General features: G+C 44.9%; 82 protein-coding genes, 4 tRNA genes and 5 riboswitches. Of the genes, 13 read left to right on the top strand and 73 right to left on the bottom strand.

What is annotated here, in order from left to right:
• The 27 genes from Q4G98_RS07240 to Q4G98_RS07110 form a co-directional block, all read right to left on the bottom strand.
• Positions 1-789 (bottom strand): nitrogenase component 1 (locus Q4G98_RS07240; protein ID WP_301961911.1); only part of this gene is annotated, 789 nt, incomplete at its 3' end.
• A gap of 16 nt (positions 790-805) precedes the next feature.
• Complete coding sequence (locus Q4G98_RS07235; RefSeq protein WP_293545892.1) at positions 806-1,585, bottom strand: ABC transporter ATP-binding protein; 780 nt, start codon at positions 1,583-1,585, stop codon at positions 806-808.
• Complete coding sequence (locus tag Q4G98_RS07230) at positions 1,575-2,579, bottom strand: iron ABC transporter permease (RefSeq protein WP_177561177.1); 1,005 nt, start codon at positions 2,577-2,579, stop codon at positions 1,575-1,577. Before Q4G98_RS07230 ends, Q4G98_RS07235 begins: the two co-directional genes overlap by 11 nt.
• The gene (locus tag Q4G98_RS07225) at positions 2,572-3,570 is read right to left on the bottom strand and encodes an ABC transporter substrate-binding protein (RefSeq protein WP_298563671.1); all 999 of its coding nucleotides are present in this window, start codon (positions 3,568-3,570) and stop codon (positions 2,572-2,574) included. The genes Q4G98_RS07230 and Q4G98_RS07225 overlap by 8 nt, the downstream gene beginning before the upstream one ends.
• On the bottom strand, positions 3,567-4,337 hold the full coding sequence (locus Q4G98_RS07220; RefSeq protein WP_177561179.1) for an AAA family ATPase: 771 nt from the start codon (positions 4,335-4,337) through the stop codon (positions 3,567-3,569). The genes Q4G98_RS07225 and Q4G98_RS07220 overlap by 4 nt, the downstream gene beginning before the upstream one ends.
• 219 nt (positions 4,338-4,556) lie before the next feature.
• Complete coding sequence (locus Q4G98_RS07215; RefSeq protein WP_298563667.1) at positions 4,557-5,606, bottom strand: ABC transporter substrate-binding protein; 1,050 nt, start codon at positions 5,604-5,606, stop codon at positions 4,557-4,559.
• Between the two features lie 44 nt (positions 5,607-5,650).
• The gene (locus tag Q4G98_RS07210) at positions 5,651-7,030 is read right to left on the bottom strand and encodes an ATP-binding protein (protein ID WP_177561181.1); all 1,380 of its coding nucleotides are present in this window, start codon (positions 7,028-7,030) and stop codon (positions 5,651-5,653) included.
• A 97-nt stretch (positions 7,031-7,127) separates the two neighbouring features.
• Positions 7,128-9,104 carry a TonB-dependent siderophore receptor gene (locus Q4G98_RS07205; protein WP_298563665.1) on the bottom strand — a complete coding sequence of 659 codons (1,977 nt, stop codon included), beginning with the start codon at positions 9,102-9,104 and terminating at the stop codon, positions 7,128-7,130.
• Positions 9,105-9,443: 339 nt separating this feature from the next.
• Positions 9,444-9,815: a hypothetical protein gene (locus Q4G98_RS07200; RefSeq protein WP_177561183.1), complete on the bottom strand. Its 372-nt coding sequence runs from the start codon at positions 9,813-9,815 to the stop codon at positions 9,444-9,446.
• Between the two features lie 296 nt (positions 9,816-10,111).
• The gene (locus tag Q4G98_RS07195; protein ID WP_298563662.1) at positions 10,112-10,897 is read right to left on the bottom strand and encodes an energy transducer TonB; all 786 of its coding nucleotides are present in this window, start codon (positions 10,895-10,897) and stop codon (positions 10,112-10,114) included.
• Positions 10,894-11,307, bottom strand: a complete 414-nt coding sequence (locus tag Q4G98_RS07190) for a biopolymer transporter ExbD (RefSeq protein ID WP_177561186.1) — start codon at positions 11,305-11,307, stop codon at positions 10,894-10,896. The genes Q4G98_RS07195 and Q4G98_RS07190 overlap by 4 nt, the downstream gene beginning before the upstream one ends.
• A 15-nt stretch (positions 11,308-11,322) precedes the next feature.
• The gene (locus Q4G98_RS07185) at positions 11,323-11,955 is read right to left on the bottom strand and encodes a MotA/TolQ/ExbB proton channel family protein (protein WP_177561187.1); all 633 of its coding nucleotides are present in this window, start codon (positions 11,953-11,955) and stop codon (positions 11,323-11,325) included.
• Between the two features lie 17 nt (positions 11,956-11,972).
• Entirely contained in the window at positions 11,973-12,950 is a 978-nt protein-coding gene (locus Q4G98_RS07180; protein ID WP_298563659.1) for an ABC transporter substrate-binding protein, read from the bottom strand.
• 3 nt (positions 12,951-12,953) lie between these two features.
• Positions 12,954-13,946 (bottom strand): TIM barrel protein, encoded by a 993-nt coding sequence (locus Q4G98_RS07175; protein WP_298563655.1) that lies wholly within the window; start codon positions 13,944-13,946, stop codon positions 12,954-12,956.
• Positions 13,943-14,173, bottom strand: a complete 231-nt coding sequence (locus Q4G98_RS07170) for a hypothetical protein (RefSeq protein ID WP_177561190.1) — start codon at positions 14,171-14,173, stop codon at positions 13,943-13,945. The genes Q4G98_RS07175 and Q4G98_RS07170 overlap by 4 nt, the downstream gene beginning before the upstream one ends.
• A 201-nt stretch (positions 14,174-14,374) precedes the next feature.
• A riboswitch (cobalamin riboswitch) is annotated at positions 14,375-14,565 on the bottom strand.
• 121 nt (positions 14,566-14,686) lie between these two features.
• Positions 14,687-15,610, bottom strand: coding sequence for a CHAT domain-containing protein (locus tag Q4G98_RS07165; RefSeq protein WP_301961910.1), 924 nt, complete (start codon positions 15,608-15,610; stop codon positions 14,687-14,689).
• A 3-nt stretch (positions 15,611-15,613) separates the two neighbouring features.
• The gene (locus Q4G98_RS07160) at positions 15,614-16,141 is read right to left on the bottom strand and encodes an N-acetylmuramoyl-L-alanine amidase (protein ID WP_298563649.1); all 528 of its coding nucleotides are present in this window, start codon (positions 16,139-16,141) and stop codon (positions 15,614-15,616) included.
• Positions 16,142-16,185: 44 nt separating this feature from the next.
• Positions 16,186-16,704 carry a hypothetical protein gene (locus Q4G98_RS07155; protein ID WP_298563647.1) on the bottom strand — a complete coding sequence of 173 codons (519 nt, stop codon included), beginning with the start codon at positions 16,702-16,704 and terminating at the stop codon, positions 16,186-16,188.
• A gap of 38 nt (positions 16,705-16,742) precedes the next feature.
• The gene (locus Q4G98_RS07150; RefSeq protein ID WP_293662545.1) at positions 16,743-17,297 is read right to left on the bottom strand and encodes a hypothetical protein; all 555 of its coding nucleotides are present in this window, start codon (positions 17,295-17,297) and stop codon (positions 16,743-16,745) included.
• A gap of 52 nt (positions 17,298-17,349) precedes the next feature.
• The gene (locus Q4G98_RS07145) at positions 17,350-17,967 is read right to left on the bottom strand and encodes a hypothetical protein (RefSeq protein WP_301961909.1); all 618 of its coding nucleotides are present in this window, start codon (positions 17,965-17,967) and stop codon (positions 17,350-17,352) included.
• Between the two features lie 180 nt (positions 17,968-18,147).
• Positions 18,148-19,116, bottom strand: coding sequence for a hypothetical protein (locus Q4G98_RS07140; RefSeq protein WP_301961908.1), 969 nt, complete (start codon positions 19,114-19,116; stop codon positions 18,148-18,150).
• Between the two features lie 13 nt (positions 19,117-19,129).
• Entirely contained in the window at positions 19,130-19,492 is a 363-nt protein-coding gene (locus Q4G98_RS07135) for a hypothetical protein (RefSeq protein WP_301961907.1), read from the bottom strand.
• Positions 19,493-19,621: 129 nt separating this feature from the next.
• Positions 19,622-24,742, bottom strand: coding sequence for a TonB-dependent receptor (locus tag Q4G98_RS07130; RefSeq protein WP_301961906.1), 5,121 nt, complete (start codon positions 24,740-24,742; stop codon positions 19,622-19,624).
• Between the two features lie 366 nt (positions 24,743-25,108).
• A riboswitch (cobalamin riboswitch) is annotated at positions 25,109-25,290 on the bottom strand.
• A 222-nt stretch (positions 25,291-25,512) separates the two neighbouring features.
• Positions 25,513-25,634, bottom strand: a riboswitch (cobalamin riboswitch).
• A 200-nt stretch (positions 25,635-25,834) separates the two neighbouring features.
• Positions 25,835-27,127, bottom strand: a complete 1,293-nt coding sequence (locus Q4G98_RS07125; protein ID WP_298563637.1) for a nitrogenase component 1 — start codon at positions 27,125-27,127, stop codon at positions 25,835-25,837.
• Positions 27,114-28,394, bottom strand: a complete 1,281-nt coding sequence (locus tag Q4G98_RS07120) for a nitrogenase component 1 (protein WP_301961905.1) — start codon at positions 28,392-28,394, stop codon at positions 27,114-27,116. Before Q4G98_RS07120 ends, Q4G98_RS07125 begins: the two co-directional genes overlap by 14 nt.
• Positions 28,391-29,374 carry an ABC transporter substrate-binding protein gene (locus tag Q4G98_RS07115; RefSeq protein WP_298563633.1) on the bottom strand — a complete coding sequence of 328 codons (984 nt, stop codon included), beginning with the start codon at positions 29,372-29,374 and terminating at the stop codon, positions 28,391-28,393. Before Q4G98_RS07115 ends, Q4G98_RS07120 begins: the two co-directional genes overlap by 4 nt.
• 38 nt (positions 29,375-29,412) lie before the next feature.
• Positions 29,413-31,230, bottom strand: coding sequence for a TonB-dependent siderophore receptor (locus Q4G98_RS07110; protein ID WP_298563631.1), 1,818 nt, complete (start codon positions 31,228-31,230; stop codon positions 29,413-29,415).
• Between the two features lie 160 nt (positions 31,231-31,390).
• On the opposite strand from Q4G98_RS07110, the gene Q4G98_RS07105 reads away from it, so the two are divergent.
• A complete protein-coding gene (locus Q4G98_RS07105) occupies positions 31,391-32,230 on the top strand; it encodes a MerR family transcriptional regulator (RefSeq protein ID WP_293719351.1) in 840 nt (279 codons plus the stop codon).
• Positions 32,231-32,480: 250 nt separating this feature from the next.
• Here the strand turns inward: Q4G98_RS07105 and Q4G98_RS07100 are convergent, their stop codons facing one another.
• The 3 genes from Q4G98_RS07100 to Q4G98_RS07090 form a co-directional block, all read right to left on the bottom strand.
• Positions 32,481-34,379, bottom strand: a complete 1,899-nt coding sequence (locus tag Q4G98_RS07100) for a TonB-dependent siderophore receptor (RefSeq protein ID WP_293662568.1) — start codon at positions 34,377-34,379, stop codon at positions 32,481-32,483.
• Between the two features lie 194 nt (positions 34,380-34,573).
• Positions 34,574-34,751: riboswitch (cobalamin riboswitch) on the bottom strand.
• Positions 34,752-34,898: 147 nt separating this feature from the next.
• Positions 34,899-35,324, bottom strand: coding sequence for an OmpH family outer membrane protein (locus Q4G98_RS07095; protein ID WP_177560573.1), 426 nt, complete (start codon positions 35,322-35,324; stop codon positions 34,899-34,901).
• A 43-nt stretch (positions 35,325-35,367) separates the two neighbouring features.
• Complete coding sequence (locus tag Q4G98_RS07090) at positions 35,368-36,048, bottom strand: hypothetical protein (protein ID WP_298563625.1); 681 nt, start codon at positions 36,046-36,048, stop codon at positions 35,368-35,370.
• A 210-nt stretch (positions 36,049-36,258) separates the two neighbouring features.
• Between Q4G98_RS07090 and Q4G98_RS07085 the strand changes: the two genes are divergently transcribed.
• Positions 36,259-37,041 carry a hypothetical protein gene (locus Q4G98_RS07085; RefSeq protein WP_293662574.1) on the top strand — a complete coding sequence of 261 codons (783 nt, stop codon included), beginning with the start codon at positions 36,259-36,261 and terminating at the stop codon, positions 37,039-37,041.
• A 57-nt stretch (positions 37,042-37,098) separates the two neighbouring features.
• On the opposite strand, the gene Q4G98_RS07080 is transcribed toward Q4G98_RS07085, so the two are convergent.
• Positions 37,099-38,061: an ABC transporter substrate-binding protein gene (locus Q4G98_RS07080; RefSeq protein ID WP_298563623.1), complete on the bottom strand. Its 963-nt coding sequence runs from the start codon at positions 38,059-38,061 to the stop codon at positions 37,099-37,101.
• A gap of 23 nt (positions 38,062-38,084) precedes the next feature.
• Positions 38,085-40,034: a TonB-dependent siderophore receptor gene (locus Q4G98_RS07075; protein WP_293719347.1), complete on the bottom strand. Its 1,950-nt coding sequence runs from the start codon at positions 40,032-40,034 to the stop codon at positions 38,085-38,087.
• 141 nt (positions 40,035-40,175) lie between these two features.
• A riboswitch (cobalamin riboswitch) is annotated at positions 40,176-40,301 on the bottom strand.
• A gap of 69 nt (positions 40,302-40,370) precedes the next feature.
• Between Q4G98_RS07075 and Q4G98_RS07070 the strand changes: the two genes are divergently transcribed.
• Positions 40,371-41,201 carry a MerR family transcriptional regulator gene (locus Q4G98_RS07070; RefSeq protein WP_298563620.1) on the top strand — a complete coding sequence of 277 codons (831 nt, stop codon included), beginning with the start codon at positions 40,371-40,373 and terminating at the stop codon, positions 41,199-41,201.
• A gap of 36 nt (positions 41,202-41,237) precedes the next feature.
• Here the strand turns inward: Q4G98_RS07070 and Q4G98_RS07065 are convergent, their stop codons facing one another.
• From Q4G98_RS07065 to Q4G98_RS07050, 4 genes are all read right to left on the bottom strand, one after another.
• Positions 41,238-42,020 (bottom strand): hypothetical protein, encoded by a 783-nt coding sequence (locus Q4G98_RS07065; RefSeq protein ID WP_298563618.1) that lies wholly within the window; start codon positions 42,018-42,020, stop codon positions 41,238-41,240.
• 323 nt (positions 42,021-42,343) lie between these two features.
• On the bottom strand, positions 42,344-43,621 hold the full coding sequence (locus Q4G98_RS07060) for an SLC13 family permease (protein WP_298563616.1): 1,278 nt from the start codon (positions 43,619-43,621) through the stop codon (positions 42,344-42,346).
• A gap of 11 nt (positions 43,622-43,632) precedes the next feature.
• A complete protein-coding gene (locus tag Q4G98_RS07055; protein WP_177560565.1) occupies positions 43,633-43,818 on the bottom strand; it encodes a hypothetical protein in 186 nt (61 codons plus the stop codon).
• A gap of 312 nt (positions 43,819-44,130) precedes the next feature.
• A complete protein-coding gene (locus tag Q4G98_RS07050) occupies positions 44,131-44,331 on the bottom strand; it encodes a hypothetical protein (RefSeq protein WP_177560564.1) in 201 nt (66 codons plus the stop codon).
• Between the two features lie 397 nt (positions 44,332-44,728).
• Between Q4G98_RS07050 and Q4G98_RS07045 the strand changes: the two genes are divergently transcribed.
• Positions 44,729-45,661, top strand: coding sequence for a LysR family transcriptional regulator (locus Q4G98_RS07045; RefSeq protein WP_177560563.1), 933 nt, complete (start codon positions 44,729-44,731; stop codon positions 45,659-45,661).
• A gap of 33 nt (positions 45,662-45,694) precedes the next feature.
• Here Q4G98_RS07045 and Q4G98_RS07040 read toward each other — a convergent pair whose 3' ends face one another.
• Entirely contained in the window at positions 45,695-46,333 is a 639-nt protein-coding gene (locus Q4G98_RS07040) for a DNA-3-methyladenine glycosylase (RefSeq protein ID WP_177560562.1), read from the bottom strand.
• A 189-nt stretch (positions 46,334-46,522) separates the two neighbouring features.
• Here Q4G98_RS07040 and Q4G98_RS07035 point away from each other — a divergent pair.
• The 4 genes from Q4G98_RS07035 (at position 46,523) to Q4G98_RS07020 (ending at position 47,982) form a co-directional block, all read left to right on the top strand.
• Positions 46,523-46,599: transfer RNA gene (locus Q4G98_RS07035), tRNA-Asp, on the top strand.
• Between the two features lie 3 nt (positions 46,600-46,602).
• Positions 46,603-46,677: transfer RNA gene (locus Q4G98_RS07030), tRNA-Gly, on the top strand.
• 4 nt (positions 46,678-46,681) lie between these two features.
• A tRNA-Trp gene (locus tag Q4G98_RS07025) sits at positions 46,682-46,757 on the top strand.
• Between the two features lie 379 nt (positions 46,758-47,136).
• Positions 47,137-47,982 (top strand): KilA-N domain-containing protein, encoded by an 846-nt coding sequence (locus Q4G98_RS07020; RefSeq protein WP_298565918.1) that lies wholly within the window; start codon positions 47,137-47,139, stop codon positions 47,980-47,982.
• A gap of 148 nt (positions 47,983-48,130) precedes the next feature.
• Here the strand turns inward: Q4G98_RS07020 and Q4G98_RS07015 are convergent, their stop codons facing one another.
• The 22 genes from Q4G98_RS07015 to Q4G98_RS06910 all read right to left on the bottom strand — a co-directional run bounded on the left by Q4G98_RS07015 (position 48,131) and on the right by Q4G98_RS06910 (position 73,234).
• Positions 48,131-48,370 carry a hypothetical protein gene (locus tag Q4G98_RS07015; protein WP_177560561.1) on the bottom strand — a complete coding sequence of 80 codons (240 nt, stop codon included), beginning with the start codon at positions 48,368-48,370 and terminating at the stop codon, positions 48,131-48,133.
• A gap of 108 nt (positions 48,371-48,478) precedes the next feature.
• The gene (gene pyrE, locus Q4G98_RS07010) at positions 48,479-49,054 is read right to left on the bottom strand and encodes an orotate phosphoribosyltransferase (protein WP_177560560.1); all 576 of its coding nucleotides are present in this window, start codon (positions 49,052-49,054) and stop codon (positions 48,479-48,481) included.
• 1 nt (position 49,055) lies between these two features.
• A complete protein-coding gene (pyrF, locus tag Q4G98_RS07005) occupies positions 49,056-49,772 on the bottom strand; it encodes an orotidine-5'-phosphate decarboxylase (protein WP_293662593.1) in 717 nt (238 codons plus the stop codon).
• A gap of 11 nt (positions 49,773-49,783) precedes the next feature.
• Complete coding sequence (locus tag Q4G98_RS07000) at positions 49,784-50,746, bottom strand: dihydroorotate dehydrogenase (protein ID WP_298565923.1); 963 nt, start codon at positions 50,744-50,746, stop codon at positions 49,784-49,786.
• A complete protein-coding gene (locus Q4G98_RS06995) occupies positions 50,740-51,513 on the bottom strand; it encodes a dihydroorotate dehydrogenase electron transfer subunit (protein WP_293719341.1) in 774 nt (257 codons plus the stop codon). The genes Q4G98_RS07000 and Q4G98_RS06995 overlap by 7 nt, the downstream gene beginning before the upstream one ends.
• Positions 51,514-51,517: 4 nt before the next feature.
• Positions 51,518-54,727, bottom strand: a complete 3,210-nt coding sequence (gene carB, locus Q4G98_RS06990) for a carbamoyl-phosphate synthase large subunit (protein WP_177560557.1) — start codon at positions 54,725-54,727, stop codon at positions 51,518-51,520.
• Entirely contained in the window at positions 54,727-55,806 is a 1,080-nt protein-coding gene (gene carA, locus Q4G98_RS06985; protein ID WP_298565929.1) for a glutamine-hydrolyzing carbamoyl-phosphate synthase small subunit, read from the bottom strand. Before carA ends, carB begins: the two co-directional genes overlap by 1 nt.
• On the bottom strand, positions 55,794-57,086 hold the full coding sequence (locus Q4G98_RS06980) for a dihydroorotase (protein ID WP_293545874.1): 1,293 nt from the start codon (positions 57,084-57,086) through the stop codon (positions 55,794-55,796). Before Q4G98_RS06980 ends, carA begins: the two co-directional genes overlap by 13 nt.
• The gene (locus Q4G98_RS06975; protein ID WP_293662606.1) at positions 57,070-58,026 is read right to left on the bottom strand and encodes an aspartate carbamoyltransferase catalytic subunit; all 957 of its coding nucleotides are present in this window, start codon (positions 58,024-58,026) and stop codon (positions 57,070-57,072) included. The genes Q4G98_RS06980 and Q4G98_RS06975 overlap by 17 nt, the downstream gene beginning before the upstream one ends.
• 258 nt (positions 58,027-58,284) lie before the next feature.
• Positions 58,285-60,672 (bottom strand): phosphoenolpyruvate synthase, encoded by a 2,388-nt coding sequence (gene ppsA, locus Q4G98_RS06970; RefSeq protein WP_301961904.1) that lies wholly within the window; start codon positions 60,670-60,672, stop codon positions 58,285-58,287.
• 462 nt (positions 60,673-61,134) lie between these two features.
• Complete coding sequence (gene glyS / locus Q4G98_RS06965) at positions 61,135-63,282, bottom strand: glycine--tRNA ligase subunit beta (RefSeq protein ID WP_298564496.1); 2,148 nt, start codon at positions 63,280-63,282, stop codon at positions 61,135-61,137.
• Positions 63,282-64,160, bottom strand: coding sequence for a glycine--tRNA ligase subunit alpha (glyQ, locus tag Q4G98_RS06960; RefSeq protein WP_298564498.1), 879 nt, complete (start codon positions 64,158-64,160; stop codon positions 63,282-63,284). Before glyQ ends, glyS begins: the two co-directional genes overlap by 1 nt.
• Before the next feature lie 281 nt (positions 64,161-64,441).
• Positions 64,442-65,176: a DNA repair protein RecO gene (gene recO / locus Q4G98_RS06955; protein WP_293662615.1), complete on the bottom strand. Its 735-nt coding sequence runs from the start codon at positions 65,174-65,176 to the stop codon at positions 64,442-64,444.
• Complete coding sequence (locus tag Q4G98_RS06950; RefSeq protein ID WP_293545865.1) at positions 65,169-66,491, bottom strand: hemolysin family protein; 1,323 nt, start codon at positions 66,489-66,491, stop codon at positions 65,169-65,171. The genes recO and Q4G98_RS06950 overlap by 8 nt, the downstream gene beginning before the upstream one ends.
• 102 nt (positions 66,492-66,593) lie before the next feature.
• Positions 66,594-67,499 (bottom strand): GTPase Era, encoded by a 906-nt coding sequence (gene era / locus Q4G98_RS06945; RefSeq protein WP_298564506.1) that lies wholly within the window; start codon positions 67,497-67,499, stop codon positions 66,594-66,596.
• 29 nt (positions 67,500-67,528) lie between these two features.
• Complete coding sequence (locus Q4G98_RS06940) at positions 67,529-67,924, bottom strand: cytidine deaminase (protein WP_177560548.1); 396 nt, start codon at positions 67,922-67,924, stop codon at positions 67,529-67,531.
• An 11-nt stretch (positions 67,925-67,935) separates the two neighbouring features.
• Positions 67,936-68,421 (bottom strand): rRNA maturation RNase YbeY, encoded by a 486-nt coding sequence (ybeY, locus tag Q4G98_RS06935; RefSeq protein ID WP_177560547.1) that lies wholly within the window; start codon positions 68,419-68,421, stop codon positions 67,936-67,938.
• Positions 68,399-69,358, bottom strand: coding sequence for a PhoH family protein (locus Q4G98_RS06930; protein WP_177560575.1), 960 nt, complete (start codon positions 69,356-69,358; stop codon positions 68,399-68,401). The genes ybeY and Q4G98_RS06930 overlap by 23 nt, the downstream gene beginning before the upstream one ends.
• A 71-nt stretch (positions 69,359-69,429) precedes the next feature.
• Entirely contained in the window at positions 69,430-70,002 is a 573-nt protein-coding gene (locus Q4G98_RS06925) for a peptidylprolyl isomerase (RefSeq protein WP_177560546.1), read from the bottom strand.
• A 136-nt stretch (positions 70,003-70,138) separates the two neighbouring features.
• On the bottom strand, positions 70,139-70,888 hold the full coding sequence (locus Q4G98_RS06920; RefSeq protein ID WP_177560545.1) for an alpha/beta hydrolase: 750 nt from the start codon (positions 70,886-70,888) through the stop codon (positions 70,139-70,141).
• 132 nt (positions 70,889-71,020) lie between these two features.
• Positions 71,021-72,295, bottom strand: coding sequence for an SLC13 family permease (locus Q4G98_RS06915; protein ID WP_293662629.1), 1,275 nt, complete (start codon positions 72,293-72,295; stop codon positions 71,021-71,023).
• Positions 72,296-72,559: 264 nt separating this feature from the next.
• Positions 72,560-73,234: a Crp/Fnr family transcriptional regulator gene (locus Q4G98_RS06910; protein WP_301961903.1), complete on the bottom strand. Its 675-nt coding sequence runs from the start codon at positions 73,232-73,234 to the stop codon at positions 72,560-72,562.
• A gap of 791 nt (positions 73,235-74,025) precedes the next feature.
• Here Q4G98_RS06910 and Q4G98_RS06905 point away from each other — a divergent pair.
• The gene (locus Q4G98_RS06905) at positions 74,026-74,295 is read left to right on the top strand and encodes a TM1266 family iron-only hydrogenase system putative regulator (RefSeq protein ID WP_177559434.1); all 270 of its coding nucleotides are present in this window, start codon (positions 74,026-74,028) and stop codon (positions 74,293-74,295) included.
• Positions 74,296-74,358: 63 nt separating this feature from the next.
• On the top strand, positions 74,359-75,777 hold the full coding sequence (gene hydG, locus Q4G98_RS06900) for a [FeFe] hydrogenase H-cluster radical SAM maturase HydG (protein ID WP_298565471.1): 1,419 nt from the start codon (positions 74,359-74,361) through the stop codon (positions 75,775-75,777).
• A gap of 58 nt (positions 75,778-75,835) precedes the next feature.
• Here hydG and Q4G98_RS06895 read toward each other — a convergent pair whose 3' ends face one another.
• The 4 genes from Q4G98_RS06895 to Q4G98_RS06880 form a co-directional block, all read right to left on the bottom strand.
• Positions 75,836-76,486: a flavin reductase gene (locus tag Q4G98_RS06895; RefSeq protein WP_298565473.1), complete on the bottom strand. Its 651-nt coding sequence runs from the start codon at positions 76,484-76,486 to the stop codon at positions 75,836-75,838.
• A 129-nt stretch (positions 76,487-76,615) separates the two neighbouring features.
• Positions 76,616-77,137, bottom strand: a complete 522-nt coding sequence (locus tag Q4G98_RS06890) for a DUF6125 family protein (protein ID WP_298565475.1) — start codon at positions 77,135-77,137, stop codon at positions 76,616-76,618.
• Positions 77,138-77,297: 160 nt separating this feature from the next.
• Entirely contained in the window at positions 77,298-77,579 is a 282-nt protein-coding gene (locus Q4G98_RS06885) for a GNAT family N-acetyltransferase (RefSeq protein ID WP_293720254.1), read from the bottom strand.
• A 19-nt stretch (positions 77,580-77,598) separates the two neighbouring features.
• The gene (locus Q4G98_RS06880) at positions 77,599-77,853 is read right to left on the bottom strand and encodes a (4Fe-4S)-binding protein (protein WP_177559449.1); all 255 of its coding nucleotides are present in this window, start codon (positions 77,851-77,853) and stop codon (positions 77,599-77,601) included.
• A 380-nt stretch (positions 77,854-78,233) separates the two neighbouring features.
• Here Q4G98_RS06880 and Q4G98_RS06875 point away from each other — a divergent pair, with 380 nt between their 5' ends.
• Positions 78,234-78,419, top strand: coding sequence for a hypothetical protein (locus Q4G98_RS06875; RefSeq protein WP_177559451.1), 186 nt, complete (start codon positions 78,234-78,236; stop codon positions 78,417-78,419).
• Between the two features lie 113 nt (positions 78,420-78,532).
• On the opposite strand, the gene Q4G98_RS06870 is transcribed toward Q4G98_RS06875, so the two are convergent.
• From Q4G98_RS06870 to Q4G98_RS06860, 3 genes are all read right to left on the bottom strand, one after another.
• Positions 78,533-78,620: transfer RNA gene (locus Q4G98_RS06870), tRNA-Leu, on the bottom strand.
• A 163-nt stretch (positions 78,621-78,783) separates the two neighbouring features.
• On the bottom strand, positions 78,784-79,287 hold the full coding sequence (locus Q4G98_RS06865; RefSeq protein ID WP_177559453.1) for a hypothetical protein: 504 nt from the start codon (positions 79,285-79,287) through the stop codon (positions 78,784-78,786).
• A 9-nt stretch (positions 79,288-79,296) separates the two neighbouring features.
• Positions 79,297-80,163: an aminotransferase class IV gene (locus tag Q4G98_RS06860; RefSeq protein WP_298565479.1), complete on the bottom strand. Its 867-nt coding sequence runs from the start codon at positions 80,161-80,163 to the stop codon at positions 79,297-79,299.
• A gap of 189 nt (positions 80,164-80,352) precedes the next feature.
• Between Q4G98_RS06860 and Q4G98_RS06855 the strand changes: the two genes are divergently transcribed.
• Complete coding sequence (locus Q4G98_RS06855) at positions 80,353-82,674, top strand: cation:proton antiporter (protein ID WP_301961902.1); 2,322 nt, start codon at positions 80,353-80,355, stop codon at positions 82,672-82,674.
• A gap of 43 nt (positions 82,675-82,717) precedes the next feature.
• On the opposite strand, the gene Q4G98_RS06850 is transcribed toward Q4G98_RS06855, so the two are convergent.
• The 4 genes from Q4G98_RS06850 to Q4G98_RS06835 form a co-directional block, all read right to left on the bottom strand.
• Positions 82,718-83,806: a metallophosphoesterase gene (locus tag Q4G98_RS06850; RefSeq protein WP_298565483.1), complete on the bottom strand. Its 1,089-nt coding sequence runs from the start codon at positions 83,804-83,806 to the stop codon at positions 82,718-82,720.
• A gap of 195 nt (positions 83,807-84,001) precedes the next feature.
• On the bottom strand, positions 84,002-85,192 hold the full coding sequence (locus tag Q4G98_RS06845) for an MFS transporter (RefSeq protein WP_301961901.1): 1,191 nt from the start codon (positions 85,190-85,192) through the stop codon (positions 84,002-84,004).
• 101 nt (positions 85,193-85,293) lie between these two features.
• Positions 85,294-86,364: an alpha/beta hydrolase gene (locus Q4G98_RS06840; RefSeq protein WP_298565486.1), complete on the bottom strand. Its 1,071-nt coding sequence runs from the start codon at positions 86,362-86,364 to the stop codon at positions 85,294-85,296.
• A gap of 82 nt (positions 86,365-86,446) precedes the next feature.
• Positions 86,447-86,986 (bottom strand): flavodoxin family protein, encoded by a 540-nt coding sequence (locus tag Q4G98_RS06835; RefSeq protein ID WP_301961900.1) that lies wholly within the window; start codon positions 86,984-86,986, stop codon positions 86,447-86,449.
• Positions 86,987-87,360: 374 nt separating this feature from the next.
• Between Q4G98_RS06835 and Q4G98_RS06830 the strand changes: the two genes are divergently transcribed.
• Positions 87,361-88,239: a LysR family transcriptional regulator gene (locus Q4G98_RS06830; protein ID WP_298565488.1), complete on the top strand. Its 879-nt coding sequence runs from the start codon at positions 87,361-87,363 to the stop codon at positions 88,237-88,239.
• Between the two features lie 69 nt (positions 88,240-88,308).
• Here the strand turns inward: Q4G98_RS06830 and Q4G98_RS06825 are convergent, their stop codons facing one another.
• From Q4G98_RS06825 to Q4G98_RS06815, 3 genes are all read right to left on the bottom strand, one after another.
• On the bottom strand, positions 88,309-88,920 hold the full coding sequence (locus tag Q4G98_RS06825; RefSeq protein ID WP_298565490.1) for a flavodoxin: 612 nt from the start codon (positions 88,918-88,920) through the stop codon (positions 88,309-88,311).
• Positions 88,921-89,184: 264 nt separating this feature from the next.
• Positions 89,185-91,902 carry an autotransporter outer membrane beta-barrel domain-containing protein gene (locus Q4G98_RS06820; RefSeq protein WP_298565492.1) on the bottom strand — a complete coding sequence of 906 codons (2,718 nt, stop codon included), beginning with the start codon at positions 91,900-91,902 and terminating at the stop codon, positions 89,185-89,187.
• Between the two features lie 533 nt (positions 91,903-92,435).
• Positions 92,436-93,836: a glutamate synthase-related protein gene (locus Q4G98_RS06815; RefSeq protein ID WP_298565494.1), complete on the bottom strand. Its 1,401-nt coding sequence runs from the start codon at positions 93,834-93,836 to the stop codon at positions 92,436-92,438.
• Positions 93,837-94,017: the final 181 nt, after the last annotated feature.

The following is a 94,017-nucleotide window of genomic DNA, read 5'->3' as shown; positions in this document are numbered from 1 at the left end:
AGGAATGACGAATTTATTGAAATAAACATACGGCGTTCCAAATTTTTCCTGCATCTTCTGCGCCAACGGCAGGGCAATATCGTTAACTACAATATTCACCTTCGCCGCAGCAGCATTTTTAATATCATCCACCGTACAGCCGCAGGGCAGCTGTAAGCCAATTTTTATGCCCGCCTTCTGCAGCATGGCATAAAGCTCCGTCGTGGCAAAATCGCCCATACGCTGTCCCAGCAGATTAACACTGTTATCGCAAGCACGCGGCTCCATCATTGCTGCGCAGACAGAGATAGTCCGTTCCAGGCCAGGCAAATGGTCTTCACATTTAAAATGCTCGGTATGTACCGGCAGCACCGGAATCCCATAAAGCTCGCTAAGCCCTTCTGCAATAGCGTCAAAGTCGTCCCCGATGATTTCAATAACACAGGTCGTAACCAAAAAGACGCACTGAGGACGATATTCTTCAATAATTTCTTTAAAGGCTTCCTGCACCTTTTCCGCACTTCCAAAGGTTACGTCATGGTCATCCAAAACAACCGACACACAACGCCCGCCAATACCGCCAAATTTTTCAGAATGTACAGTCATACTTTTAGTGTAATAAGTACATTCATCAGTGCCAACTACAACTATCAGGCTGTCATTGATCCCTCCGACAGCCATTGCCGCCCCCATCAAAGGGCAATGCGTACCCGGAAACAACGCGTGCGTCAGCTGCGGTATATTTTTAATGCTTTGCACCTGACTCAATTTAGCCAGTTTTGCAACCAGCTCTTTTCCATCCATTGCCATAACCAAACTCCTTTTATCAACTTATTTCCTTAAACATAATCAAAGGCTTTTTGCGGCCCGGCATCTGCACCACATCACAATCCACGTCATAAACCTCACGCATCATTTTAGGTGTGATAATATCCTGCGGACAGCCTTCACCATATTTACAGCCATTTTTCAAAACTATGATCCTGTCGCTGATCTCCAGGGCATGGCTTAAATCGTGCAGCACCATCACCACCCCGATTCCCGCCTCATGGTTCAATCTTTTTACAAGCTTCATCGTTTCCTGCTGATGCGCAATATCCAGATATGTCGTCGGTTCATCCAAAAACAAAATCTCCGGCTGCTGCGCCAGAACTGTAGCTATCCATACCCGCTGCGATTCGCCGCCGGAACATTCCTGAATAGATTTATCACGCAAAGCCCAGGTACCAGTCGCCTTTAATGCCCACTCGATGATCTTTTCATCCTCTTCCGTATTCTGCTCATACCATTTCTGGTAAGGCACACGACCATAGCCAACTAAATCCCTGACCTTAAAATCAGGCGGCGCACAATGACGCTGCGGCAAAACCCCAATACACTTGGCGAGTTTTTTACTGTCGATATTATACAAATCTTCCTTATTAAGATAAACGCAGCCCATGCTGCAACGCAGCAAGCGTGTCAAAGCTTTCAGCAGCGTAGATTTTCCTGAACCGTTAGGTCCGATGATCGTCGTGATCTCACCTTTTTTTACAGTAATGTCCATTTCCCTGACCACAATGCGCCCATCATAGCCGATCTCTAATTTTTCACCCTTAACTTCCACTTACTTTGCCCTTCTTTCTTAACATATACAAGAAAAACGGCCCGCCGGTAACTGCCATAACGATACCTACAGGTATCTCCATCCCGGGAATAAGCGTCCTTCCCAAAGTGTCTGCCGCCAAAAGGATTACCGCGCCCAAAAGCATGCTCACCGGCAGCAGTGCCTTATAGTCAGATCCAACCATCATTCTCGCAATATGCGGCACGACCAAACCAACAAAGCCGATCATACCAGCCTCTGCTACCGTTGCTGCAGCTAAAAAAGCAGCCACCGCCGATAAAAAGATCCGCACAAAAGTTACATTTACGCCCAGGCTTTGAGCCATCTCGTCACCCAACTGCAAAATGTTGGCATTCTTGATACAGCAGACACCTAAAACAAGGCCAATAAAAGCATACACCGTAATAATATAAACATGATCCCAGGAACGTCCAGAAAGACTGCCATTCATAAAAGACAACACACTGGAAAGATTATCTGAATTCAATAATTGCAAAAAGGAGTTATAAGCCCCTAAAACCGTATTGATCGCTACGCCAGATAAAATTATCCTGACCGTATCGATCCCATCTCGCCAGGCCAGCAAATAGATCAGTACACAGGCCAGAGCCGCGCCGCCAAAAGCAAAAAGCGGTACCGAAGAAACCAAAGTCGGAAACAGCAGCAAAATCGTCGTCGCCGCAGTAGCCGCACCGGCAGAAACACCTATGATCCCAGGATCTGCCAGTGGATTACGCATAACAGCCTGCAAAAGAGCGCCGGCAACAGCCAGACAGGCTCCTACTTCTACCGCCATGATCAAACGCGGTAACCGCAAATTATAAACAACTACCCTTACCGGACCACTTTCATCATAAAAAAGCGCCTGAACGATCTGCTGCAGCGAATAACCGGCGCTGCCCACTCCCAGTGCCACAACGGCTAATAATAACAAAACAGCCAGTAAAACCAGACACACCATACTAACCTGCAAAACATTTACTTCTTTACTCATTGTGCTTCAGCTTCTTCGCATCGATAATATCGATCAATTCATTTATATTGTCAATAACATTGATCCCTGCAGTCGCAACATATTTGATCGGCAGATAAATGACCTCATGTTCACGGATCGCCTTAATATTGTTCCAATACTCAGGATTTTTAGCAAAATCTTCCTCCATCACCTGCTGATGCTCAGCAGCAGTTTTGGAACCGCCTACACAAAACAGTAAATCAGGTTCATACGCTAAAGCCTGTTCCAGATCAACCAGCACCATCTTATTGTTCTTATATACATTTTCGTACCCCAGCATATCAAGCATACTGCCTAACGTACCATCTTTGCCCTGAATATAATGGCGGGGCGGTGCTGACTGCAGCACCATAACGCGCTGGTCCTTATTCTCCTGTCTTTTAGCAGCCATTCTCGTTTCCAATTTGTTAAACCTGGCCGCGATTGCTTCCGCCCCGGCGTTATCTTTGCCAAAAGCGTTGATCAGCACGTCAGTCAGCTCCTTAATCGACTCATAAGATACGACATGCCCTGCATCGACATAATACACCGGTATTTTTTCACGATCCAAAATTTTCCCATAAGTATCCTTAGACTGATAGCCAACTATTACCAGATCCGGTTCCAAAGCAATAACTGATTCAATGTCAAAGTTAGAATTCATTGATACATTCAGCAATTTTGCCTCCTTAACCAAATCAGACGGCCATTCCAGCATTGCCGCCTGAGGAACAGCGACCTGCCTGATACCCATTTCATGCAATGCCAAAACAGGAGTATGTACCAACGACACGACACGCTGCGGTTTAGTTTTCAAAACTACTGGTTCCGTAAAACCATAAGCCTGCAGCGTAGGCGTATATTCAAGTTTATAAGTTTCACCGGCAGCAGTCGATGCACTTTCACTTTTTCCGTCTGTATTAAAGCAATAATACGCAAGTGCACCTGCTATAACGGCAACCAATAACAACAACAGTTTATTTTTCATCATTCATCCCCCTTACTGTCTTCACTTAATTCTAAAACTTTATCAGCCAGCTCCTGATAAACCCTGACCATCGGCGAATCCTGTACAAATTCGCTTACCGTCCCACCCATATTTTCGGCAGTCTGGATATCGCCTGAACGCGGTACATACATTACGATCCCGGTTTCTATCTCGGCAGCAGCTTTGGCAACCAACTCCTGTTCGTTCTCAATATTCTTAGCATTCAGAATGATTCCTTTCAAACGGGCATAACCTCTGCGGCCAAAATTTTTAATTGCCTGCGCGATATTATTAGCTGCATAAAGCGCCATCATCTCGCCCGAAGAAACAATAAAAACCTCTCTGGCATAACCGCCTCTGATCGGCATGGCAAAACCGCCGCAAACAACGTCACCCAGCACGTCATAAATAACGATGTCCGGTTTATAAATTTCAAAAGCCTTCAATTCTGCCAGCTTCTCAAACGCCGAAATAATACCTCTGCCTGCACAGCCTATACCTGGTGTCGGGCCGCCTGCTTCTACGCACAGCACACCCCCAAAGCCTTCAAAAACGATATCCTGCAGTTCCAGCTCTTCTCCCTTTTCCTTCAGCTGCTCTAAAACAGTCGGAATACGCTTCCCTTCCATTAAATTCTTAGTAGAATCGGATTTAGGATCACAGCCAACCTGCATTACTTTATAGCCTTTAAGTGCCAACGCTGCTGACAAGTTTGAAGTCGTAGTTGACTTGCCAATACCGCCCTTACCATAAATCGCAATTTTTCTCATCAATAAACTGCCTCCCTTAAAAATAAATAGCTCACTGTTTTCAAACAAAAATATTCTATATTTAAATCAATATAAACAACTTTATTCATAAAATAAAATGCAATAGAGTTAGCTACAGCTAACTCTATTGCATTTTAACATCCTTTAACTTTAGTGTCAATAAAAAAATGTCCAGTCAATATATAAATTCTCACATCGACCGGACATTTTTTAAGCATCCTAATATAGCTCCGGATAAGAATGCCCCTTTATATATTTAAGCTGCTGATACTTTTCCAGCCATGTTTTAAAAACTTCTTCCGGATGCAGCTCCGGCAAATATTCCGGATATAAAAACTTCGCTATATAGATCGTGCCCATCAGCTTAGAAGCCCCACCATGCAAATAATGCGAAAGAAGCAGTATCCTGTCATTACGCACTGCGTCAATACCGGCCCAACCGCTGCGCGAAACAAGCTCCTGCTTGATCGCTTCTTTCTGCTCTATAGTCGGCGGCTCATAAGAAGAATAAGCATTGGCATCCGCTACCTTCACAATATACTGAGGATTTTTCTCGATTATCGCTTCCTGATCAACCTGCGCTCCTTTAGCATCGGCAAAAATATTATCAGCGCCTGAATATTCGACCATTTTATAAAAATAATCACCTGGCACTGCTGTCTTGCCAAGAATTCGATATTCAAAATACAAGCTTTTACGCGGTACATCTTTAAGCTGCGTTTGTATATAAGTCAGTTTATCAGTAAAATAAGCAACCAGTTCTTCTGCCTCGGATTCCCTGCCAAAAATTCTACCGATCAGGCGGCAATTAGCACCAAACTGATCTGTATAATAAGAATTTATTACAATTACTTTGATTCCAAATCTGTCCAGCATATCCTGTGCGTCCCGCCATGTTCCCTCACCTGTAATGATCACTGCCTGCGGCGCCAGCTCGGCCAGTTTTTCGTAATTCATAGCATTCTGGCTGATACCAAAAACCTGCGCTTTAGTAAACCTGTTTTTAAAACCAGACTGGTCTTTAAATATATAATTATCAACGCCGACGATTTTGTCCATAGCACCCACGGCAGTTATCAATTCAGCATTATAAACATTGCAGACAGCAACTCTTTCCAATGGATAAGGAAGCTCAACTTCGCGGCCAACACTGTCTTTAACTATAATAGTTTTCTGCTGCACCTCCTTTATTTCAGCACTATCACTGCCACAACCGCCCAGCAGCATTCCTAAAAACAACACCAGTATTATTGTGATACTCTTTTTCATATTCATAAACACCCGTCAATAAATTCTGCGTCAGGCAAAGTCTTTCATTTCATATACTTCAAAGATATCAGCCTGAGCTGCGAATCCCTGGCCGAAATCTCCATACACTCATCAGTAAAACCTTTTTTAGAAAAACATAAAAAACTTTTATCGATTCCTGTAAAATTTTCACCTTTATCAAGCAATTTTTTCAATACAGCACTATCGGCCTTTTTATTACTCCAAAAACAATCGATCAGACAAATTTCCTTAATACCGTCAGCTATAAAATCAACCTCTATTTTATTACTGCCGCTGCCCTGCCACCAGGGGCCTATCTTTTCAAAATCACACATAAAATCATTGCGTTTATTTAATTTATAGCAATACTGCAAACAGATTTTTTTGAAAATCCAGGCGGCAAATAAATCTATTCTTGGCATAATATTATTACGCAAAACCTGATTGCCCCGGCCAATGGCAATCGAACTCATATAAGGAAAGACAAACTGATACCAAAAAGCAAACATACTATTAGTAATTTCATAATAGCTTATTTTACTGCTGTTGCTGAAAGCAGGATTGACACGCCGCAAAACACCCATCGTCAGCAGCACATTCAAATATTTAGAAACCTTGTTGCATTCCATATTGGCCGCTGCCGCTATTTCATTCAGTCTCCCGGCTCCACAGGCAACAGAGCAAAGTATCGTATTATATGTAGACGGCTCCCTTAATTCAAGCTTCAAAAGCTGGGGCGGCTCTTTATATAATGGTGCAGCGGGCTCAAAAAAAAGTTTTTTCAAATTATCCTTAAAAGACAACGCCCTATCAAAATAACTCATATAATGAGGGTTGCCGCCAGCAGCTCCATATAAGCACAATTTTTCTTCATCAGTAAAACCTTCCAAAAATGGCTGCGCTTCCCAAAAATCCATAGCACCTAATTTTATAATATCATTGATATGCTTTTTGATCTGAAGCGCCTTGTTTTTGAGGAAAAACCTCTCCATCTCAGCCCAGGGCGCCCCAGCTAAAACAACTAATAATCTTAACTGCTTTTTATATTTTGTAGCATACTTATCAAATGCTGCAAAAAATTCCGGTGCAGAGTCAAATAAATACTGTACATCGTCAACTACTAAAACCAGCTGCTGCTGCGTCGCTCTAAAAAATAATGCACTTAAAACGCTATCCCAGCTGCGGAATTCATTTTTTGTACCCCAAAGACCCTGCTCTTTTAATTCCAGGCAAAAAGCCGCCAGATTGACAGTGGATAACGCATTGCGGGCAACAAAATAAGCAGCTGCTTTTTTCTGCAGAAACTCCTGCAGAAATGCTGTTTTACCAATTTTATATCCACCGCTCACAAGTACCAAGCTCAAAGATTTTTTGGCATACATTTTCTCCAAAAGACCTAATTCTTCACTACGACCAACGAACATAGAAACACCATCCTACTCATAAGTTGTATTTTATTGTAACACAACTCACTGCAGGAAAGCAAAAGGGAAACACAATTATGTTTCCCTTTGCCAACTTTTAAAAATTATAATTTACACCAACCCGGAAAGTCCTTCCCATTGTATAATACAAATTATTGTTGCTCGTTCCGCCAACATTAGCAATATCCTTACGATCGAATAAATTATCGACATCAAAGGTAGCCGTCATATTTTTAGCAACCTTATAACCAAGATGTAAATTAGACACTAAAAGTGGCGAAGATATTTCTGTTACGGTAATTTTTTCACTGCTGACGCCGTTTTTAAAACGATTACCCCAATAGCTCAGGTTTAAGGCCGCACTAAAATCACGATTCACATAATTTACACCGCCGTTTAGCTGATAACGTCCTAAAGTATCGCTCCAGTCCTGACCTTCTTTATACATACGCTGCGGCTTGGCAAACACTGCGCCTACATTATAAGTAAAATGCTTATCGACATCCTGTTCATACCGCAGTTCAATACCAGTATTGCGATATTTTGAAGCATTCATCGTCTTAGATCTTGTACTGCCCCAAACAGAAACAATTTGGTCTTTGATATCTGTCCTAAATGCAGTAAGGTTCAACCGCCTTCCGTTTTCGTTATATTTATAACCAACTTCATAATTCCAACCATATTCCGGCTTTAAATCCGGATTAGGTTCTATCATATTACTGCCATAATAAAGATTACGGAATGTAGGCATCCTGAACGATTTACCAACACTGGCATAAACAGAATTATGTTCATCAAATTTGGTTATAGCCTGGACCTGCGGCAAAAACTCATTATAGTCACCGGCATCAGAACGGAATAAATCCTCACGCGCACTAAAAACTATATTTGTTGCCTGACTCAGCTTACGGTCATACGATCCATATAATGAAAAGCTATTAAGCGCATAAGTACCAAAATGAGCCTGCGGCTTTAATGCACTGCTACTTGAGTTAGAATTACTAAATTTTTGATTATCATTAACATAAGTTTCTCGTTTAGCGCTGATACCAATTAACCCTGTTGCCTTCTCACTACGCCAAACTTTTTTCGTATCCAGCCCATACTGCTTCTGGTCACTTTTCTCCCACTCTACATTCATCGAATTCACTACAAAATAATCCGGATTTTCGATTCGTCTCTGATTGTAATAAACTTTAGACTCCCAGCCGTTTTCATCATTATATGCTATCTGTGCAAAATGCTCACGGTCATCATACATAAAATGTTTTAACAGCATTTCATCAATATCGTTATAATTTATCGAATATTTCTTTTTATTAAACATATAACTGAATTTAAATCGGTCATCAAATTTATAGTTAAAAGCCAGATGATCTTTTTTACTGTCGCCAAAACCAATATAATAACCAGTCTTAGCAGGAGAATTAATTGTTAAATCACCAATTTTTTCCGTCATATTGCCGGTAGAACCAAACTCATTTCTTCCAAGAGCCAGGCTTACTTTACCCATACCTATGGTGGCAGCATAATCACGCTGTCCTTTGTTTCCTGCAGCTACACGCAGCGAATTTTTCATTTGATCTTTAGTGATAACGTTAACAACTCCGCCCAATGCCTCGCTGCCATAGAGCACTGCCCCCCCACCCTTGACAACCTCTACTCTTTCCACCTCATCTAAATTGAGCATATCTAAATGATTGACATTATTAAAAGAAGCAGGCACGCCATTGATCAACACCAAAGTTCCACCATCAATACCGCGCAAATTTATCTGGCTGCTGCCGGTTATCCAGTTCTGATCATGTGGCCCCATATTGGTAAAATAAACCCCGCCCTTGTATTTCAGAGCATTTGCCACATCGCTGGCACCGGTTTCTTTTAACTGTTCGCCTGTATAAACAACAGTATCAGCAGGCGTATCCAAATTACTTTTTTCATACCCCAGGGCAGTCACATTTATTCCATCCAAAACGAATTCCGATAAATTTTCTTCTGCATAAGCCGATCCTGCTAAAAAGCTCGTTCCCAAAATCACTGTACACATCAAGCGTCCCAATTCAAATTTTTTCACCAAAATACAGCTCCTTTTCTTTCTTGATTTTGATATCATAAATCCAGCTATTTATCTATTCTTATTTATTGATATTTTTTTATTTATGATATCAATTCCCATTGAGTTTGAATTTTAACATTCATAACTTTACCAGTCAACGTTTTTGAATTTTTGCCGATAAAATATTTTTTGTGCCTACAGTCAGTAAATTGGCATAAACACGCCCTTCTTAACACTACTTATAAGTATTATTATCCATATCCAAAAATCTTTTTGAAGAAAATACTACTTATAAATAGAATAATAAAGCCGTTGATGCATCAAATGTATCAACGGCTTTATTATTTGTCTGTCCTTTTATTTCTGCTTATTCGCCTCAAAAAAAGCGTTATAATCCTCAACCACTTTATTAGCGCTTGCGATCGCCTTGTTCCGCTGGTCGATGATCTTGTTCAAATCATTAGTAGTACCGTCAATATATTTCTGTACTGCCTTTAAATAGTTATCGACAGCGGCAATATACGCAGTTACTGCCTTAGCATCTTTTAACGACTCAGGCTTAACAGGCACTGCCGGAACAGCCTCTTCAAGCACAGGATATACTGCCGTTAAATTAGTCGCATTCGGGTCAACAGGCGTTTCAGCCTGTTTTTCTTCAGCAAAGCCAACCGCTGCCAGACTAAAAGTCAATACCGCAGCCAAAAATAAAGTTGTAAATTGTTTTCTCATAATGCACCATCCTTAATCTTTTGATGACCTTCAAATATCATCAATGTTTTTTCCTTTTGCTTTCAACTTTTCAAGCTCTGCTTCCGCCTGCCTGAAACACCTATAACTGCAATAATACCTGCGCAGCTTATTAATAGTCCTTTTATAAGTATGCAAGCTTTTATTACCAAAAAATTCCTTACCGCAGCAGGCGCAATTCATTGTTCTGCTGTTTAAGGTACTATCAAAATTATCATATCGTGTCATCATCGCAGTCTCAATTCCAAATTTTTTCAAATTCACCACTCCAACAAATACTAATGCAGTACAAAATTGACCGGCATCGTAATATAACAACGCACCGGGCTGCCATACGTATCCTTAGCCGGGCTGAAGCTCCAGTTATATACAGCCTCAACAGCCGCACCGTCAAGAGCCTCATTGCCGCTGCTGCGGGCCACAAAAGCATTTTCCACGCTGCCGCCGCTGCTCACCAGCATCTTTACATACACCGTACCCTCGATCTCACGATTTCTGGCCGCAGCCGGATAACGTGGATCTGTACTGGAAACCAAATAAGGAGGCGTTACCGGAACGCCGCTGCCACTGCCCTGACCGGCTCCCTGACCACTGCCGCTCCCGGAACCGCTGCCAGTACCCGAGCCGCTGCCTTCACCGCTGCCCTGACCTGTTCCTGCCCCGGTCCCTTCACCGCCGCCAGTGCCGCTGCCGTCAGCTTCACCGCTCTTAACATTGCTTTGCGCAGCTTCACTCGCTGTATTGTTTTGCTGCGTCTGACGCTGCTGCTCCTGCTGCTGCGGCTTTTGTTTCTGATCTACGATATCATCAGCTTTAGGGCGAGCCAGCTGCGTCTTTTCCACCTGCTGCTGCGCGGCGCTTGGCTGCTGATTTTCGGCCCCTTTTACAGCGGCAGCGCTTCCTTTACCACCGCCGCCACCGCCGCCGCCCAAAGTAACCTCTAAAATCTGCGGCGGCCTTTGTGTAAAACGGTATCCCAAAACACCCAGCAGAGCAGCGGCAATAATATGCACTGCAAGCGCAATGGCAACACCCTTGCCAAAGCGTCTGCCTCTATCCGTCATTTGCCATCACCCAGATCCGTTGCCAAGCCAAAGCGTGTTACCCCCGCGCCCTTCAATTCATCCATCAGCTTGATAACCGTTTTATAATTAGCCTCGCCGTCAGCTCGGATAATCACAGAAAAAGCAGCATCACGTTTACTCTCAGCCGCGGCATTGGCCACCAGCTGTTTCATCTCGATCTTATTGTCTTCCAAATACAATGCGCCATCTTTTTTAACCGTCACAGCAAAATTACTTTTGCTTACAGTCTCCGAATTCTGCGCCACCGGCAGCCTGATTGGAATAGTCTTGATCTCGCTCATATACATAGTACTGACGATAAAAAATACCAGCAGCAGAAAAATCATATCAATCATCGGACTCAGCATCAGCTGCGGCGGCAAGCTTTGTTTTCTAGGTCGTCTGCGCATTTTCTACACCGCCCCTCAGTTTTTACTGCCGCCGTTTTTGGCCTGAACGATATCGATCAACACATTGGCAACCTCGTAAATATTCAGCGAAGCAGTTTTCACCTTACTCGACAAATACGCATAAATGCACATGCCCATGATCGCGATACACAAACCGAAAACCGTAGTGATCAAAGCCTCGCCGATACCGGCAGTTACCGCCATCGGATTCTGCGCCCGTTCATTCAAAGCGTTGAACGAACTGATCATACCCGTAATAGTACCCAAAAGACCAAGCATCGGCGCCAGGCCGATAACCACACTCAGATAATCAAGATTCTGCTCCATACCATCAATGGCCCTGTCAGCCTTAGAATAAACGATCGACTCAAGCCTTTTGCCAAGATCCTCGTTGATATCCAGCGTCTCCACTGCCAGCTCAGCCGCATCACCCTTATTCACCCCGGCAAATTCGCGCGCCCCGACGATATTGAAATCATTCATCAAATGACAGAACTCCATAACAAAAGCCGTGCTTGAAAGCGCCTTTTTATAATACAAATACCGCTCCACACCAATAGCAATAGCGGCAATCGAACACAGCAGCAACGGCCACATACAAGCCCCGCCCCTTTGAAAATAATCTACAGCACCGGCAAAAATACCCATTTTCAAAAACCTCCCAATTATTTAAATCTTTCCGGATAGGCCGCTTCCGCCAGATCCCTGATCGCATAAACTATATAATGAGTCGTACTATATAAATACGTATCACGCAGCTGCACAACTCTTTTATTTTTCACAGCATTCACACTTTGATAAGCCCGGTTCTGCAAAATCTCCTCCCGCATTTTCGACGGATCCTGCTCGTTATCATACTTCCAGCTGGGAATAACAAGTAAATCAGGATTGAGCCTGATCAGCGTCTCCTCTGAAAAAGTAGCATTAGGCGGCAAATCATACTCAGCCACCACATTCCTGACATTAGCATAATTGCAAATATCAGCAAAAGTAGTCCCCCTGGCCCCAAACGGCCCCATATAAGAAAGCGCCATCACGCTGATGCGTTCTTCTGCCGGCATATTGCCGACCCTGGCTTGTACAAACGCCAGCTCCTTCTCCATATTTGCCACGATCTTCCCACCGGCAACACGCTCATCCACAACATTTGCCAGCTCGCAAATAGTCTGCTTGATCTCCTTCACCGTAGTCGGAGTTTTATAAACATAAACAGGAACTTTCGCACCGCGCAAAAGCTCCACAAAATTAAGATCAGTCCAGTCCGGGACCAACACCAGATCAGGCTGCTGCGCCAAAACAGACTCCAAACTGCCGCTTTGCACCCGCCCTTTGACCCGCTCCGCTTTAGCCGCAGCAGGCGAGATACCAGCGTCATCTGCCAAATAAGTCAATGCCGCGATCCGCTCAGGCTCCACCATATCCAACAGTACCTCATCAGCACTCAACCCCAGCGAGACTATACGCTGCGGCTTATATGTAAAATCGATCCGTGTTTTAGTCGCATCTACAACGCTGTAACCGCCGCGTCCTGAAGCCGGAGTCTTGCTTTCAGTGGGTTTACCACACCCTGCAGCAAACACAGCCGCAACAACGCAAAAAGCAACCAGTACCGCCCTTAATCCCAGCCTGTATTTTTTTATCACAAATTATCCTCCTTCATCACCGCCCGGTACTACTTTACCGCAAGCGGCAAGCTGCAGCGCGATGTTCTGTTCAAAATCATTAAAGTCATTATAAGCAAGCTCATGCACCACATAATCAGGCCTGATCGCCCGCAGCAGCTTCTGCACTGCCGTATCAGAAAACGGCCTGTGCTGATCTATTTTTATTACATGCTTCATCCGCTCGATATTACTGCACTTATCATCATACACACGCTTAAAAGTTTTTACATATTCACCGGAAAGCGAACAATTTAAATGTAAACCCCTGATCAGCTTTCTATCCTGACCCAAAGCCTTAACGATCTTTAAAATATACTCGACCCCGTCCCGTTCCGACTGCAGACTCGGATCAGTATTCATCAAATGCCCCGTGTCCAGCATAATACCAACATTCTTATGCGTGATCTTTTCAAAAAAAGCCCGCACCACAGCCGGATCAGTAAGCCGCAGCCCCGGCCACCACAAATTTTCAAATAATACAAGCACATCCTCAGGGATCTCATCAGCTACCCTGTTAAAAACGGCAGCGGCAGCGGTCACGATCTCCAGATCACTGTGCTTAAACTCAAAAGTAAAAACCTCTTCCAGCGTACACTCAGCTATATGCCACACCAGATACTCAGGTTTTTCGACCAGAGCCGACTTGATATTGGCCCTGATACTACGCAGCCAGCCCATACAATAAGTAGTGCCGTAATACTCCTGCAAAGCCTCTTTCGACGGAAAAAACCTCTGCAGCGTTTTTTTATCATTGCGATACATCGCCAGCCACATCGGCCAGTAATTCAAATGCACCCCCACAGCCAGATGCTCAAAAGACTCAAAATAAGGCACGTTCCTGTAAACCATCAGCTCGATCCCATCAAGGCCCAGCCCCGCAACAAACTGCTCCAAAGTTTTACCGGTTTTTAAAACAGCCTTCTCCTGCCCCGGCACCACACAATAATTAAACAGGTGCTTCACCTTGCGCCTCATACAGTCACCGCCTCAGGTTCCTCGCTGTTATCATTACTGCGCATTTTTTTACTGCGGGCCGCCGCTCCCCTCTGAGAACATTTAAACCTTAACCTGTTCACCTCGCGTAATAAAGCAATGTAGCTTGCTTTATCAACAGTGATCATTGTATCGTCATTTTTTTCAATCTCTTTAATGATCTTCTTTAATTTCATACCCGTATCAGGCTGCGCAGCAAAACAGCCCACCCTCCTTCAAATGACTTGCGCCGTGTATCCCAAAAACAAAACAGGAAACTGCCAATGCGTCAGTTTCCTGTCAAAATACATCATCACCACGCACCAGGATACACAGCCGCCAAGCTGCAAAACACAGCAAAACGCGACAATACCGTTTTTTTAAAACCAATAAAAACAGTACATATGTATCCACCTTGTGCATCGCAAGTCATCACGGATGTTAAAACAGGCAGTTCTCCTGGCTTCGGATCATTGCTCGGCCACGCCTTCTCAGGTTTCCCCAATGGACAAATGCGGCTTCGCTCCCCGTTACAGTTGCGGGACAGCGCAGGTCTTACACCTGCTTCTCTATTAAGTCCTCCAAGCAATCGCTTTTGGACACCTGCTTTCTTACCATATTAAATTTTAAAATTTGATAAAGTCAGCTTATTCATAATAAATTTTAAATAAACTATACAGTCATTATAAACTTCATGCTTTTTGTAGTCAAGCAAAAATTCTAAAATTCACTTTATTTCTTCATCACGAAAAAATATTTTTAATTCTCTGCATCACAGACACAGTACCGCTTTTTGGGGCAGCTTCACTTTCCACCATCACGATCTCCTGCGCCGACAAACCCTTTTTTACATATAAAACCGGCGTATTCTCCTCTGCGATCCCTTTTAAAAGCAACGCCGCCTTCGCCTGGTCAAAAGCCTGCTGCAAATTCTGGCCAAAACCGATGCTGGAATAAAACTGCGCCGCAAAAACTATGGCCGCCTCATCACCGATCTCAGTATTCATCCCAATAGCAGCCTCAACCTTCTCCACAACAGCCTGCGCCTCCTTCTGCGAAAAACAGGCGTTAAAAAAAATCAGCCTCACCTTTTTAGATGCAGAAGCCACAGCGGCAGCCATCGCCTCTTTAGAAACCATAGCCATATTACCGCTGCCGTCATCCAAAACGATCTCACCCTTTTCAGAACCATGTCCCGAAAAATGAATGATCTCCGGATCAGTTTCGTTGATCGCCTGCAAAATATCCAGCGACTGCACAGCCCATCGGCTGAAAAACTCGATCCCGTCGCGCCCCTCCGACCTGCGGATAGCATCAGTTATCGACCTGACTTCCTTATCTAAAGCCAGCTTCTGCGTATCCTGCGGATTAGCCGCCAAAAACAAGATCGTCAGCTTATCAACAGGCTGCTGCGGCCTAATCGCCTGCTCGATCTCTTCCCCCACCTGCAAAGCGCGCTCACGCAGCAGCTGTGATTTTTGACCGCACAAAACGATAAAATCGTTTTCTTCCCCTAAAAGCTCTTTTTCCGTCCTGGCGATAGCCTGCTCGATCTCGCTCATCTTTTTGCAGGCCTCTGCCCGATCACTGCGCAGCTTCTTCATCAGCTTCGCCTTTTTATTCATGATCGAAGCCTGGGCCTTCTCAAACTCTTTATCATTCATCATTCATCATGCCTCTACCTGCCTGAAATACTCGTCGATACCGGCGGCAATAGCGCCTGCAAACGCCGGCAGATCATTTTCCAAAAGCTCCAGATCCTCATTATTATCAATAAAAGCCAGCTCCACCAAAATAGCCGGCATCACAGTCCGCCGCAGCACATACAGCCCCTGCCGCTCCTTACAGCCACGGTCTATCGTCGGCACCTTGCTCAAAATCTTCTTCTGCACAGCCTCACCCAAAAGCCGGCCCTGCCCGCTGTAATATAAAGTTTCCGTACCACGGGCATTGTGGCCCGGCGACGCATTGCAATGCAGCGAAACAAAAATATCAGCCGGCCAGTCATTGGCAGCAGCCACCACAGCATCCAGATCATCATTCTGCAAAAGCCTTACCTCATACCCGGCCCTTTTTAAAGCACGTTCCAACAAAGCACCAGCCTGTTTGGTAACATCAGCCTCACGCACATCATAATCACTGTTCACCGCACCGCTGTCAACCGCCGGGTCGTGTCCCGGATTGACAAAAACCTTCATCGCCCGCGCCCCCTTTAAACGTACAAATACTTTAAAACAACAGCTTAATTAGTTGTCGTATCTACTGCCTCTGCACCCCAAACAACCTTCATCAGCAAAGGATACTCCTCTAATAAATGTTCTAAAATAACATCGATGCTCACCTGCACCAGCTCGGCATCAAAACCGGCATCCGTATTCAACAGGCAGCAGTCCAGCTCCACATCGCCGCTGACACCCGTAGAATATTTAAACAGCTTATATTTCCGGTTCTGCTCATCCAAATACTTCAACAGCGCAGCCTCATTTTCGGCTTTACGTGCCGCAGGCGCAACCAACACCTTGATCACCGTATACAAGCTGTCATCTGTATATACCAAAAGCGGCAGATTCTGCCCGTTGACGTCCAAAACAGTTCTGAACAAAACCGTATGCAGCTCGTCGCCTATGATCTGGGCGCCAAAACAGGTAATATTCTTCTTTACCAAAAGCTCCTGCCATTTTTGCGCCTTCACATTCAAACCATTGCTCTCTACCGGCTTATCATCCTGCCCTGCAAATTTCAAAATATCAGTCTCACTCATTCTCATTCTCTCCTTAGTTTTAAATGATATATTTTATATTATTCTTCGCCTTCCAGCCTCAATTGCGAAGCGGGAATATGCGTTAAAATCTCCAGCATGATCTCGGCAAAACTGTGCGCAGGCACAGGCTTCCACGCCGACTTTATATCGCTGCTTTGCAAAACAACGCCATTTTTACTGTAAACTGCATTGTGCAGCTCGCGGTACTGTTTGGCACGCAGATTAAACAACAGCACCTGCGTACAATACTCAACACTGTCACCAGCTTTCAGCTTTTGGGCAAATACTTTGGTATCCAAATGTTTTTTAAGTTCCGGATTCAAAAAAACAGTTTTGACCTCAGCCTGCAAAATATTCCTGTCCTTATCGCCAAAAGCACCCCTGGTCATAAAAACGCTGTCCTTAGCCAGATAATACCTGCCGGTCGAATTTTCCATAACCTCCGTCCAGCGGGCCGCCTCTTTTTCAGCCGCCGTCTGCTGCGGATTTACGCTGATCTGCCAGTCCATACCGCTGCCGCTTTCCTCGGCAGCGAAGCCCTGCGCTGCCATTAAAATGCTCAAACTGAAAATAATTGCCGCAATAAATTTCATCCTATTACCTCGCAACTCACATTATTTTGCAAATACTGCCGGCAGTTCAGCTTCAATTCAAAGCTGCTGTCTGCGTAATGGGCGCGCCGCTGCTGCGCAGGCAGTATTTATCCGGGTCAATATCATTCCTGAAGCGCAGCACCAGCTTACGCTCGCCTTCCGGCAGCGCCTGCCACACCTTGGCAAAAGCAAAACCAACAGGATTACCGAACCCCAACGCCATATAAAACGGCACCACAAATTTTTTACTGATTTCTGTTTCGCCACGCTGCTGCATACCGATCAAAACAGCAATTTTTCCCTGCGTCGCAGCCAGCTCACTGTCTTTAACAGCCCCGTTAAAATATACCAGCCTGATCTCATCCACAGCCTGCGCCATTTTTTTCAGCAAGCTGCTTTTACTGCACCAGTCGCTGGTCGTTCCGTCATCATCCGCAAACACAAAATCGCCTTTAGCCGTACATTCGCCGCAAAAATGCACAATGTCCGGACGCAGGTTTTTAACAGCCTCAATCACATTATCAACCTTAACAGCACGCAAGGCAACAACTTCAAAACATCTGCCGCAGGGCTCCGCTGTCAGCTTCTGTTGCAGCAAGGCGGCCTCACCGCGCTCTGCCGGCGGCACAGCCGCCACAAGCAGTATTTTTATTTTCTGCATCGTTTCCATAACCATACACCCTCCCAAAATTTATGTTATTCAGCTGCCGCAGCCCTTTAGCAGGCTGCGGCACTTAAATAGCATAACTGCCGTATCAGCCGCCGCACAAGCGGCGGGTAGTGACGATACGGCAGTAAAAATAATGCTGAAAACTTAAGTTGGAAACAAGCTCATCACACAGCGATTTGCTTATTTATCCTTTCTTTCCAAATCTTCCGGACGAGCCAGACGTTTAGCGATCTTGGTAACGCTTGCTTTAGCAGCTGCCAGACCACGTGCAGCAGCAGTTCTTTCAATTACCATAGCCGCAGTATTGATAACATAACCAGTCGCATTCCCATTTGCAAAGTCGCCTGCAGATTTAACCGTACTCAAAGCACCTGCAGCATCAATATCTACAGCAGTATCAATGCTTTGGAACTTCACGCCGTCAACCAGATACAGGTCGTTGCCTTCGCCCGGCAGTAAAGCAAAACATGGTGAAGCAGGAGAAACAGTTTTTTCTACATAAAGAGGTGGAACAGTATATTCATCATTTTCATCTTTAGTGTTTAATGTACCATTCTGCAAAGAATCATCCATAGTTTGGATGACAATGTAGCTATATTGAGAATATGCAGTATTATAATGAGCTGCCAACACATACGCTTTGTTATTAACAAAAGCTACATCAACAAAATCACCGCCAAAGCTATTTGGAATATCCGAAACAGCAATAGTTGCTGCACGTGAAGGAGAAGCACCCGAAATATCAAACACTTCCAGTTTCGATGCAGGATTGCCATTGGCCTGCTGAGCGCCGCCAACAGAAGTTACGTAAGCATAAGTGCCGTTGACAACCACACCGGTCACGTTATTACCGGCAGTTGCCATTGCCGCCGTACCGCTTCCGAGAGGAATTTTTACGATAGCTGACTCGCCAAAGGTGTATGTCCAACCGCTGTTGGTAAAGCGTCCGAAAACTGCAATCAGATAAGCAGAACTGCCGCTGATCTGCAAATCAAGGCCATAGCCGGCGCCTTTCCATTGCGTAGTATCGCCAGCAATATCCGGCGTAAATTCATAAGCATAACCAGTCTCACTGAAAGCATCCGCCGCCATATTATATTTGTAAATATAGCATTTACGGGTAGTAGGATTGCAATCGTTAGCAATCATATACATAACGCCGTCATAAACAAACAATACCATAAGGATTGGTAGTAGACCATTGCTGCACGCCGGTAACAGGCGAAGTCGCATTACATTGAGCCGTTTGCTTCTGTGACCAGTTGGATGGATCGTAAATACCATACAAACCTCTGCCAGACTGCCCCAACTCGCCGACGCCGCTGTAATCATAGCTGTTGACCAAAGTACGCAAAGTACCGGTAATACTGATTGGCAAAACACGCGGGTCTGTAGTCATATTGGTACCGGAAATGATTTGAGTAACAGCTGTTTCCGTAGCCGTCACGCCAACAGTACAAGCACCTACCCAGCCGACGCTATACCCGCTGTTTACTAATCCTGCTGCTAATTTTTCACTTGCCATTTTCACAACCTCCTTAAAGTTAACTTATCTACGGTCTGTTCCCGCTGCCATTCATTACTGTCTGTATTCAAACAGCATTTATATAAATCAGGTCAGTATCTCTGTACTGGCGCTGTATTATAATAAAATTTAGAAACTATATTCCAGCGTTGTGTAATACATACGGCCGGCAAGCGGACACGGAAGATTGCAATATCTGCCATTGTAATTTGACCCACCATTACCACTACTATACTCATAACCCATAACATCATAGCCCTTGTTAAAGACATCGTTGACACCGGCACTCAGCTTCCAGTTTTTATCAAATTTATATTTCAACCCGATATCAACTGTGCTGTAAGAACGGATACCAAGCTCTCTCACATAGCCCCGATTATCTCTAAATGCATTGGTAATAAATTCATCCGTGTAATTATATTCGGCAAAAACATTCAGTTTATCGCCAGGGAACAGATAATCCAACCTGGCGCTGACCACCCATTCCGGAGTCAACGACACCGGAGAGCTGAGCCAAGACCCGGTCGAAGGACGCGTTTTGGCCTCGCTCTTCTGCCAGGTAGCAGCCAGATTCAAGCCCAAACGGCGCCACTGCATATTATGGCTCAGTTCAATGCCATGCACGTCAACTTTATCCATATTAAAGTACTGTGCCAAAACATCAGATCCAGCCCCCATTGGCATACTCATAACGATCTGGTTTTTCGCATCGCGCTGGAACCATGTCAGGATAGTACTGGTATCAGCTTTAGCCAGTTTACCCTGCCAGTTCAGGCTAAAGTCAAACTGTTTGCCGCTTTCCCAAACATCACCATTATCCAAATCATAAAAATCTGCTGTTGCCTTATTAGGACGAGTATAGCCACCGTCACCAAAGATCTCATAAAAATTAGGATGCCGGTTATAGGTACCCCAGGTAGTTTTAAAGCTCCACTGGTCATTGATCTGCTTCTGCAGAGCCACACCACCCGACCATTTCCACCTTTGGTCGTTGCTGCCCATGGTTTCCATTTCCACCTTATCGCCGCGGAAGATCGGTGTCAGCTTCAAATCACCGTCATCATTTAATGTAATTGTATCCTGCAAAGTAAAGTGATATTCATTGATGCTGTATTTATTCAGCATTTTACGTTCGCGCAACCCACTATCATTAGGTTTTGACTCAGCATCGCTCAGCCACCATCTGTTGCCATCACAGTTCATGGTCTCACGGCTGAAATCACCGTTGAATTCCAGCAAATGGTTGCTGCCCATCTTCATAGCCAGATTCATATTGCCGTTCCACTTTTTAGAAACATACTCCGACCATAAACGTCCCGGCAGAAAATCGTTTTCACTTACAAAAGGTCTATCCTCCATTATTTTATAACCGCCGGTATTCCGGTAAGTTTTTTTACTGTGCAGATAGTCTGCCCGCCATCCCCAGTCCAGGTTGCCGCTGGTATCGCGCTGACCGACGCTGAATTCTTTATAATCAATATCCTGCGTAGAAGCCGTGTAACCATGCTGTTCCTCCCACCAAGTACCATTTCCTCCAGAGCCTGACCAGCTGTTGAGACTGGTAAGATTGGCTGGCAGCTGTTCATGCAGTTTTTTATAAACGGCTTTTACAGTCCAGTTATCATCCTGCCATTTCAGCATGGCGTTATTATTCTGATAACCATTGCTTTGTCTGTTGTATCTTTTGTTATTGTACTCTGGGGTTGTTGTAGCTCCTTTATATACATATGGAAAATCACCCTGCCAGATGTCGCGGGCATAGGTAGCCAGCAAACTGCCGCTGCCAAGCGGCATGCTGTATTCATAGGTACTGCTGTAGCCGCCATAGGATTTGACGCCCTGGGTAATATGCCCAGTTCCTTCTGTTGGTTTTTTAGTAACGATGTTGATAGCGCCGCCCAAAGGCGCGCCGCTGAAGCGGGCCGGTACATAACCGCGGTAGACCTCGATCCGTTCCACATTATCTACAGGTATAGCCGATAAATTGACAGCGCTTTCACCGTTCAGGTTCATCAATACGCCGTCTACATAAACATTGACCTGCGATGCGGACGAACCACGGGTACGGGCTACAGTGTAGTGACCGAGGCCGCTGACACGCTGAATGTACATACCCGGCACACGCTGCAGCAAGGTTGGCAGATCTTTCTGCTCGCCTTCAAATTCCTTAGTATAAATAACGCTGACCTGACCCGGGCTGAGGTTCTTTTCCCAGTCGGGACGCTTGGCTTCAACAGTCAGCCCGCCCAGCTCAAACTCGCCCATGCCGCCGGTGACTGTGCCGCTGACGCTGCCCGTATCATCACGGACAACACTGCTGCCCGCCTCGTCCATATCATAAACAGCCCGGCTGTCAGCGCTGCCGCTTTCGACAGCAACACTCTGCTGCATCTGCGGCACCTGCACGTTGCCGACCTTGGGCGCCTGCCCCACTACCACGGTGGGCGCATTGGCTTTGGCAAAGCCGCCACCGCTTACAGACGGCTCCCCGCCTGAAGCATTTACTTTAGCCGCTTTGCTGCCGCCGCTGCCGAAACCGCCCCAGCTGAAGTCCAGCCCGCCGTTGATGCTCCATTCGTTGCCTACGTCGCTGCCGGTAGTTTTGATAAAATCAAGGTTCAAGGCAGCATTGGGCGAAAGTTTTACTTTGCCGCCCACGTTCCATTCCCACCAGCTGTCGCTGCCGCCAACCGTTTCAACCAGTCTGTTTAAAGGGCCGTAGCTTTGGTGCAGCTTTTGCCCGCCGGCAAACTCGTGTCCCCAGCTGACGCCAGCATAGAGGTTGCCTTTGTCGCCGATATTCTTACCAGCTTTCAGCCCCAACTTGCCAATGGCAGTATCATAGCCCTGCTCGTGTATGCCCAAGCCGTTAGTCAGTTTATAGTTGCTTTCATCCACATGGCCCACATACAGAGATACGGAAGGTTCCCAGAACCAATTAGAACTAAGTTCATTGCGCTTGCCGTACTGCGCGCCGATACCATAAGCCCAGGTGCTGTTATCGCCTTTGACCTTACCGATGCTGCCGTTGCCTGTATTACCGGTAAAGTGATAATCATTTTTGAGTTTAAAGGCGTTGACCCCCAGGTCGATAAAGTGCCCTTTGTCGCCCACCCAGCTGCTGTAAACGCCTACGCCATAGCTGTCCTGCTCGCCTTTACCTGCAGCTGTGGTACTTTTGCCGTCGATCTTGCTGGCATAAAAACCGGTATAGACCTTACCGCCATAGAATTTTTTGCTCAGCAGCTTATCATAACCGACCTGAAAGCCGTTATAAGACTGGTTGGTGCTGCGGGCATAAGCCGCCTTGGCGTCAAATTTGCCGTGCCAGACATCGGCCCATAAATTCTCGCGCAGCTCGCCGGCCAGTCCGCTCTCATCATGCTGGGGCCCATTACCGCCAGCTTCCTGGCGGTTCAATCTTCCGCCGTGCAGGTTTTCGCTGCGGCGGAAGAGGCTGAGGTTATTGGCTTTGACAAAATTATTCTGCACCGTACTGTTTTCGGAAACACTTTTGCCGCTTTCCGATAACTCTCCCGTATCCGCATAGGTATAACCTTTTAAATACCAGGCTGTACCCTGTTTGTCGCCTTCAACACCGGTATTATAATAATCATCATACTGACCAATTTCCGGCAACAACAAATAAGTACCAAAAACCCCGTCTATTTCTGACTGCTGTGCTGTTACTGTAAATTTATCTGCTCCATTATAAATGCCCAGTAAAGTATTTTGAGCAACTTGTCTCTCAATATTTTTCTCCGAGGGAGTCCATGAACCTCCTGCACTGCCTTCTTTGATCTCTGGTACCCAGCCCAACTGGATATTGAGATTGGTTTTGCCGTTGCTATCCTCATCGTGCTGTTCAGCGTTAGTAATACGCACTGTGTCATTAGTACGGGAATCACCATCACTATAAACACCTAGTCTAAAAGTCGTATTCTGCCCCATTGTCGCGTCATTAACAATCAAAGCGCGATTTAACTGAATTCTTGCCAAAATATTATTTTGATCATGATCTTCAAATGAAACATCCAACTTATTATTTTCTGTTTGTAAAACCAAAGGTATGCCGTCATCATTATTGGTATTTAAGTAGCTTAGATCAATAATACTGCCCGCTCCAGTTTCCAGTTTATCTACAGTAATAGCCGTAAAAATACCTGTACTTGAAGTATTAGCTATCACTTCTTTATTCTCTTCACCTTGCTCATCCTTACCAACACCATTATCAGTAGTAGTACCAGTACCATTTGTAGTAGGAAACTTACCGCTTGTGGAATCCTTAGCAGGTATAGCTCCTTGCCCACTACCTGTTACCCAATATTTATTCTCTAATTTGTATTGATCACTAACAGTAACTTTATATATGGCCCTATCCATCGGACGCCAAGAAGCATTCGATTCAATTTTTTTGTTACTATAAGAATATGTTGTTGGCGAATCTGTTGGTTTGCCACTACATAATAAGTTCCACTGAGTTTCTATGGAACCTTTAATAGCTATATCATCACCACTTAAAACATACTGATCATTTTGCAAATAATTGTTTAATTGACTATTGCCTTCTGATGAACTACTATCTATATAATTTTCAATCTTTTCCAAATCCGCAGCATCTATTTGAACATAACACAAACAAGGAAGATATTTAGTCATCCATTCCTTAACTTTTTCATTTTCGCCATTTTTTAGATAACCATATATTTCACTTTGCGCAGCTGATGTTTGCATACCAACAAGTTGACTAAGCAGTACTCCTGTAGCTGGATTCGTTGCTGCCTTATAACCAAATCCCTTATCTTTAGTTCCAAGCACTTTATAATAGTACTCACCATCGCTGTTACGTAATTTAATAGCCACAGCATTTGCATCACTTGGTGCAGATATGTCATCTGCCAAAAATTTGTTAAAATTAAACATAGGATCTACTATCTTAACCGTTGAAGTCGTGCCGTCTCTTTTTGATACTACTGAAAAGAAATTGGAATTTCCTAACCTAAATGTTTTATATTCATTAATGACACTATTACTGATTGATGTTCCTTTTTCAAGGTCAAGAAACGTATCCTGACCAGTAACAGTTGAGCCAACATTGATATAATGCGCACCGCCATCAGGCTGCGTTTGGATATCAGCCGCAAATGCACACTGGGGGGGGGCAAACGGTGCGATTACGCCTAACGATAAGGCAATAGCCGCCGGTAATACTTGTAATGTTCTTTGCCTTCTCAAATTTTTCTTCATCATATCCTCCACACCAACTTAAAAATTCCAGCATTTCTGTTTTGCCGTTTCTAAACATGATCATCGTTTAGAAACTGTCATTTTACAGCAGTATGTAAGTACGCGTCACTACTCGCATTTTTACCTGCCGCTGTAAAATTCGGACACTTTCAGCAAAAAATAACGCTGCATTTTCTACCAGTCCATTCGGTGAAAGTGCAGCGTTTGTTTTTACCAAACAGCCTGCTCCGCTTTTCTGGTCGAAAATACTAAAATTTCCGCGCTGCTGGTTTCAGCGCATAATCATAGCGTCCGCAGAAATATTTGTCTGGCAAAACGCCAAACTTAAATATCTCTGCAAAATTTTCTCCCAGTCTGTCTACGCAGGCTGTTCAAAAGATAGAACCAGTCAGCACTCTGACTCAAGATCATTACCCCAGCATCCCTTAGTGAAAGGACTGCGATACTGAAGCTCCCTAATACAGTTGCGTGACAGCGCCGGATTCCCACCGGACTTCCCTATAAAACTTTGGATTTCTACATTCCAAAATACCCAGCTCTAATTTTTCATTTTTGAAATTGTCAATGGACACGTCATTTATTACTCCGGCACTTATGACCGCAAGCATGGATGCCGCCACCCCAGCGGCACCACGCCCAAAGGTCTGAGTTGAGTGGAGTTTGCAGGCTATGACTGAACCTGCAGGAAATAAGAACTGCCCCCCTGCTGACGCAGAGGGGCAGAAAAACTTGCATAACAAGCGTATACCAGTTTTTCCAACTCTCTGTCTCTCGCAGTAGTTAGACTATCAGGCTGATTGCTGGCTTTAGGGCTAAACCCCTTACAGCGCCGGGAGTGCAGCGGAATTGCACCGCTTCTCATTTTGTGATTACCACCTGATAAACATTACTATTTTCTTGATATGCTTAAATCATACAACTTACTTTTACTTATGTCAACCTGTTTTTCAAGTATGTATACAATATTCTTTTTCGTTTTATTAAATATTTTCTAATGAAATTTAATTTATGAAAAACTAAATTGTATAAATCTAATATCAGTATTTTGTCAAAACTGCTTATGTACAGCCCGCTTATAACCATATCTTCCAGCGTCTAGTTTTTATAAAAAATTTTACCTGTCATTTTTAAATAAATAAACTGTTTCAGCTGGCTGAATGTGCTTTGCATAAAATAAGCCCAGCCGTTGATGCCAGCATAGGTTTCCCTGTTAATATGCAGTCTGGCTGCAGGCATTGCCAAATTAAAATAAATTGTTTTTTCGATGTCGCCTATTTCTATCCGTTCTCTATCGGTACCGCAAAAAATCTGATATTCATCGCTATCCAGTTGGGGCAAGTCGTCAGCATACTGCCACTTGTGATAATTGTTTTCATCTGCATTCCTGCAGCTGTTACTGATCCGTACAAAACATTTTTCCGGCAGCGGCAGATCATAGGCGGCAGCTTGTGCCAGGCTGCGGGCACAGCTGCTGCCAGCCGAAATAACCATCCGTTTGAGCTGCCAGTTATTATCATAGTCGCGCAGTACTGCAAAGGTATCAAAAATGCTGTCCTGAAAGATTTTTATTTCTCTCAGCAGGTAGTCTGCATTGCAGTCCAGATCCAGTGCTGCCGTTATTTTCCGCAGCCATTCAATACTTTGCGAAAAGCCATAGGGTGTGTCGGCGATAATATATTTCTGCTGCAGCTTTTCCTGCAGCCATTCGGCAACGGGCAGTCCCAGTTCTTCATTTATCACTACGTTCAGTTCTGCTTTGCCTGTCTTTTTTAAATCTTCCCAGACTGTACCATTATCAAGCAGGCAGAGGTTTACTTTTACGCCTACACTTTTTAGCATTCGTTTAAGTTCCAGCATATCGCCTTCCCAGTTTGGATAGCAGGTGCTGCTGCCTATCAGGTTGACTGATGAAGGTTCAGGTGCAGCAGGCTGCAGGCCGCTGCATTCAAGTAACTCTATCACAGCCCTGCTCCAGCCGTTCCAGTATTCACCGCTCAATCCTCCTGCATCCACGGCAATTATCGGGCAGCCCGGCTGCAGGTTTTTACAGACGCCTTTGATGTCGTCGCCGATCAGGCTTAATGAACAGCTTGTAAGCACTGCCAGCAAAGAATTTTGCGGGGATGCGCAGGCTTCTGCTATTGCCTGTTTAAGTTTTTCACTTACGCCGTATAGAAGATCTGGTTCCAAAACTTCTGAGCAAAAAAGCCTTTGTTCATATTCTTTAACTGCGTTTGCCAGTTCGCGTTCGGCCAATACGGCGCACCAGCGGGGGCAGTTCATAACTACTTTACTGCCTGTAACGCTTAAAAAAGCAGAGGCCGCACCTGTCATTTGGCAATAGCCTTGGCAGGGCTGCCAGCGTTTTAATTTTTCATCTGTTTTCATATACCAGTTCCCTTTGCTCAGTTAATGTTTCAGCTAATTTCAGCAAAAAGTTTTCGCTTCCTTTTCTTCCTACTCTTCTAAAGCCAATGCAGTATTGCGGACGTGAGCATTTTTTAGGTGCAGTTGTTATCACAAGATCAACAAAAGTATTTTGCAGCTTTGTTTCGTCGTAATAGTTTGTTTTTAAATTTTTTCCCAGCAGCTTTTTATGCATCAGCTGTTCGGCAGTAGTCAGTTCGTCGCAAAAAATTATTCCCTGCAGTTTTAAGCCGGCTTCTTCCAGCATTTTTATTATCGGCAGCGGTTCAAAATATCGCTGCGGCAAACTAATAGCCAAAATATAGCTCTTGCCCTGAAGCAAGGCAGTGATGTTCTGTAAAAAGTCGCTGTAGGCCAGACGTTCTTTTTCTACTGCTTTTATAGCTTCTTGCTTTCTGCCTAAAGCAGTTCCAAGGTCAGAAAGCCATTCATATGTTGCTTCAAGGCTGCTGGGGATACCTAAATTTATGTAGCTTATCTGCATGGTTTCGGCAAACTGTCTGGCAAAAACCCGCACTGCTTCAAGATTTTTGGGGATGAATCCCATCGCTGTAACTGCACTGACTGCGGCAGTTTCCTGCAGCTGCTTTAAAGTCATGCCGCCAGGAGGATAATAGATATTTTTAAATCCGAACAATCCTAACAGTCTGTTGATTTCATCGATCTCACTTTCGCGGCTGAAAATGACGTTGATACCAAATACTGCCAGCGCCGCTGGATTTTTAGCAGTACCGCTTAAAGGATAGACGAGCTTTTGACATAAAGCTTTGGTGACTGACAGTACGCCGTCCACCGCTTTTTGATTCATAAAGCCTGAGCCTTCGACACATAAAACAGGTATACCTGTACTGGCTTCAGTTTCTCTGCAGATCGCTTCAACATCGTCGCCAATAACTCCGGCGGCACAGCCTGCCGCTACGATGATATATTCCGGTTTCCGTACTGCGGCAATGTCCAGCAGACATGCTTTTAAGAGTTTTTCGCCGCCAAAAATAGCTTCTTTATCTGCCAGCCCGGTAACAAACAGGTTGCTGCCATCACATTGGCCGTTAAAATATTTATTAGTGGTAATTTTAAGGCGCATTTCCCAAAATGCGTTGTGTGCAATGTGCGAACATGACTTGGGAGCATGAAAGACTATTGCAGCCCGAGGATTATAAGCGGCAGCCAGAAAAACACTCATCAAGTTACAGTGAATAACTTTTTTCCGTTCTGAATTTCTGATCATTTTTTCGTCCCATTCGTATTTTCATAAACTATTGCATATAATTTTTCTATTCCTGCGGCGGCGTGGTGTGACAGGCAATTGACGTAGCTTTGCGGTATAACTACAGCCTGACGTTTTTGAATGGCGGTTATACCGGCATAGGCCGGGTCATTATATATTTCTTCCAGTTGTTCTTCGCTGTTTTTATATGCCCCGCCTTGCGACCATGAGCCAAGCAGCAGAAATTCCGGGTTGGTTTTGATAACTTCTTCTTTACTCAAAATACGGCTGGTGCCTGCATAGTCTTTGGTAACAGGGCGTGCCTGTTCATAGCAGTCGTCGATGCCGGCCGCAGTCATGATGTCGTTATAGATGCATCCTGCTCCGCCTATCGCTCCAAAGCGCAAGAAAAGCAAGGCTGAGCGGCGCTGCTGCGGTGGTATGGCTGCTACTTTGGCCTGCATTGCAGCGAGCCTTGCCTGCATATTTTTTACGATCTGCTCTGCCTGTTCGTTTTCGCCTACTGCGGCGCCCATACTGCGTACTAAGGCAGGGATTTCGTCGAGTCTGGAGATGTATTTAAAAACATATACTTTTATGCCAACTTCTTCCAGGCTGTCTATATATTCACGCTTGGCAGTGTCCGGCACAAAAAGCAGATCAGGTTTCAATGCTACTATGGCTTCAAGGTTATTTTCTACTATGCCCTGTACGTCTTCAGCTTGTTTATAAGCCATCGACAGCCCCGGGTCGTGTACCCATTTACTGACGCCTGCTATTTTTTGATGCTCAACAAGGTCTAGCAATATTTCATCGGCATAAACAAAGCTGCTGGCAATACGTTCAGGCTTTTTTGGAAAGCTGATTTCTTTACCGCGGAGGTCGCGTACTGTGTAACTTTGTTGCTGCTGCCCGCTAGATGGCAGCAGGTCAATATTTTTACTGCAGCCGCTTAGGCAGAAGGCCAGCGTCAATAGCAGGTACAGCAAATATTTGGGCATCGACGGTCATCTCCCTTCGTTCAAAATATACTCTTTATTTAAAAGGTGCGTTCATAGGTCAGCATCCAGTTGCGTTCTTCCAGCAATGCGCCAGAAGTACCGTTGCTGGAACCGGTTCTGATATCGTCTCTGTTCAGCAGATTATACACAGTCAGTCTTAAAGTGTCTTGATCTGTCAGTTTATGCGCAATGTTCATGTTAATGTCAAGCATCGGTTTGGTTCCATTTACGCGGCCTGCCATATAGTTGGCAAAAATATTGGCTGAAGTTTTTGCAAGTTTATAGCCTACGCCAGCGTTCAGCCCCAGTTTAAAATCAGTGCGTTCCCATTCTCCGCTGCCAATGGTTTTCTGCTGCGGGTTGGCATAGGAAACTCCTAAATTGTAGCTGAATTTCTGGCTCAAAGCTTTTTCATAGCTCAGTTCAACGCCGGTATTACGGTATTTTTCGGCATTTTTATAAATATTAAGGCCACTGGCACTATCTGTGGCACGATAGATCCTGTCATCGATTTCCATATGGAAAACATTTAATTTAATCAGATCGCTGTCGGTAAATTTCTTTTTCCAGCCCAGTTCATAGTTCCAGCCGCTTTCTGCTTTCAGGTCAGGGTTCATGACCTGGGTAGATGTGCCCCATTGTTCGTTGACGTTGGGAGCGCGCATCGATTTATTGATGTTCAGGTAAAGATTTTCATTTTCTCTGAGGTTTTGCAATATTTGAAGCTGCGGGCAGAATTTACTGCCTGATTCTTCTACATATGCTTCGCGGGCGCCTAAAAACAGTTTTGTTTTGGCACCCAACTGCGTTTCGGTCATGAAGAATACTGCACCACTGTCACGTTTGGCGCTTTCAGCTCCGACAGTATTTTTGGTGTCTTCATTTTCATAGTTGGCACCGGCCGTTAAAACAACCTTTCCCAGCTGCCATTTATTTTGAATATCGGCACCGATATTATGACCTTTTTGATGTGTAGTAGTATTGTATTTCCAATCTCTGCTGCGCATATATACGGCAGCGGATAAATCATTATTGTTATAGCGCATTTGCCCAAAATGATATTGGATATTGCTATGGAAACCAGGTGCATATTGCCCATTATTTAATTTGGAGCAGTCGGAAATCTTTTTGCTGTACATATATTGAAACAGCAAATTATCGGTTATATTATATTGCAGATTCAAGCTGTCTTTTTCCAGGTTATCTCCCATATAAAAACTTGTAGGATTGGACTGATACACTTTGCCGCGCCCTTTAGACTGCTGCCGGCTGTAACTGATTTGTAATTTATCGGTCGCAACATTGACTGCGCCTTTGAATTTATTTTTATCGCCCCAACCAGCAAGAACTTTGGTTTTGCCCTGTTTTTTATTGGTTATGATATTGATGACACCGGCACTGGCGTTAGAGCCATATAATACTGCCGAGCCGCCTTTTACTACTTCGATCCTGTCAATGATGTCGGTCGAAATGGATTCAAGATCATAGTTACCGTCCTGATTGAGCGGAATGCCGTTGACTAAAATAGCAACATTATCCTTGGATACGCCTCTAAAACCAATATATGTGTTGCCCGTAGGCGAAGCAGTCAGCGTAAAGCCGGGTATATTTCTAACTACTTCCATGACATTGTTGGCACCCAAGCGTTCAATTTTTTCCTGGTCAAATATTTCCGTTGCCGCAGGGATCTCAAGGTCACGTGTTTCATAGCGCGTAGCAGTAACTAACACAGGGTCCAGTTCAAAGCGTTCTATCTCGTTTTGTTGTTTGTCAGCAAATGCTGTACCCCCCCAGATGACACTCCCGCTTATCAATGCTACCATCAGTGTACTTTTACTCAAACTTTTCTTCATCATCAGCTCTAACTCCTTGCCATTTAATGTGTAATACAGTAAAATCATATTAGTCACTATTATGCACGTTTTTTCTTTTTGATAATTTATTTAATTAGCTTTTGTTACTGTATTACTTATCTAATGATAAAGTATATAATGCTTATAGTGTCAAGGTGGTTTTATGCAAAATATATCAAAAAATTATTTTACGCCCGGGGAACTTGCCAAATTAACTGGCATTTCCAAGCAGATTCTTCTTTATTATGATAAAAATAATATTTTTTCGCCTACCTTTGTCGATGACAAAGGTTATCGTTATTATTCTTTATCGCAGTATTTTTCTTTAGAAATTCTTATAACCATGCGTAAACTGGATATTCCGCTTCAAGACATCATGGCGTATCTGCATAATAAAAATCTTCAGGACCTTAAACAGATCTACAGTCAAAAATTAAGCGAATATCGATATAAAATAAAGCAGCTGCAGCAATACGAAGCGGCGCTTGAAAAACGTCTGACCCGTTTGGATAAAATAGAAAACATACGCCTTGATCAGATAATGCTGTCTGAAGAGCCTGAACAGTTATATTATCAAAGCAAGGAAATTTTTTTAACCCAACCCACTAAAATACGGATTTTAAAAATTGCAGAGTATATGCTGCCGCATTTACGTTCCCAGTTTTTAGAGGATTGTGTTATTGGTTTTTCGTTAGACCAGAATGAATTTCTTGACTGCGGCAAATTATCCAGATACAGGATCTTTGTACAGATAGACGACTGTAATATAGATGCTGTTGCTGATATTCTCTGTAAAAAATCCGGCTTATATCTTTCGTTGTATTGTAATTGCCATTATGGGCTTATTGATGATGACATCAAATTGAAAATTAAAAATTTCCTTGAACTGAATCATTTGAAGCCTTGCAGTGATATTTTTGTATTTCCTATCAGGAATTATTGGTCTGCTACTACTACAAAAGAAGAAATTTCCCAGATTTGTCTGCAGGTAGAATATATTTGATAAGGTGTACAATGATTGTATACTTTTTATATTTTGCTTATACTTGTTTTTAGCCGTAAAAAACCTCTGAGTATTTGGGGACTATACCCCGAAAAACGGACAGTGAAATAAAACACCTCCTGTTGTAGAATAGAAACTACAGCCGGAGGTGTTGTTATGTCCTGAAAATATACCAGGGTTGCAAATTTTAGTGAAGAAGTGCTTAGACGAAAAGCAGCAGGCGGCGCCTAAGCGCTGCCTGCTGCTTTTTTTAAAAGGTTCTGGTATAGGTTATTTTCCAGTTAAATGGTAAATCAAGGTTACCATATCTGTTAGAATAGTTATCCCTGTCAAACAAATTATTCATCGTCAGGGTTATGTTGTCATTCTTAGTCAAATCATACGAAGTATTCCAGGTCAAACGGTTTCTTGACGGGACGTCATGCCCACCGTAATATTCCCTGTCGCCTAAATATTTATATGTAAGGCCGCTTGTAAGCTTGCTGATAGAATAAAAAACCGAAGCTGATACATCTATCCTGCCGTCATCCTGCACCCATTTGGGGTTGGCAGCGGAAGGATCTTTTACTTCGGGGTTGCCATAGCCAATTCCCAAAGAATAGCGCCATTTATCATTTACATTATGGGTAAATTCTGCTTCGATACCGGTATTTCTAAAATCGCCTTTGTTTATGGCATACTGTTCACCGGTACCGGGGTCTTTATCGCTCCAGCCTATTTTATTTTCAAAATCCATATGGAAGACTGCAAGCTTGATGCTTTTGTTATCGTAGATTTTTTTGATACCTGTTTCATAGGTCCAGCCTTCTTCGGGCTTTAATGTACCGGCCGCGGCTTTTTTGCCATAGTATGAATCTACTGTTGGCATTTGGAAAGCTTTGCCGATGTTTATGTACCACGAGGTATTGTCGTTGATTTTATACAGAGTTTGGAACTGCGGGTTCAGTATATTTTCGCTTTTTACCGGGTCGTCGATTATTTCGCCGCGCAGTCCCAGGGTAGCACTGAATTTATCGCTGAACACGTTGTTATACGAAAGGTAGATGGCGTTACTGGTTCTGTGGGCTTTATTGGCTTTGGTAACCAGGTTTTCATAGTTTTCGCGTCTTAGGCTGTAGCCGGTTATAAGGGTATTTTTTCCCAGTTTCCAGGTCTTTTGTACGTCACCGATATAGCTTGATAAATCGGCTGATGAGCTTACAGGGCCTGGTGTGGCTGCGGTAAAGTCGTAGCCTTCAGTACGGCGGTAGTTATAACCTACTATGGCTTTGATGCCGTTAGATTTGCCATCGTAGGTCAGTCCTGTAGTAATGCGTTTGTCGTCATAACGATAATTATATTTTTTATAGACTGAGCCTACTTTTTTGGCATCGTTATTGCTGCCGCGGGTAATATTGCCGTCCTGATAGATGAAAGTAAAACCGATCTCATCTGTCAGTGCGGCGGAGATCCCGGCTCTGTTTTTCTGTCCTTTGCCTACCCACCAGTCGGTAGACGAGCCTTCCGGATAAGCGTTGCTGTGGGTAAGCTTGTTGGAATATTCTTTAGATGCGGTTACGATAAGTTTTTCACCCGCATAGGTAACGCCGTAATCTTTATAATAGTTGCCGACGGTGCCTTTTACTTTGACCTGAGTTTTGCCACCTGGCTTTTTAGTAATAATATTAACTACGCCGCCCATAGCTTCGCTGCCATACAGGGTTCCAGCGGCGCCTTTTATGATTTCTATTTGCTGTACCATATCTATGGGGATACCGTCTAAGGAGTTATAGTTTTTAAGGTTCATGGGGATACCGTCTACCATGATCAGGGTGCCACGGTCGTAGCCGCGGATAACGGTGCGGCCTGAACTGAAACCAAAATCCTGACCGGCGTCGCCGTAACCGGTACTTGTTAGGCCTACTTGATGTTCGATAGCGTCAAAAACGTTCTTATAGCCGGCTTCTTTGATATTTTGTTCAGTAATGATATTAGTGGTTGCCGGTGTATCCAGGTCTCTGGTTTCTGTTCTTTGAGCAGTTACGATCATTGGGTCAAGCGTAAAGGCCTGATTTGGTTCCTCAGCATGTACTGCAGTACCCCCCCAGATGACATTGCCAGTTATCAGTGCTACCATCAGTACACTTTTACTCAAATTCTTTTTTGACATACTCAACTTCCTTTCACTACATTTTTATTATTGAAATAAAGACATTTCCTGTACTCATTCTTTATGACCGCACATTATTTGCCTTTACTTGCAATCACCCAAAATAAAAATACCTTCTGCGCTAAGGCAAAAGGCATTAAACAGCTTGATTCAAAATAAAAGAAGCCGATAACATTACCTAACTGTCTCACGCAGCAGTAAAGTAATTATCAGGCAGTTCTTCTGACTCAAGTTCATCATTCATCCAAGCCTTCCCAGATAAATTCCAGTGGCATATTTTGGATGAACTCACTTTTACAGCGACGGGATCGTGTGGGTTTTACACCCAGCTTCTCTATTAAGACCTGTGTCACCTGATAATATCCATATACATTTATTTTGCAAGTATACTATAAACAATTTTACAATGCAATCTTTTATTTTTATTTATTATTTAATTTTCTTTTTCAGCAACTATTTTGTTGCATAAAAAGACCCCGCGCAAGCAAGCTTGCGCGGGGTCTGAGATTATTCTGTATTTTATTTCAGCACTTCAGCAATTACATCGTTGGTCAGGTCTTTGCCGCCATACAGCATTGCGCTGCTGTCAACTACGCTGCTGATGCCGGCACGTTTGGCTACTGTGGCAATAGCTTTCTGAACTTTTTTCTGGATCGGCCCCATCAGGTCCTGTTCGCGTTTGGCTACCTGCTGCGACAGTTTTTCGCCTAAGGCCTGTTTACCGCTGTCATCTAAAGAGGCCGCCTTGCTTTCAAATTCCTGCTGCGCTTTTTGGCGTTCCAGGTCAACAGCGCTCATGGTAGTTTTAATATCAGGATAGCTTTGAAATACCTGCTGGACATTAACGTAACCTACCATATTTCCGGCTTCGGCGGCTGATACAGCGCCGCAAATGCCCAGTGCCATGACAATCGTCAAAATAAAGGTCATAATTTGTTTTTTCATCGTTTCCAACACTCCTTAATTTTTGTTTATAATAAATTTATTATTACCGTTTTTTATCCCGAACTGCCGCAATAAATTTAGCCGCCGCCATATCCGTCAGGCCGTAATCAGCAAACTTCAGCAACAGCTCCTGCACCAGCTGCATTTGTTCTGCTGAGCCATGAGCTGCGATATACCTGGTAATCCGATTATTCTTTTTCTTATAATCAAGATACAGCGCTATCCCTTTGTCCAAAAGTTCATTGCCAGTCACAAACCGCTGACGGTCAAGCAGGACTTTGGTATAGCATTTTTTATAATTTCCCAAAATCACAGGCCACGTATCAAGGACCTTAACTGTCCCATCGGCTTCCAACAGCTGAAATTTTATCTGCCCCGGATATTCTGCCTGTTCTAAAAAGGCAAGCAATGTTATTACATTTACTGCGCAGAACATATCATAGTCAAAATACAAATGTAGAGTATCATAATTCTTCAAGCAGCTTTGCAGAAAGTTACCTGGAGATTTCTGCAGATATTCCTGTAAAGGAACTTCATAGGCAGCAGCTCTTAAACGATAAAATGCATCTGAAAATATTTCTGCGCAGGTTTCACCTTCGCACATCGCTTCGTTAAAAGGCAATATATCGTCCTGTGGGAGTTGCTTTTTAAGCTGATTTGCAGTTATTTCCCCGCTTGTAATATGCAGGATATTTTCCGGACTGATCTGTTTATTGTTCTGCATTTGTATCGTTGCCTGTTTCCTTAAAATATACTACTATATTTTGTCTGCTTGCACATGTAGATTATTATAAACGGTTTGCAGTCATCAGTCAATAATCGTTGCTATTTATATTATTATATTATTTGATTGACTTTTCATCTGATTGGCAGTATTTTATAATTAGTTGTATTAGATTAAGTTTTCTATTTTTAATTAAAAGGAGGTTTGTTTATGCCTGATTTTGTCAGTGATTCTATTTTTAAAGACGCATTCTTAAGGGCTTCTCGTCATTATATAGAGGCATTAGATTTGCCTGCATTTGATTCTAGACGTTCTTCTGATGCGAAAGAGGCTATTGATTCTGCTGCCTGTATCAACAACAGAATGCTGCAAAGTTTTGCCGCCGATTTGAACGAGCAGCAAAAAAGCGATGTTTTGAATTCAACTTTATTGGCTCAATTAGCGGCAGATAAAGCTTATCCAAAAGATGAACACGGCCGTTATGACGTGAAAGGCTGGTACAATAAATTTTCAGAGGTTCTGCTGAATTTAGGCTGGGTAAGCCAGAATACGGCTTTCTGGCAATATAAAATACATGGTAAAAGCTTTACGGCCGACAAGGCTATTTTAGAAATCATCAACGGCCTGCTGCAAAACAACGCCTTGCTTTTAGCGCAGGCAACGATCAATGCTTTAAAAAATTTGCCCGAAAATGATTCTAAGCTAACTCTGTTTAAATTTAATACGTGTTCTGACCAAATGGGTAATATCAGTCTTGGTGTCTGCACGCAAAAGAACAGTCTGATAGAGTATGATTTTGCAGCGCTTTATCTGGAGACAAAAAAGAATTTTAAGCAGATTTTGTTTATTGATTTTTCAACTTCTGATTTTAAGCTGTTCGCAGGCACAAACACTATCACTCTTAATCCCGACGTTTACAGCATCGTTCGCGATCAGGTAGCGCAAAAGCTTCACGACAGGGTTGGCAGTTATCTTGCGGGGCTTGATATTTAAGGGTTAAGTACAAATCAAAAGTAAAGCGTGATACCAAAGATATCACGCTTTACTTTTTTACTTTCTCCGAAAATATTCCGGATATGTTTTTTGAGCTATGTCTAAGATACCGTCGCCTATATATTGCGAAGCGGCATATCTGTGGCGATCTTTTATGATAATGACATTATTATTTTTGATTGCTTTGATGCTCTGCAGTGCCGGATCTTTTAAAACTTCTTTTCTAAAAAGTACGGTATCGCCTTCCTGGGTCGAACTGTAATCTGGAAACATCAAAACATCAGGGTTGACTTCTACTATTTTTTCTTTGCTTAGATGTTCACCACGAACAAGGCCCGCTACGGCAGCGCCGTTGATTACGCCGGCATTGATGCAGATGTCGTTGAACAGACCTTCTACACTTCCAAAAACCCCCAGCAGCGAATACCCCATCAATATCTTTTTTTCTTCTGCCGGTATTGCACCGGTTACGTCTTTTACAAGCTTTGTTTTATGATCCAATTCGTCAATTATTCTGTTTCCCTGCTGCTTTTCATTTACAGCCACCGATAAATTAATTATTCTTTGACGTACCATGTCCAGCGTGGTAGGCACTTTTGTTATATATACCTTTAGCCCTACATCTTTTAAGGCTTGGATAAATGCTGTGTTTGAGTTTTCCTGCACGATCACAAGGTCGGGTTTAAGGGCAAGAATTTGTTCTACGCTTACTTTTTGAGGAAGTTTCAGGGGAATCTGCGCAGCTTTATCGATAATCAATGATGTTTTAGGATCAGCAGCTGGTTCCGAGATTGCTGCAATGCGTTTTAAAGGAACCATATCTGTGAGTATTTCTTCAAGGCTGAGCGTTGTGGCATAGATTCGTTTAGGGGATTCGCTAAAATGCAGAATATTCCCTTTGTCATCAGTTACCTGATACTGAGTTTGAACTGCCGTGTTTTCAATAACAGCGTTTGGTTTTTCAAAGCTACAGCCTGTTACCGCTAGTATCATGATTATTGCTAAAATAAAACTGCGCATTCTGTTCTCCTGTTTAAGTTAATTTAGAAGCTATACTCATATCCAAGCATAAAGTTTCTGCCAAGATTGTGATAGTTAGTATCACCGTTAGTTGTAATATCAATTCTATCCAAAATATTATTTAAATGGAAAAATATTTTGTGATTATCCTCAGGTTTGTATGATAAATCAAGGTCTGTAAAAAACTGTGGTTTGATATTTCTTTCGGTAGAAGTATTAGAAATTCTATGTCCTACAAAATTTCCTGATAACATTCCGTTAAATTTATTTTTGTTGTAATTAAGAGTACCATTGATCTGATAACGTCCATAACAGTCATGCCAGCCTAAATCTCCATATTCTTCTTCATTTCTTGCCTGAGGCTTACTATATGTTAAGCCAATATTACTGCTCCAATTTTTATCATGGACAGTAGTACATGACAATTCAATACCAGTATTGCGGAAATCTTGATTAACATAATAAATATCATCATTTTTGTCACGAGCAGCTTTTAAATAATCTTTTATATCATAACTAAATAAAGCGACCCTCCATGATCTTTTATTTTCATTTAATTTATAACCTATCTCATAGTGTGTACCCTGTTCTGGCTTAAGATCTGTTGTAGGTAAAATATTAGAAGTTCCGTAAATTTGTGTTAAATTAGGCATTCTAAAAGATTTTCCTGCTTTAGCATAAAAACTGCTATCATCATTAATTTTATAAAGATATTGTACTTCAGGGGTAAATTTACTCAGGTCATCATTTTCTGTCGTAATTTTCGCACCATTTTTTTTCGTTTCAGTAGCCTTTGAACCAACAGCCCAAGTTTCTCGCATATTAAAAAGCAAATTTGATTTTTCATTTAGACTCATATCATATGAAAGATACAAAGAATAATTGTCCCTATCATAACTCATACTATTTGAAGTTCCCCGCAGATCCATATCTTCTTTCTGGAAACTCGCACCAACTAATAAAATATTTCGTCCCACATCAAATTTTTTCTGTACATTCAAGTTTGTATTATGCCCTTTCCTCCAACTATTAAGTGTCGGAGCCTTCCAACCATTACCAGATGGTGAAATTTTATCGTATGTTTTTTCTTGAGTTCCATAAGACACATGTGCTTGCCAATCGTCTTTATCATAGCTCAGCAAAAAATTATTATCTGTATCATAATAATCTCTCATTTCAGTATATTTTTTACTAACAGCATCTTTTTGAAGGTATCTATGCTCATTCTTTGAATAATTATGGGTAAATATTAATCCATCTGCGATCTGATAGTTCCACATAACACTTTTCCGCTCGCCTTTAGCATAATCAAAAACATTACCCGTAGTTTTACCATCAGCAAGACTACTTATACCTTCAGCCTTACCACGATTTTCGAGACCTGCTACAATGCTAAATTTTCCTGCTCCTAAAGAAATATCATAACGTTCTTTACCAAAATTACCCGCTGAAACTTTAATTCTGCTCTTTATAGTTTTTTTAGTAATAATATTTATTACACCTCCTGTCGCTTCACTTCCATATAATACAGAGCCGCCGCCCCTTACCACTTCTATTTTCTCAATTGCATCACTGGGAATATCTTCAAGATTATATTTACCATCCATATTCATGGGCACTCCATTAAGTAAAACCAAAGTACCCACTTGGGCACCACGAATCATTATTTTACTTGTCATCGTACCCATCGCAGCACCATTAAATCCCTGTGATTGTATAGTAACACCTAGAGTATTCTGCAAGACATCAAATGCATTGTTAGCTCCACTTTCCTCAATTCTCTTGATATCATATACCTCAACTGCTGCAGGAGTATCTAAATCTCTTGTTTCCATTCTTTGTGCCGTAACAACCATTGGATCCAGGGTAAAAATCTGTTCCGGTTCTTCTGCGTGTACTGCTGTACCCCCCCAGATGACACTACCAGTTATCAGTGCTGCCATAAGCGCGCTTTTGTTCAAGCTTTTCTTCATCAAATTCAACTTCCTTTCAATTTTCAATTTACTGTCACCCTGCTTTAAAAGTGTTAAAAAATAGAAAAGCCCCCTTTTCCCAAAAACAGATAAGGAGGAATAGAGGCTAAATTCGTGCCTGTTCTCCCCTATACTGTCTCTCGCAGAAATAGAGTTACTGGTAAAAGCTGACTTAAGCAGTATTTTACTGCTAATACAGCGGCGGGACCGTGTTAGATTCTCACTAACTTTTATTTATTATACATTACCAGTATCAAATATCAAATTTATTTTTCTACTATGTGTGATATAATACTATGTATAGTCATTAGACAGTCAAGAGGTTGGTGAAAATTTATGGAGAAAAATAAAAAAAAATTATTTACGACCGGTGAGCTGGCTTCTTTATGTAAAATCCACAGAAAAACTTTGCTTTTTTATGACAGGCTTGGCCTTATCACACCGGAATTTATCGATGCTAACGGTTATCGTTATTATGCGAGAAGGCAGTTTTTTTCTTTAGAAATCATTTTGGCATTACGTAAATTAGATGTATCATTACCTGAAATAGCGGAATATCTTAAGCATAAATCTACCTCTAATTACAAAAATTTACTTACAAGACGTGCCAATATATTAGATCAGCTTTTATCTGATCTTCAAAAAATGCGTACTGAACTCAGCGAGAGAATATGTTTTTTGGAAAATACCGAAACTTTGCCTCTGGAAATAATAACTTTGATAAATGAAGAGGAAGATTATCTTTGTCTAAGTGATCCGGTGCCACAGAATGCTGATTTAAAAATCAGAACAAAAATTTCCGCTAAACATTTATTAACTTTAGCTGATTATATAACTTTTAATAATCACGTTTCTGGTTATATACTTGATAAAAATTCTTTTCTGGCTTGTGAACGTCCGTATACTAAATATTTTTATCAATCCTTTACACAGCCTTTTGACTCGCCTTATTTTTTTCTTAAACCGGCAGGATTATATGCCACAATTTACTTTAAAGGTATTTATTGCTCGTACGGCAAACCTTATATTGATCAGTTATATAGATATCTACAGGAAAACAATTTACAGGCTGTCAGTGATATTTACATGACTTCGATCAGAAATCATTGGGTCACTGATGATAACGGCAGTTATTTAAATAAATTATCAATACAGGTAAAAAAATAAAGCAGAACTTTGAAAGTTCTGCTTTATTTTTTTACTTTATTCTGTTACGGCTACAGCACCCTGTTCGCTGAAGTTGATAACTGTATTCGCCGGCAATTCTATTTCAAGGCCATTATTTTTCCACTTTAAAGCTTCTTTAGTCGTGCAGCTGGTTACTTCACCAGCAGGTGTTAAGCTGACTGTACTCTTAGCTTTAAATTCTACAAAACCGGCATTTTCCATGTCAATGGCATTATTTTGCCAACCTACCGGCCGCAGTTTGGTATCTTCTGCCAGTGTGCCCATCTTTACTGCGCCATTATCATAGAAATCCAGAGCTGTACCGCTTTTAAATGCTACAAAGCCATATTCGTTCTCTCCAAGTCCAATTGTTGTTTCGTCGGCAATAGTGCCGCTGAGAACTGTGCCCTGCTCGCTGAAGGTTACAGCTGTGCCGCCTTTATAACGAATATGTCCATAACTGGATAACGCTATGTTATAGGTGCTGTTGTTGTTCCAATAACGGTAATAACGCGGGAAAAACGGGCTGCGATTGGTATAAGCTGAAACAAAATAGTAATCGTTGATGATACGCTGCCAGCCCTGCGGCCGCAGATATGTATCGCTTGCCAGCACACCGCTGACAACGGCTCCATTATCATTCAGGCTGGCTGTCGTGCCTTTTTTAAATTTTATCTGGTCGCCTACCGACCAGCCTTGAGGATAAAGTTCTTCATTCTTTGTAAGAGTTTTGGCTACCGGGGCTGCAAATACACTGCCGCAGAAAGCGCACAAGCTTAGGACTATTGCAGTTTTAGCCAGAATCTTTTTTGTTTGCATTGTGATCAGTCCTTTCAATATTTTATGATTCTTAATTTAGCACTTTTATTTTAGTTGTTCCATTTAGTTTAGTTACAAAAGAACTAAATTATTTTTTTGTTTAATTTTGTAGTTATTGAAAGCGATATACTGATAGTTTTTACTATTTATATTGTAGCATGTTTTCTTTATATTGATTTCAAATTTTTTGCAAAAAAATGCTCCCGACTATATTATGCGGGAGCCTGGATCAAAGCTGTTTATGCCATGTCTCAAAACATAAAAGCCTGATCCAAAAAGGAGAAGGTATTATAATCTATTTTTGAAGGATAAGATTTAGTAAATTATGCGCTGGCTGGGAAAAACGGCCAGACGACAGGAATAACGATAATAGACACTATAAGGCACACTGCTACCAGTCCAGTGCCTGCTTTTAAATAATCCATAAATTTATAGCCGCCGGGGCCCAGGACTAAAGTATTGGGCGGCGTGCCTACCGGAGAAGCAAATGCACAGGAGGATGCGATCAAAATAGCCATGAGCACCGCTTTGGGCGATGCACCCATTTGCGCAGAAAGTGCAATACCTACCGGGCATAATAAGGCTTTAGAGGCTGTATTAGACATAAACTGCGTAAGAAGAACGGCAAGCGCAAACAAAACTGCAGTTACTACATACGGTGAAGGATCACCGCCCAGCATTTTTACTGTGGCTTCAGCAATCAGTTTGCCAGCGCCGCTGGTATTCATTGCTGTTGCTACAGGAATCATTCCCGCAAAAAGAAAGATCGTGACCCAGTCGATGGAATTATAGGCTTGCTTTTCGGTAAGGCAGCCTGTGAGCACCGCAACAACTGCTCCTACAACTGCAGCGATTTCCAACGGCACGACGCCTGTCGCCATACTGCCGATAACACCGATCATAATGATCCCACAGATAATCTGCTTTTTAGTGCTCGTTTCATTTTCTAAAATTTCTTCATCGATTTCAAGATTCAGGTTACTGCTTTCTTTCGGCAGCAGATATTTGCCGATAAACATCATATAAACGATACCGGCGATAGTAATAGGGATACCGATCCAGGCATATTCAAAAAAGCCAAATTGCAATTCCGGCATACCTGCAGCTTTCAAAGCTACGTTAGCCAAAATATTAGGCGGCGTACCAATAAGAGTGATCGTTCCGCCAAGTCCGGCGGCAAATGCCAAAGGCATCAATTCGCGTGAAGCTGAAATTTTGGCATTGGCACAGATACCAATAACTACAGGTATCAGACAAGCGGTAGTACCTGTATTGGAAAGTACTGCGGACATCAGTGCTGCAATGACCATGATACCAAACATCAGGCTGTTTTCACCTTTGCCAAACATCCGTACAACGCCGCCGCCAATTTTTTGAGCCAGACCGGTATAAAACATTGCGGCACCGACTACAAACATACCTCCGAAAAGAACCACGGTCGAATCAGCCAGTCCCAAAAAAATCTGGTTTTCAGGAACAAGCCCTAAAGCGCAGCAGGCAATCGATGCTCCAATTGCTGTCATTGCCAGAGGAATCATTTCTGTTACAAATAAAAGTGCGACGATCGCTAATAATATTAAACATTTGATTGCGGGTGTCATTCTTTTCCCTCCTATTTTTCTTTAAACAGATTAACATATTGAAACGTGTTTAAAAACAATCTTCCGTCTTCACCCCGATGCGGAAAAACACTACCTGCAGCCTGCCGGTTTTGAATAGCCCTGTGGTAGTATTTTTTATCAACTTGTTTGAGGAACTCTTTTATTTTAGATATTTCTTTCTTATCTTCATCCGGCATTTTTGCTATCCTCCTTTTCGCCATTTTTAAGAGTACCTTTCACTGGAAAAGAGTATATAATAAATTCCTAAATAATAAAAATACCTATTCTTCATCAAAGTTATGCTAAATTTGCATACTGTAAAAATCCTGATAAAAAATTGAAACAGATCTGAATTTTCAGATCTGTTTCAATAAAGGAACAGCTTCCCAGTACAGTAACTATTGTTATTAAAATCCATCACAGTAAAATAGTCTTGATATAGTTTCGATAAAAATCACTTTCAAAAATCTTGCAGTAATTCATCAGCACTCCTAAAATACTGCTGCAGCTCATTCTCTTTTGAGAGCCTTAAGTGCTTCAGCCGGAAGTTCACAGCCTTGTACGCGACGGATAAAGCTGTATCCGCGTTCGCCGCAGTGTGGGAAAACCCTGGCTGCCATTTGGCGTTGTTTACGCAGATGACTGAACAGGAATCCTTCTCCTTCGTTATTGATTTTTACTGAATTGTTGGCCATTGTTGCTTCTGTCATCAAAATCACTCCTTAAAAATTTTCTTTATAAGTACCGATAGTGTTTACTGCTTAAGACACCTAAAGTATACCCCAGAGCTTAAAATAATAAAAATATCCATTAGGAATTTAAGTTATAACATTTAGGAAAAACTAACAATTATTTTTATGATCAAATAATATTTTATATTGACACAGAATAAAGGAGTGATTAAAATAAGAGACAGTTACAAGTGAACATTGCTGAAACAATCCGGCCAAAGTCATTTGATGACACGGTCCCGCCGCTGTAAAGTCAGCATAGCCAGATTGTTTGTCTTTTGCTGCGAGCGACAGTAAAAAAGATCATAACCATTAACTTTGTTTATTTTCTTTACGTCCGCGCAGGACGTTTTTTTATTATTGGGAGGTTATTGAAATGGAATTGGAAAGCTATAGAAATTTTTTGGCTATTATTGAAGCGGGAAGCTTTACCGGAGCAGCAGAATGTGTACACGTTGCACAGCCTGCACTTAGCAAACAGTTAAAGACATTGGAAAATTTTTTTGGGGCCAAGCTTATTCTTACGACTCGTGGCAGCCGCCAGCTTATTTTGACGGAAGCAGGACGGATCCTTTATCAAAAAGCTAAATATATCTGCTCTTTGGAAGATCTGGCGCGCAATGAAATAGATAATATTATAGGCGGCGCCGTTGGTACGCTGCGTATCAGCGCTGCTAATTCCAGATCTGCCCTGTTTATCAGCACATCATTAAAAGATTTCTGTCAATTATATCCAAAGGTGACTTACGAAATCTATGAAGGCGGTATTGCCGAGCAGGCGCAGCAGCTTTTAAATGGTATTACTGAACTTGGGATTTTAAGTGTTCCCATTACTCATGAGGACAGTTTTGAAGTGCTTTTCCAACGTCGTGAAGAATTATCGGCTGTTTTCCACAAAGAAGCCGTATGGCTTGATCATTCTAAAGCTGATATTACTCTGAAAGAACTGGCAGAAATGCCGCTGAGTGTTTCTGCCGGTTGCTGTGACCTGCTGAAAAAATGCTGTGCTGAAGCTTCTCTCTCTCCGCAAATACTAAGTATCAACACCACTCGCAACACCACTTTACAGTGGGCTTACGAAAGAACCGCTGTTGCTGTAGTGCCTATCGAACCCGGAGAGTTTTTGGGACCTGATCTGGTAACAAAAAAAATATCTGATACCAACATTGATCTTTTTAAAACCATTGTCAAGGTTAAAGACCGTCCATTATCGGTTATTGCTCAAAAGTTTTTAAAATTTTATTCTCAAAAACGCAACTCTCAGCAGGTATGTGATTTGCAGAAGCTGCTTGGCAATCTACATTCATAACAAAAAAACAGACCGTATAAACGGTCTGTTTTTTTATTTTGCTTTTTTATTTTGTTCCTTAAATGCGGCTTCCTGCCACAAATACCAGACGCCTAAAGAGCGCCAGGGTCGCCATGTTTCTGTAAGCGTGCTTATTTGCCCGCGTTTGGGAATATCACTTAATCCCTTAAGTTCTTTCAATTCTTTCTTAAAGATAAAATCTGCTGATGGCACTACGTCTGTACGGCATAAGGCAAGTAACAGAAACATTTCAATAGTCCACTGCCCCAAACCGCGAATCTGGACAAGCTGTTTGGTGATTTCAGCATCAGTCATTTCAGAAAATTTTTCTATAGTTACCTTTCCTGCGACAACTGCCTCAGCAAAGCTTTTCAGGTACTCGGCTTTTTGTTTTACCAGTCCCTGTTCGCATAAGTCTTCAATAGAAACATCCAATACGGCCTGCGCTTGCAGCGGCGTGCCCAAAAACTTTCCTAATTTTTCCAGTAATTGCATACTTACATCCGGCGGCAGCTGCTGCGAAACGATACCTGTGACCAAGGTCCCGAAATATTTCTCCTGCGGCTCCGGCTTCAATACACATACAGGAAACCTATCGATCAACGGGATCAGCTCAGGCGCATGTTCACGCAGATATTTGGCTCCTTCAGCCCAATCTGGGGTTTTGAGCATGATACATCCTCCTTATTACTTTTGATTATTATTCAGCGAAACAGTACTATCGCTGATGTTACTTATGATTATACGCTAAAACGGTTATTTTGCAAAGCCGCTAAAAGTAATTTAGTAAATTTGCAGAAAAGCCTTGCATCATTCATGGTTTTATGGTATTATTTATATCTGTCAGGACTACTGACAAATGGCCCGGTGGTTCAGTTGGTTAGAATGCCGCCCTGTCACGGCGGAGGTCGTGGGTTCGAGTCCCATCCGGGTCGCCATTTGCGGAAATAGCTCAGTGGTAGAGCACCTCCTTGCCAAGGAGGGGGTCGCGAGTTCGAATCTCGTTTTCCGCTCCATTTTAGGGGTATAGCTCAACTGGTAGAGTAGCGGTCTCCAAAACCGTTGGTTGTGGGTTCGATTCCTACTGCCCCTGCCATAAAAAAGTACCGTCAAATCCTGATTTTCAAGGGCTTTGACGGTTTTTTATTTGTCTAAAAATTATCTTTCAACACGCCGTAAGCGGTAGTAAAAAGCACTAATTTTCATTAGCATCCCTATAACTCTCCGGTGTCGGTGCTACATACTCGCCTTTCTCATTGTTATATAATACCTCTTTGGAATATTCTTGTTGACTATCTCGGGATATATATTTACTTTTATCCCATTTAAGGATAATATAAATTCATAAGGAGGGAATAAAATGCTTCTGAATTTAGCGCAATTAAGAAAAGATCGAAATTTAAGTCAAGCAGATTTAGCAAAAATATTTTCTTAAATCAGTACAAAGAAAATAAAAGAAAGCAGGATTAAAGTAAATGGTTGCTGTCAAAGGAATAATTCAAGCAAATGGAATAGATATAAGAATAAGCAGTTCTAATGAAGCTGACTACATCTCCCTGACTGATATCGCTAAAAAACGTGATGAAGAAAACCCAAGATTTATCATACAGAATTGGATGCGTAACAGAAGTACGGTATCTTTTTTGGGTCTATGGGAAGAACTCAACAACCCTAATTTTAACCGTGTCGAATTCGAGGCGTTTAAAAACGAATCTGGTGATAACGGATTTGTATTAACACCACAAAAATGGATTGAAAATACCAATGCTATTGGTATAGTATCAAAATCCGGCAGGTACGGCGGTACATATGCACACTCTGATATAGCGTTTGAATTTGCGTCATGGATATCTCCTGAATTCAAGTTATATATTATTAAAGATTACCAACGACTAAAGTCAGATGAAAGTCATCATCTTGCTATTGACTGGAATGTCAAACGCGAAATAGCAAAAACAAACTATAGAATACATACCGACGCAATAAAAGAAAGCCTGTTGCCGCCTAATCTCTCAGGGCAACAGATTTCCTACACATATGCCAGTGAAGCGGACATTATAAATACGGCGCTGTTTGGCATGACCGCTAAACAATGGCGTTCTTTAAATCCAAAGGTAAGCGGTAACATACGTGATAATGCAACAATAGAACAGCTTATAGTTTTAGCTAACCTTGAAAACTTGAACGCAGAGTATATACGTGATGGGTTATCACAATCAGAACGCCTTTTCAGGTTAAATCAAGTTGCATTGTATCAATTAAATACCCTATTAACTAATCCGCCCAAAAGTATTGAAACCTTAAAAAAATTACAAAAATAAAGTTTAAACGCAAGCATTGACCTAAAATAATATATGTATTATTAACAGCTACACAATTAGAGCAATCGCACAAACTAAATTAGAGAACTCCTGATATTCTACAGTAAAACCCAAGGCAGCCGGTAATTTGACCTGGCTGCCTTTTATTTTATCCTTCCAAAAAAGGACTGTCCTTACTTTGATAATCTATTTTATATTTCTCCGGGTCGCCTTTAATAACGGCGACTAAAGCCTTCCCTTCACTGCCATGCTCACCTGCCTGTTCTTTTACTTCGTTTTGCAGGTCAAGCATCCACGGCACTAAAGGAGGCATCCATCTCAGCAAACAGGCTGCCAGTTCCTCGATATTCTCGCCTTCTAAAATATGATCTCTGATCACGACATGCATTTTCCCACCCCTTTCACACAATCTTTATTATAACAAAAATCACGTAAAAAGAAAGACCGATCGCCTGATCAGCAATCGGCCCTGATAATCAATCCGTCAACGCTTCTGTTATTTACCGGTACGCCCGCGTTTAGTGAAAGGCTTACCTTCTTTGCAAAGAGGACATTCCTCTTCTTTGAACGTCGGTACGTCAAGATGCAGCAAAGCTTCAGTACGAATACCGAAATCCACCTTGCCGCCGCTGCGGTCGACCAGAAGGCCGATACCTACCGGTACCCCACCGTGTTCCTTAACAACGTCCAATACTTCCATTACACTGCCGCCTGTCGTAACAATATCTTCGACGATCAGTACGCGTGTGCCTTTGGGGATCTCAAAACCGCGTTTTAAAGTCATTTTACCGTTTTCACGTTCGGTAAAAATAGCGCGGGTATCCAGCGCTTTGCCTACTTCATGCGCCAGCAAAATGCCGCCTGTCATCGGTCCGATAACCAGCTCTACATTGTCGGCAGCATAGCGTTCTGCCAATTCCTGACAAAGCTTTTCTGTATATTTAGGATGCTGCAGCACGTTGAATTTTTCTACATACATGGGGCTGTGCAGCCCGCTGGTCAGTAAAAAATGTCCGTGCAGTACGGCTTCGGTTTCTTCTAAAAGCTGCATTACTTCTTTTTCCTGCAACATGTCAAACACCTCTGATTTCTGCCGCGATACTTTGAGCCGCAGCAATTTTATCTTCCGCTTTCGTAATCGGCCGCCCCACTACGATATGGCTGGAACCATTTTTAAACGCACCGGCCGGAGTAGCAATACGGCTTTGATCGTCGATAGAAGCACCCGCCGGACGAACGCCCGGGGTAACGATCAAAAATTCCGGTCCGCAGGCTTTGCGGATCGCGGCAGCTTCCTGCGGCGAAGCAACAACGCCGTCCATGCCGGCTTCCTGAGCCAGTTTTGCCAAAGCAATGACCTGCTCGGCAATAGTATTTTTATAGTTGAGATCGCCAAACTGTTCATCGTCCATACTGGTCAAAATAGTAACGGCGATGAGTTTGGGAGCCGGACGGCCAAGTTTTTCCGCAGCTTCATGCACAGCTTTTACTGCCGCCTGCATCATTTTTTTGCCGCCTACGGCGTGCACGTTCATCATATCAGCACCCAAGCCTGTAAGCACTGCTAGAGCGCCGGCAACAGTATTGGGGATATCCTGCAATTTCAAGTCAAGAAACACCTGCTTGTTGTGTCCCTTTAAAAAGCGGATCATTTCGCTTCCTGCTGCATAATAAAGCTCCATCCCTACTTTGTAGTGGCTGACACTGTCACCAAGCTCTAAAACAAGGGCCTTAGCCTGCTCCATCGTGGGGAAATCCAAAGCTACGATCAAACGATCATCGTGATTCATCCTGCACCCCCTTAACGTTTTACGGCGCGTTTCAAGTGGATCTTACCTTCCGGCAACGCCAGGCCGATCATATCTTTAAGTTTTTTGATACCATGTCTGTCCATGTATTCCAAAATTCCATGCGCAATAGTTTCTGCAATACAGGGATCAGTAAAATTGGCTGTACCGACAGCGACGGCACTGGCACCAGCCAGGAAAAATTCTATCGCATCTTCCGCCGTCATAATGCCGCCCATGCCGATGATCGGCACCCGCACGTTCTGCGCCACCTGATAGCACATCCGCACTGCAACAGGACGTACTGCCGGACCGCTGAGACCGCCGATAACATTGCCCAAGACAGGTTTCTGCCTGTCAATATCGATCTTCATCCCGATCAGGGTATTGATCAGGGAAATGGCATCAGTTCCAGCCGCTTCGACAGCCTGCGCCATAGCCACGATATCGGTAACATTTGGCGAAAGCTTGGTGATCACCATTTTGGAAGTGTTGCCTTTTACCGCTTGCACGACTGCGGCAGCACTGTCGGGACAGGTGCCGAAAACAAGGCCGCCTTCTTTGACGTTAGGGCAGGAAATATTGATTTCCAAAGCGTCGACGCCGTCTACGTCCAGTTTTTTGGCAACTTTGCCGTAATCCTCATAGGAGTGGGCATAAATATTCACGATCACCGGTACGTCATACTGACGCAGCTGCGGTAAGGTCGTTTCCAAAAAATAATCAACGCCGGGATTTTCGAGCCCGATACTGTTGAGCATTCCCGAAGGAGTTTCGACAGCACGCTGCCCTTTATTACCGGGCTGTGGTTCCAGAGAGGTACCCTTGACCGTGACGGCGCCCACTTTTTCCAGATCAAGAAAATCAGTAAATTCAATGCCGAAACCAAAAGTACCGGAAGCAGTCGTGATCGGCGTTTTCATTTTTAAACCGGCGATATTAGTCGCCAAACGGCCGTCATACAATGCTTTTACCATTCGCCCACCTCCTCGGCCCAAAATACCGGGCCGTCGGTACAAACCTTGAGCCGCTTGCCAATACCGCTGCACGAGCAGGACAGGCAGGCCCCCAGGCCGCAGGCCATATATTTTTCCAGTGATACCTGGCATTTGATCTTTTTAGCGGCAGCCACTTCAGCCACAGCTTTCATCATGGGTACAGGGCCGCAGACATAGATGCAGTCATATTTGCCGCTGTCTAAAAGCTGCGGCAGCAGCGCAATGACTGTCCCTTTAGTACCGCAGCTGCCATCATCCGTTGTAATATGGATATTCTGGCAGATGTCTTCATATAGCTCCGTCCAGAACAGTTCTTCTTCACAGCGTCCGCCGATCAAGATTTCTATGGGCTTTTGCTGCACGCAGAAGCCTTCTGCCAAATACAGCAGCGGCGCCAGTCCCAGACCGCCGCCAACCAAAAGCGGACGTTCAGCCTCCATGGCAAAGCCATGCCCCAAGGGGCCAACGATACTCAGCTTGTCACCGCTGCATACTTCGGCCAGAATATGCGTAGCTTCACCAATAATGCGGTAGATCATCGTAAAAGTGCCGTTGTCAGCATTTACTCCGGCCACACCAAAAGGACGGCGCAGCAGCGGCGCAGTATTTTTGCAGACCTGCACGTTCACGAATTGCCCCGGGACCGCCGTTTGGGCGATCGCAGGAGCATAAACTTCTATCAATTTCGTAGTAGCGTTCAAAACACGCTGACCAATAACAGTGGCGTTCGTAATAGTTTTTGGCACGGGCTTATCCCTCCCAGGCTAAATCCTGCAGCGCAACGATGCTGACCACGCGGCGTCGGCGCATAGCCGACATGACATGCTGCAATTCGCGTGCTGTATCCATGGAAGTCAGGCAGGCAATAGCATGCTCGACTGTAGAACGTCTGATTTTAAAGCCGTCACGTTCGGCATCGCGACCGTGATTAGTAGTGTTGATAACCATGCTGATGCGGCCTTCTTTGATGTCGTCAAGGATATTGGGGCTGCCTTCGCTGACTTTGGTAGCTACAGTCACCTTAACGCCTTTTTCCTGCAGATATTCAGCCGTACCGCCGGTAGCCATGATCTCATAACCCAGGTCGGCAAACCCGGCTGCGATCTCTGCCGCTTCAGGTTTATCCATATCGGCAACAGTGATCAGGATCGCGCCTTCATGCGGCACATTGATACCGGAAGCGATGCAGGCTTTATACAAAGCGCGGGAATACTGATAGTCAACGCACATTACTTCGCCTGTCGATTTCATCTCAGGCCCTAAAGTAATATCGACGTTACTCATCTTGTTGAAAGAGAATACCGGCGCTTTGACTGCATAATAATCAGGGAAGAAGCCCAGTCCCGGCTTGTAGCCCTGTTCACGCAGTGAATGGCCCATAGCGGCCTTCGTAGCCACGTTGATCATCGGGATATTCGTAACTTTACTGAGGAAAGGCACGGTACGGGAAGAACGCGGATTTACCTCGATAACATAAACCTCGTTATTGCGCACGATATACTGGATATTGATCATGCCCTTTACTTCCAGACCCAGAGCCATTTTATTTGTATAATCAATGATCGTTTTGATAACAGACTCGGACAGATTGCGCGGCGGATAGACGGCGATAGAGTCGCCAGAATGTACGCCGGCACGTTCGATATGCTCCATAATGCCGGGGATCAGAACTTCGGTACCATCGCAGATAGCGTCGACTTCGACCTCTGTACCCTGCAGGTAATGATCGACCAGGACAGGATGCTCTCGGGAAGCTTTAACAGCACTGGACATATAGTGTTTCAGCTCTTCATCGTTATAAACGATTTCCATTGCCCGGCCGCCTAAAACATAAGACGGACGCACCATGACCGGATAGCCTACATCAGCGGCAGCTTTTAAAGCGCCTGGCGTATCAAAAACGGTATGTCCTTTCGGGCGCGGAATATTGCAGTCTGTCAGCAGCTGCTCAAAGCGTTCTCTGTCTTCCGCCCGATCGATACTGTCGACACTGGAGCCAAGTATTTTAACGCCGGCTTCAGCCAAAGGACCTGCCAGATTGATAGCTGTCTGGCCGCCGAACTGCACGATAACGCCTTCCGGCTGCTCTTTATCAAGGATATTCAAAACATCTTCTACTGTCAGCGGTTCAAAATACAGACGGTCAGAAGTATCAAAGTCGGTACTTACCGTTTCCGGGTTATTGTTGATGATGATAGTTTCATAACCCAATTCTTTCAGCGCCCAGACGGAATGTACTGAACAATAGTCAAATTCTACGCCCTGCCCGATACGGATCGGGCCGCTGCCCAAAACGGCAACCTTCTTTTTGTCGCTGACCCGTACTTCATCTTCCACAGCGTAGGTGGAATAGTAGTATGGAGTTTCCGCTTCAAACTCGGCGGCACAGGTATCAACCATTTTATAGGTCGGGATAATGCCCCACTCTTTACGCATAGCGCGTACTTCCATCATCGGTTTGCCAATGTATTCGCCAATAACCACGTCAGCAAAGCCCATGCGTTTAGCTTTGCGCATGATCTCCTGCGTCATCGGCTCAGTTTTCAAAACAGTTTCCATCTTGACGATGTTCAGTATTTTCTGCAGGAACCATCTGTCGATCATGGTTATCGTATGGATCTCTTCCAGAGTAATACCACGGCGCAGCGCTTCGGCAAGTACAAAGATACGTTCGTCATCTATTTTGGAGATACGCGCACGGATCTCTTCGTCATTCAGGGCTTTCAACTCCGGCATTTCCAGATGAGTCAGGCCTATTTCCAGAGACCGGATCGCTTTGAGCATTGCGGCTTCCAGATTGCGTTCAATAGCCATAACCTCGCCTGTAGCCTTCATTTGGGTGCCCAAAGTACGGTCGGCAGTAACAAATTTATCGAAAGGCCAGCGCGGGAATTTCAGTACGACATAGTCGATAGAAGGTTCAAAGCAGGCTGTTGTCTTTTTAGTTACAGCGTTCTGGATCTCATCCAGATTGTAGCCGATCGCGATCTTACTGGAAACCTTGGCGATCGGATAACCGGTCGCTTTGGAAGCCAGCGCCGAAGAACGGCTGACACGCGGATTTACTTCGATAACATAATAGCGTTCGGAATTAGGGTCCAGCGCCAGCTGTACGTTACAGCCGCCGCGTACTCCCAGTTCGCGGACGATATCAATAGAAGCCTGACGCAGCAGCTGTACTTCACGATCGCTCAGAGTCTGTGCCGGAGCGACAACGATGGAATCGCCGGTATGTACGCCTACAGGATCAAGGTTTTCCATTGAGCAGACAGTGATGCAGTTATCGGCGGCATCACGCAGAACTTCAAATTCGATCTCTTTCCAGCCTGCTACGCTGCGTTCGATCAACGCCTGACCGATCAGACTATATTTCAGGCCTTTATTAACGATTTCATCCAGCTCATCTTCGCTTTCAGCGATACCGCCGCCGGTACCGCCCAAAGTATATGCCGGGCGGACGATCAGCGGGAAGCCGACCTTACGGGCAAATTCTTTGGCAGCCGCCATGGTCTCAACGATAGCGCTTTCCGGAATCGGCTGATTGATTTTTTCCATAGTTTCTTTAAACAGCTCACGGTCTTCCGCTCTCTTGATGCTGTAGATCTGAGTACCCAAAAGCTGCACATTATATTCGCGCAGGATACCTTTTTCTTCCAGATCGATAGCGAGGTTCAAACCGACCTGCCCGCCCAGAGTGGCCAGCAGGGAATCAGGACGCTCGCGTTTGATAACGCTTTCCAAAAATTCAACATTAACAGGCTCGATATAAACACGGTCGGCAATATGCACGTCCGTCATGATCGTAGCCGGGTTGCTGTTGACAAGTACTACTTCCAGTCCTTCTTCTTTCAAAGAACGGCAGGCCTGTGTACCGGCATAGTCAAACTCGGCAGCCTGGCCGATAATGATCGGGCCGGAACCGATAACAAGAACTTTTTTGATATTTTGCAGCTTCGGCATCAGTTTTGGCCTCCCATCATTTTTACAAAACGCTTAAATAAATATTCATGGCCGCCTGGTCCGGGGCTTGCCTCCGGGTGATACTGCACGGCGAAAGAAGGATGATCGAGATAACGCAGGCCTTCGATCGTGCCGTCATTCAGCGAAACATTGGTTATTTCTACATTCAATCCTGCCAAAGATTTTTCATCAACGGCATAGCCGTGGTTTTGCGAGCTGATCAGCACTTTATTTTCCAGCAGGTCTTTGACCGGATGGTTGACGCCGCGATGACCAAATTTCATTTTAAAGGTATCGGCGCCGCAGGCTAAAGCCAGAATCTGATGCCCCAGGCAGATACCGAAAATAGGTTTCTTGCCGATCAGCTTCTTAACTTCTGCTATGATCGGCTGCAGATCCTTCGGGTCGCCGGGGCCATTGGCCAGGAAAATGCCGTCCGGGCGCACTGCTAAGATCTCCTCTGCAGTGGTATAAGCAGGGAAAACTGTTAAATGGCAGTCGAAGCTGGCCAGATATTCAAGAATATTTTGTTTGATGCCAAAATCCATGACAGCCACATGGAATTTGCCATTGCCCAGCGTATAAATTTCAGGTGTTGTTACTGTAGCCACCTGATCATGTACTTCCGGCGTAGCCAGCAGCTTTTCAACTTCTGCCTGCGGCATTTCTGCCGGCACGATAACACCCTGCAGAACACCGTAATTACGCAGCTTACGGGTGATCGCCCGTGTATCCACGCCTGTCAGTACAGGCACATCCTGCTCATCTAAAAACTGTTCCAGCGATTTTTCGCAGCGCCAGTTACTGGGATGATCGCACAGCTCGCTGAGCACATAGCCCTGGAAAAAGGACTTGCGCCCCTGATTGAAAATATCGTTGGTACCGTAATTCCCTACCAGAGGATAAGTCATAACAACGATCTGCCCGCAAAAGGACGGGTCAGTAAGAGTTTCCTGATAACCGCTCATGCCGGTAGTAAAAACAACCTCGCCTACCGCATTGCGTTTACCATACAGATCGCCTTCATAAACGCTGCCGTCTTTTAATACCAATTTACCTTTTCTTGCTACCGTTTGCATACTTCACCATCTCTCATCACGAATTTACCTGCTACCATCGTAGCTACGGCTTTGCCTTTACAATGTTTTCCCTGGAAAGGAGTTACCTTGCCGCGTGTATAAAATTTCGTATTATCAACAGTCCATTCTTTCTCAAGGTCGATAATAGTTACATCTGCCGGATAGCCAACTTTTAAACTTCCAGCTTTTAATGCAAAAATATTCGCAGGTTCTGTACTCATTTTACCAATAATTTCGTTAATTGTGAAGATGTTTGTATGATAAAGATCAGTTAAAACTACACCAACTGATGTTTCCAGACCTGTAAAGCCACAGGGGGCATAGCGGAATTCAACGTCTTTTTCTTCCGGCGCATGCGGAGCGTGGTCGGTGACGATAGCATCTACAGTGCCGTCTTTAACTGCGGCGCGCAGAGCTTCCACATGGTCCTTGCTGCGCAGCGGCGGTGAAACCCTGGTCGCACTGCTGTAAGTAGCGCAGGCCTCATCGGTCAGGGTCAGATGATGTACTGTAACTTCACAGGTCACATTGACGCCTTTTTTCTTGAATTCGCGAATAATATCGATCGCGCCTTTACTGGCAACATGCGCAATATGTACATGCGCACCGGTATATTCAGCGATCAGGCAGTCGCGGGCTACGGCAATATCTTCTGCCACAGCTGGGATGCCAGGCACACCGATCCGTGCGGAAACAGCGCCCTCATGCATATAGCCTTCATGGCCCAGCTCCGGTTCGATCGCATGGGAGATCAAAACTTTATCGAAAGCGCCGATATATTTGGCGGCGAGTGTAAACAGACGCGGGCTGTTGACAAAGTGACCGTCATCAGAAAATGCCATCGCGCCTTTTTCCGACATATCGATCATTTCGGCCAGCTCTTTCCCTTCTTCACCTTTGCTGATCGCGCCGATAACTTCCACATTGACATACCCTTCACGGGCAGCACGTTCTTTAATGCCCGAAACAACGATTGAATTATCAATGACAGGCTTGGTATTAGGCATACAGGCGATAGTCGTAACACCGCCGGCCGCAGCAGCCATAGTACCGGTTACGATATCTTCCTTGGCTTCCAGGCCGGGCTCACGCAGATGCGTATGCACGTCCACCAGACCGGGCGCCACTACAAGGCCTTTTGCGTCATATACTTCATCGGCAGCCGTTTTAATCCCTGCCGCAACTTCTTTGATAACGCCGTCTTCCACAAGTACGTCCATAACGGCGTCAATATTTTGGCTGGGGTCGATGACACGACCATTTTTAATCAATGTTTTCAATTTGCTTACCCCCTGTCAAAGTCAAGAATAAGAGTGCCATACGCACTGCTACGCCGTTTTGCACTTCGTCACGAATAGCGGCATTATCGCAGTAACCGACCTCCCAGGAAATTTCCAGGCCACGGTTCATCGGGCCGGGATGCAGGACAGTAACATCGGGTTTGGCCAGCGCCAGACGCTTCTCATTCAGACCGAAGATCCGTGCATACTCACGCGGAGATGGGAACAGGCCTTTTTTCTGACGTTCCAGCTGAATACGCAGCACATCGATAACATCCGCGCCTTCGATAGCGTCTTCAACGCGTTTATGCACGGTCACGCCCAGACTTTCGATATCGTGCGGCAACAGGGTCATCGGGCCTGCCACATGTACGTCCGCGCCCATTTTGGTCCAGGCGGCGATATTGGTGCGGGCAACACGGCTGTACAGCACATCGCCTAAAATCGCCATTTTCAAACCTTTCAGGTCTTTGCCCTGCTCACGAATAGTGAACATATCCAGCAAGCCCTGCGAAGGATGCGCATGCGCTCCGTCACCGGCGTTGATGATAACAGGATCAGCAACCTCCGCAGCATAAGCGGCAGCACCTTCGATCGGATGGCGCATAACGATCGCGTCACAGGCCATAGATTGTACGGTAAGAATAGTATCGCGCAGGCATTCACCTTTAACGACGCTGGAGCTGGCAGTCGTGATATTAACTACGTCAGCGCCAAGATATTTGCCAGCCAGTTCAAAAGAAGTTCTTGTTCTGGTACTGGGCTCATAAAAAAGGTTGATAATGGATTTGCCCCGCAGTGACGGCACCTTTTTGATATCACGTTTCATGATTTTCTTCATTTCTGCCGCAGTCTGCAGAATCAGTTCATATTCCTCGATGGAAAGTGAATCCAAATCAAGGATATCTCTGCCACCCAGAGATACGTTTGCTTTTGCCATTGTCCTACCTCCTATTTGATCACATAAAAAAGCCTTCTGTGCCTGCAAGATGGCAAAGAAGGCTTGTAGTACAAGTTACCTAAAAGTCTACCTTACAGTCTCACAGGACCGCTTTAAAGGTAATATTCTATTGGTAATATTCTACCATTCATTGGTTCGTACGTCAAACCAAAATAAAAATTTTTACCGGGATTTTTCCTTAAATTTTCTAACAGTAAAAATCCCATTGCCCTTACGGACAATGGGATCTGTTATTACTTATTTCCAGTCAAGTTCTTCGACTTCTTTGCGGCCGCGGCCAGTTAAAGCGTCGAGCATAACGCGCTGTTCCACCTGGGCAACCAGTTTCTTGGTAAATTTAACAGTGTCAGGATTTACGGAGATACTGTCGATACCGCTCTTAATAAGGAACTCGCAGAATTCAGGATAAACGCTGGGAGCCTGACCGCAGATAGAAACGGTTTTACCTTCGCTGTGAGCAACCTCGATAAGGTGACGCACTGCACGGCGTACTGCCAGATTACGTTCATCATAGATATGGGAAACAGTATCGTTATCACGGTCGCAGCCCAATACCAGCATGGTCAGGTCGTTGGAACCGATAGAATAACCGTCTACATATTTATTGAACTGGTCAGCCAGAATGATATTGGAAGGAATTTCAGCCATCAGCCAGACTTTGAAATCTTTACCGCGCTGCAAACCTTCACCTGCCATAATAGCAACAACTTTTTCACATTCTTCCACGTTGCGGCAGAAGGGGATCATTACGTTGAGGTTTTTCAAGCCGAACTCTTCACGAACTTTACGAACAGCCTGACATTCCAGTTTGAAAGCTTCGATGTATTTAGGATCGTAGTAACGGGAAGCGCCGCGCCAGCCCAAAAGTGCGGAAGGCTCATAGGGTTCAAACTCGTCGCCGCCTTTCAGATCGCGATATTCGCTGGATTTGAAATCGCTGAAACGCAGGGTGACCGGTCTGGGTGCCATAGCCTGGCAAACCTGACGCATACCTTCTGCCAGCTGATCGACAACTTTTTCCGGATGGCCGGTTTTAATGAGATACAGAGGATGTTCATGGATATAAGTAGTCCAGATGAACTCTTCACGCATCAAGCCGATACCATCGCAGGGCAGTACGGAATATTTTTCAGCCAGTTCCGGGTCGCCCAGATTCATATAAACCTTAGTGCCTGTCGGCGGGAAATATTCGGCAACTGCTACAGCAGCGCCGGCCTGATTTTCTTTTTTAGCTTCTTCGATAATGCCTTCATAAACTACGCCATGAGTAGCATCGATAGTTACGTCGATACCGTCAGGAATAGTAGTAGTAGCAGCCTCACCGCGGCTCTTAGTGCCAACGATACAGGGAATGCCCAGTTCGCGGCTGACGATGGAAGCGTGGCAGGTCATACCGCCGCTGTCAGTAACGATAGCTTTGGCTTTTTTCATTGCCGGCACCCAGTCAGGAGCAGTCATCTCGGTAACCAGGATCTCGCCTTCTTTGAATTCGTCGATACGGGAAGGATCAAGGATAACGTGCACGCGGCCGGAAACTTTACCAGGACTGGCCGGCAAACCTTTCACGATAACTTTATGATCAGTAGTAGTCATAGATTTGCTTTCCTGCACTTTTGCTCCTCCTTCTTTATTGCGGCGGCTCCATACGGTTTCCGGACGGGCCTGCAGAATCCAGATTTTATTAGTGCGTTCATCAACGCCCCATTCCATATCCATATAGCAGCCATAATGTTTTTCAATCTTTTTAGCATAATCAGCCAGTTCCAAAATCTGCTCGTCAGTCAAGGTCTGCACTTTGCGCAGTTCTTCAGGAACCTGAACTTCTTCGCAGTCGCCGCCTTTTTTACGTACCAGCATAACGTCCTGCTCATTTACGCAGCGGTCGATGATTTTATGGTCATGTTTGGAAACAGTATAATTATCGGGAGTGACAGTACCCTGAACAACATATTCGCCCAGTCCAAAGGCTGCCTCGATCAAAATGTTGTTATCGTCGCCGGTAGCAACATTAACGGTGAACATGACACCCGCAGATTTAGAGAATACCATCATTTGCACAACAGCGCTCAAAGCAACTTCGATATGATCGAAGCCCTGTTTTTCACGGTAATAAACGGCACGGTCAGTAAAGCAGGAAGCGTAGCATTCCTTTACTTTGGCAATGATAGTCTCCGCACCCTGTACGTTCAGATAGGTATCCTGCTGGCCAGCAAAGCTGGCATCAGGTAAATCTTCGGCAGTAGCACTGGAGCGAACGGCAACGTACGGGTTTTCTTCGCCTACTCTTTTGCCCAGTTCCACATAAGCGGCGCCAATAGCGTCCTGCAGGTCCTGCGGCATTTTTTCTGCCATGATCGCTTCACGCAGACGAGCGCTGACATCACGCAGCAAAGCGCTGTTTTCAACATCAGTCAGTTCAGCCAGAATCGTGCGCATCTTTTCTTCAAGACCGCTTTCTTTAATAAAGTATCTATAAGCGTAAGCCGTGGTAGCAAAACCATAGGGAACCGGAACATCCGTCTTGGCAGTCATTTCACCAAGGGAAGAGGATTTGCCGCCAACGATGTCAACGTCTTTTCTTTCTAATTGCTCAAACCAGAGAAGAAACTGTTCTTCTTTTTTCATGATCGTAGCACTCCTTTATATTATACTTTTTGGGCCGCGCCCTTAATATAGTGTATACTATATCATATTTGTACACCACATTCAAGGACTTTTTTCAGCGTTTTTTAACTTTTTGTGTTAAATTTTACAAAACCGGCTTATTTTAAGCGCTTCCCTCCTCTGCTGTTCAAATACTATCTTCGCCACCGAAAAACAAAGTATATATATTAGTATACACTAAATAATGTCCAGAAAAAAGTAAAATCAACATCACCGACCTAAAAAGCAGCAAAACAAAATCGTGCAGTTTGCCGCAGCTACGCGAAAGGCCCCCGATTACAGACACGCCGCGTACTAAACAAATAAGCGTTTATTTTGTCCCGGATACGCGAAAAACGCAGATTAACGGTGGCGCCGTGTACTAAGTGTACACAAGACGCCGTTAATCTGCGTTTGACAAAGTAGATGGGATAAAAGAGACGCTTATAAAACGATGCAGCTCAAATCGCCCACAGCATTAGTAACCTCTTTCGCCTGCTCAAGAAGCGCCAGACGGTTATTTTTAACAGCAACATTTTCATCCATGACCATAACGCTGTCAAAGAATTTATTGACAGGCTCAACTACCTGCTCGGCAAGCTTCAAAGCCGCAGCGTAGTTGTAAGTCACAATGTCGGGGATCAGCTCTTTGTTAAGACGGATCAACACGTCATGCAGCTCCTGCTCTGCCGGGTCGGCAAACAGCGCGCTGCTGATAGCAACCTCCGTATCGATTTTTTTGCAGAGATTACAGACACGGATCGAAGCCTGAATAACAGCTTCGGCTTCCGGTAAAGCCACATATGCGTTCAGAGCCTGGCAGCGGGCATAAATATCAACCAGATCATCGTTACGTTCATCGGCAAAAACAGCGTCAACAACATCATAACGGATACCCTGCTCGATCATCAGATTCTTCAACCGTAATTTAAAGAACTCCAAAATCTGCGGGATCAGTTTACCGGTATCTTCCGGTTTGATATTGAGCAGATAGAGAGCGCCTGCCAGAATTTTGATCAGAGGCAGATGATAGTTGCTGCTGATCAGGATATTGATGATGCCCAGAGCCTGACGGCGCAGGGCATAGGGGTCCTGCGATCCTGTCGGTGCAAGCCCGCGGCTGAAGGTAGCAACGATATTATCCAGTTTATCGCTGATACCGACAAGACGGCCGATAGTCCCCTGCGGCAGCTCGTCGCCGGCAAAACGCGGCAGATAATGTTCGTAGATACCTGCTGCAACCTCGGCAGGCTCGCCGTCCAATTTGGCATATTCACGCCCCATAACGCCCTGAAGCTCGGTAAACTCAACAACCATCCCGGCCACAAGGTCGGTTTTGGCAAGCAGCGCAGTACGTTTGAGATTAGCATCGTCAACTTTGACATTGATGGCAAACTTGACCATTTCAGCCAGTTTGGCCAAACGCTCGCTCTTATCATACATATTGCCCAAGCCTTCCTGGAAGGAAACTGTTTTAAGTTTTTCCAGACGGTCTTCCAGTTTGATTTTACGGTCTTCATTAAAGAAGAATTCAGCGTCGCTGAGACGGGCGCGCAAAACACGTTCATTGCCGTGGGCAACCACATCCAAAAATTCTTTGCCGCCATTGCGGACAGTAATAAATTTATTCAGCAGTCTGCCTTCGGCGTCAACTACCGGGAAATAGCGTTGATGTTCACGCATGGGGGTAATAATGGCTTCCTTCGGCAGGGACAGGAATTTTTCTTCAAATTTTCCGCACAGAGCCGTCGGATACTCAACGAGATAATTGACCTCTTCCAGCAGATCCTCGTCGATTTCAGCAATGCCGCCTTCGGCGGCTGCCAGTTCGGTAACCTGCTGGCGAATCAATTCACGACGGGCATCCTGATCGACCATCACGAAGTTATCAGCCAGTGCCTGCACATACGCGTCGGCATTGGGTATTTCCACAGCGCCCTGCATCCCCATAACGGCAGAATGCACGACATTGCCGACTTTATTGAGAGCCGCACTCAGCAGGCCTTTATTCTCTACGGCTTCTTTCATGGACTGCTGCATAAAGCGGTGCCCCAGCGAATACCTGCCGGATTTGACGCCGGTGATTTCCACCGGTACTACCTTGTCGCCAAACAGTGCGACCAGCCAGCGGATCGGACGGACGAAACGAAAATCATAATCTGCCCAGCGCATATTTTTCGGGAAAGACAACGACTCCAGAATATCAAGCAGCAAAGCCGGCAGCAAATCGGCAACGGGCTGACCTGCCAGATGTTTTACGGCATAGACATATTCTCCGCGCACTTCCAGCTCGTTGACGTCTACGCCCTGCCCGCGGGCAAAACCTATCGCTGCTTTGGAAGGAGCGCCGCTGACGAAAGCGATCTTGACAGAAGGTCCTTTAGCTTCGATAGTACTGTCAGCCTGGGTCTCTGCCACACCTTCGGCAATAAAAGTCATGCGGCGGGGTGTGCCATAAACCGTGATGTTCTCAAACGGGATCCGCAGCTCCTGCATTTTGCCTGCCGCCAGTTCCTGTAATTGTTTGAGGATGCCCGGCATAAATTTTGCGGGGATCTCTTCGGTACCGATTTCAAATAATAATTTTTCCATTATTTATTCTCCCCTTTCAATAACGGGAAGCCAAGTTTTTCCCTTTGTTCAACATAGGCAGCGGCGCATAAACGGGCCATAGCGCGCACACGGCCGATGAAAGCGGTTCTTTCGCTGACGCTGATAGCGCCACGGGAATCTAAAAGGTTGAAGGTATGCGAGCATTTCAGCACATAATCGTAGGCCGGACGGATATAACCGGCTTCGATAATGCGTTTGGCCTCTGCCTCATATTTATCGAACAGATCAAACAACAGCGCTGTATCCGCTATCTGGAAATTATAAAAAGACTGCTCTACTTCGTTAGTATGGAAGACGTCGCCATAAGTTACTCCGTCCACCCATTCAATATCAAAAACATTTTCGACGCCCTGGATATACATAGCCAGACGTTCCAGACCATACGTGATCTCAACCGTGACCGGTTTCACGTCGATACTGCCAACCTGCTGGAAATAGGTGAACTGCGTGATCTCCATACCATCCAGCCAGACCTCCCAGCCCAGTCCCCAGGCTCCCAAAGTCGGAGATTCCCAGTTATCCTCAACAAAACGGATATCGTGTTCTTCCTGCCGGATGCCCAGCTCCGTCAGGCTCTGCAGATACAGCTCCTGGATATTATCAGGAGACGGCTTGATAATGACCTGATATTGATGATGCTGGAATAACCGGTTTGGGTTATCACCATAACGTCCGTCAGCCGGACGGCGGGACGGTTCTACATAAGCCACACGCCAGGGTTCCGGTCCTAAAACGCGCAGAAAGGTAGAGGGGTTCATAGTGCCCGCACCTTTTTCAACGTCATAGGGCTGGCCCATGATGCAGTTCTGGTCTGCCCAGAATTTCTGGAGCTTCAAAATAATTGTTTGAAAATTCATGTTCTGCCTCCTATTTTATTCGTTACAACGACAAAAACAAAAAGTCTCCGTCCCTGTAACAATTAAGTTACAGGGACGGAGACATAAATCACTCCGCGGTTCCACCCTGCTTGACCGCTGCTGCGGCCCGCCTCGATGTTTATAAAGTTTCCGCTCCCGGGTGCCTTTTGTTTTCTTATCTGCCGGCTTGCACCATCCCGGCTCGCTAAAACAGAAAACTACTTATCCCTTTCATCGCTTAAAAGAAAATATATCAAATCAGGCGTCCTTTGTCAATGCTTTTACAGCCCTAATTGCGCTAAAAAGCTTAAACTTTTTAAAGGCCGATCGATCTGATAGACGATAAAACGGTACAGGATCTGTTCCAGCTGCATCAGATCACCGCCGCGTACAGTAAAAGGCTGCGGTTTGTCAAAGTTCAAAGCCACCAGCTCATGCATCAATTTCTGAGCGCCGCTGCCAAACGGCAATTCTTCGCCGCCGTGACAGGCTTCACAAACCAGTCCGCCCTGCACGACACTGAAAAAAGCATCACCCTCAGACGCTTTCCCACAGTTGACGCAGGCATCATAAACAGGCGCAAAACCAGTCAATACAAGCAGCTTGCAGATAGCCGACAGCGCGACCAGCCGCGGATTATTACTGGAAAGTATCCGAACGCCCCCTACCAGCAATTCGTAGATTTCTTCCTGCGGTTCATGTGCTTCGGTCAGCGCTTCCGTCACTTCAGCTATCACCGAAGCATAAGCCATCTGCTTAATGTCCATTTGCTGCGGCAGCGCGATCAGCTCGCAGCTTTTCATGCTGTCCAGACGCTTGCCTGAATATAGCTGCATATCAAGCCGTGCAAAAGGCTGGATCAAGCGGCCCCCGGTAGTGCGCGCATAACGAGCGCCATAAGCCAGAAAGGGTATTTTGCCATGGGTACGCGAAAAACAGACTGCGTATTTATCCGCAGTCTGCCAGTCTTTCACTTTCAAAATAATTACTTCATCCTGATACGCAGTACTACTCATCAGTTTCTGCTGCAGCACCATCCTCAGTCAGTCTGGTCGCTTTCACTCTCGTCACCCTGAAGCCCTCTGCTTCAGTGACCTCAAAACGCCAGCCATCTGTGACGACCCTGTCACCTTCTTCAGGCTTACGCCCTAAAAGTCCAAAGACAAAACCGCCGATGGTGTCTTCCTCCGGTTCGTCAAATTCAATATTTAAAAGTTCAGAAATCTCATCCAGCAGGACCAGACCGTCAAATTCATAACTGTCGTCACCTAAACGCAGAATATCTGCTGTTTCTTCTTCATCATGCTCGTCCTGAATATCGCCGACGATCTCTTCCAAAAGGTCTTCCATTGTCACAAGTCCGGCCGTGCCGCCGTATTCATCGGCAACTACCGCGATCTGGATCCTTTTGTGCTGCATCATCTGCAGTACTTTAGCTGTCGACATGCCTTCGGGAACCACAACGATATTGCGCATAATCGTCCGCAGATCAAAGGCAGGATCGTCCCCGTCATCCAGGTCCATCAGATCACGCACGTGAATAACGCCTAAAACATGATCTTTGTCTTCCATACACAAAGGATAACGCGTGTGCCTGCTTTCGCGCACAGCCTGCAGATTCTCCTGCAGCGTATCATCAGTATACAGGCAAATCATATCCTGCCGCGGCACCATTACTTCACGCGCCACACGATCAGCAAAATCGAAAACATTATCGATCAGGCGGCTTTCCATATGGTCAAGCTTACCGCCGCGTTCGCTGGCGCTGACGATCATTCGCAGTTCGTCTTCACTGCGTGAAATATCTTCGTCAGGAACAGGATCAACTCCCAACAGGCACAATACCGCATGGGCTATACGGTTAAACAGCACTACCAGCGGATATAAAAGATAATGGAAAAAGACCAACGGATAAGCAACCGCCATCGCCACCTGCTCGACCTTGCCCAAAGCGATAGTGCGCGGCACCAGTTCGCCGAAAACAACATGCAGGAAAACGATGATCAGAAAAGCACAGGCAAAAACCAGCGAATGATCATACCAGCTTCCGGTACTGATACCAAAAAAGCCACGGAACATTCCCGCCAGAAGCGGGCCGCCAAACCAGCCCAAAAGCAGCGATGAAGCAGTGATACCAAGCTGAGTCGCGCTCAGATAAGTATCAAGCTTTTCACTCATTTTCAAAACTGTGCCGGCTCTGCTTTTGCCCTGCTGAATCAATTCCTCCAGCCTGCTTTTTCTGATTCTGACCAGAGAATATTCAGCCATAACAAAAAAGCCGTTCAACAAAGTGATCAATAATGCGATAGACAGCTCCAGTAAGCATGTCAAAGCGGGGTCGCCGTCGATAGGTCATCTCTCCTTACTTTTCATAAACTTAATAAATTGATATTGGCATAAGCATACCATATCACTGCAAACTGCGTCAACAAATCAGCCTTCGTAGCCAAATTGCTTCAAGGCCTTGTCTTTATTGCGCCAGTCAGGTTTTACTTTTACCCATAGGTCAAGAAACACTTTATTGCCAAGCAGAGATTCAATATCTCTGCGGGCCTGTTCCCCGATTTTTTTCAGCAGGCTGCCTTTGGCGCCGATAACGATCCCTTTTTGGGATTCACGTTCTACAAAAATATTTGCGCGGATATAAATATCGTCATTATCGCGCACCTTGAATTCATCGATCTCTACAGCAATGGAATGCGGCACCTCGTCACGCGTCAGGCGCAGCACCTTTTCACGGATCATTTCCGCAGCGATCACCCGTTCCGGCTGGTCAGTGATCATATCCTCAGGGAAATAAGCCGGCCCCTCCGGCAAATGCCTGGTGATCTCAGTTACCAGTCCCGGGAACTCCGTATCCTGCAACGCAGATACCGGCACTACTGCCGCAAAAGTAAAATCTTTGGTATAGCTTTCGATAATGCTGAAAAGCTTGCCTTTATCAGCCAGTTTATCGATCTTATTCGCGACCAGAATAACCGGGGTTTTCACTTTGCGCAGCTGCTCAAGGATATAATCCTCGCCAGCGCCGCGCTTTTCTGAAACATCCACGACAAACAGGATCACATCTACCTCGTGCAGCGTGCTTTCAGCAGCACGCACCATATACTGTCCCAGCTTATGCTGAGGCTTATGGATACCCGGCGTATCTAAAAACATGATCTGGGCATTGTCAGTATTCATAATGCACATGATCTTATTGCGCGTCGTCTGCGGGCGGTCGCTCATGATCGCGATCTTCTCGCCGATCAGACCATTCGTCAGCGTTGATTTTCCTACGTTCGGGCGGCCAACAATAGCCGCAAAACCAGAATAGTGTTTGTTTTCCTGCTTATTTATACTAATCGCTCCTTTATTTATACTTAACTTTATCTTTCAAGCTCCAAAGCTTCCGGGCCAAAACCATACGGCAGCAGCTCTGCCACTGTCATGATCTTTGTCAGTCCCTTACAATTTGCCAGAATTATTTTTTCAAACGGAAATTCTGCCAGTACCTGACGACAGGCGCCGCAGGGAGCAACCGGCTCCTCCGTATCCGCAACCACGCACAGGGCTTTGAAGCTGCGGGCGCCGCTGCCGATAGCGGCAAAGACCGCATTACGTTCTGCGCAGCAAGTCAGGCCATAGGAAGCATTTTCAACATTACAGCCCGTAAAGATATGGCCGTCAGCAGTTTCCACTGCCGCGCCGACTTTAAATTTAGAATAAGGCGCATAGGCATTTTCACGCGCAGCCAGCGCCGCTGCTAACAACTTCTTGTCCATAGCTGCTCCTTTTACTGCCCCAGAAATTCTTCCGAAAGCCTGATCTCCCTTAAAGCTTCTTCTTCTTTAGCACGCATCACTGCTTTATCCTCGTCAGTCATATGGTCATAGCCCAGAAGATGCAGCAGGCCGTGTACGGCTAAATAAACGATTTCACGTTCCAATCCATGTCCAAATTCTTCCGCCTGTCTGGCGGCCGTTTCGGCGCTGATAATGATATCTCCTAAAAGATGCTCTTCCGGTCCGCCTAAAAGCTCCGGTTCATCTTCGCCTGCTTCGTCAAGCGCAAAAGACAGCACGTCCGTCGGCCTGTCAACATTACGGTAATCACGGTTCAGCATATGTATTTCTTCATCATCAACGATAGTGATATCCACTTCGGTCTGACCGGACAGCCTGTGCAGCCTCGCTACTACATTCAGTCCATCAGTCAGCAGCTGCTCCAGTTCGGCACTGATCTGCAGCTTCTCCTGGTCATTTTCCAGCGTTATTATCATTGTCTGCCTCCCGCTGTTTCTGACGCCGGCTGTCATAATTTTCATAGGCCCTGATAATAGCCGCTACGATCTCATGACGCACGACATCAGCCTCACCAAAACGAATAATACCTACGCCCGGCGTTTTCTGCAAGACGTAAGCGGCCTGTTTTAAGCCGCTGTTTTTACCGCTGGGTAAATCTATCTGCGTAATATCGCCGGTGATCACCATTTTCGAACCAAAGCCAAAACGCGTCAAAAACATCTTCATTTGTTCCGGCGTCGTATTCTGCGCTTCATCAAGAATAATAAAGGAATCGTTCAGAGTACGTCCGCGCATATAAGCCAAAGGCGCAACCTCGATCGTCCCTCTGGCAACATACTTCTGAAAAGTTTCGCTGCCCAGCATATCGTATAACGCATCATACAGCGGACGCAGATAAGGATCTACCTTGTCCTGCATATCCCCCGGCAAAAAGCCGAGTTTTTCTCCCGCTTCAACAGCAGGGCGCGTCAAAACGATCCGTTCGACCTCTTTATTTTTCAGCGCTTTCACCGCTAAAGCGACCGCCAGATATGTTTTGCCCGTACCGGCAGGACCGATACCGATAGTAACATTACTGCGTTTAATGGTTTCGACATATTCCCACTGGCCCAGTGTCTTTGCTTTGATCTGGCGGCCGCGGTTCGTAACGATTATCGTATCGGCATACATGCGGTGCAGACTTTCCAGCCGCCCTTCCGCGATCATGCGTATACTGTATCTTACATCGTGCGTCGTCAGCGGCATTCCCTGGCGGTACAAAAAGAGCAGTTCCTTGAACAGCGTTTCGATCTGCCCCACTTCGTTATCTTCGCCGCTGAAAACGATCACGTTGCCGCGCGCAACGATAACGCTGTCATAATGCTCCTTGATCACACGCAGCAGCTCGTCGTTACGGCCTAAAATGCCCACCATTTCCTGTTGGTCCTGTACTTCAATGATCCGTTCACTCTGTAAAAAGGACAAATTCGTGCTCCTTTCCTGCGTTACCCCTCTTTAATAACAATAGTTTTGATCGTTACCGGCTCAAGCGGCTTATCATTGCCGTCAGTCTGTACTTTGCCGATTTTATAAACAACATTCATGCCTTTAGTGACTTTGCCAAACACAGCGTGCTTACCGTCCAGCCAGGGACAGGCACGCAGAGTGATAAAAAACTGACTGCCGCCCGTATTCGGCCCGGCATTGGCCATCGAAAGAATACCTGCGCCTTCATGCGTCAGCTTACTGCTGAATTCGTCTTTGATAGTATAACCCGGGCCGCCTGTACCTGTTCCGGTAGGATCACCGCCCTGGATCATAAAATTATCAATGACACGATGAAAAGTAACGCCATTATAAAAACCTTTTTTAGCCAGCTCGATAAAATTCTCACAGGTTTTAGGCGCCAGATCAGTTGCCAATTTAACTTCAAAAGTGCCCATAGAGGTTTCAAAAACAGCAGTTGCCGGCTTCAGCGGTGCCGCAGCAGGCTCATTTTTAGTTTCACTGCCGCAGGCAATCACACTGAAGCTGCAGAAAATCACTAAGCATAATATCAATAATTTTTTCAAAATCATATCCTCCTGTTTATAGCTATTAATATTATACCACAAGGGTATGTATGTGTGCTAAATTCGTAAAGACCTCATTAAGCACCCAAACGATACCACAAGGGCATGTATTCTCACTAGGCTCGAAAATATGACAGTATCCTCATCCCAGCCTGTCTTTCAGCCAAGCGACCACCTCTGCCGCCGCTTTATTCCCATGATTAGTAAAGCTGTGGTCGCCGCCGTTGATAAGCACCAGCTTTTTGGGGATTCCAGCCAGTGCAAAGGACAACCGCGCCTGCTCTACAGTTACAGTTTCGTCTTTTTCCCCATGCAGGATCAGCAAAGGCCGCTTCCGCCAGTTACGCAAAAGGACTTGCAGATCATACCTGGCAAAATCTGTCAGAAAATCAGGCGTTAAAGCCAGCTCTCCCCGTTCGTCGTTTAAATACAACGTCTGGCCTGCAAGTAAAGCATCGTAGCTTTCATCACCAAGAGCCTTTCTAAAGGTCGCCTGCAAATCGTTCGGAGTCGCCCATAATACCAGACCTGCAATATCAGCAGCACTTGCAGCTGCAACCAATGCCGCTGCACCACCCAGGCTGCGCCCCAGCAAAAATATTTTACTGCCCGAAAAATTAAGGCGCACATAATCAAGCACCGCTTCAATTTCTGCAATCTGTTTTGAAAGGATCTGGCTGCCATTAAAATTAAAACGGATAACATTACAGCATTCGGCCGCCATTTCAGCTAAAATGACAGCTCTACCGCCGCCTTCCATTGAACCGCGAAACCCATGTGCCAGAATCAGCACCGGTGCGGTGGTATTTTCTTCGATACAGGGCGTCAATATCCCCTGGATCTCGCCATAAGGCCCTTGTATCTGGATCGCTTCTTCCGGTTTTATTTTCATTTCTACAACTCCATTATTTAAGAAAGTATATTTATATTATAGCAAGAAAAAGTAAAGTTGACATAAAAACAAAAACCTGCCGATAAAATCGACAGGTTTTTAGTGAAAAATCTTATACTTAAAGCTCCCAGCTTATTTGCCAGGGAAGAAAGGCCATACGATAGGAATTACAACCAGGGATACTACGAAGGATACGATAACGAGACCGACACCTGCTTTAACATAGTCCATGAATTTGTAACCGCCAGGGCCAAGTACCAAAGTATTCGGAGGCGTACCTACCGGAGTTGCAAATGCACAGGATGCTGCAACTGCGATTGCCATCAATACTGCTTTCGGGTCAGCGCCCAATTGTTTGGAGATAGCAACACCGATCGGGCACAGCAGAGCTGCAGATGCAGTGTTGGACATAAATTGGGTCAGGCCGCAAGACAGAATGAACAATACTGCGGTAACTACTAACGGAGACGGAGAACCGCCCATCAGACCAACAGTCCATTCAGCAATCAATTTACCTGCGCCGGTTTTATCCATTGCAGTGGATACAGGCATCATACCTGCGAACAGGAAGATGGTTACCCAGTCGATAGAAGCATAAGCTTGTTTTTCAGTCAGGCAGCCAGTCAGTACGCAAACCAATGCACCGATGATAGCAGCCATTTCCAAAGTAACGCCTTTGATATTCAAAGCCATTACAACAACAACACACAACAGGATAAGACCGGAAATAATTTGTTTCGAAGAAGAAGTAGTAGTAGCTTCAACTTCCTGCTCGATTTCCTGATCAGCATCTAACTCAACTTTCGGGAGTAAATGTTTACCAATGAACATCATGTAGAGCATACCTGCGATAGATACAGGAATACCGATCCATGCAAATTCAAAGAAACCGAAACCTTCAAGACCAGCAGCAGTCAAAGCACCGGTAGCAATAATGTTAGGCGGTGTGCCTACCATTGTGATGATACCGCCCCAACCGCAAGCGAATGCCAAAGGCATCAATTGACGGGAAGCAGGGATCTTTGCAGCAGCGCAGATACCTAAAGCAACCGGCAGCAGGCAGGCTGCAGTACCAGTGTTGGAAAGTACCGAAGATAACAACGTACCTACAAGCATTAAACCAAACATCAGGCTGTTTTCACCAGAACCGCAGAAATGAACTACAGTATTACCGATTTTTTGGGCCAAACCAGTATAGAACATTGCAGCGCCTACGATAAACATACCAGCAAACAAAACTACCGTAGAATTAGAAAGACCTGAGAAAACGGTTTTTGCCGGGATAAAGCCTAACAGACCACATGCGATAGCACCGGCAGTAGCGGTGACTGCGAGAGGGATAAGTTCAGTAACAAAGAGCAATGCAATCACAGCCAACAGAATTAAACATTTTACTGCTTGGGACATAATAAATTCCTCCTTTTTAAATTTTCTATATGCTGTTCGAACAAACGGACAACATATAAAGATCGCAAAGGAATTACAAGTTTGATAATCCCTTTATTAATTTACATTATAGCAATGGCTAATGCAAAATGATGTTGCCCCGGCAACACTATATTTCAAAATTTGTAATAAACAGTGCAAAAGCCGGAACCATGCATGGTCCCGGCTTTTTAACGGTCTCTTAATAAATTAATAATGTTTTGTTAAATTATAAGTGCGTTCAAACTACTCAAACTTCAAAATTTTAAAATTTCTCTTTTCAAAATCAATCAATCCGCATTCTTTCATTCTGGCTAACTCACGAGTCAAAGCACTGCGGTCTGCAACAAGATAATTAGCCATATCCGTTCTGTTAAAAGGTATCTCAAATTCAGTGGAACCGTTACGTTTCGCCTCCTGCTCCAGATAAGTCATGATCTTTCCGCGCAGGGTCTTTTTACATAAGATCTCTGTTTTTTCAATCAACTGTGCATTATTGCTGGCCAAAATAGCAATCATATTCGTCAGCAATTTATTACGGCAAGGATCATTATTGCTTAGATCACTCAGCACCTTACCGAAGGGGACCATCAAGACCTCGCTGTCGCTGGCTGCAAAGTAGCTTACATTGGTCTTCTCCTCCTGTTTGTCGTTTCCCAGGAAGTTTTCAGCAAAAATTGAGCCTGACCCCATAGTCGTGATAATGGACTTCTCGCCCATAATATCTTCCTTGATCATCTGCACAGTGCCGGCTACAACAATGCCAATACTTTCAACAGCATCTCCGGCTAAATAAATATAGTCCGATTTTTCAAAATGCTTAACAAGGGCATTTACTTTACCAAGAATGGTATCTAATTCGTCGCTGGCTAACCCTTTGAACAAGGGGAGACTTAAAAGATTCTGCATTGCCGCTTTCATAGCTGTCCTCCTTCTTTAATACTCTCAATCATCTAAATAAAATAAATAAGTTTCTTCCTATTTAATATGCCCTTGATATATCTATATTATAAATCGAACATCTTCTGTATTCAAACTTACTTTAATTACTTTATTCTGATATTATTTTTTAAATTTACGTGTGTTGCCTCAGCAACAACATTTATCTTTTATTATTGTTATAATGCAGTCAAAGCAAACGAGACATTTGCTTGGGACATTAGTCTTCCTTTATTAATCTTTTTCAATCATTTGACCGTCAACGAGAGGGTTCGGCTCTCATTGACGGTCACTTTTTTATTTACCAAAATAACCTTATGCAGCACTTGATGCCAAATTATAAAAAACATATGTCTAAAGCACCTGTGCATGATTTACAACAGTTACAAAAAATTTAGAACTCTTAAATCATAACGGTCTGGCCTGCTGCTCAAATAACGCCCTGTTCTGACTGCGTCAGCTTCCGCCATGATATCACTGACTGCAGCACTGTTTTAGCTGTTGACAGCAGCCGACCTGCAAATTTTTTTAACATCTCTTTGATCTCACGATCTGTAATAAAATAATTAGAGCAACGATTTTTGTAACTTTTTGACAGCGTTACTTTTATCTTGCTTCATATATTATAGCACTTTTATCATTTTTGTGTTGATTTCAGCAAATTTTTTTTATCTTCTAACTGCGCCATGCCATTCTATTGATAATAACCACAGATATTTTATGATATAATACTAATATAAATCAATAATTTTGTCGTGAAAGCAGGTGCTTATATGCAGACGCGTGTCGTCTTACTGGGAATCATCGTTGAAAATACTGCCGCAGTTGAACAGCTTAACATATTACTGCATACACACAACGAATATATCATCGGGCGTATGGGCCTGCCCTATAAACAAAAAGGCATCAACATTATCAGTATCGTTCTCGACGCCCCGGCAGATGTCATCAGTACGCTTTCCGGCAAAATAGGTATGCTCAAAGGAGTCAGCGTCAAGGCTTTATACGCAAAGGCTCCGCAGGAACAGCCCTTTAAAGATTGATAATATATAAGGGAAATCACTGACGGGAAAGGATTCCTGCCCCGAAAGAAAGAAGGTCGACAAATGTATAATGTCAAATCAATGCAAGCCAGCGAATTCATCGCCCATGATGAAATCCTGGACACTCTTGCCTATGCCTCAGCCAACAAAAATAATGCCGCGCTTATCGACAGCATTATCGCTAAAGCAAAGGAACGCAAGGGTCTTTCACACCGTGAGGCCGCCGTACTTTTAGACTGTGAGCTGGAGGACAAAAATCAGGAAATTTTTGCCTTGGCCGAACAGATCAAAAAAGATTTTTACGGTAACCGCATCGTCATGTTCGCACCGCTGTATCTTTCAAATTATTGCATCAACGGCTGCGTTTATTGTCCTTATCACAGCGTCAATAAAAACATCACCCGCAAAAAACTCACACAGGACGAAATCCGCAGCGAAGTCATCGCGCTGCAGGATATGGGGCATAAACGCCTGGCTTTGGAAGCCGGCGAAGACCCTGTTAATAATCCACTTGATTATATCTTGGAAAGTATCAGGACAATTTACAGCATCAAGCACAAAAACGGCGCTATTCGCCGCGTCAACGTCAATATTGCCGCCACCAGCGTCGAAAACTATCGTAAGCTGCACGAAGCCGGCATCGGCACGTATATACTTTTTCAGGAAACCTACCACAAAGAAAGCTACGAACGCCTGCATCCTACCGGCCCAAAAAGCAACTATGCCTACCATACGGAAGCCATGGACAGAGCTATGCAGGGCGGCATCGACGATGTAGGTCTGGGCGTGCTTTTCGGGCTGGAGCTTTACCGTTATGAATTTACCGGCCTGTTAATGCATGCCGAGCATCTGGAAGCAGTACACGGAGTCGGCCCGCATACGATCAGCGTCCCGCGGATCTGCCCGGCTGATGATATTGACCCTGAGGCCTTCAACAACAGTATCAACGACGATATTTTTGCCAAACTTGTAGCCTGCATCAGGATCTCTGTGCCCTACACAGGTATGATCGTTTCTACCCGTGAAAGTCAGAAATCACGCGAACGCGTTCTGCATCTTGGTATTTCTCAAATCAGCGGCGGCTCACGTACCAGTGTCGGCGGTTACGCCACTCCTGAACCGGCAGCCGAGAACTCTGCCCAATTCGACGTCAGCGACACCCGCAGCCTGGACGAAGTAGTGGCCTGGCTCATGGAAATCGGCTACCTGCCCAGCTTCTGCACTGCCTGCTACCGCCAGGGACGCACTGGCGACCGCTTCATGAGCCTGTGCAAAAGCGGACAGATCCAAAACTGCTGTCATCCAAATGCCCTCATGACACTCAAAGAATATCTGACGGACTACGCCGAACCTCATACCAAAGCTCTGGGTGAAAAACTTATTCAGGCAGAACTGAGCAATATCCCCAACCCCAAAGTACAAGAACTTGTTCTGCAGCATTTAGCAGACATTGAAAACGGAGAACGTGATTTCCGTCTATAAAGTTTTAGATAAAGCAAAAATCCGCCGAAACCGGCGGATTTTTGCTTTTCTTTATATTTTACATTTTTTTAAAACGGCTTTTGGGCTGTTTACAGATCGGACAAACATAATCATCCGGCTCTTTGGTAATATCGCCTTCATAAATATACCCGCATACTTCGCAAATATAACGTATTTTATCCGGCTTTTCCGCCTGCGGAGCCTCCTCCTGATAAGTCGGAGCATTTTTCGGAGCTTTACCCTTAACAACTTTATGATAGTATTCATAGGTCATGGGGCTTTCATCAGCACCGGCTAAAGTATCAGTCAGCCGTGCCATGATCACGCAATGCGTCTCAGCATCATGTATGGCGATCACTTCGCAGATCATATACCCGCAGGCATGCTCTTTGACTATCGGCAGGCCGTCCAAAATCCCGCAGGCAAAATTTTTACCGCAGAATTTATCGATCTCCCGGCCGCAGGCAAAGCCCAGCTCTGCAATAACATTACGGTCCACCGCCTCAGATAAAATGGAAATACTGAACCGGCCGCTCTTTTTTATCGCTTCATATGTAAAATTATTTTTATTCATACTCACCGCAACGATCGGACGCTCGCTTGTCACCTGGATCACGGTATTGACTATACAGCCGGCAGGCCTTGTGCCGTCAAGCGTACCAATGGCATACATCCCATATGTGAGTTTGTACAAAACGGAAAGATCCATTTGCTCTACCCTCTTTCATTTCTTTGATCTGCTTTAATTATACTCTGCCCTAATTTAAAATGATAGGACCACAGTTCCTCCTGAAGCAGTAGATTATTTACAAAATCCCTGTTTAAACTTCATATACGATCACTGCTCGTCCTTCAATATAAATTTCCAGGCACAATTACAGGATGCATCTGTTATTTCAGGATAACAGCTAAGCGCTTCACACTCAAAACGATCGTCGATCACCTTAGCAAAGCCTGTATACTCGATAACACCCACAGGCCTGCAGGGATGAAATTCCATGCCCTTACGCTTTCTGGCGTTCTGCACTCTGCAGTCCATGGTCCTGTAAATCAAAGTCTGGCCGTCAACGATTATCTCATCTTCATTGATATTGGCATATAAACGCAGCTGCAAAGCCTTTTTCAACCCTTCGATACCAGGTCTTGGCGGCAAATTTAAAAACTCCTTTATTTTTTGTGCCTCAATTTTTGTAAAAACTTCCCAAATATTGCAGTCATGCTCCATCGCCTCTGCCATACCAAACTTTCTTTCTACTGACTGAAACCAGACGCCATCCATAGCCAGCCAGCTTTTAGAATAAATCTCAATCAGTTTGATCAGCTCTTCCTTATCCAGCTGCTCTAATACCTTATTGACCATCTCCGATCCTCCTTGCCTGTATTTGCATAATTATCCTTTAGCACTTATTTTGATTATAACATATAAATTTTACATAAAAAATAACAGACCCCTGAGCAGACAAAAAAGCCGGCAGTTTATTGCCAAGCTGCCGGCATCAGTTCTAAATCATAAATTACTTCTATCTGGAATATACTGCTTCGTATTCAGGTGTTCTGTCAAATACCTTCTTAGCGAAAGGACATAACGGAATGATCTTTCTGTTTTCGGCAATGGCAAAATCTACAACCTTCTGCACCAGCGCGTTGCCAATCGCGTGTCCCTTCCATTTTTCATCTACATAGGTATGATCAATGATCAAAAGATGCTCACCTGTTTTGACAAAAGAAATCTCGCCAATTTCTTTATTTTCATGAAATACCGCAAATCTGCTGTTAGCTTCATCAAGTCTGTATTCAAACATTTTTATTCATCCTTTCCTGTTAGGGCTCGATCTCATCAGAATCTTTCAATTTATATTTCAGCGCCCCCGAAGGACAGCCCTTGATCGCTCTTAGAGCAGACTCCTGTTCTGTTGCCACAGGCAGTACCCAGGGTTTACGTTTTAATTGAAATACCGTATGATTGGATTTGACGCAATTGCCGGAATGCTTGCAGATGTCTTTATTAAAATAAACGTCGTACGTTTCTCCTTCATATTTTTTATATCCTAATTTCAGCAGCTCTTTCTCTTTCATCTTATCTGCCCCTTTCATCATAATCAAAAACGCCCTTACCCAAGGCTTTTTATCTATACTCAATATACCACTAATTCTATACTAAAACACTTTAATTAAATTAATTTTTCAAAAATTTTATATCCAAAATGACTATTTCAGCTGATTCTTCTTAATAAATCAAACTGTTATCTCATAAAATTTCTTTGAAAATTTTCCATGATCAAGAAAACTCCGCAGTTAACTGTCCGCACCCTTGTTTGTCTTGCCCAAACGTGATATTCTAATAGTGAGGAAGGGGTATTATTAAAATTTCCTCATATTTAAAACCGTACTCCAGTCACTCGCCACACAAGATTTTTCTCTATTATCATAATATCTTTTTAGAAGGAGATGATGGAATGGATACGATCTTTTTCACATTCACAGCCCTGTCTTTGATTTTATTAGGCATCGGCTTAGTAAAACCGCACTGGGTGCTGCCGCTTAGTGTACTTGAACCTAAAACCAGGCGCAAGGCAGCAATCATTTATTTTATTGCGTTCCTTATCTGTCTGGGCATCGCTTCCAAATTAAGTTATTCTTAAAATAACTTTATAATGGAACCATTTTCTTCATTTTCTTTCGCACAGCCAATACCAATTATAAACAGCAAAAAAATAACACTCCAGTTTCAACTGGAGTGTTTCTTTTTGTAATATGGTGCCGAAGGCCGGACTCGAACCGGCACGTGGGGTAACCACGCTTGATTTTGAGTCAAGTGCGTCTGCCAATTCCGCCACTTCGGCGACTCAATGTTCCGCAACGGAACAATAACAATAATACCGTATCTGCATATAATTGTCAAGCGTTTCTTCAAACTTTTTTAAAGAACCACAAACAGCAAATCACTGCGGCCAGCCACTGTTTTTCAGCACTCAAAAATCAGTTCTCCCAAACCTGCTCCTGTTTTCAGACAGCACTGTCAGGGAAAATACGTTTATGCAGCTTATATGCCAGTACAAGGCCCAAAATACCTGTGATCATCTGCGGCCAGCCCATGATAAACAAAATAAACAGCGACAGCTTTTCCGGCACTGCCACCAGCCACAGAACAAACAGGCTGCTGCAATATAAAATAAACGTTTTAAAAAGCGGCGCCGCGATGATGATCCCCTTGCCCCAGAAACGGGCGCACAGATACACCATCACCAGATTCCCGACAGCAACTACCGGGATCAAAAACGGCAGCGGCAGCTGCCCCTGGAAATATGCCATTACAGGCAACAGCACGGCGATCATCACCGAAGGCCATAAACCAACCGTACGGGCAGCAAGCACCAATACCATATTCACTAAGGTCCCAACAATAAAAACCGTCCACATCGGCGGCATGGGGATCACTAAACGCAAAGCCTGCAGCACCAGACCAACGGCCAGCAGCATCGCGCCTCTTACCCAATTATTATTTTCCATTACGCTCTCCTATTTTGCCGGGCATTCGCGTTCTACAAAAGCTTTGAACGCAGCCTGCAGCTGCGGTACTATCTTGCCTACGCCGCTGCCGATAAATTTGCGGTCGATTTTTGTCACCGGCATGATTTCACAGCGCGGACCGCATAAAAATGCTTCTTCAGCTTTTAAAACAAAATCCATATCAAACGCTTTTTCAATAACCTGCATCTCCAGATCAGGCGCCAGACGTTCTTTGATCAGCCGGCGGGTGATATTTTTATGGACCAGATTATTATCTGGATGCGTCCAGATCATTTCATCTTTGATCACCATAAAACTGCTTTCAGTACTCTCGGTGATCTTACCGTTCTCGCGAATAAAAAGCGTATCAAAAGCATTGCTTTCACGTGCTTTCTGCCTTGCCAAAACCTCGGGCAGCCTGTTCAGGGTGTTGACGTTGCAAAGCTGCCAGCGATTATCCTCGGTCGTAATGATATTGACGCCGCTCTCACGTTTGGCCGCTAATGCCGTACGGTCAGTTTCCACGATCGTCATTGTCAGCTGCGGTACCGACATTTCCGGAAAAGCCAGACCGTAATCGGCAGTACCGCGGGTGATCTGTGTATAGATCTCGCCATTTTCAATACCGCTTGCAGCGATCAGGGCTTCATGAAATTCAATCAGTTCTTCGATCGTGTAAACGGCAGGTATTTTGACTTTAATGACAGATTCGAATAAATTATCCATATGCGGCAATAAAGCAAAACAACGGCCATTGTAAACAGGCACTATTTCAAACACGCCGTCGCCAAACTGGTGGCCCCTGTCGTGGACTGAAACCGCCGCTTCCTCTGCCGGCATGATCTCACCATCTACAAGCACTAGATTTTTGTACATAATTAAACCCTCCATATGCAAATTTTGTATTAAAATTCACTTTTTTGTCACCGGAAATATTGTATAATATTATAGTAAAGATTATTTAAGATACAGCTTTAATATTATACAACATTTTGTTAAATTTGTCCGCAAAGGTTTGCATAAATGGTCTACGTATAATAAATCTATGAAAGAAGGTGACTGCCTATGGCTCATTTACCGCCGATAGTCGCTGATTTGGCGATGATCCTTTTAGTTGCGGGTATCACGACGATCCTGTTCAAAAAACTAAATCAGCCTTTAGTACTTGGCTACATTATTGCCGGCTTCATTACCGGCCCTCATTTCAACTTTTTTCCCACTGTATCAGACACTGCCAATATCAACGCCTGGTCTGAAATAGGCGTTATTTTTCTTTTATTTGCCCTGGGTCTGGAATTCAGTTTTTACAAGCTCAAAAGTGTGGGCAGTACAGCCTTCATCGCCACCTTCGTTGAAATAGGCGGCATGCTTGTCATTGGCTATTTTACCGGTCATCTGCTGGGCTGGGATCATATGGACAGCCTGTTTCTGGGCGGTATGCTGGCCATGTCGTCGACTACTATCATCATCAAAGCCTTTGAAGACCTCAAACTCAAAGGCCAGCGTTTTACAGAAATGGTTTTTGGTATTCTGATCGTTGAGGACATCGTCGGCATTATCATGATGGTGCTGCTTTCCACTTTAGCCGCTGCCAGCGCTGATATTTCCACACTCGAACTTGTTGAAAGCGTCATGCGGCTGCTGTTTTTCCTGGTCTTATGGTTTGTCCTCGGTATGTATCTGGTACCGACCTTCTTTAAACGGGCTGAACGCCTGATGAACGATGAAACTTTACTGGTAGCCTCCATAGGTCTGTGCCTGGGCATGGTCGTTCTGGCTACTCACATGGGCTTCTCGGCCGCTTTAGGCGCCTTTATCATGGGTTCTCTGATCGCCGAAGCTCCCAGTGCCGAAAAGATAGAACACCTTGTCAAACCGGTCAAAGACTTGTTTGGCGCCGTCTTTTTCGTCTCAGTCGGTATGCTTGTTGACCCGGCCCTGCTGCTGGAATACGCAGTACCCATCATCGTACTTATTCTTGTTACACTGGTCGGCAAGCTGCTGCTTTCCGGCGCCGGCGTACTGCTTTCCGGTCAAAACCTCAACACTTCCATGCACTGCGGCTTCAGCCTGGCGCAGATCGGTGAATTTTCCTTCATCATAGCATCTCTGGGTATGAGCCTCGGCGTTATCAGCGACTTTCTCTATCCGATCATCGTCGCTGTTTCCGTAACCACTACCTTCACCACTCCCTTCTTCGTCATGGCAGCAGAACCGGCCTACCAGTTCGTTAAAAAATCGCTGCCCGATAAAACCCTGGAATGGCTGGACCGCTATACGGAAGCCAATCCTGATAACGACGGCAAAGACAGCGACTGGCGTGATTTCCTGCGTGAATATTTTATCCGCATCCTGATTTTTACTACCATGCTCTCTGCCGTTGCCCTGGGCTCTTACTACTACCTGCAGCCCTACCTGTCCGGGAAAATGACTGCCCCCTACAGCAATCTGCTGACAGCGCTGCTGACGCTGATAGTTATGGCGCCGTTCCTGCGGGCAGTACTGGTCAATAAAACCAATCACCCGGAACTTTTCTCGACGCTGTGGTTCAAGAAACGTTCCAACCATATCCCGCTGACGCTGCTGTTATTTTTAAAGATCCTCATCGCGGCAGCCTTCCTCTACTTTGTTTTTGCCAAGCTGCTGGGCCTGCAATCGCTGCTGGCCGCACTGGCAACAGCAGGCGCAGCCTATTTCATCTCGTCCTCCGACTGGCTGATGGGTGAATATCTGCGGATGGAATCGCGCTTTCTGGTCAACCTGAACGAACGGCATATGCTCAAACACCGTGAAGCTCTGGCAGAAGCAGGCGAAGAACATCTTTACGGCTGGTTCGACCAGGAACTGCAGCTGGCACGTTACAAGATCTGCGAAGACTCGCCCATGATCGGCCAGACGCTGATCCAGCTTGCCTTCCGCGAGCTTTACGGCTGCAATATCCTGCAAATAACGACACCGGAAGAAGTCGTCGATATGCCGGGCGGCCACCACATCCTGCAAAAAGATTCTACTCTGCTGATGATCGGCACGGATTCTCAATTCAAGCTGTTTGACACAGCCATCAATACCCAGCGGCTGTGCATGAACCTGATCGAAGAACCTATCACCCTGCGTGAATTTATGCTGCGCGAAGATAATGACAAAGAAAACGTTTCCGCTTTCTTATCCTGTGCCATCACGATCGATAAACACTCACCCATCCTGGGCAAATCGCTCAAGGACACTAATATCCGTGATGACTGGTACTGCCTCGTCATCGGTCTGGAACGCGGCAGCTATACCATGACCAATCCCAACGTTTCGCTGGTCTTTGAAAAAGGCGATCTGCTGTGGGTACTGGGCAAGCAAAAAATGATCAATCAGCTGGTACGTGAAGAAATACTCTAAAATACACATAATAAAAACCTTCGGCTGAGCCGAAGGTTTTTATTTATTTACCCTGCAGATTTATCACTACTATTTCCGGTTTCAGCTCCGTCCGCACCGGCGGCCCCCAAAAGCCATAACCATTGCTGACGATCGCAGTCAGATCACCAAACTGCTCCAAACCGTAATCCAGCTTATACATCCGCTGCGTCACCATCCTGTTAGGGAACATCTGCCCGGTATGGGTATGTCCTGCCAGATACATATCGTAGCCCGCTGCCGCCGCAGCGTCCATGCGCCGCGGCTGATGATCGATCAGGATACTGTAATATCCAGCATTATTACTGCTCAAATTCTGCAGCGGCACCGTACTTGCTGAAACACGATAATCATGCAGACCCGTGATTTTCAAATTACCGTCAGCCAGCGTGCTTTCATCAGTCAGTATCCTGACATTATTAGCCGCCAGCAGTGCCCGCAGCTCGTTAGGACGGTCAAGATAATCATGATTGCCAAACGCCCCATATACGCCCAGCGGCGCCCGTAATTCTTTTAACGGCGCCAGCGAATTTTCATCGATGATATACCGCAGACGTTCATCCATAATATCGCCGGCGATCAGCACCAGATCAGGCTGCTGCGCATTTATCAGCTGTACCAGCCCCTTACTGTACTCATAGCCAAGCTCGCGCCCCAAATGAATATCACTGACCAGCACTATTTTATACCGCGCCTCCGGCGGCAGCTTCGCACTGACAACGTTTTCCGTGCGCACCACCGGGCTGAACGCCCGCCAGCTGCCCCAGGCAATAAAAATCACTAAAAATACTGCTCCCGCAGCGGCAAACTGCGTAAACGGCAGCTTGAACGATAAAATACGCAGCACACTATATACAATACCATGCAGCACCATCAAAAGCAGTGAATAATACAAAAAAGCGATCCAATAACCACTCAGCCAGGCCGAAAGCTTCAGCAGCGGCAACGGCAGACTTGCCGGCAGCATACGGCTGCCAACAGTATTCAGCATCAAGAGGACATATAAAATGATAAACGGCGTCGAGCGCAGAAAAGAAAAGGCATGACTGTAATAGACCCAGGCCAAAGAGCTTAAAATAAAATCGATCAGGGAAATAAACAAAATAACACTCAAAATCAATAGTCTCCTTCCGAAGTCTCAATTTATAACACATAACATTCATAACGCCCAAAAACTTTCATGCTCTTATTATACAGGTTAAAGTCCGCTTCAAGTCAAGTAGTAAACCTGCCTTTTTCACTTCCTGCTGAATAAATTTACAAAAAGTTTTAACTTTCCTGCTCAAACCGGCACTTTCTGCCGTTGCTGTTACAAAAAATATCCATTTCTTCTCTGATAAAAATAACCGTCGTTTCTATATACTCTGGCTATAATCATTACCCAACATAAAACCAGAAAAGCAATGCCGCCCCACATCACATACTGCATCCCTATACGCGCGATCACCATGCCGCAAACAACCGACCCTAAAGCCGTACCTAAATTAGCGGCGGTCAGGAAAAGCCCGTTGGCAAAATCCGCAGCCTCCGGCGCGGCAGTAGAGATCCAATACTGATTGATATTGGCGTTCATCCCTCCCAAAACACCCCACAATAGAGTAATTGCAGCCATTGGCAGCGCCAAAGAACCGCCCCAGAAAAACGCGGCATAAACGATACCCAAAGCAGCTGGAAATATTACTACCAGCCTCTCGGCAACGGCACCCGAACTCAACAGGCGCCCGGCAAGAAAATTACCGGCGATATTCATCAGACCGTAGACAAGTAAAATCAAGCTTACCGCATTCCACGAAAAACCCGTGATACTGGTAAGATAACCGGAAAAATACCCGAATACGCCAAAAACGGCGCCATTCATAAACACCACGGCAGCAATAGAAAGCCACAAATCCGGTTTCTTTAAGACCTGCAGCTGCTGCCCATAGGAAAGCCTGACGGTAACCGGCAGCGACGGTATGAAGAACCAGGTCGCGATCAGCGCCACTGCATTAACTAAGGCAAAACCGCTCATAGCCGCCGTCAGTGAAAAATTGCTGGCAATAAAACTGCTGACCGGCACACCCAGCACCATCCCAGCCGATACGCCCACAATAACTTTAGCTACAGCCTTTGGTGCGGCTTCAGTACTGGCGGAAGCTGCCGCAACTGAAAAAGCCAGCGAACAATAAACAGGGTGAAAAATTGCCGGCACGACCCTCGCCAACAACATAAGTGTAAAATTATCAGTAAAAACAGCCGTGATATTACCTAAAACAAATATACCCAGCACCAGCAGCATCACCTTTTTGCGGTCGATACCCGAAAACAGCAGCGGCATCACCGGCCCCGCAATAGCTACTGCCAAAGCAAACAAACTGACCAATAAGCCGGCCTGCGCTATACTGACACTGAATTTTTCAGCCAAAAGCGGCAGAATCCCCAGCACACCCATTTCCGTATTGATGATACCAAAAACACCTACCGTCAGAATAAAAATCAGTAAACCGTTCTTCTCTGCCATAACATCTCCCCTTCACGTTAATAAAAATGTGGATTCCCATTCTTCCGAGAATCCACACAAACACCACTTTTAACAAATCAAGCAGCTGCACCGGCAGTAAGTTATTTTAAATTGGCCTTAAAAAAGCTCTCGATTTTATCAAACGGGATCAGTTCGACCCTGTCATAAAGGTCCACATGCCCGGCACCGGCAACATAATACAGCTCCTTAGGCTCTGCCGCGCGTTTATAAGCATCTTCGCTGAATTCTTTAGAATGGGCTTGATCGCCGGTAATAAAAAGCAGCGGGCGCGGAGAAATAGTTTCGATATCATTGAAAGGATAGAAATTCATAAATTTGGTATTGCTGGAAAGCGTCGGGTGCGTAGTCAACAGCGGCGAAGAACCTGCCGGAGTAAACTCACCTCTCGGAGTACGGTAAAAGTCATAGAATTCACGCTCGATCGGACTGGAATCCTCGTTGATTTCATGTACAGTACCTCTGGTATATTTAGCTGCTCCGCCCTGGAATTCCACATAACGCTGCTCTGCCGCCTCGGCAATGATCTGCTTTCTTTGCGCAAGCGTCAGTGAATGATTAAGGCCATTACGGTTAGCGGCGCCCATATCATACATGCTGACAGTCGTAACAGCTTTCAGACGGGGATCGATCTTCGCGGCGCTGATGGCAAAACTGCCGCTGCCGCAGATCCCAATCACGCCGATCCGGTCTTTGTCGGCAAAGGGACTTGTCCCCAGATAATCTGCTGCCGCACTGAAAGTCTCGGCATAAATATCAGGCGCTACAGCATTACGCGGCTGGCCGTCGCTGCCGCCCCAGAAAGCCAGATCGACAGATAAAGTTACAAAACCGCGTTCCGCCATTTTGGCAGCATAAAGATCGGCGCTTTGCTCTTTGACTGCCCCCATTGGATGTCCGACTATGATAGCGGCGTGCTTTTGCTTTTGATCCATATTTTTGGGCAGATATAAATTCCCGGCGATATTCATTTTATACTGGTTTTTAAAAGTGACTTTCTGCACATCAACCTTATCGCTTTTATAAAAATTATCGGCACCATGCGACATATCAGCCGCCCAGACAGCGCCTGTACCCGTCGTCGATAAAATCAGCCCCAGGGCGACAGCCCTCAATATTTTCACATAACGATCAGTAAAAGTTCTCTTTTTCATAATGATCCACTCCTTATAATATTAGTTAGTATTTTTCTACGCCATGCTGCTTCAGCATAACTTTACCTGTAAGGCTTTAGCCTTATACCAGCCTACCCATTTCCTGTGCCTGTTTTAAAGCCGTATTACCGTGAATATCTCCGGCAGCAGTCACGCCGCCAGCCAAAACAACACCCTTAAGCGTAACGCCCTCAAAACAGTCGATCCAGCCCTGCAGCCCTTTCTGGGCCCCGTCGACAGCCGACGCTGCCGTATCGGCCGCTGCTGCCAGCAAATAAACCTCGCGATATGCATAATCAGACGCAAACAAAGGATTGCTCCTGTCGAGCAGAGTTTTCATCTGCCCGCACATCTCGTAAAAATAAACCGGCGTTGCAAACACAAGTACATCGGCTTTTTGCATCTTGGGAACGATCGCATCCATATCGTCACGAATAACGCAGCACCCTGTTTGCTGACAAGCCAGACAGCCTTTGCAGAAATTTACCGTTTTACCATACAGGCCTATTTTTTCTACCGTATGACCAGCCTCCTGCACACCTTTTATAAATTCGTCTGCCAGAAGCTCTGAATTACCGCCTTTACGCAGGCTTGCCGTTATTACCAAAACTTTTTTCAACATATTTCTCCTCTGCCTCCCGTTATTTTTTCAGCTTAAAAATCAAATAATCAAGACGATCTATTTTTATCTGTATCTCATGCAGCTCCTTAAGCAATCTGACCCGATGACCCGTTAATAACTCTAATTGTTCTGAAAGCTATTTCTTTTCCATAACTACCGCAAAACATTCAATAAACTTACGATCACAACCGGCAGCAGCAAGATTTTCCCTGATGTCATTGCCCGACATCCGTAACTCCTTCACCTGATCGCCTCCTTTGTCTTAATTATAAAAGCAGCGATCACGAATATCAAATACATATATTAAATGCGTTGATATACTTGAAAAGTATGGCAATTATTATTATAATGATTGTACCGGAGGTGGAATTTTTATGGATATCAGGACCCTGCAATATTTTCTTGCCGTAGCCCGTGAAGAAAGTATCAGCGGCGCGGCCGAATTTTTACATATGACACAGCCGCCGCTTTCAAGGCAGCTCAAAGAACTGGAAACAGAACTTGGCAAACAGCTTTTTATCCGCGGCAACCGCAAAATAACGCTGACAGAAGACGGTATGATCCTGCGTAAACGTGCCGAAGAAATCGTTTCCTTAATGGAAAAAACAAAAACCGAGCTCACTGCCTCCGGCGAAAATATCAGCGGCGACATTTATATTGGCGGCGCTGAAACAGAAGGCATTCGGCCGATAGCCAAAATCATCCGCACAATGCAGCAGCAATACGAACATATACGTTTCCATATTTTCAGCGCTCAGGCCGAAGACGTTGCCGAACGTATCGACAATGGGTTATTAGATTTCGGTATTTTTATTGAACCGGCCGATTTATCAAAATATGACTTCATCAAATTGCCGTCCACCGATATCTGGGGCCTGCTGATGCGCAAAGACAACCCGCTTGCCAACAAGCCGACAGTTACCCCCAGAGATCTGTTTGCTATACCACTGCTGCTTTCTGATCAGGAAATGGTCAAAAATGAAATTTCCGGCTGGCTGGGCGGCGACTTTAATAAACTGAATATCGTCGCTACCTATAATCTGTTATATAACGCCTCGCTGATGGTTGAAGAAGGCGTTGGTTCAGCCCTGTGCCTTGACCGGATCATCAAAACAACAGAAAGCAGCCCACTGTGTTTCCGGCCCTTAGAACCCAAATTAGAAGTTGGCCTGAATATCGTCTGGAAAAAATATCAAATCTTTCCTAAAGCTGCCGCAAAATTTTTAGAATATCTGCAAAAAGAATATCGTTAAACCTTACTGCAAAAAAACAGAGAGAGCTTCTTAAAAGCGCTCTCTGTTTTTATTCCCGGTAATAATATTTTATTTTGTCAAACCTAAACGCTGCAGCCAGGCACTGACGTCGCTTTGGGCATTAGCGGCATTACTGCCGCTGACAACAAAAGCCTCCAGCACCTTAGCATTAGGCACCGCTTTTTTCAGATCGCTGACACAGTTGGCAACCCCACCGCCGCCATGCGTAACAAACGGCACCACAGTTTTTCCAGACAGGTCATGCTGCTCTAAAAAAGTAAACATCGGCATGGGCATCGTGCTCCACCAGTTAGGCACACCAATATAAATAACATCATAAGCCGCCAAATCTTCTACCCTTCCATTGATCGCCGGGCGGGCATTACTGTCGCGCTCAGCCCTGGCCTGCTCCGTAGCAGCGCGATATTCTTCCGGATAAGGTTTTACCGTCGTCACTCTGAACAGATCCGCCCCTGTTTCATTGCCGATCATTCTGGCAACAGCTTCCGTATTCCCCGAACGCGAATAATATACTACCAGCGCTTTACCATTATTAGCTTGCTTTTCACTTTGCATGATTTTCCCTCCGTTATCAGTAGAAATAGCCTCGGCATTGCTGCCGCCGCAGGCTGCCACCAGCATGGCCAGTATCGCCATCAAGGCCGCGATGATTTTTTTCATACCTTGCCTCCTCAACTTTTACTTAGCAAAAAGCACTGTTTTACCTCTTCCTTCCATACCCTTTGCTTTAATTCGATTCTACAGGCTGGAGTTCACTCCAGGTCAAGCATTTACTGAGAAAGTTTGCAAAAAGTTCATATTATAAGCTTTATTCCAAGATAAAAGAGCGTATACCCGCTACTATACAGCAGGATATACGCTCTTTCTTAATTAAAAACTTTCCCTATTATTGTTTCCTCCGCCGATCCCCCGATCAACGCTCTTTTAGAAGGTCCAGCGGGCGCCGGCGTTCCACTGCCAGTCTTTTTTAAAGTCACTGCCGCTGCTGCGCTCCACATCAAAATAAACATGGCTGTTGCTGCCGGTTTTAAAGGCAGCGCCGACACCATATTCAAACCAGGTATCTCTGTAACCTTCATCAGCCTCAAAACGATTGCCTGAACTGTCAGTCAGCGTCACATCATAACCGCCGCCGAATTCGTGCAGCAGATTAGCTTTCGCATAAACTATCCCCTTACTGCCAACCTCTTTACCGATATTGAAACCGATGCGCCCCACAGCACTGTTGATACCGCTTTGCTGCACCGTCAAACCGTTACTGGTCTGGTAACGGTCTCCCCCCAGATAGCCCAAAGTAAACTGTGCCTGCGGCTCGACATACCAACCGCCGCCTAAAGCATTCTTACGTCCATATTCGGCACTTAAAGACACACCCACGTTCTCAAACTCGCCCGTGATCTTCCTGGCGTTGCTGTCATAAACGGCAAAATCATTATCCAAATGGCTGATCTTAAAGACTACGTCCAAATAATGACCCTTACTGCCGAGCTGCGTACCATAGAAACTTATCGCCTGCGCATGATTATCGCCGCTGCCGCTGCGGTAACTGCTGCTGCCATCGGTATAGCTCAGTGCCACACCGTTATAGCGAACAAAATCCTCCGTACGTTTTGCCACTTCGTCATACCCCAGCTCATAACCTGTATACTTATTAGCAAAACCAAAGCCCCCGCTCTGACCGATCTTACTGCCGCTGACCCTGAACCAGGCGCCTTTGGCAGCATCGCCGTTGTGGCGCAGCTCTCCCACTCTTTGCAGCAGCTTATCATTCTCCGTGCGCCAGGTATGGTAATTCAAAGCATTGGCTGACAAGACCGTTGCCACCCCTGTCGTCGGCCTTTCTGACGGCGCAATGTTTTCGATCTCCTTCAAATACCAGTCAGTAGCAAAACCGGCGCTGCTGCTGGCCTGCTCCCCCAGCTCGTACCGCTGCCAGAACAGACTCCCCTCTCCGTCCACAGCAGTAAAGGTACCGTTATTCACATTAACGCTCGCCAAAACAGTTCCCAGCGCCTCCTGCCCCAAAGTCGGGTCATCATCACGGCCGTTGATCTCGTGCAGTTTCAAAGCCTGTGTGCCAGTAAAAGTATCCGTCACATACAGCTTATCATTTTCATCGACAGCCGTGCCATCAATATCCAGCACGATCGTGCCGCCGCTGCCGGCCAGATTCTCGACCGTCAATGTACTGAACGTATTACCGTCGGCCGTCATATCCAGCCAGGCGCTGTTCAAAGTCAGATCAGTCAGCGCCGAGCTGCCCGTCATCTGCCAAATGGAATTCCTGTCAAAGCTCAGCGAGCTTGACGACGCATTACCCGAATCTATTTCAGCACCCCCCTGCCAAAATGAACCTTCCGTCAGCTTCAAATCAACACTTCCGCCATAAGTGACCTGTATATTCCCCAATATATTAAACAGAGCTGTACCGCTGACCGCCGACCTGTCCGCAGCCGTACCGCCTCTGCCGTCCACCTTGATCGCATTAGACGCCGCATCGCTGCCGGTAATGATCTCTACAACGTCGTGCAGCTCCACCTGACCGCCGCGATAAGTATAGATTCCCTGCGAACCGGCCTGCTGCGCGTCAATACTGACGCCGCCATTTAAAACGGTTTTCCCTGCATAATCAGCATAAATACCATAAGACTTCTCCCCCTGCATCTGCAGATAGGTTTTGCCGTCGATCGTTACCAGCCCTGTTGAAGCATAGATACCCTTACCGGCCTTGCCGTGTGCGATTATCGCCGCATCACCGTGCAAATGGATGACGCCCTCAACAAGACCGTTGCCATCCTTTGAAGTATGGATACCGTAGGCATTATTACCATACAAATTCATTACTGTGTTCTTCTCTACATCGACCAGTCCGCCGATAACGCGAATACCGTAGCTTTGATCACTATGGCTGTCGATATATAAATTTCCGCCCAGCCTGATCTCACCGCCGTCATTACTGGAAGCAGAAAATATGGCATGGCCCACCTCACTGATATTGCTTATATAAGTATCGCCAGCCACATTAAGCTTGCCGCCGCTGGTATTATAAATACCATAAGCACGCTGATCACTCTCGGCCTTCACGATCAGGTCGCCGCCGACATTCAGCACTCCATTGGCAGAATTGACCGTAACGGCCCTGATCCCTGAAGCAGGCACAGTATCGCCGGTAACAGCGACCGTCATATTCCCCGCAACATCCATTTTGGCGCCGTTGCCGACATTCACGCCATAACTCTTATTGCCGTTGACATCAATATATAAATTATTGATACTGGCCTCGACCCCGGCCCCATTGGCCAAAATACCATGCACATCGCCAGTCCTGTCCTCACTGATAATGCTCACATCACTTAAAGCAAGCTTAGCATTATCACGCAAATTGATCCCATAACGCACCTCGCCAATGGCTCTTTGCCCATCGACCTTGATCACGACTGCGGCATCAGGCGTCGCGGCATCCAGGCTTATCTCCTTATTGCCCGTCAAATTGATACCGGCAGTAGAACCGGTATCTACATTGATGATCTTATCACCATTGATAACCGTACTGCCTGTAATCGGTGCATCAGCATATCCAGCCCCCGAAAGGGACATCAAAATCAACGCAGCTAAACCGACATCTTTTTTCTTTAATCTCATAAAGGACCTCGCTTCCGATCATATGATAATTCTTTATAACACTGTTTTTTACGTCATAAACATCAAAATATTTATACGCATGATTCTCTCGAAAATTCAGCTCGGTAAACCCGCTCATTTTAACATCTCCTTTCGTGCTTAAACTCCTGCAAGCTCTTATAGCAAACAGTTCCTGTCAGGATTGCTATTTTGGTCAATTATTTTATTCAAAAGATTTTAATTTAATCAAATATTTAAAAATAATTTAATATTATCCATTAAGATAATCTACGTTTTTTATCATAACATATAACTTTTACTCTGGCAAGATATAACTTATACTTAAAATAATTACTTTATACTAAATGAAAACTTATTGTAAAATTTCTTCAAATTTAACGTAAACTTTGAAAATTTTTAACCTCTGCATACATAATTACGGCAATAACTGAAAAATTTTTACAGTATCCATTCAACCTTACAGGTGACCAGACAAAAGAAACCCCGTATGCCCAAAGCATACGGGGTAAAAACTACTGTCAGCCTGTCAAAAATCAGGCATGCGGAATATTGGTATAGTCAGAAATCTCACGATTGATCGTACATAGATCGCCCACGTTCAAATCGTGCAGCCGCCTGTGCCTGGTAATGCGAGCATAGGTTTTCAATTCATTCAGCGAGCAATTCAAAAAGTTAGCTACCCTCTGCGCCGCTGTCTCGATCTTCAGCCTTGCGCGCAGCTCCGGGTCCTGCGTAGCAATGCCCACAGGGCACTTACCGGTGCCGCAGATGCGGTACTGCTGGCAGGCCGCCGCTATCAATGCAGCCGAAGCCACTGCCACAGCATCGGCGCCCATTGCCAACGCCTTGGCAAAATCAGAAGACACCCGCAAACCACCGGTGATCACCAGCGCAATATCCTCAGCGCCCACAGCATCCAGATACTTGCGGGCACGGTGCAAAGCATATACCGTCGGCACACTGGTAGCATCGCGCACCAGCTTCGGGCTGGCGCCGGTAGCGCCGCCACGCCCATCGATCGTAATAAAATCAGGCTCCGCAAACACACAGAACTCAAGATCACGTTCCAGCTTGCCCGCCGCGATCTTGATACCGATCGGCCTGCCGTCCGACTCCTCACGCAGCCTGCTGACCAACGCCTTCAAGTCCTCCTTTGTCTCCATACCTGGGAACTTGGACGGACTGATAACATCCTCGCCCAAAGGCTTGTTTCTGATCGCCGCGATTTCCGGCGTCACTTTGCCGCCGGGAAGATGCCCGCCCATACCAGGCTTGGTCCCCTGGCCGATCTTGATCTCGATCGCGTCGGCATTACGCAGATTTTCCTGCGTTACACTGTATAAATTAGGGATATATTCAAAAATATACTTATGCGCCGCAGCCATCTCCTCCGGCAGGATACCGCCCTCGCCGCTGCACATCGCCGCACCGGCCAAAGCGCTGCCCTTAGCCAAAGCCACCTTCGTCTCTTTCGACAAAGCGCCGAACGACATATGCGAAACAAAAATCGGATTGGACAAAATCAAAGGCTTCTTGGCATTTCTGCCGATCACCGTCGTCGTATCCACCGCATCATGATCGTTAAGCGGCGGCGGGTTCAGCTGATTGCCCAAAAGCAATATATCGTCCCACCCCGGCATCGGCATCTGTGTACCCATTGCCCCGATGATCGACTTGCCGGTTACCGCCATCTCATGTATATCATCCATATAACGGCAGCCGGTATCCATTCTGGCATATGCCGGATCATAAGCCAAAGCTTCCGAAGCGGCGGCGCATTCCAGAGCAGTGGCAGGCGCCTGTGCAGATACGGTGTCCTCTTCCAGCAGCACCATTTCCATACCGCACACTGGGCATTTACCGTCTGCCAGCGGCTTGCCTTCCTTTTCTTCGTCATAAATATAACCGCAGACACTGCATTTATATTTTGCCATTTCTCCCTACCTCCATTTTCAATAACAATTATCTAATAATATATTCTGTATCCATTATAAGTTTTCTGAAATTTATCGTCAAGCTGTTTTCAGCTTTTATATGCAAAATAAAAGCCTGGCTGAAAGTGAACTGCCCCATATTGAACGGACAGCATAAAAAGCCTCTTGGCAGGAAAATATA

The sequence above is a fragment of the uncultured Phascolarctobacterium sp. genome, assembly GCF_958349595.1.
Lineage (GTDB): Bacteria > Bacillota > Negativicutes > Acidaminococcales > Acidaminococcaceae > Phascolarctobacterium.
The sequence above is the reverse complement of the archived record's forward strand: the minus strand, read 5'-3'. Positions and strand labels throughout refer to the sequence as shown.

Bases quoted from the DNA above. Each gene is read 5' to 3' on its own strand.
- Q4G98_RS07115 (WP_298563633.1), bottom strand. From the start codon at position 29,374: ATGCCCAAATATTTGCTGTACCTGCTATTGACGCTGGCCTTCTGCCTA.
- Q4G98_RS07000 (WP_298565923.1), bottom strand. From the start codon at position 50,746: ATGGTAAAAGCATTGTATGACGGCCGTTTGGCGACTAATATCGCCGGT.
- Q4G98_RS07095 (WP_177560573.1), bottom strand. From the start codon at position 35,324: ATGAAAAAACAAATTATGACCTTTATTTTGACGATTGTCATGGCACTG.
- ybeY (WP_177560547.1), bottom strand. From the start codon at position 68,421: ATGATAATAACGCTGGAAAATGACCAGGAGAAGCTGCAGATCAGTGCC.
- Q4G98_RS06860 (WP_298565479.1), bottom strand. From the start codon at position 80,163: ATGTACAAAAATCTAGTGCTTGTAGATGGTGAGATCATGCCGGCAGAG.
- Q4G98_RS07185 (WP_177561187.1), bottom strand. From the start codon at position 11,955: ATGGGTATTTTTGCCGGTGCTGTAGATTATTTTCAAAGGGGCGGGGCT.
- Q4G98_RS06865 (WP_177559453.1), bottom strand. From the start codon at position 79,287: ATGGAAAATAATAATTGGGTAAGAGGCGCGATGCTGCTGGCCGTTGGT.
- Q4G98_RS07125 (WP_298563637.1), bottom strand. From the start codon at position 27,127: ATGAAAACAGATGAAAAATTAAAACGCTGGCAGCCCTGCCAAGGCTAT.
- Q4G98_RS07165 (WP_301961910.1), bottom strand. From the start codon at position 15,610: ATGATGAATGATAAAGAGTTTGAGAAGGCCCAGGCTTCGATCATGAAT.
- Q4G98_RS06905 (WP_177559434.1), top strand. From the start codon at position 74,026: ATGCAGACGCGTGTCGTCTTACTGGGAATCATCGTTGAAAATACTGCC.
- ppsA (WP_301961904.1), bottom strand. From the start codon at position 60,672: ATGAAAAAAGAAGAACAGTTTCTTCTCTGGTTTGAGCAATTAGAAAGA.
- recO (WP_293662615.1), bottom strand. From the start codon at position 65,176: ATGAGTAGTACTGCGTATCAGGATGAAGTAATTATTTTGAAAGTGAAA.
- Q4G98_RS06815 (WP_298565494.1), bottom strand. From the start codon at position 93,836: ATGGCAAAATATAAATGCAGTGTCTGCGGTTATATTTATGACGAAGAA.
- Q4G98_RS06940 (WP_177560548.1), bottom strand. From the start codon at position 67,924: ATGGACAAGAAGTTGTTAGCAGCGGCGCTGGCTGCGCGTGAAAATGCC.
- Q4G98_RS07065 (WP_298563618.1), bottom strand. From the start codon at position 42,020: ATGCAAACAAAAAAGATTCTGGCTAAAACTGCAATAGTCCTAAGCTTG.
- Q4G98_RS06925 (WP_177560546.1), bottom strand. From the start codon at position 70,002: ATGATTTTGAAAAAATTATTGATATTATGCTTAGTGATTTTCTGCAGC.
- Q4G98_RS07130 (WP_301961906.1), bottom strand. From the start codon at position 24,742: ATGATGAAGAAAAATTTGAGAAGGCAAAGAACATTACAAGTATTACCG.
- Q4G98_RS07155 (WP_298563647.1), bottom strand. From the start codon at position 16,704: ATGAGTGAGACTGATATTTTGAAATTTGCAGGGCAGGATGATAAGCCG.
- Q4G98_RS06930 (WP_177560575.1), bottom strand. From the start codon at position 69,358: ATGGTGGGCATTTTAGGCCGTAACGACGAGCTGCTGCGTGTGATCAAG.
- Q4G98_RS07135 (WP_301961907.1), bottom strand. From the start codon at position 19,492: ATGGCAAGTGAAAAATTAGCAGCAGGATTAGTAAACAGCGGGTATAGC.
- Q4G98_RS06975 (WP_293662606.1), bottom strand. From the start codon at position 58,026: ATGGCAAAAGCAAACGTATCTCTGGGTGGCAGAGATATCCTTGATTTG.
- Q4G98_RS07040 (WP_177560562.1), bottom strand. From the start codon at position 46,333: ATGCTCAAAACCCCAGATTGGGCTGAAGGAGCCAAATATCTGCGTGAA.
- glyQ (WP_298564498.1), bottom strand. From the start codon at position 64,160: ATGAATTTTCAAACAATTATTTTGAAGCTCCAGAAATTCTGGGCAGAC.
- carB (WP_177560557.1), bottom strand. From the start codon at position 54,727: ATGCCGAAGCTGCAAAATATCAAAAAAGTTCTTGTTATCGGTTCCGGC.
- carA (WP_298565929.1), bottom strand. From the start codon at position 55,806: ATGCAAACGGTAGCAAGAAAAGGTAAATTGGTATTAAAAGACGGCAGC.
- pyrF (WP_293662593.1), bottom strand. From the start codon at position 49,772: ATGAATCACGATGATCGTTTGATCGTAGCTTTGGATTTCCCCACGATG.
- Q4G98_RS07215 (WP_298563667.1), bottom strand. From the start codon at position 5,606: ATGAAAAAGAGTATCACAATAATACTGGTGTTGTTTTTAGGAATGCTG.
- Q4G98_RS07145 (WP_301961909.1), bottom strand. From the start codon at position 17,967: ATGGAAACGATGCAGAAAATAAAAATACTGCTTGTGGCGGCTGTGCCG.
- Q4G98_RS07230 (WP_177561177.1), bottom strand. From the start codon at position 2,579: ATGAGTAAAGAAGTAAATGTTTTGCAGGTTAGTATGGTGTGTCTGGTT.
- Q4G98_RS06825 (WP_298565490.1), bottom strand. From the start codon at position 88,920: ATGAAAAAAATCATCGCGGCCTTGATGGCGATACTGGCCATGCTGGTG.
- Q4G98_RS06830 (WP_298565488.1), top strand. From the start codon at position 87,361: ATGGATATCAGGACCCTGCAATATTTTCTTGCCGTAGCCCGTGAAGAA.
- Q4G98_RS07210 (WP_177561181.1), bottom strand. From the start codon at position 7,030: ATGTTCGTTGGTCGTAGTGAAGAATTAGGTCTTTTGGAGAAAATGTAT.
- Q4G98_RS07140 (WP_301961908.1), bottom strand. From the start codon at position 19,116: ATGATTGCTAACGATTGCAATCCTACTACCCGTAAATGCTATATTTAC.
- Q4G98_RS06920 (WP_177560545.1), bottom strand. From the start codon at position 70,888: ATGAAAATAAAACCGGAAGAAGCGATCCAGATACAAGGGCCTTATGGC.
- Q4G98_RS07120 (WP_301961905.1), bottom strand. From the start codon at position 28,394: ATGATCAGAAATTCAGAACGGAAAAAAGTTATTCACTGTAACTTGATG.
- Q4G98_RS07085 (WP_293662574.1), top strand. From the start codon at position 36,259: ATGCCTGATTTTGTCAGTGATTCTATTTTTAAAGACGCATTCTTAAGG.
- pyrE (WP_177560560.1), bottom strand. From the start codon at position 49,054: ATGTTGCAGGAAAAAGAAGTAATGCAGCTTTTAGAAGAAACCGAAGCC.
- Q4G98_RS07070 (WP_298563620.1), top strand. From the start codon at position 40,371: ATGGAGAAAAATAAAAAAAAATTATTTACGACCGGTGAGCTGGCTTCT.
- Q4G98_RS07045 (WP_177560563.1), top strand. From the start codon at position 44,729: ATGGAATTGGAAAGCTATAGAAATTTTTTGGCTATTATTGAAGCGGGA.
- Q4G98_RS07090 (WP_298563625.1), bottom strand. From the start codon at position 36,048: ATGCAGAACAATAAACAGATCAGTCCGGAAAATATCCTGCATATTACA.
- Q4G98_RS07055 (WP_177560565.1), bottom strand. From the start codon at position 43,818: ATGCCGGATGAAGATAAGAAAGAAATATCTAAAATAAAAGAGTTCCTC.
- Q4G98_RS06845 (WP_301961901.1), bottom strand. From the start codon at position 85,192: ATGGCAGAGAAGAACGGTTTACTGATTTTTATTCTGACGGTAGGTGTT.
- Q4G98_RS07020 (WP_298565918.1), top strand. From the start codon at position 47,137: ATGGTTGCTGTCAAAGGAATAATTCAAGCAAATGGAATAGATATAAGA.
- Q4G98_RS07190 (WP_177561186.1), bottom strand. From the start codon at position 11,307: ATGCGCAGACGACCTAGAAAACAAAGCTTGCCGCCGCAGCTGATGCTG.
- hydG (WP_298565471.1), top strand. From the start codon at position 74,359: ATGTATAATGTCAAATCAATGCAAGCCAGCGAATTCATCGCCCATGAT.
- Q4G98_RS07195 (WP_298563662.1), bottom strand. From the start codon at position 10,897: ATGACGGATAGAGGCAGACGCTTTGGCAAGGGTGTTGCCATTGCGCTT.
- Q4G98_RS06915 (WP_293662629.1), bottom strand. From the start codon at position 72,295: ATGTCCCAAGCAGTAAAATGTTTAATTCTGTTGGCTGTGATTGCATTG.
- Q4G98_RS07100 (WP_293662568.1), bottom strand. From the start codon at position 34,379: ATGTCAAAAAAGAATTTGAGTAAAAGTGTACTGATGGTAGCACTGATA.
- Q4G98_RS07200 (WP_177561183.1), bottom strand. From the start codon at position 9,815: ATGAGAAAACAATTTACAACTTTATTTTTGGCTGCGGTATTGACTTTT.
- Q4G98_RS06835 (WP_301961900.1), bottom strand. From the start codon at position 86,986: ATGTTGAAAAAAGTTTTGGTAATAACGGCAAGCCTGCGTAAAGGCGGT.
- Q4G98_RS06875 (WP_177559451.1), top strand. From the start codon at position 78,234: ATGGATACGATCTTTTTCACATTCACAGCCCTGTCTTTGATTTTATTA.
- Q4G98_RS06880 (WP_177559449.1), bottom strand. From the start codon at position 77,853: ATGAAAGAGAAAGAGCTGCTGAAATTAGGATATAAAAAATATGAAGGA.
- Q4G98_RS06840 (WP_298565486.1), bottom strand. From the start codon at position 86,364: ATGAAAAAGAGAACTTTTACTGATCGTTATGTGAAAATATTGAGGGCT.
- Q4G98_RS06895 (WP_298565473.1), bottom strand. From the start codon at position 76,486: ATGGATCTTTCCGTTTTGTACAAACTCACATATGGGATGTATGCCATT.
- Q4G98_RS07160 (WP_298563649.1), bottom strand. From the start codon at position 16,141: ATGAAGGTTTTTGTCAATCCGGGACACGACCCGGCGGTTGACAGCGGT.
- Q4G98_RS06820 (WP_298565492.1), bottom strand. From the start codon at position 91,902: ATGAGATTAAAGAAAAAAGATGTCGGTTTAGCTGCGTTGATTTTGATG.
- Q4G98_RS07220 (WP_177561179.1), bottom strand. From the start codon at position 4,337: ATGAGAAAAATTGCGATTTATGGTAAGGGCGGTATTGGCAAGTCAACT.
- Q4G98_RS07110 (WP_298563631.1), bottom strand. From the start codon at position 31,230: ATGATGAAGAAAAGTTTGAGTAAAAGTACACTGATGGTAGCATTGATA.
- Q4G98_RS07225 (WP_298563671.1), bottom strand. From the start codon at position 3,570: ATGATGAAAAATAAACTGTTGTTGTTATTGGTTGCCGTTATAGCAGGT.
- Q4G98_RS06910 (WP_301961903.1), bottom strand. From the start codon at position 73,234: ATGAAAGCGGCAATGCAGAATCTTTTAAGTCTCCCCTTGTTCAAAGGG.
- Q4G98_RS06855 (WP_301961902.1), top strand. From the start codon at position 80,353: ATGGCTCATTTACCGCCGATAGTCGCTGATTTGGCGATGATCCTTTTA.
- Q4G98_RS07075 (WP_293719347.1), bottom strand. From the start codon at position 40,034: ATGAAGAAAAGCTTGAACAAAAGCGCGCTTATGGCAGCACTGATAACT.
- Q4G98_RS06885 (WP_293720254.1), bottom strand. From the start codon at position 77,579: ATGTTTGAATACAGACTTGATGAAGCTAACAGCAGATTTGCGGTATTT.
- Q4G98_RS07150 (WP_293662545.1), bottom strand. From the start codon at position 17,297: ATGAAATTTATTGCGGCAATTATTTTCAGTTTGAGCATTTTAATGGCA.
- Q4G98_RS06890 (WP_298565475.1), bottom strand. From the start codon at position 77,137: ATGGTCAATAAGGTATTAGAGCAGCTGGATAAGGAAGAGCTGATCAAA.
- Q4G98_RS07105 (WP_293719351.1), top strand. From the start codon at position 31,391: ATGCAAAATATATCAAAAAATTATTTTACGCCCGGGGAACTTGCCAAA.
- Q4G98_RS07175 (WP_298563655.1), bottom strand. From the start codon at position 13,946: ATGAGGCGCAAGGTGAAGCACCTGTTTAATTATTGTGTGGTGCCGGGG.
- Q4G98_RS07060 (WP_298563616.1), bottom strand. From the start codon at position 43,621: ATGACACCCGCAATCAAATGTTTAATATTATTAGCGATCGTCGCACTT.
- Q4G98_RS07050 (WP_177560564.1), bottom strand. From the start codon at position 44,331: ATGACAGAAGCAACAATGGCCAACAATTCAGTAAAAATCAATAACGAA.
- Q4G98_RS07015 (WP_177560561.1), bottom strand. From the start codon at position 48,370: ATGCATGTCGTGATCAGAGATCATATTTTAGAAGGCGAGAATATCGAG.
- glyS (WP_298564496.1), bottom strand. From the start codon at position 63,282: ATGGAAAAATTATTATTTGAAATCGGTACCGAAGAGATCCCCGCAAAA.
- Q4G98_RS07080 (WP_298563623.1), bottom strand. From the start codon at position 38,061: ATGCGCAGTTTTATTTTAGCAATAATCATGATACTAGCGGTAACAGGC.